This is a genomic window from Bacillus sp. RC51, from assembly GCF_044908115.1.
In the GTDB taxonomy this organism is placed as follows: Bacteria; Bacillota; Bacilli; order Bacillales; family Bacillaceae_G; genus Bacillus_A; species Bacillus_A mycoides.
The window spans coordinates 115,343-230,685 of record NZ_JBIYCW010000009.1 but is presented as its reverse complement, the minus strand read 5'-3'; the positions used below and the strand labels follow the sequence as shown (position 1 = coordinate 230,685).

Here is a 115,343-nt window from a genome sequence, read left to right as displayed (position 1 = left end):
CAAGTGATGATTGAGCATTTCGCAAGCTGTCGTGTAAGATTAGTAGATTTTAAATTAGAGTTTGGCGTAACAGAAGAAGGGGAAATCATATTAGCAGATGAAATTTCACCAGATACTTGCCGTTTATGGGATGAAACGAGCAACGAAAAATTTGATAAAGATGTATTCCGTCGTGATCTTGGGAATTTAACAGAAGCATATGAAGAAATTTTAAAACGTTTAGGGGGAGCTTCACATGTATAAAGTTAAGGTATATGTAACGTTAAGAGAAAGTGTATTAGATCCACAAGGAACTGCGGTAAAGGGAGCACTTCATAGTCTTTCATTTACAGAAGTACAAGACGTTCGAATCGGAAAATATATGGAATTAACAATTGATAAATCAGTATCTGATCTGGATAGCAAGGTAAAAGAAATGTGTGAAAAATTATTAGCAAACGTTGTAATGGAAGACTTCCGTTATGAAGTTGAGGAGGTTGTCGCACAGTGAAATTTGCAGTCATAGTATTTCCAGGTTCGAACTGTGATGTCGATATGTTCCATGCAATTAAAGATGAGCTTGGTGAAGAAGTAGATTACGTTTGGCACGATAGAGAGAATTTAGATGAATATGATGCAATTTTACTACCAGGTGGATTCTCTTACGGTGACTATTTACGATGCGGGGCTATTTCTCGCTTTGCTAACGCAATGAAAGCAGTGCAAAAAGCTGCTGAGCAAGGAAAGCCGATTTTAGGAGTGTGTAATGGATTCCAGATTCTTGTTGAATCAGGATTACTACCAGGAGCATTAATGAGAAACGAAAACTTAAAGTTTATGTGCCGTACTGTTCAGTTACGTGTTGAAAATAATGAAACGATGTTTACATCACAATATGAAAAAGATGAAGTAATTAACATTCCAATTGCACATGGCGAAGGAAATTACTATTGTGATGAAGCGACTCTTAAACAATTAGAAGAGAATAATCAAATCGCATTCCGTTACGTAGAAAATCCGAATGGAAGCGTTTCAGATATTGCAGGTATTGTAAATGAAAAAGGAAATGTTCTTGGTATGATGCCACACCCAGAGCGTGCTGTAGATGAATTACTTGGCGGTGCTGAAGGGTTAAAAGTCTTTCAATCTATCTTAAAACAGTGGAGGGAAACATATGTCGTTAATGCTTGAGCCAAATCCAACACAAATTAAAGAAGAGCGTATATATGCGGAAATGGGGCTAACAGACGAAGAGTTTGCCATGGTTGAAAAGATTTTAGGCCGTTTGCCGAATTATACAGAAACGGGACTATTTTCTGTTATGTGGTCTGAACATTGTAGTTATAAAAATTCAAAGCCAGTTCTTCGTAAGTTTCCAACGACAGGTGAGCGTGTTTTACAAGGACCTGGAGAAGGCGCTGGAATTGTAGATATCGGTGATAATCAAGCGGTGGTATTTAAAATGGAAAGTCATAACCATCCTTCTGCAATTGAGCCATATCAAGGGGCAGCAACAGGTGTCGGTGGTATTATTCGCGATGTATTCTCTATGGGCGCACGTCCGGTAGCTCTATTAAACTCACTTCGTTTCGGTGAATTACAATCACCACGTGTGAAATATTTATTCGAAGAAGTAGTAGCAGGAATCGCAGGATACGGTAACTGCATCGGTATTCCTACTGTTGGCGGCGAAGTACAGTTTGATCCATGCTATGAAGGAAATCCACTTGTAAATGCAATGTGTGTAGGCCTAATTAATCATGAAGATATTAAAAAAGGGCAAGCACATGGTGCTGGTAATACAGTAATGTACGTAGGAGCATCAACTGGTCGTGATGGTATTCACGGTGCAACATTCGCATCTGAAGAGTTATCTGAAAGCTCAGAAGCGAAGCGTCCAGCAGTTCAAGTAGGGGATCCATTTATGGAGAAACTTCTTATTGAAGCATGTTTAGAACTTATTCAGTCTGATGCACTTGTTGGAATTCAAGATATGGGAGCTGCTGGTTTAACATCATCTTCTGCAGAAATGGCAAGTAAAGCAGGTATGGGTATTGAAATGTACTTAGATGATGTACCACAGCGTGAAACTGGAATGACTCCATATGAAATGATGTTATCTGAATCACAAGAACGTATGTTAATCGTTGTGAAAAAAGGTAGAGAGCAAGAAATAGTAGATTTATTTGAAAAATATGGTCTTGCAGCAGTTACGATGGGGAAAGTAACTGAAGATAAAATGCTTCGCTTATTCCATAAAGATGAAATGGTAGCTGAAGTACCAGCGGATGCTCTTGCAGAAGAAGCACCAATTTATCATAAACCGTCAAAAGAAGCAGCATACTTTGCTGAGTTCCAGCAGATGAAAATGGAAACACCAAAAGTAGAAGATTATAAAGCAACGTTATTATCTTTATTACAACAACCAACGATTGCAAGTAAAGAGTGGGTATATGATCAATATGATTATCAAGTGCGCACTAGCACAATCGTTACACCAGGTTCAGATGCAGCGGTTATACGTGTACGCGGCACAGAAAAAGGATTAGCAATGACGACAGATTGTAACTCTCGCTACATTTATTTAGATCCAGAAGTGGGCGGTAAAATTGCAGTAGCAGAGGCAGCACGTAATATCGTATGTTCTGGCGGGGAGCCACTTGCAATTACAGATTGCTTAAACTTCGGTAACCCAGAAAAACCAGAAATCTTCTGGCAAATTGAGAAATCAGTAGACGGTATGAGTGAAGCTTGCCGCAAGTTACAAACGCCAGTTATCGGCGGGAATGTATCAATGTATAACGAGCGTAGTGGTGAAGCTGTATATCCAACACCAACTGTTGGGATGGTTGGACTTGTACACGATTTAAAACACGTAACAACACAAGAATTTAAACAAGCTGGCGATTTAGTTTATGTAATTGGAGAGACGAAAGCTGAGTTTGGTGGAAGTGAATTACAGAAAATGATCTACGGAAAAATTTTCGGTCAATCACCAAGCATTGATCTAGATGTAGAATTAAAACGCCAAAAGCAAGTACTAGCAGCAATTCAAGCTGGCCTTGTTCAATCTGCACATGATGTTGCAGAAGGTGGTTTAGCAGTTGCAATTACTGAAAGTGCAATTGGTGCTAACGGTTTAGGTGCTACTGTGAAATTAGATGGGGAAGCAACAACAGTATTATTTGCAGAATCACAATCGCGCTTCGTTATAACTGTAAAACGTGAAAATAAAGAAGCATTTGAGAAAGCGGTTGAAGCAATTCAAGTTGGAGAAGTGACAAATACAAATGAAGTAACAATTCATAATGAAGAAAATGAAGTATTACTTACAGCAAATGTAGATGAAATGAGAAAGGCTTGGAAAGGGGCAATCCCATGCTTACTGAAATAAAGGGGTTAAATGAAGAATGTGGCGTTTTCGGAATTTGGGGGCATGAAAATGCAGCACAAGTTTCGTACTACGGATTGCACAGTTTGCAGCACCGTGGGCAAGAAGGCGCAGGCATTGTTGTAAATAATGGGGAAAAAATCATCGGTCACAAGGGGTTAGGTTTAATATCAGAAGTGTTTTCAAGAGGTGAGCTAGAGGGATTAAACGGGAAATCAGCAATTGGACACGTAAGATATGCAACAGCTGGTGGAAGTGAAGTTGCTAACGTTCAACCATTATTATTCCGTTTTTCCGATCATAGCATGGCGTTAGCTCATAACGGAAATTTAATTAACGCAAAAATGCTTCGTCGTGAATTAGAGGCAGAGGGAAGTATTTTTCAAACAAGTTCAGATACAGAAGTACTTTTACACCTTATTAAACGTAGTACAAAAGATTCTTTAATTGATAGTGTAAAAGAGGCTCTAAATAAAGTGAAAGGTGCGTTTGCATATCTTTTACTAACTGGAAATGAAATGATTGTTGCGCTAGATCCAAATGGATTCCGTCCTCTTTCAATCGGAAAGATGGGGGATGCTTACGTTGTAGCATCGGAAACATGTGCTTTCGATGTAGTTGGTGCAACATACATTCGTGATGTAGAACCTGGTGAATTGCTTATTATCAATGATGAAGGAATTCACGTAGATCGTTTTACAAATGAAGTAGACCATGCGATTTGCAGCATGGAATACATTTACTTTGCACGTCCAGATTCTAATATCGCTGGTATTAATGTTCATGCAGCTCGTAAAAACATGGGGAAACGTTTAGCGGCGGAAGCTCCTATTGAAGCTGATGTTGTTACTGGTGTACCAGACTCTAGTATTTCAGCAGCAATTGGTTATGCGGAGGCGACAGGAATTCCGTATGAGTTAGGGTTAATTAAAAATCGTTACGTTGGACGTACGTTTATTCAACCTTCTCAAGAACTGCGTGAGCAAGGGGTTAAGATGAAGCTTTCAGCAGTAAGAGGCGTAGTTGAAGGAAAACGAGTTGTTATGATTGACGATTCTATCGTAAGAGGAACGACAAGTAAACGAATTGTTCGTATGCTTCGCGAGGCTGGAGCGACAGAAGTCCATGTAAGAATTGCTTCACCACCTCTTAAGTATCCATGCTTCTATGGCATTGATATTCAAACGAGAAAAGAATTAATCGCAGCAAATAATTCAATAGAAGAAATCCGTCAAATCATCGGAGCAGATTCACTAACATTTTTAAGTGAAGATGGATTAGTAGATGCAATTGGACGCCCATATGAAGGGAAATACGGTGGTCTATGTATGGCTTACTTCAATGGAGACTATCCAACAGCTCTTTATGATTATGAGCAAGAGCTTTTAGAAAGTATGAAATAAGAAGAAAAAAGCTTCTACTTCTTTTGATGTAGAAGCTAGCTTCTTTCTTAAAACGGCCGCCCTGGATGGGGAGAAATTAAAAGACGAGGTGTAAAAAACGATGGCGAATGCATATAAGCAAGCAGGAGTAGATATTGAAGCTGGATATGAAGCGGTATCTCGCATGAAAAAACACGTACAAACAACAATGAGAAAAGAAGTGCTAGGCGGTTTAGGCGGTTTTGGAGGTATGTTTGATCTATCAAAATTTGCATTAGAAGAACCTGTATTAGTATCTGGAACAGATGGCGTGGGAACGAAATTGATGCTCGCTTTTATGGCAGATAAACATGACACAATTGGTATTGATGCAGTAGCAATGTGTGTAAATGATATTGTTGTCCAAGGAGCAGAGCCGCTTTTCTTCCTTGATTATATTGCTTGTGGTAAAGCCGAACCTAGTAAAATTGAAAACATCGTCAAAGGTATATCAGAGGGCTGTCGCCAAGCTGGTTGTGCATTAATTGGTGGAGAAACAGCTGAAATGCCAGGAATGTATTCTACGGAAGAATACGATTTAGCTGGTTTTACAGTTGGAATTGTTGATAAAAAGAAAATTGTAACAGGTGAAAAAATTGAAGCTGGTCACGTATTAATTGGCTTAGCATCTAGCGGTATTCATAGTAACGGTTATTCTCTAGTAAGAAAAGTACTACTAGAAGATGGAGAACTATCTTTAGATCGTATTTACGGACGCTTAGAACTACCTCTTGGTGAAGAATTATTAAAACCAACGAAAATTTATGTCAAACCTATTTTAGAACTATTGAAGAAACATGAAGTATACGGTATGGCACATATTACAGGTGGTGGATTCATTGAAAATATTCCACGTATGTTGCCAGAAGGAATCGGTGCGGAAATTGAATTAGGGTCTTGGGAAATTCAGCCGATCTTCAGTTTACTTCAAGAAGTTGGGAAACTAGAAGAGAAAGAAATGTTCAATATTTTTAACATGGGTGTTGGTATGGTAGTGGCGGTTAAGGAAGATGAGTCAAAAGATATTGTTCGTCTTCTTGAGGAACAAGGCGAGAAAGCTCGTATTATTGGACGCACTGTACAAGGATCTGGTGTTACCTTTATTGAGGGAACAGAAGTATGAGTAGATTAGCAGTTTTTGCTTCTGGGAGCGGTTCTAACTTTCAATCTCTCATTAATGCGGTAGAAGACAAAATATTGGATGCAGATATTAGTTTATTAGTATGTGATAAACCAGAGGCACGCGCTATTGGACGGGCACATTATCACCATATTCCGTGTTTTTCCTTTTCAGCGAAAGCATATGAGTCAAAAGAAGCATTTGAAAAAGAGATATTAAAAAAGCTAGAAGAGTATGAAATTGATTATGTTATTTTAGCTGGATATATGCGTTTAATTGGAACGACTTTACTAGAAGCGTACGGCGGGAAAATTATTAATATTCATCCATCACTACTACCGAGTTTTCCAGGGAAAGATGCTGTTGGTCAAGCGTTAGAAGCGGGTGTGAAAGTAACCGGAGTAACGATTCACTATGTAGATGCAGGTATGGATACAGGTCCAATTATTGCACAAGAAGCAGTAGTTGTTTCTGAAGGGGATACGAGAGAAAGCTTACAAAAGAAAATTCAACAAGTTGAACATAAATTATACGTAAATACAGTGAATCAAATTGTTCAGTCTGTGAAAAAACCAACTGTTAACTAACATACAACCAGGGGTGAAGGATAAATGAAAAAGCGTGCATTAGTAAGTGTTTCAGATAAAACAGGAGTAGTAGAATTTGTTAAAGGTTTACTTGAACAAGGGATTGAAGTTATTTCAACAGGTGGTACGAAAAAATTATTAGAAGAAAACGGCTTGCAAGTAATTGGTATTTCTGAAGTAACTGGTTTCCCGGAAATTATGGATGGTCGTGTAAAAACATTACATCCAAATATTCATGGTGGTCTATTAGCAGTTCGTGATAATGAAATGCATGTAGCGCAAATGAATGAATTAGGTATGGAGCCAATTGACTTTGTTGTTGTTAACTTATACCCATTTAAAGAAACAATCGCTAAGCCTGATGTAACATTTGCTGATGCAATTGAAAATATTGATATCGGTGGCCCAACAATGATTCGCTCTGCTGCGAAAAATCATAAATTTGTATCGGTAATTGTAGATCCAGTAGATTATGATGTTGTATTAGCAGAACTGAAAGAGAACGGTGAAGTAACAGAGGAAACGAAACGTAAATTAGCAGCGAAAGTATTCCGTCATACAGCGGCATATGATGCGTTAATTTCTAACTACTTAACAAAGCAAATGGGCGAAGAAAGCCCTGAAACAGTAACGGTGACATTTGAGAAAAAACAAGATTTACGCTATGGCGAAAATCCACATCAAAAAGCGACATTCTATAAAGCGCCATTCGCAGCAACTTCTTCTGTTGCATACGCAGAACAATTACACGGTAAAGAATTATCTTACAACAATATCAACGATGCGGATGCAGCACTTAGCATCGTGAAAGAATTTACAGAACCAGCAGTAGTAGCGGTAAAACATATGAATCCATGTGGTGTTGGAGTAGGAACTGATATTCACGAAGCATATACTCGTGCTTATGAAGCGGATCCAGTATCAATCTTCGGCGGTATTATTGCAGCAAATCGTGAAATTGATAAAGCTACAGCAGAAAAGTTACACGAAATTTTCTTAGAAATTGTTATCGCTCCTTCGTTCTCGCAAGAAGCTTTAGAAGTGTTGCAAAGTAAGAAAAACTTACGCTTACTAACTGTAAATATTGAAAAAGCGACAAGTGCAAGTAAAAAACTAACTTCTGTACAAGGTGGCCTTCTTGTTCAAGAAGAAGATACGTTATCATTAGATGAGGACGCAATTTCAATTCCAACGAAACGTGAACCATCAGAACAAGAATGGAAAGATTTAAAACTAGCTTGGAAAGTTGTAAAACATGTGAAATCAAATGCAATTGTTTTAGCGAATGATAACATGACAGTTGGTGTAGGCGCGGGACAGATGAACCGTGTAGGTTCTGCAAAAATCGCAATTACACAAGCTGGCGAAAAAGCACAGGGTAGCGCACTTGCATCTGATGCTTTCTTCCCAATGCCAGATACAGTAGAAGAAGCAGCAAAAGCTGGAATTACAGCAATCATCCAACCAGGCGGATCGATTCGTGATGAAGATTCTATTAAAATGGCAGATGCGTATGGGATTACGATGGTGTTCACTGGCGTACGTCATTTCAAACATTAATAGAGGATGTTTAAAAAGTCCGGTCAAGATAACTGTCGCATGTCGTCGTTGCAATGCCAGTGCGGTACTCATGTAGGAAAGCTACACTCCGTGTCCTCCTGGCAAATGCGCCTCGACCTACTCGGTTCTCTTGATCCTCCCTTTTAAACTGTTATTGTTAGGGATGTTTAAAAAGTCCGGTCAAGATAACTGTCGCATGTCGCCGTTGCAATGCCAGTGCGGTACTCATGTAGGAAAGCTACACTCCGTGTCCTCCTGGCAAATGCGCCTCGACCTGCTCGGTTCTCTTGATCCTCCTTTTTAAACTTTTATTGATATGAAAACAAACTAGGAGCATAGCTTCTAGTTTGTACTTATTTAATTATTGGGGGATGAAATATGAATGTTTTAGTAATCGGCCGCGGTGGACGTGAGCATGCTTTAGCTTGGAAGTTTGCGCAATCTGAAAAGGTAGAAAAAGTATATGTAGCGCCAGGTAATGAAGGTATGCGAGATGTTGCAACACCAGTTGATATTGATGAAAATGATTTTGATGCATTAGTCTTATTTGCAAAAGAGAAGAATGTTGAATTAACTTTCGTTGGACCAGAGATTCCACTTATGAACGGAATCGTGGATCGTTTTAAGGAAGAGGGACTTCGTGTATTTGGTCCTAATAAAGCGGCTGCTGTTATTGAAGGTAGTAAAGCTTTTACAAAAGAATTGATGAAAAAGTATGATATCCCAACTGCGGCATATGAAACTTTTACAGACTATGAAGAGGCAGTAAAGTACATTCAAAAAGTTGGTGCGCCGATTGTAATTAAGGCAGATGGATTAGCTGCTGGTAAAGGTGTAACGGTAGCAATGACGCTTGAAGATGCATTGCAAGCTGTGAAAGAAATGCTACAAGATGTGAAATTCGGCGCAGCAAGCAAGAAGGTCGTTATTGAAGAGTTTTTAGATGGACAAGAATTTTCATTAATGGCATTTGTAAATGGAACAACTGTACATCCGATGGTAATTGCTCAAGATCATAAACGAGCTTTTGACGGCGATAAAGGTCCTAATACAGGCGGAATGGGCGCATATTCTCCAGTACCACAAATTCCGGAGTCAGCGGTTCAAGAAGCGATTCAAACAGTATTACATCCAACTGCTAAAGCGATGATCCAAGAAAATCGTTCGTTTACAGGAATTTTATATGCGGGGCTTATTTTAACGAATGATGGTCCAAAGGTAATTGAGTTCAATGCACGCTTTGGTGATCCTGAAACGGAAGTTGTATTACCACGCTTAGAAAATGATTTAGTTGATGTATGTAACGCTGTATTAGATGAAAGTGAATTAACGTTACAATGGTCAAAGGAAGCAGTTATTGGTGTCGTACTTGCTTCGAAAGGATATCCAGAAGCATATAAAAAAGGTGAAATTATTAACGGATTAGATGCACTGCAAGATGTGATTGTTTTCCATGCGGGTACAGCGATGAAACATGGTGACTTTGTAACAAACGGTGGCCGTGTATTATTTGTTGCTTGTAAGGCGAATAGTTTACAAGAAGCGAAAGATAAGGTCTATAAAGAAATCGGTAAAATTGAGAGTGATGGTCTATTTTATCGAAGTGATATAGGATATCGTGCAATTGGGCATGAGATGACGAGAAGCTAACATAGGTTAGCTTCTTTTTATAGAATAATTTTTCTATTTTGGGATGTGCTTACACTGAAAGAATTATATTTTATGATTGTTACGTCTTCTTGAATTTATGCATTCTAAGAGAATTTGTTGAATTTTTATATATTAATATTCATTGTTTACTTGTAAGGATGGTTGCTCTTGTTCATTTAATTGAAGCTCTTTTGGTAGTTCTGGTTCATAAGCAGTTAAAAAACAGCAATTTTCTAATGCCCTATCTCCAATAGCGAGGCTTAATTTATAAATTAGATGTTTGATGTATTTAATAGTATTATTAAGTAGTTTATTCATGTTATAGTCCTCCTAATATCTTATATGATAGTGGTGTAGTAAATATAGATGCAAAAAATGAACCTAGTGTAATTAATAAACAAATATTTGAATCTTTTATAAAGATAACTAAAATGAGGATAAGAAAATTTGCTAGTAATGTTTTATTTTTATGTTTTTTTTGCATCTCTTTATTTCCAATATAATTTCTTTTTGTTTTAGATGGAGCATAATAATTCAATAGGATAAAATCCAATAAGATAATGAATAAGAAAATTCCTTTAGTGATAATAATGTCTTGGATCAATAGTGGAATTATAACAAAAAGTGAAATTCCTATTAACGTACAATTAATACTTTTTTGAGCATGAAAACCATAGCCGTGCCTTCTAATACTGTAAAATGCAGCATGCATAATGAGCGTGTTAAAGAAACAGTTAAAAAACCAAGCTGCAGCATATATGATAAAAAGTTTAAATAAGTTAATAATTAGAACATTAATGCCGTAATTTATCTTTGCATATTCTGTGTCATTTACTACATTTGTATTTATAATTCTATCTGTAATTACCTTAGAAATTCTTTCTTCAATTGAAATATTTATCATTCTTATCACCTCTACAATTTATTATGCTGTAAAAGATACAATACAATTTTTAATTTCTTATTTTTCACGATATTGTTTCAATTTGCACATTTGAGTAAAGAAATACGCACTTTTGATATCAAAAGTGCGTATTTCTTTACTGGTTAGCGAAGTAAAAAGACAAAGTATATATGCTCTACAGAAAAATAAGAATATAGCATCCAGCTATAACTGTAATGTAATTCTGAAAATTATGAAAAGTAAATATAGACTAGGGCTATGATATAATTTTGGATGTAGTTAGTGAAATTATTAAAAATTATCTATTTTTATTGGAATATCTTAAATCTAGTAATTGAGATAAGAGGATCTCTAGATACAAAATTAATAGAAGGGTAATATTTGAAATTATGAACTATTTTTTTACTAATCATTTAGATATGGTTTGTATGCAGCTATTATTAACTATGTGCTTAAATATTTTCATTTTACCTCAGAGGAAAGTTAATATTCAGATTATAGTTGTAAGTATGTTAGCTGCATTATGTACATCATTGTTATATGTTCCTTTAGGATTAATAACTGTATTAATCAATTGGCTCTTTATTGTCACTTTAAATTTATATATAACGAAAAAAATAGATGTCAGTTTAACTGTTGCTTCCATATCAGTACTTTTATTGATACTTTCAGATTACATAACGACAATTAGTTTTTCGCACCTTAAACAGGTAGTTTTGAATGATTCTAGTAGTAATATGCAGCTATATATTCATTTATTTGCTTCATTCATTATTGCCATAGTGTTGGGAAGCATTATAGTTTTTGTAAGGGATAGGTTTTTTGAAAAAATTAGCATGAATAAAAGTATGAGATGGATAGGAACTGGAATTACAGTTTTTACTTTTATCAGCTATTATGTAGATATCTTTGTTGAGCGCTTCGAGGGTGAATCTAATATAGTAGAAGAAACAAATGCCATTTTGTTTCTTATTTATGCTCTGATTTCTATTACAATATATATGGTTTTAATATATATTATGCAAAAAGATATAGAAAATAAGCAGAAGAAAAAAGAACTAGAATATATGCAAAGTTACACCAGTGGATTAGAGAAGAACTATAATGAGATGCGGAAATTTAAGCATGATTATCAAAATATATTAACCTCGCTTGAGAGCTATATAAATGATGAGGATTTACCAGGATTAAAAGCATATTATTATCAAAATGTGAAACCAACTTCAAATATCATTAGCGATAATACTTTTAAATTATCACAGCTAAGTAACATAAAGGTAAGGGAAATAAAAAGTATCATCGCAAGTAAGCTTTTATATTCACAGGAGTTAGGAATAGATACAGAATTTGAAGGGAAAGACATCATAGAAAAAATTAATATGAATCCAATTATATTAGTCAGGTCGTTAGGGATTTTACTGGATAATGCAATTGAGGAAGTCCAACAGAATAAAGATGGAAAGATTAGAGTCGGTATTATTAAAAGGGAAAGCTCCATTATTATTGTAATTTCAAATTCATGTGGTAATGACATACCTAAGCTACATGAAATGCAAAAAATGGGCTTCTCAACAAAAGATTCAAATAGAGGAATGGGACTAAGTAATTTAAAAGATATGATAGGCCCACTGAATAAAGTAACATTAGAAACAATTATTGAACAAAATATTTTTACTCAAATATTAGAAATTAGTGAGTGATTAGGAGAGAACATTATGTTGAAAATATTTGTTTGTGAAGATGATGAACGACAACTTAATGATATAGTGGATGCTATAAAAAAATATATATATATGCAAGATTATGATATAGAGTTTGAGATGGCAACTTCTAATCCAGATCAAATACTAGATTATATACAAAATAATCAAACTACAGGTTTGTATTTCCTAGATGTAGATCTAAAACATGAAATGAATGGAATCGCATTAGGAGCACAAATTAGAAAGTATGATTCTTCGGGTAAAATAGTTTTTATAACGACTCATGCAGAGTTAGCATATTTAACATTCCTATATAAAGTAGAGGCAATGGATTATATTCCAAAAGATGATACATTACGTTATAAAGAAAAAATTAGAGATTGTATTGATGTAGCCCATGAACGACATTTGAATGATATAAATCCCCAAAAAAAAGCTTTTATAGTGAAAACAGGGGATAAACAAATCAAAATAAATATAGATGATATTCAGTTTATCGATTCGTCCACTACACCACATAAGTTAGTTCTACATATGGAAAATAGGCAAGTTGAGTTTTATGGCAAGATAAAAGATATGGATAAAATAAGTCAAGATTTCTATCGATGTCATCAATCATATGTAGTAAATATAAATAATATTAGGGAGATTAAGCAAAAAGATAGAGAAATTATTATGAATAATGGAGAAGTTTGCTATTCTTCTACTCGCTATCTAAAGGGACTTCTTAAACTAATGGATAAGGTATCAAAAAATAATAGTAATTAAAAAATCACAAGTGTTTAAAAAACACTTGTGATTTTTTTAGGAGAAAATTTCAAGGATAATTAATTGGTATTGCACTTTATAAAAATAGAGGATGGCAAAAGGAATTAGAGATGATATTTTAGCGAATTTGATATCAATAGTGTATTAGGATTAATAAATGTTAGCAGTTTGGTTAGAAATATATTTTATTATGAAATTCCATTAGTAAAGAAAAATAAAAAATATACTAAATTATATAATCGTGTCAATATGAGGAGTTGAGTATGTGAAAAACGACTTTGACAAGAATGAATATATAATAGTATCAAAGGTTAATATGAATTTTTTGAAGGAAATCGGGAAGGCAGATGCTTGGGATAATAGTTTTTTTGATATTTTTCTTATATTAGATAAGTTTCAGGAAAAATATCAAGCAGAGGAATTTCTGGTTTTTAATAAAGGAAAGTTCGTGTTTTTTAAGAATAAAAAAACCTATATTATCGAAATAAGGAAATATGAAAAGGAATTTCATCTAAGGGAAGATTACCAATATGTATTTTTTGTGGAAAATAAACCTGAGGGTAATTTAGAAATTTTAAAGAAGGAAATAAAAAATTATTTAAAAAAGATGAGTATAGATTATTCTATGATAATAGATAGGGAAATTATAGAAAATATACCGATTAAAAATATTCAAGAAATACTATTAATAAACAGAGGCGATGTAGAATAAGTTAAACATGAAATTCAAAAGATAGAATATGAAGTAAAGAAAATGAGTATAAGGAATTTTGAAACTATATATCGTGATGTGAATCAAATGATATGCATTTATATCATTTGATTTTTTTGTTTATAGAGCTATTCAAAGTAATAAAGAAAAAAAGAAGTAGGAAATAGTGTATCGTAGTAAAGCTACTTTAATTCTAATAAAAAACGATGATATCAAAAATTTAATACTGATATCATCGTTTTTTTATTAGGATTACCAAACGGACTAAAAATTGAGGATTAATTTATAAAAAGATTAAAAAAATTGCACTTATGAGAAATAAAAAAATATCTGTGCTCACTTATGAGTCATATTAAACTACATCGGAAGAAAAGGTTTCTTTTTATTGATTTGATGTAAATTATAACTGTAAAGAAAAACAACAGATAAAACAGATATAGATTTTGAATATGAAGCTGTTTTTTCAGTAGTAAACTTTATAAAAATTATTAGGGGGAAATAATATGAAAAACAAATTTGAACCAAAAAAAGAAAAATTAGATTTAGAGGAAATGTTAGCAGCAGCAAATTTAGAAATTATAGAATTAGACCAGGCAGAAGCATTGCCTTCAACAGCAGCTTCAAGTGGTAGTAGCAGTGGTAACACATGTTCAACATGTGGATCATCATCATCATCAACTATCTAATATAAGAATTCATTTATGAGTAAACTAATTCTTCTTTTGGTGTTAATTAGTATTAGAGATAACGTATACCCATAGCGTTTTTAGCACTTTTGAGAAAAGGTTTAAAAAAAGTGATGTACATGCTCACTTATGAGTCATATTAAACTACATCGGAAGAAATGATTTCTTTTTATTGATTTGATGTAAATTATAACTGTAAAGAAAAACAAAAGATAAGACAGATATAGATTTTGACTATTAAGCTATTTTGTCAGTAGTAAACTTTATAAACATTACTAGGAGGAAAAAATATGAAAAACAACTTTGAACCAAAGAAAGAAAAATTAGATTTAGAGGAAATGTTAGCAGCAGCAAATTTGGAAATTATAGAATTAGACCAGGCAGAAGCATTGCCTTCAACAGCAGCTTCAAGTGGTAGTAGCAGTGGTAACACATGTTCAACATGTGGATCATCATCATCATCAACTATCTAATATAAGAATTCATTTATGAGTAAACTAATTCTTCTTTTGGTGTTAATTAGTATTAGAGATAACGTATACCCATAGCGTTTTTAGCACTTTTGAGAAAAGGTTAAAAAAAAGTGATGTACATGCTCACTTATGAGTCATATTAAACTACATCGGAAGAAAAGGTTTCTTTTTATTGATTTGATGTAAATTATAACTGTAAAGAAAAACAACAGATAAAACAGATATAGATTTTGAATATCAAGCTGTTTTTTCAGTAGTAAACTTTATAAAAATTATTAGGGGGAAATAATATGAAAAACAACTTTGAACCAAAAAAAGAAAAATTAGATTTAGAGGAAATGTTAGCAGCAGCAAATTTAGAAATTATAGAATTAGATCAGGCAGAAGCATTGCCTTCAACAGCAGCTTCAAGTGGTAGTAGCAGTGGTAACACATGTTCAACATGTGGGTCATCATCATCATCAACTATTTAATATAGAGATTAGTATGAGAAGCGGTTTGACTATATAAGATAGTTCTATGAGTATACATGGTTTTTCTGGAGTATTAATTAATGTTAGAAAGAGGCGAGTATACTCATAGTATTTTTACAAATATACAATTGGTAAGGAGGATAAGAAAATTGTTAATTACAATAGAAAACCTAAATAAAAGTTTTAAAACAAAACAGTTATTGAAGGACTTCTCTTTTGAATTTAAAAAAGGAGAAAATATCTTTATTACTGGGAAGAATGGCGCTGGTAAAACAACCCTAATAAATATGATCTTAGGTTTCGAAAAATTAGATAAGGGTAAAATTTCGATAAATATTGATAAGCATGATATTGGTATGGTTTTTCAAAAAACAGATCGTGATCAGTACTTAACAGTGGAAAACGAACTTGAGATTTCAAAAATTTTACATTCAAACAGTAAGATTGACGACTATGTTGATTTTCTTAATATCGAAGATTTACAGAGGAGATCATCTAAGCTTTCTGGTGGGGAGTGGCAAAAGTTGCAGGTTATTAAAGCGATTTCGTTTAAACCAAAAATATTAATTACTGATGAAATATCTACAGGGTTAGATTATTTATCACGTGAATCATTATATGAACTTTTGAAGAAATACTTGACTAACAATGATACAACATATATATCAGTAAGTCATTATGAAGATGAGATAAATCTATTTGCTGATAAGGTGTTAGTTATGAATAACGGTGAAGTGGAAGTTTATGATAATAGAAATAAAGATTTTACTTTTTAAAGAGGAGAGTAGGTTATGAAAGATATAATTTCATTTAGCAAAATTTATGCAAAGAGAGCAATTAGGGTACCTATGATACCAATATTTTTACTTATTTTCCCAATTATTATTATGATGTCAGTATTATCGGGTCAAATAGGCTCTGCTGATACAGAATTATATCAACAAAATAGTAGCCAATTGGTTGCAGGTTTGTCTATTGTGATCATTTTAGTAGTGACAATGGTCAATATTCCAATAACCATTGTAAATGCTAAAACTACAAATCTTTTAAAACAAATTCAGTTTTCTACTATTAGTTTTGTTTCTTATTTATTTAGTATTTTTTTAGCGAACTTAGTAATTGCCTATTTAGCAGAGATTATTACAATGACAATGGCAGGAAGTATTTTTAAAGTGAACTTTTCTTTGCTTGATTTAGCGATATTAAACGTTCCATTCATAACCACGTATATTTTTTATTTTATGTTTGGGCTTTTTATTGCGAATTACTGTTCGAACCTCGAACAAAGTCAGACAATTATTTTACCAATATATTTTGCATTACTTTTTATCTCGGGATCGTTCATTCCATTTAATACATTCCCTAAAAATGTTGCTCATTATTTAACAGAATATAACCCATTTTATTACTTCCAAAAATTTCTTAATATACAGGTGGGTTTAGCAGATAAATTTATTGATTTCCGATTTGTATGTGTCGTTGTTGTGTTGTTGGTACTGGCTACTAGTTTAAAGAAAAATTTTCGTTGGGGTTAAACGGCTATGAATATTTTCGTTTACTCAGGCAGTCCGAGGGATGAGGCTTCCTCAAGTTATAAATATTGTAAAAAATATGTAGATGCTATAAAAAAAATCTATTCAGCGGACATCGAGATAAATTTTTACTCACCAAACAATTTATCTTTTATGAAAAGTGATGGTAATGAAAGTGTTTTTATAAATGGTGAAGATCCCCTGGACAAAATTGATGGTTTTTCAGAAGTGAAAAATCAATTATTACAGGCAGATTTAATCATAATGGCCAGTCCCGTTATGGCACAAGCAGTGAGCACAGACATGAAAATGTTTATTGAACGTATTAGTCATTTTGCTCATACATTTTCATTGATGGGTAAGTTAGGTTGTATAGTGACTAGTTCCTACTCAAATGGTAATGAAATTGTAGAGGCATATTTGAAAAAAACATTGGATTACATGGGAGTAGCTACGGTAGCTACAAAAAGAATAAGACGAATTGAAAATGAACAAATGGATGAAGAGTTAATACTTGATGAGGCTAGAAGCATTTTACCTTATTTATTAAAGAAAAAAATACCTAAAATTGAGCCTGATCAATGCAAAGTTTTTGAAAAGATGAGAGAGTTGTATGTTCTATATCAAAAAAATCCAAGATACAGTTATGAATATAATCAATACAAAAAAAATGGATTTATTAATTCTAAATCTTTTCAAGAGGTATTTACTTCATTCTTTCTGAATTAAGAGGGGGTATCTGAGTGGCAATTTCAAATATTTATATTAAACGTAAAACAACTACCAAATTAAGTGATATAGAGTTTTTATTGAATAATAATCTTCTTAATGCTGTTGAGGAACTGAAATTTAAGGAAAAGGAATTAAGTTCTTTAAAAGAAAGTATCCTTCCATTGCTTGAGCAAGAAATTTACAGTAATGAAATTCACCGAATCGAACTTATTAAAATTAAGAGGAAAATTTTTAATGATAAACATATTAAGGAAAGCGAAAAAGAGTTACTGCGTAGTATGAACTCTTTAAAAATGGTAGGCAGCTCTTATTTAGAAAAAATGAAGGAAATAGAAGAAGGAAATAAATTACTGGTAGCAAAATTTGAAGAAAATAAGGAGATTGAATTTCTAGAATTACAAAGAATGTTTAGTAAAAAAGGGAAATTATATAATACTTTACTTATGACTAATCCCAATATTCAAAGTAATTTAGATAAATTTTTAGGGAAATCTTATATAGAACAAACTAAGAATGATAGAAAATTACAATCGACATTAATAAATTTTTTAATAAGATCAAGTTTGAAGTGTAGTCCACTAGCTGATTTGACAAGTACTGCAATTCTAGGACTAAAGTATCAAAATAAGAAAGGGGAAAAAATATATACAAGGCTTAATAGCTCGCTTTTACTTAAATGGTATTCGGAAATTGAAAAAATGGATTACTTTATATTTAAAGGTGAATATGAGTTATCTCAAATGTTAAGAATTAATGAGGGGATAATGTCTAATACTGTTTTAAGTAATTCAGCAAGTAGTGATTTAGTAAATACAAAAGTGTTAATTAAGCGATATAAAGAAAATGCGATGTTTAAAAAAGCGCTATCATTTATTGGAAATAGAAGACTTACCTTTGACGAATTTAAAATGGAAATGCTTCATTTATTAGGTGATAGGGGCGCAGAAGAGTTGAAGCAACTTTGGAGGTATTTTATATCTGAAAAAATTATCCTCCCAGTAAAAGAGATAAGGGGTAACGATGACGGCCTATTAGATACCATTATATCTAATATGGAGGAGCATCAGTGTGATAGTCATTTATTAATGAAATTCAGAAGAATAAGAATGCTAGTTCAAGATATTGAAAATAGGTTAGGGAAAGATATTTTGATTGAGATAAAACAAGTAGCAGATGAGATTTGCGATGAATTAATGGTTGAAAAATATGCGTTAAATAACCTTCTGTACTATGATTATGTTGATTTTTCAGAGGGAAAAACAGAGGATTTTGATGAATATGAAAATTTGATTAATACTTATCAATTGATACTCTCCTCGTTCGATCCAGAAATAAAAAGATCACTATTAATAGCCGATGTTTTTAGAAGAAAATATGGGAAAGAAGCGAAGATTAGTGGAACATTTGACATTTTAGATGCATTAAGAGAATTCGGTGAGAATCCTGAGGTTAATTCAGATGAAATTCTTGGAATGTATTTTGGTAATTATGATTTTAATAAACCTTTGAATAGTATTAAAAGAGTGTCCGAGCTACATCAAATATCAAGTGAATTTATAGCTATGCTTTTAGAAAGAATCAGTATCAGCAGGGGAGATACAGTTTTTGTACAATTGGATGAACTCTTAGATTTAGCAAAGAGGATTAAAGAAACTTTTCCGGGGTATAAAACGTATTCTCAAAATGTTTTCTTACAAAGAAGTATGAATACGCTTGTTTTAAACCATGTTTATCCAGGACAGGGGATGTTCTTCTTAAGATTCTTAAAATATTATGATGCTAATCTGGCAGAATACCGTAGAGAATTGAGTAGGATTACAGAAATTAAAAATGTAATAGATATAAATGGAACTTTTGGATTCAATGCAAATATAAGATCACTTGTTTCAAAAAAGACATTAACGATGCCATATACGATTAAACGGGATAATGAATTATCTCTAGCAGATTTGTCTTTATCCTATGACAGAAATAAAGAACAATTAATCTTTAAATCGAAAGAAACACATGAACAATTGAATCCTTTATTTTTAGGTAGTCTTATTATTACAGCTACCCCACCTCCAGTAGGCATTATTAATACTTTAGGTAATAATTCTGCTGCGATGATAAACTTGGGTGAAATATTATTAAATGAAATATATATAAATAATAATGGGAATGAAATTGTTTATTTGCCAAGGATTGAAATTGGCCAGGATAATAAAAAAATCGTTTTATCTAGAAAGAAATGGAAAGTGAAAACATCAATAATAAGAGAACTCAGTCATGTAAATGATATTGTGTCCTGGGAAAATATTTTGGCTTGGTTTTGTGAGAATGATTTGCCTACAAGATTTTATGTGAAAAATGGGGAGCAAAGAAGTTTAGAGTCAATGCAAAAAAAGGGAAACGAAAAACCTCAATTCATAAATCTAAATTCACCAGGATTATGTAAAAATTTATTTAAAATTATGAATTTATATTCGGAAATAATTATAGAAGAGGAGCTACCAATCGGTAAGGAAGAAAATCCTTGTGAATATATCCTTGAATCTTCTATGTTAAATCGAAAGGGACAAATGGAATGTATAAACTAAATATGTATATATACGATCCTCATAAGAGAAATGAATTTTTTAGTCTTTTATTGGGTTACTTATCTAAAGAGAAAATGGAAGATTTAATTATAGATAAGTCTTGGCAGGGTGGATACTCTATTCAAATAATGTCAGATAACTTAAAAACACTTAGAAAAATTGAGGGATTTTTTAAGTTGAAGGTGAAACATAGAAGTCTTACGCAATATGAAGTGGAAAAACAAAAAATATTAAGTAGAAAATTATCTTTTATGGAAGAAACAGAACCGATTATGGACGTTTTTTCAGAAGGTGAATCTATAGTAAGTGAAGTCAATAGAGAACAAATTGAAAAAAAATATAAGTTTGATTACAAAAGTATCATTTCTAGTTTACGTGCGAGAACGAATTATATGTTGAAAAGTAGTGGTTTATGGGTAGAAAAAACAGAAGCTGAGAGATACTACTATTGTCTAGGATTGGCTTATATTATTGCAGATACCTATCCAGAAGGGGCACTTTATGGAAGTTTTTCTTATCGTTCTAATTTTGAATATTACAAAAAACAGCTAGAACTGTTAAATATATCTGAAGATAAAAGGAAGAAGTATTTTGGATATTTGAATAACAGTAGTGATCATGAAGTAGAGGCAGAAAATCTCTTTGTATATAATTTCCTAGATTCAAAAGATTATTTAAATGATTATATATTCGAAAGTTTTATTGAATATATAAATTATTGCTATAGTATTTTTTCTGACGGCTTTAAAGAAAATGAAAAGTTTTACGGAGAGCTCTACACAGCTTCTACATTCTTTGAACGGGTTTCTAACCCTAGTGAATTCCATAATATGGCTTATACTGATGAGAAAATTATTAAACTTTATAATGAAAGACAATTTATTATTCATCGCTATATGTTAGCTCAACTATATTCCCTTTTTCCATTGTTAGGAATAAAAAATATAAAAAAACAAAAAGTTCTAGGTAAAGTAACTGAATTATTAGAAGAAAGAAACGGGGTTAATTGGCTAGAAAAATTGAGGGGGAAATTCAATGGGGTATAAGGTATGTACTAGAAATCAAAAAAAATACATTTATTGTAATGGTTATTTACTAAGCGCAGCAATGGATAGTGAGATTGAAAATTTAAATACTATCACCTCTATTTTAGAAAAACAACGTATTGTCGAAAACGGGATTAAGATATATAAATATGGGAAATATTTGGTGAAAGATAAAGAAAAAATTAAAAATATTTTATCACATAATGATCTAGGAAAAGAAAGCTGTAATTTGACAGAGTACCGAGGATTTTTCTTACCTGTTCTTCAAAAGATGTTACTAAAATATGATTATGTGATTTTAGATAAAAATAATAAAGTATTTCTACGTGGATATAAAATTTTAAAAGAACAAGATTTGGTTCAAACTTCAGATCTTAAGTTTAAAGATGTTTGTAATGAAGAGAAAATAGTAACGTTATCAAATTATTTTCAGACAATAAATGCCCCTTTTAATACTGAAAATAACGAATATGGTATAGAGACTCTACCAGTTCCATGTGGGGATTATAATGAATTGGTTATTAATGAGGAGGCATCGAGAGTAAAATTATTGGGTATGTACAATTACTTAGAAAATCTTTTGAAAACCATTCTCCCTGAAAATGATTGGATTATTTTTGATCATGAAATATTAATGCATGAAAAATTAGAGAATCGTTTAAGTAAAAAGGATTATTTAAATCAAGTGAAATTTAATGAATTATTTAAAGATAAACAGATAGAAAGTTTTTTTGAACAAAGTACATGCATCCCTGACATTGTATATGAAAAAGAAAAAAATTATTACAAAGGCTATCTATTAGATGATAGAGGAGCAATTACTAATATAAAGGTCTCCTATGATTTAAATGAATTGGCACAGCTCTTAATAAATGAGTATTTCGCAAGGTTTATACAAAATAAGGGTATAAGACCAACACAGTTTCAAAATCTAATGAGGCATAATCAACAAGATTTAGGTGATATTTATAAATTGAATGAATTAGTTGATTGTGGAATTTATATTTTGAAATATTAAGAAGATACGGAGTTGTAAAATATGAAAAGAAATGTAGATAATAAACTTTTTAATATGAAGGATTATTTCGTCAAAAACGATGTTTATATCTCAAATGTTAAAATTTTCTTTTATGAGAGTTTTGAGGAATTAAAGTCAATTGACTTTGAAAGTGTGAATGAGAGTATACTGTTTGTGAGACCAGTAATGGATAATGTTTTAGTGGGGCCATTAATCGAGAAAGGAAAGGATTTTCAAGGATGCCCCGGGTGTGTAGTAACTACTATGAAACAGTACTCTATTGATAATGTACTAACTGTTTTTGGAGAAGAGGAAAGCAAAATAGAATTAACTGCGGCACAAATATCAAATCTAGAATCTTTGTTATTAGAAAATATTTGTCGGTATTACAATTTTATAGATCTAATTAATTTAAATACATTAAAACTTCATAGCTATACAATAGTAAGAAATGAGTTATGTGATTACTGTGGAGATTTAGTGCTTGACTTACCAGCCACAGAAGAAGGATTGTATGAAGTTTCGAAATTGAAAAGGGATATTAGGGATTATAGAATAAAGTCAGGTCTTGAATATTTTGAATTATTAGAGAGTTGGGAAGACAAGGAGTCAGGAGTTTTTATACATAATTATGATGATTTTCGTTCTAAGTATATAAATGCAGTTGGTGTTGAAGTAAAAGCTAACAAAGATTTATTAATCACAGGATATGGTAGAAATAAATCACGAATAAAAAGTAAATGCATTGCTATGCTTGAGGCGATTGAAAGATACTGTGGCATGGCAAATAGAAAGAGTAACACGTGGATCTACGGTTCCTATAATGAACTAAAAAAGAAATATCCTGTTGTTGACCCAGAGAATTTTTCTCTGCCGCAAAAGGGGAATTCATTTAAGGAATACTCTCCAAATTTAGAATGCTATTGGGTCTGGGGATATTCATTAACTCATAACACTCCTTACCTTATACCTGAACAATTAGCATATTATGTAGATCCAGATCTTATACATGATAGCCGGGATAAGCCTATTAATAGATTTGTTTATGATACTTCTAATGGATTGGCTTTAGGTGGAACTAGGAGTGAGGCTGTTCTTCACGGCATATTTGAGCTATTAGAGAGAGACGCATTTTTAAATATGTGGTATTCAGGGATGAATGTTGAAGAGGTAGAACCAGAATCCTATAGTTCATCTTTAGATACGATTATTGACTATTTAAGTAATCGAAATATTGAGGTTCATTTCTATAAAATAAATCAAGATGTACCAATCCCTTGTATATGGGCTTTAGCCGTTAATAAAAATCCAGATGCAAAGATGAAATATTACTCTGCTGCAAGTTGCAATCCTAATCCTATAACGGCAATTGAGAATGCTGCGTATGAAGTTATTACATCTATGCCGATATTTGAAGAACTATTAGCGAAAGATGAAAGTATAATTTCACAGAAGGAGTATGTTGAGATTAGCGGTAATCGCGTGAAAAGCCAAGATGATCATATATTGTATTACGCTGGGGAAAATGGAGATAAGGTTTATGGAGAAGTACTAAAGAGTTCTAAAAAAGTTAATATTAATCAGCTATTTCCTGAAAAGGATCTTTTAACAAATAACTCCCTAGAAGAAGACTTGTTAGAGCTAAAATCTATTATTAATAAAAGTTTTGAAGATATTTTTGTTATTGATGTAACACCTAAGAAGGTTAGTGATATTGGATTATATGCTTATAAGTGTATTATTCCGAACTCTCAGCCAATGTATTTTGGGGTTCAAAATGAAAGAGTAAGTGAATTAAGAATACAAAAATATACAAACGGAAAATTAAATAAACGTGTCTTAAATGAGCCACATCCATTTCCATAAGGAGGTACATTATGAGTTGGAAAAGTTATCATTTATATCTTCATGATATAAATAAACATGAACAGTTGTTAAAAAAGATATATAAGAATATCAATGAATTGAAGGAAAAAGGTTTTATAGAATCATGGTTTTTTATTCGTTATTGGATGGGGGGGCCACATATTAGATTAAGAATAAAAGGTCGAATCCCTAACAATTTTATTGAGCATCAACAGGCTATACTAAAAAAAATGGCTCTTGAAAAAGGGGAACCGATTAACCTTACGCCGAGTATGTATTATGAGAATGTCAATTTGGAGTCGGAGAAAATAAGTAGGGAAGTTAAACTTCCCTGGTATGAATCGGGAACAATTAATAAGGAAACATATGAACCAGAGTTTGAAAGATATGGAGGGAAGAAACTTATTAATATAAGTGAAAAAGCATTTGAGATTTGCTCTGAATTGGTATTAAAAATGCTTAATAATAATGAGTCAAAGACTAATATTTTACTATACTCCCTAGTTATGATCGATTATCTAGCTAAGGAAAGCAATCCCAACTATAAAGAAACTGGACGGAAATTCTTTTATACGGGAGCTTTGAAGTGGAAAGAAGTATTTCAATTAAAAGATGATTTATCATCATCAAAGCTAATATATTTTTTTGAGAAAAATTGTGATTTACTAAGGGAGTTATCGGAGTACTTAAAAGAGAGTGAATATTACGATTATCTAAAAAATATAGCAATGTTGTTAAATGAAATTCGTATGAATACTGAGAGTGAAGAGTACTATTGGTCCATATTATTTTCCCATTTTCATATGTTAAATAACAGATTGGGAATTAGTCCGGAACTTGAGTATATTATGTATTATTATTTATCACAAAAGTCACTAGATTAGAGGGGAAGTTTGTATTGAAGAGCGAATTCTTTGATTACGAGTTACTTTATCATTATATAAAACATTTCGAACCTAGGAGAGATGGTTGGAATGAAACTCATAAACCACATGAACCGTATTCCTTTCCTACTTTTCAAGAAAAGGAAGGATCTATAAAGGTAGAGTGTACTGATGCTCTACAGAAATTATCTAATATATATCAAACGATTCATAATCGTAAAACTACCCTTTCTGAGCAGTTTAAAAATAGTTGGCATGTTGAAGAACTTATGGGGGTTTTTAATCTAGGAATTGGGACTAATGGATCTACCCGTCAATTAAATGAGTATTATAATAACCATAAGATCCATTTAAGAAACTATCCCTCGGCAGGAGCAATGTATTCAGTTGAACCATATTTTTATTCAAATGGAGTAGAGGGATTAGAAGATGGATTTTATAAATATCAAGGGGATTACAATTCAATTTATAAGGTTCAAAATGCTAGTAGTTTAATTGAATTACAAGAATTATTCCCAATATTAATAAATGAACATGTAAAAATAATCGTTTTTTTTATAGCTAATTTGAAATACACTTTCCCGAAATATGGATTTTATTCATATCAACTTTCTTTAATTGAAAGTGGACATATGGCTCAAAATCTTATTTTAGCATCAACTGAAATAAAGAAAAGTAATTTGCCAGCAGGTGGATTTTATTCAGACTGTATAATGGAAAAGTTAAAATTAAACCATGATAAATATAAGTTTTGTATATATACATTACTATTAGGGTGATTGATGTGGAAATTAATTCTGTAATAAATACAAAAAGAGAACAAAATTATATAGACATTTGTATTTTAGGAAGGGATAGGCCTGTTGCAAGAATAGAAGAAAAGTCTGACAGATTATCAAAAGATCTTTTACAAAAAATTATTCAAACAATCACAGTTAAGTTTGGGGTGGAATATCCTCTTGTTAACGGAAAACAAGAAGTAGATTTTATTAATTCGTGTATTAATTCGAGAAAAAAATCTGATAGTATTATTAAAGATGTAAATGCTTTATTAAAGAATAAATATGTATTGATTGATTTGGTGGAAAATGAAAAGAAAATTATTAATGATATAAATACAGCAAGTGTCGTTTATATTATCTACTATGAAAAAGAGGAATCCATAGAAAAATTAAATTCTTTATTAATTAAGGATGGTCAAAGTTCAATAGTTTTTGTAAAGAAGGACAAAAACAAAATAATAGGTGTAGGTCCAGCAATCCATGTTCCGTATGATTTATGTTTTTCATGTATTTCAAAAGAAATGAAAAATAAGTATAGAAGGGCAAGGAGGAAATTAAAACAGAGAAATACTCCAGCCATTGACATTTTTAAGAGTGAAATATTTAATTATTTTTGTGGGGTTAGTAGTGGTATAACTCAAGATAGTTATATTTATGGAGGGAAATATATTGAGTTTACATCTGAAGGAGTTATATATTGGGAAAGAATAAATTACACTTCAATAAATTGTAAATATCATACTTGATATGAGGAATGTTTGAAGATTTTTGATAATAATAGCTTATTAGTATGTAGTTAAGAATAGATAGTAGTGATCAATCAAAAAATCTGGCAGTTATATTAGGGCTGTAGTATACAAATGCTCACACTATATAATAGTAACAAGTATGTTAGTGGGACAAGAAAATTGATTAACCTTTTATAAAAAATACTGCATTTGTATTACTGGTTTTTTATATATAAACGTAAAGTTTTTTGGGTAAGTAAATTTATTATTAGTTAAAAATAGTTATTAGTACGCTCAAATTTTGAAGAATATTAGTTAATATATTTAAGTAATAAAAGCTGAAAACTATTATAAGTGAGATGACACAGACAAAATAGAATCGGTTTACAGCTATATAGGTCTTATTCATCTTATTTTATTGGTTATCACCTTTAAGAGATGGATTCGGGCAGTTGTATAAAAAACTAGTTAAAGAACTTACTCATACACGGTTATTACATGAAAACAGGTTTATTCCGACTTATTTTATTTATTGGAAAGATAGTTGAGAACAGCAGATTTATGCAAGTTTATTGGTGACTTTCTTTTTATAAAGAATATTTGTAAGTGCATCAAAAAAGCCCACTGAAAATTCAGTGGGCTTTTCATGCATCTTTATCTTTCTTCAACTTACCTTTTTGCTTTGCCATTTCTCGAAGCAAATACTCGATGTGTGCATTGACGCTACGAAATTCATCATTCGCCCATTTTTCGATGACTGCGTGTAATTCAGGATCAATACGTAATGGAAAACTTTTCTTTTTAGCCATAATTATTTACAACCTTTTAATATAGGCTTCCTGTATTAATAACTGGTTGCGCACCTTTATCTGAAACGATGGCAACTAATAAATTATTCACCATATTTGCTTTACGCTCGTCATCGAGTTCCAGTACGCCTTCTTCATCTAACATATGGATTGAATCTTTCGCCATCTTCACAGCACCTTCAACAATCTCTTTTCTAGCAGCTAATACTGCTTTTGCTTGTTGACGTTGGAGCATTGCATGGGCAATTTCTGTTGCGTAAGCTAAATGCGTTAAACGAGTTTCTAATACTTCTACACCAGCAATTTCAAGGCGTGCTTCTAGTTCACGTTTTAATTCTTCAGAGATTTCTTCAGTGTTTCCTCGTAACGTGATACAAGTTTCATCTTGGAAATTATCATAAGGATATTTTGTTGCAACGTGGCGGATTGCTGTTTCGCTTTGAATTTCTACGAATCGATCGTAATGCTCAACACCAAACATTGCTTTTGCAGAATCAACCACTTTATATACGATAACAGCTGCAATTTCAATTGGATTTCCCTCAATATCATTTACTTTTAATTTCTTACTGTTAAAGTTTTCAACACGTAACGATACAGTTTGACGGAATGCGAATGGAATTGTTAGAAATAAACCGTTTTGACGAATTGTTCCTAAATAATTACCGAAAAACGTAATGACTTTCGCTTGATTCGGTTGAACGATACCGATACCTGTAGCTAAAACAGATGCTAATATGAGAGCTAAAATAGCTATTACAAACATTTCTTGTACAAGGCAAAATACACCGATAGCGGCTAAAACTAAAATTCCAATAACGCCGAGAAATCCATTAACATAAAATACTTGTTTTTCTTTCATATGATCGCCTCCTGATATAAAAATGATATCACTTTTATATCATTTTGTGCAAGGGATTTACACCTAATTTTCTGAATTTTATCGATTGATGTTTTTATGTATGTTTTAGGGGTTAGGATAAGAATATACGTTCTGTTTTGTGGTAAAATAAAGAAGACTTAACCGCCCACTGCAGCAGCTAAGTCTCTTTGAGAGCATCTTGCATCGTGACAAATGATTCAAAGCGGCTTTGCCAGGATTAATTCTTCAATCGCTGACTCAATCTCTTTGTCAGAAGTATCATAACTTCCATTTGACTTTGGTTTGTCATGACTGGAAGTTTGATTCACTTCTTCTTTAGCATGTCCTTTTTCAGTAAAATTCATGCTAGGCATTTTAAATGCGCCCATATTCATATATTTTCCAAATTTACATGCTTCAACGATAGGGCAGAAACGAACGATGCCTTCTGCAATTTTCATGGCACCAATCCATAGTAAAACTTTAGACCAAGTGCACCAAGGTTTACGTACGAGTTTAGCTGTACTACAACCGAAGAGGATAAGTCCGAGTGTGATTCGAATTAGAGCACTAATTGTACCGATGTTTTGCTTCATTAGAAAAACACTCCTTTTTGATGAACTTCGAAATAGAAATACTATTTCATTTGTTAGTATTCCGTATAAGTTTTTTGATATGTAATCCAACATTTAACGTTGAAAAAGATGTTGGATTGGGCGTGTGTGTAAGTAGCTTTTTTTGTTATAATGAAAGAATGCATAAAAGGGAGCGCGAAACTTGACTCGCCTTTGTGAACAGATGTAGTAGAAGAATTTCAAAAATCCTAATAAAAACTAACTGCTTTTTTGAGCAGGGATATAGATATGATTAGAAAAAAGAAAGGGTGTTTTCATGTACGATATTTCCAAATGGAAACATGTATTTAAGCTAGATCCAAATAAGGAGCTAAGCGATGAACATTTAGAAATGATTTGTGAATCTGGAACGGATGCTGTTATTGTAGGCGGAAGTGATGGAGTGACAATTGATAACGTATTACACATGCTAGTTAGCATTCGTAGATATGCAGTTCCTTGTGTGTTAGAGGTTTCTGATGTGGAGGCAATTACACCAGGATTTGATTTTTATTATATCCCAAGCGTTTTAAATAGCCGAAAAGTAGAATGGGTAACAGGTGTTCATCATGAGGCATTGAAAGAATTTGGGGATATTATGGACTGGGACGAAATTTTTATGGAAGGGTATTGTGTTTTAAACCCTGAAGCGAAAGTAGCCCAGCTTACAGATGCAAAATGTGATTTAACAGAAGATGATGTTATTGCATATGCACGTTTAGCAGACAAGTTATTACATTTACCTATATTCTATTTAGAATATAGCGGGACGTATGGAGATATTGAGCTTGTTAAAAATGTAAAAGCAGAATTGAAACAAGCTAAGCTATATTATGGCGGTGGTATTTCTAATGCAGAACAAGCGAAAGAAATGGCGCAGTATGCTGATACAGTAGTTGTTGGAAATATTATTTATGATGATATAAAATCGGCATTAAAAACAGTTAAAGCAGTAAAAGGAGAGTAGGTGCAGGCACATATGAGTACGACAGATAAGTTATTAAATGGTTTAAATCCGCAGCAACAAAAAGCAGTACAAACAACAAATGGAGCACTTCTATTAATGGCAGGCGCAGGTAGTGGGAAAACACGTGTGTTAACACACCGTATTGCATATTTACTTGGTGAAAAAGGTGTGGCGCCATGGAATGTACTAGCAATTACCTTTACAAATAAAGCTGCTCGTGAAATGCGTGAGCGTATTGATAAACTTGTTGGACCAGAAGCAGAAGATATTTGGATTTCTACGTTCCACTCTATGTGCGTACGTATTTTACGACGTGATATTGACCGCATTGGTATTAATCGTAACTTTACAATCTTAGATTCAGGTGATCAGTTAACTGTAGTAAAAAAAATTATGAAGGAGCGCAATATTGACCCGAAGAAGTTTGAGCCGCGCTCTATTTTAGCGGGTATTAGCAATGCGAAAAATGAACTGTTATCTGCAGATAAATATGCAAAAAAAATTACAACCGCTGATCCATATGAAAAATTAACGAGCGATGTATATACAGAATATCAAAAACGTCTTTTGAAAAATAACTCATTAGACTTTGATGATTTAATTATGACGACGATTCAGCTATTTGAACGTGTTCCAGAAGTACTAGAGTTTTATCAGCGTAAATTCCAATATATTCACGTTGATGAGTATCAAGATACGAACAAAGCTCAGTACCTTCTTGTTAAACATTTGGCATCACGTTTTAAAAACCTTTGTGTTGTTGGTGATTCGGATCAGTCTATTTACCGCTGGCGCGGGGCTGACATTTCTAACATTTTGTCATTCGAAAAAGACTATGAGAATGCACAAGTTATTCTGTTAGAACAAAACTATCGTTCATCACAAAATATTTTAAATGCAGCTAATGCTGTAATTGAAAAAAATTCAAACCGTAAACCGAAGAAATTATGGACAGAAAATCAAATTGGAAGCAAAATCTCGTATTATCGTGCTGCAACCGAAAAGGACGAAGCGTATTTTGTTGCGAAAAAAATTCGTGATGATATTCAAATGGGGAACCGGAAATATACTGATTTTGCAGTGTTATATCGTACAAATGCCCAGTCTCGTATGATTGAGGAGATTTTCCTGAAATCTAATATCCCTTACAAAATCGTCGGAGGTACTAAGTTCTACGACCGTAAAGAGATTAAAGACATTTTGGCGTACTTACGTTTAATTGGGAATCCAGATGATGAGATTAGTTTTGCACGTATTATAAACATGCCAAAGCGTGGGATTGGTGCGACTTCTATCGATAAAATTATTAATTATGGTGTGCAAAACGGAATCTCATTAACTGCTGTATTTGATGAGATTGAGCATGTTGGTGTAAGTGCAAAAATAACAAAAGCAGTAAAAGAATTCGCAAGTTTATTACACAACTGGGTAAATATGCAAGAGTATTTATCTGTTACAGAATTAGTAGAAGAAGTTATTGAGAAGACAGGCTATCGCGATATGTTGAAAAATGAGCGTTCTTTAGAAGCAGAAGGTCGTTTAGAAAACTTAGACGAGTTTTTATCTGTTACACAAACATTTGAATCCCAAAGCGAAGATAAGAGCCTTGTTGCATTCTTAACAGACTTAGCTCTTGTTGCGGATATTGATCGTGTAGATGAAGATCCAACTGCTGGTGAAGAAGTTATTTTAATGACGATGCACTCAGCAAAAGGATTAGAGTTCCCAGTTGTCTTTATTGTTGGCTTAGAGGAAGGGATATTCCCGCATACTCGTTCTCTTATGGAAGAGGATGAAATGCAAGAAGAGCGTCGTCTTGCCTATGTAGGTATTACTCGTGCAGAAGAAGAGCTATACTTATCCAATGCTCAAATGCGTACTTTATTTGGTAGAACAAGTATGAATGCAGCATCTCGATTTATTACAGAAATTCCGACAGAATTAGTAGAACCATTAAACGAAACAGCACCGAAGCGTGAAACTTCGTTTGGTGCAAAAGGAAGAACGACAAGCGCAACTACAACACGTTCTCGTTCAGCTTTCGCGCGTCCGGCTGTTAAGACGACAGGTGGCGAGCAAATTGGCTGGGGAATAGGCGATAAAGCTGCTCACCAGAAGTGGGGAGTCGGTACAGTTGTAAGTGTAAAGGGTGAAGGAGATTCAAAAGAATTAGATATTGCGTTCCCAAGCCCAATTGGTATTAAACGTTTATTAGCAAAATTTGCACCTGTGACGAAACAATAGGAAAGGACTGAGGATATGTCAAAAGAGATAGCCAAAAAACGTATAGAAGAACTGCGTGATTTGTTAAATACATTTAACTATCAATATCACGTATTAGACAATCCTTCTGTTTCTGATGCGGAATATGACCGTGATATGCAGGAGCTTATAAAATTAGAAGCAGAGAACCCAGAGTTTATGAGTGAAGACTCTCCCTCCATTCGCGTTGGGGGGACTGTTCTTGATATATTTGAAAAGGTAACGCATAAATCACCAATGTTAAGTTTAGGAAACGCGTTTAATGAAGGAGATTTGCGTGATTTTGATCGAAGAGTACATCAGGGAATTGATGATGCGAATGTAAGATATATATGCGAATTAAAAATTGACGGACTTGCTGTTTCACTTCATTATGAAAAAGGACGCTTCATTCAAGGAGCAACACGTGGTGATGGTATAACGGGTGAAGATATTACCCAAAACTTAAAAACGATTAAAGCTATCCCGCTGCGTTTAAATGAAGAAGTAACGTTAGAAGCACGAGGCGAGGCTTATATGCCGAAGCGTTCATTCGTTAAATTAAATGAGGAAAAAGAGCAAAATGGTGAAGATGTATTTGCGAATCCACGTAATGCGGCAGCAGGATCGATACGCCAACTTGATCCGAAAATTGCAGCGAAGCGTAACTTATCTATGTTTGTGTATGGTCTTGCTAATGTAGAAGAAAAAACAATTCCATCCCACAGTGAATCACTGGATTTCTTAGGTGAGCTTGGATTTAAGACGAATCCAAATCGTCGTACATGTGAAACAATTGAAGACGTAATAGCCTATGTAGAAGAGTGGCAAGAAAAACGCCCGCATCTTGATTATGAGATTGACGGAATTGTTATAAAAGTAGACGATGTTGCTATTCAAGAAAGCTTAGGAACTACAGCAAAGAGTCCAAGATGGGCAATAGCTTATAAATTCCCAGCTGAAGAAGTTGTGACGAGATTAACAGGGATTGAATTAAGTGTCGGCCGTACAGGAGTTGTAACACCAACTGCAGAGCTGGAGCCAGTGCGAGTAGCCGGAACTATTGTCCGTCGTGCTTCTTTACATAACGAAGATTTAATTCGTGAAAAGGATATTCGAATTGGTGACTACGTTGTTGTGAAAAAGGCTGGAGATATTATTCCTGAAGTTGTGAACGTTATTTTTGATAAGCGTACTGGTGAGGAAGAAGAATATCATATGCCAACGCATTGTCCAGCATGTGAGAGTGAACTTGTTCGTTTAGAAGAAGAAGTAGCACTTCGATGTATAAATCCGACTTGTCCAGCTCAAATTCGTGAAGGATTAATCCATTTCGTTTCAAGAAATGCAATGAATATTGATGGACTTGGAGAACGTGTAATTACACAACTCTTTGATGCGGATTATATTCGTACGTTTGCTGATTTATATTCATTGACGAAAGAGCAATTATTAGAACTAGAACGTTTCGGTGAAAAATCAGCAACAAATTTAGTCCAAGCAATTGAGAATTCTAAGGAAAACTCATTAGAGCGATTATTATTCGGTCTTGGTATTCGCCACGTCGGTGCGAAAGCCGCACGTACATTTGCTGAGCATTTCGAAACGATGGATGAGCTTGTGAAAGCGACGGAAGAAGAACTAAAAACAATTAACGAGATTGGTGAAAAAATGGCTCAATCCGTTGTAACGTATTTCGATAATGAAGACGTATTAGAGCTATTACAACAATTTAAAGAGTATGGCGTGAACATGGCATACAAAGGTATGAAAATTGCTGATTTACAAAATGTTGAATCGTACTTTGCAGGAAAAACTGTCGTCTTAACAGGGAAATTAGAAGTTATGGGACGCAGTGAAGCAAAGAAGAATATTGAGGCATTAGGTGGAAAAGTAACAGGAAGTGTTAGTAAAAGTACGGATTTAGTTGTTGCTGGTGAAGCTGCTGGTTCGAAATTAGCGCAAGCAGAGAAGCACAATGTTGAAGTTTGGAATGAAGAGAGGTTCTTACAAGAGCTGAATAAGTAAGAGGTGCAAACTTACGATGAAAAAAATAGCGTTAGCGGTATTAAGTCTTAGCCTACTTGTAAGTGGGTGTAGTATGGGTTCCAATAAAGATGAAAAAGCAGTTGAGAAATCGGGGAAAGCGAAAGAGCAAGCTGTTATCCCGAAATACTCGATTTCGGATGAATATTATAAGACAACGGTTCCATTTGATCCAGGTCGTGCACGTGGTTTAGTTGGACAAAGTTTGAACAATCGTCTAGATATAGATGAATTTGAAACGGGACTAATGCGCATTGCGAAAGAATCATTTAGCACGAAAGATTATTTCTTTAAAGGTGGAGACGTTTTAGACACACAAACGATTCAAATGCTTGTGAAAAGAAAGCGTACAGATGCTGAACAAAAAGAGCTAGAGGATAAGTTGAAAAAAGATGCGGTTAAATTTCCGAATGTAGGGTTGAATCCAGCCTTAAGTGAAGGATCAGAATCGCTAGAAGTAAAGAATAAAAAAAGTCCAATGTATATCTCAAATATTTTAGAGCATGATTATTATGTAAGAAAAGGTGAGAACGATGTTGAACGTGGTGGCATTGTAGTTGGATTAGCGATGAATTCTGTTCAATATTATGAGGAAGAGCATGGTTATCCGCGTGAGGCTGCAATTCCAGATGCAAAAATGTTAGCTGAAGGGAAAAGGATGGCCCAAGAAATCTTGAAAGTAATGCAGCAAAAAAAGCCTGAAATAAAAAATATTCCGGTTACATTTGCGATTTATCGTCAAGGTCCAAAGTCTTCGCTTGTACCAGGGAATTTTGTTTCTTATGCTAAGGTAGAAAAAGGCAGTGAAACGGTTGAGGATTGGAAGCCGATCAATGAGAAATACTATTTATTCCCGTCTGAACAAGCGAAATCGGATAATAAACGTGAAGATCTTGCGAGGGTGTCAAACTTTAAAGCAAAATTAAGTGAGTATTTCCAAGGAGATTATACAGCTGTTATCGGTACTGGAATGTATAGAGATGATGAATTAAGAGAAATGAAGCTCGATATTCCTGTCCAATTCAATGGGAAAGCTGAAGTAATTGGTTTTACACAATATGTAGCTGGACTTGTTATGGAATACTTCCCGAATTATATGAAAGTACAAGTAACAATTAAATCTGTAGAACGTCCAGAAGCAATTATTATACGTGAAGCGAAGCAAGATGAACCGTTTGTGAAAATTTTAGATTAAAGATGAGAGCTGTTCCATAAAGGAACAGCTTTTTTTCTTGAAAAATTTTGTTATAATTTTAAATGTTACAAATAAAGGGGTAAGGGGCAAATTCATGGAAGAACTAAGCTTTCAAGTCATTATTTTATTAATTGCATTCGGATTTTTAGCTGCTTTTATTGACTCAGTTGTTGGAGGGGGAGGGTTAATTTCGCTTCCTGCACTTATGTTTGTTGGTTTATCACCAGCTTCGGCAATTGCAACGAATAAATTAGCTGCAACGATGGGGACGCTTACTAGTACAATTTATTTTATTCGATCAGGTAAGGTGGATTTTCGGATTGTAGGAAAGTTAATCCCGTTAACTATTATTGGAGCAGTCGCAGGGGCCTTAGTAGTAAAGTTTATTCCGCCTGATATTTTGCGGCCACTAGTACTCGTGATGTTGGTTTTTATTGCCATTTATATTATTGCGGAAAAAGATTGGGGAAGTGCATCTACCTATAAAAAGATGACAAAAGGGAAAACATTAATATTTTTCTTTGTTATTTTAATGATAGGGTTTTATGATGGTTTTTTTGGACCAGGGACAGGATCCTTTTTAATTTTTGCATTTTTATTAATTGGTTTGGATTTTATTCAAGCGGCAGCATCTGGAAAACTTTTGAACTTCGTTAGTAATATCGTATCTTTAATTACTTTTTTATTTTTAGATGTGATTCATTTTGAATACGGTATAATTATGGGCTTATCAATGATTTTAGGTGCTTATTTTGGATCGAAGTTTGCGGTTCAAAAAGGTGTTGGATATGTAAGGACTTTATTTTTATTAGTTACTATTTTATTAATCGGGAAAAATGTTTTGGAATATACTCATATTTTGTAGATTCATACGTATGTATGAATCTCTTTTTTTTATTATATTTTAAAAATTTATTAATTTTTAAAATATAAGTCTAGGAATATTTGAATAAATCTAAATTATCGTGTAGAATAATGTTGTAAAATGTAAACGTTTTTCTAAGGGGAGGCTAAAAGGATGGTAGTAGCATACAAACATGAGCCATTTACAGATTTTTCAGTAGAGGCTAACAAATTAGCGTTTGAAGAGGGTTTAAAGAAAGTAGAATCTTATCTTGGACAAGACTATCCATTAATTATCGGGGGAGAAAAAATCACTACAGAAGACAAAATTGTTTCTGTAAACCCTGCAAATAAAGAGGAACTTGTTGGTCGCGTTTCAAAAGCAAGCCGTGAATTAGCTGAAAAAGCAATGCAAGTAGCGGATGCAACATTCCAAACTTGGAGAAAGTCAAAACCAGAAATGCGTGCAGATATTTTATTCCGTGCTGCAGCAATCGTTCGTCGTAGAAAACATGAGTTCTCTGCTATTCTTGTAAAAGAAGCAGGTAAACCATGGAATGAGGCAGATGCTGATACAGCAGAAGCAATCGATTTTATGGAATATTATGCTCGTCAAATGTTGAAATTAAAAGACGGTATTCCAGTAGAAAGCCGTCCAATTGAATATAATCGTTTCTCTTACATTCCATTAGGAGTAGGTGTTATTATTTCTCCTTGGAACTTCCCATTCGCAATTATGGCAGGTATGACAACAGCTGCTGTAGTTTCTGGTAACACAGTATTACTAAAACCAGCTAGTACAACTCCTGTAGTAGCAGCGAAATTTATGGAAGTATTAGAAGAAGCTGGTTTACCAGCTGGCGTAGTAAACTTCGTTCCAGGTAATGGCTCTGAAGTTGGTGACTACTTAGTAGATCACCCTCGTACACGTTTCGTTAGCTTTACTGGATCTCGCGATGTAGGTATTCGTATTTACGAACGTGCAGCAAAAGTAAACCCGGGACAAATTTGGTTAAAACGTGTTATCGCTGAAATGGGCGGTAAAGATACAATCGTTGTTGATAAAGAGGCAGATCTTGAATTAGCAGCTAAATCTATCGTTGCATCAGCATTCGGATTCTCAGGACAAAAATGTTCTGCATGTTCTCGTGCAGTAATCCATGAAGATGTATACGATCATGTATTAAATCGTGCTGTTGAATTAACAAAAGAATTAACAGTAGGTAACCCAGATGCAAAAGATATTAACATGGGACCTGTTAATGACCAAGCTGCATTCGATAAAGTAATGAGCTATGTTGCAATTGGTAAAGAAGAAGGTAAAATCGTATCAGGTGGCGAAGGAGACGATTCTAAAGGCTGGTTCATCCAACCAACAATCGTTGCTGACGTTGCAGAAGATGCTCGCTTAATGAAAGAAGAAATCTTCGGACCAGTAGTAGCATTCTGTAAAGCAAAAGACTTTGATCATGCACTTGCAATTGCAAACAATACAGAATACGGTTTAACTGGAGCAGTTGTTACTAACAACCGTGACCATATTGAAAAAGCACGTGAAGACTTCCACGTTGGTAACTTATACTTCAACCGTGGATGTACTGGTGCAATCGTAGGTTACCAACCATTCGGTGGCTTTAACATGTCTGGTACAGACTCTAAAGCTGGTGGTCCTGACTACTTAGCACTTCACATGCAAGCAAAAACTACTTCTGAAACTTTATAAGAAATAGTAGAAGAGATCTTCACAGTCTGTGAAGATCTCTTCTTTTTGAGAAACTCTCTATAATAGGAGTTAGTTAATTTGAATCGAAAGGTATTACCATATATTACTATTTGGTGGTTAGAACTAGCTAAACCCTATTAATATCGGGATAAACATGTAAATAGAAACAAAACAACGAGAAAAATTGACTTATTAGTCATATTTTTTAGTATTCATTTTGAGGATTTCCTGTATAATACAATTTGAAAGAAAATCTATGGTTAGACAAGAGAACACTCCTTTCGGCTTTGCTAACTGAAAGGAGTGTTTTTTTAGGGCGCTAAAAACTCTTCTGTACTCATTATATTTGCGTATACTCCATTTAAACTCGCCAAAATTGTATTATGAATATAAACAGCTGGTATAGTAGCATTCTTAAATGAAAGATCTTTTGTAGCACAAGCATCGTGTATTACGGTACAGTGAAGGCCAAAATCAAAAGCAGCTCTTACTGTAGCATCAATACACATATGGGTCATCATCCCGCATATTACGACGTGCTCAATTCCTGAACGTTGTAATTGTTCTAGAAGATCAGTTTCTCGGAAGCTATTTGGATAATGTTTAAGGATAACGGTTTCCTCTCTAAGTGGACGGACATTTTCGTGAATATGGACACCTTCTGTATTGGGTAGGAAAAAAGTAGCGCTATCTTTTATAGCTACATGTTGGATATGAAAAATAGGTTCGTTTCTTATTCTAAAATGTTGTAGTAGCTGACTAGCATATTCACTTGCTTCTACTGGATTACGTAATTCCATCATTCCACTTGGAAAATAATCATTTTGAATGTCGACGAGCAAAAGAGCTGTTTTCATATATCTATCTTCCTCCGATTTCATATTCAAATAATGTTATTCAATGAGTAGAGAAGATGCTCCTTTTTAAAAGTATGAGTGAGAAGGATTTTACATAACTTTAAAAATCACTATTGTATTGTTACTTCTTATTTAAAAATTTAAATAGAGAAATAATTAATGTTTTTCTGAAAATTGTATTGACTCTCATTATTCTGAGTTCTATAATAAGACTTAATTAAACGACAATTAAATCGATACACTCTTATCCAGAGAGGTGGAGGGACTGGCCCTACGATACCTCAGCAACGGGTTTTTTAATACCGTGCTAACTCCAGCAAGCCTATAAAGGCTTGGAAGATGAGAAGATGTGAACGAGTACATATAAGTGCTCTCCTTCTTATCTTTTACAAGTGATAAGAAGGAGAGCACTTTTTATTTTACCTCGAAAGCTCTACTTCAAGTTTTTACAGCATATAGGAGGGAAGAAAATGATTTCTTTTAATAATGTAAGTAAAGTATATGAATCAGGTGGACAATCTGTTCATGCGGTTGAGGATGTAACGCTGTCAGTTGAAAAGGGCGAAATTTTTGGCATTATCGGATTTAGTGGTGCTGGAAAGAGTACGTTATTACGCTTAGTAAATATGTTAGAAAGACCAACTGCAGGAACAATTTCAATAGATGATAAAGATATTACATCATTATCGGCGAAAGAATTACGGACACTAAGACAAAGAATTGGAATGATTTTTCAAAGTTTCAATCTATTTAATTCAAGAACGGTGTTTGGGAACATTGCTTATCCATTAAGGTTAGCGAAATTGCCGAAGAATGAGATAAAAGAAAGAGTGAATGAACTACTAAAATTTGTTGGTTTAGAAGATAAAGCGAACTATTATCCAGAACAGTTATCAGGTGGGCAAAAGCAGCGTGTTGGGATTGCAAGAGCACTTGCGACATCACCCGATATTCTCATATGTGATGAGGCAACATCAGCTTTAGATCCGGAAACAACAACAGAAATTTTAAATTTATTAAAGAAAGTAAATAGAGAGTACAATTTAACGATTCTACTTATTACACATGAAATGCACGTTGTGAAAGAAATTTGCCATCGTGTAGCTGTTATGGAAAAAGGAAAAGTAATTGAAGAAGGAAAACTGTTTGATGTTTTCACACAACCAAAAACAAAGACAACTCAAAATTTTGTACGCTCTGTTATTAATGATCACTTACCAGAAAGTGTTCTAGCGAAAATTCAAAACGGAGGTCAGATTTATCGCCTGACTTTTACTGGGGAAGAGACAGGGCAGCCTGTACTATCATATATTGCGAAAAACTATAACGTCGATGTAAATGTTCTTTATGGAAATATTATTGAACTCCAAAATGTGCTATTTGGAAATCTTCTTGTAGAACTACAAGGTGAACAGAAAGAAATTCAAAAAGCATTACAACATCTAAGACTGCAAGTGCAGCTGAAGGAGGTAGAAGCACATGCGAGTTGATTGGAGTATATTTTGGCCTCGCATATTAGATGCGACGGGGGATACCCTCTTAATGGTAATTGTAACCCTTATATTCGCTACAATTCTTGGTATACCTCTAGGTTTACTGTTGTATGTAACGAGGAAAGGAAACTTTTTAGAAAATAAATGGGTCTTTTCTATTCTTAATATCATAATTAATACAATTCGTCCGGTTCCATTCATTATCTTTTTAGTAGCTTTAAGCCCACTAACAAGAAGTGTTATCGGAACGACGATTGGAACGGCAGCAGCAATCTTTCCAATGACGCTAGTTGCATCAATTGGTATTGCTAGAATGGTTGAAACAAATCTTGTTTCTGTTCCGAAAGGGGTAATTGAAGCAGCGCAAGCAATGGGTGCTTCACCAATTAGAATTGTTTTTGAAATCCTCGTGCCAGAAGCGTTAGCACCATTAATCTTAGGTGTAACGTTTATGACAGTTGGTTTAATTGAATTTTCTGCAGTTGCTGGACTTGTCGGTGGTGGAGGTCTTGGCGACTTAGCAATGACATATGGTTATCTACGTTTTGATACGTCAGTTATGTTCGTAACGGTCGTTTTACTTATTATTCTTGTACAGGTAGCTCAAAATTTAGGGAACTACTTTGCGAAAGTCTTTTTACGCAGATCATAAAAAGGAAGAGGGGAAAAGAAAATGAAGAAAATTTTAGCATTTGCATTATCAGCGATCGTAGGAATTACAGCGTTAAGCGGCTGCTCAGGTGGAGACACAGGTGCAGGCGCGAAAGAGAAAGTAGTTCGCGTAGGTGTAACTGGAACAGATGGAGACGCTTGGGAAATTTTAAAGAAAAAAGCTGAAAAAGAAGGGATTAAAGTTAAACTGGTTGAGTTCTCGGATTACACAACGCCCAACAAAGCGTTAGCTGATGGAGATATTGAACTAAACTCATTCCAGCACATTGCTTTCTTAGAGCAATTTAAAAAGGAGCATAAGTTAGATATTACAGCTGTTGGTACAACGCAAATTGCGCCGATGGGCTTATACTCTGAAAAATATAAGAAAGCAAATGAAATTCCAGATGGTTCGGAAATTGCTATTCCGAATGATCCAACGAACCAAGCGCGTGCATTAAAACTTCTTGATGCAGCTGGATTATTAAAGCTTAAGAAAGATTTCGGTCTATTTGGAGATCCAAGCGGCATTGCTGAAAATCCGAAGAAGCTAAAGATTACACCGGTTATCGCACAGCAAACACCTCGTGTATTAAAAGATGTAGCAGCTTCAGTTATTAATAACGGTGTTGCTGGTCAAGCTGGATTAGATCCAGCGAAGGATCCTATTTTCTTAGAAGATCCAAAGAATGAAAATGCAAAGGCCTATATTAATATTTTCGCAGCTCGTACGAAAGACAAAGATGATCCAACGCTGAAAAAAGTAATTGAATTGTATCATTCAAAAGAAGTAACAGATGCAATTAAGAAAGAAACGAATGATGGTTCAATTTCAGTAGATCTTTCACTTGATGAGCTTGCAAAAATCGCAAAATAATATTGAGTTTAACGGACTAGCAGTAGGAACCCCTCCGCTGTTAGCTCGTTCAACATATAATCTACTTAACAAACAAAACCCTAATTCTGTACCTTCTAATTTTGTATAACATAGAATCCAATGTTTGTTAAGTAGAGTGATGGACCAGGAGTTTTCCTGGTCTTTTTTTAATTAAAGCAGCTGGCTAATAATAAGGAAATCCAAATTATGATTGGGTAAGAGATTAAACTAAAAATGAGTGTACTTGCTAATTTCTTTTTAGGGATTAATAGTTTCTTTGATGAAAATAAGAAAAGAGAAAATAGGATAATGATAGATGCTGAGATTACTCCTGGATTATAAGAACGATAAATGAAATACAAGATAATATGCTGAACGGCGTTAAAGAAGATACAGCCCTGTATAAAAATGATCAAATAAATAGAAGATATGATGCTTAATTGATATAGAATGACTATGAGTAAGACGAAGGTTGTTAATATGGAAATTGCAATGAAAAATTGTTTGTTAGTTATAAAATGGATCGAAAATCGATTAGCGATATATTGTGGCATTTGGAAAGCTTCTTCAAGGTTATGAAAAAAGAATAGAAGGGGGATTAGCCAGATTATATTAGTGGTGAAATGTCTTGTTGAAGATGTGTTTATCAACTTATATCAGCTCCAATAAAGGGATAGAAAGCCTATAAGAAAAGGCTTTCTACAAGGGTATAGTTATTCAATTATGATGCTTTTTAAATTACTCTCAGGTTGCGGTTGTTCTTCAGCATAAGAGGAGAGCTCCTCTTGCAAAATATTTAGTGCGTGCTTAGCTGATTGCTGAATCGGATTCGGTAGCTCTTCTAATATACGCATACCGATTTTTATTTTTGTACGAATTACCTTTCTTAGTAATTCATCATGCATGTACTACACCTCCAAACCGAATGTTTAGTACATCATCTTCAAACTTAGCTCCTTGAATAGAAAGGTGTGTTAATGTTTTTGGTAAGGTGATATTTCGCTTCATAGAGCCGGCTCGAATAATAAGTTCATCACCTTTTTGATTTAATGAAAGTTCACTTTTGTTTGAGAAGGGAATAGACAGAACGAAAATATACTCATCGCCATCTTTTTTTACATATTGTGTGCGGCCATTAAATTTCACTTCAGTAGGAGAAGGGTCTGATTTGAATAAAGCATTTCCTACACGCTCTAACATAGGTAAACCAACAACTTCTTGTTCAAACATGGGAGCTTCGTAAATAGGAAGTGGCTGAAAACTATCTTTAATTAACGCCTTATATTTCTTTTGTGTATCTTTCCATGCCTGAAAGTAAGGGTCGGTAACAGTGTTAGGGATGACGCGGTTAATCATAATGGCATCTACGTTATAATCGTATAAGTTTAAATACGTAAAGCTGCGCTGAGCTTCTTTAATGACCATTTTTTCAGGATTTACAACAACGCGAATACTCGTTACTTCTCGGTTTGATAAAATATCTCTCATTTCTCCAAGCTGTTCAAGTGTATTTGTTAATTCATCCATAATATCATCGGTTGGAAGGGGGACACCAAGAAGTGGTTGAGCTACAGGACGAACAACTTTTAAAATCTTCCTTTTAATAGGAAAGAGTTTTTCCATCCACCAGCCGAGCATGTCTGGAAAGCTAAGCATTGCTAAAGTTTCTCCAGTCGGTGCGCAATCAATAATGATGACGTCGTAAGTGTTGTGTTTATAATAATCGAGTACTCGAAGTAAGCTAATTAAATCTTCCATACCAGGAAACATTGTTAATTCTTCTGTTGTAATATCATCGGCTGCTTTGGAAGTGAAGAGTAGTGTAATATATTTCTGCAATTTCCCCCAGCCTTTTTCCATTTCATAAATAGTGTTAATTTCTTGTGCCCACAAGTTTTCACGAATTTCTTGTGGCTCAGAAGATAGTTTTATGCCAAATGAATCCCCTAAACTATGAGCAGGATCTGTGCTCATTACTAAGGTTTTTAATCCTTGTTTTGCACTTTGGATTGCTGTTGCTGCTGAAATGCTAGTTTTTCCTACGCCGCCTTTACCTGTATACAGAATAATTCTCATCATTAATATCCCCTTTGTTTCGAATGTCGAATATTACGAGTGTCGAAATATTTAATTGAATAAAAACCCAACTAGGGTCTTATTCAATCGGAATGTTTTTCATTTTAGGTGTAGAAACCTTTTCTTCTGTTTTTTGCTGTGACGTAGCAATGTGATTCATGATCTTTTGGAATATTTGTAGTAAGAATGCTTTTTCTTCTTCTGACAATGCGTCTGTCACTAGGCTAAAGTAATGGGCCGCATTTTGTTTTACTTCTTGAACGAGCATTACGCCGTTTTCTGTTAAACGAATTAATACAATACGTCGATCGCTTTCATTCCGGTAGCGTTCAATATATCCCTTTTTTACAAGGCGATTTACAACGCCCGTTGTTGTACTCATCGGTATATCAAGAAGATCGGCGATTTTTGTCATTGTAATATCTGTATTTCGCTCCATCCAAAGTAAACAAAATACTTCTGTTTTAGAAAGTGTTAAATCAAGGCTTACCCATTCTTCAGGATAGAAAAGTTTCTTGGCGTTATCTAGCAGTAAGTCTAAAAAATGTTCATATTGCAACAATTATTTCCACTCCTGTATATTTCGAGGTTCGTAATATTTGTTTTTATTTTATGTGGAATTGAAATAAATGTCAATGTTTTTAACTGTTTTTTCAGATTAGAAAGAAAAATACCTTCAAAATAGAAATTTTTTGTGATAGATTAATAAATAGAAAAGTGATTTTACATAAAAACCCATTGTGATAAATATATTTATCTATAATAGGTGTACAGCTAACGAGGGGGAGAACGATGAGAAGACGAAATACGCAAGCGTTCACGTTTTTAGCATGGACTTCATTTGTTTGTGCGCTTTCAGGGATGCTAATTGGGATTTATACGTTAGATGAAACGCTTAGTGTAAAAGGGTACTATTTACTTGGGACATTATTTTTAACGATGTCTTGTTTTGTATTACAAAAAACAATTCGTGATAACGAGGAAGATAATGAAAGATTTCCGAAAAATAAATCGTTAGATAAAGAGTAAATTGTAAAGAAAGGCATTTGCCTTTCTTTTTTTATGTAAAAATACCGTAAGTGCCATGTGTTGACTTGCTTGAAGTACTGAAAATTTGGTATCATCAATAGTATTGTAGATTGAACGATATATTATGGAGGTGGCCTAGCCGTGTCAAGAATTTCCGTTGAGAATGTAAAGCACGTAGCACATTTAGCACGTCTTGCAATTACTGATCAAGAAGCAGAAAAATTTCAAAAACAACTAGATGCAATTGTTACATTTGCAGAACAGTTAAATGAATTAGATACAACTGATGTAAAACCAACAACTCATGTATTAACTATGAAAAATGTTATGCGTGAAGATGTGCCAGAAAAAGGTTTACCAGTAGAAGAAGTATTAAAAAATGCACCGGATCACAAAGATAATCAAATCCGTGTTCCAGCAGTATTAGAATAGAGGAGGGAATTTCGATGTCATTATTTGATCATTCTGTATCAGAGTTACATAAGAAGTTAAACAACAAAGAAATTTCCGTTACGGATTTAGTAGAAGAATCTTACAAACGTATTTCGGATGTTGAAGATAACGTAAAAGCTTTTCTTACATTAGATGAAGAAAATGCACGCGCGAAAGCGAAAGAATTAGATGCAAAGATTGGTGCTGAGGATAATGGTTTATTATTCGGTATGCCAATTGGTGTAAAAGATAACATTGTAACTAACGGTCTTCGTACAACTTGTGCGAGCAAAATATTAGCAAACTTCGATCCAATTTACGATGCGACAGTTGTACAAAAGCTAAAAGCTGCTGACACAGTTACAATTGGTAAATTAAATATGGACGAGTTCGCAATGGGTTCTTCAAATGAAAACTCAGGCTTCTACGCTACAAAAAATCCATGGAACTTAGATTACGTTCCAGGCGGATCTAGTGGTGGTTCTGCAGCAGCAGTAGCAGCAGGAGAAGTATTATTCTCTCTAGGTTCTGATACGGGTGGTTCTATCCGTCAGCCAGCTGCATATTGCGGCGTTGTAGGTTTAAAACCAACTTACGGACGCGTATCTCGTTACGGATTAGTAGCATTCGCATCTTCACTTGACCAAATCGGACCGATTACACGTACAGTAGAAGACAATGCATACTTATTACAAGCTATTTCAGGTATTGACCGTATGGATGCAACTTCTGCAAACGTTGAAGTAGGAAACTACTTAGCTGGTTTAACAGGCGATGTTAAAGGTTTACGTATTGCTGTACCGAAAGAATACTTAGGCGAAGGTGTTGGCGAAGAAGCTCGTGAGTCAGTGCTAGCTGCTTTAAAAGTGTTAGAAGGTATGGGCGCAACTTGGGAGGAAGTATCTCTTCCACACTCTAAATACGCTCTAGCAACGTATTACTTATTATCTTCTTCTGAAGCATCTGCGAACCTTTCACGCTTTGATGGCGTACGTTACGGTGTTCGTTCTGATAATGTAAATAACTTATTAGATCTTTACAAAAACACACGTAGCGAAGGTTTCGGTGATGAAGTAAAACGTCGTATTATGCTTGGTACATTTGCTCTTAGCTCTGGTTACTATGATGCATATTACAAAAAAGCACAACAAGTACGTACATTAATTAAAAATGACTTTGAAAATGTATTTGCTAACTACGATGTTATTATTGGACCAACAACGCCAACTCCAGCATTTAAAGTAGGCGAAAAAGTGGACGATCCAATGACAATGTATGCAAATGACATTTTAACAATTCCAGTAAACTTAGCGGGTGTTCCAGCGATTTCTGTTCCATGTGGATTCGGTGCTAACAACATGCCACTTGGTCTACAAATCATTGGTAAACACTTCGATGAAACGACGATTTACCGCGTTGCACATGCGTTTGAGCAAGCAACAGACTATCATACAAAAAAAGCAAGTCTGTAAGGAGGCGAGCATAGATGAATTTAGAAACAATTATTGGGTTAGAGGTTCACGTTGAGTTAAAAACAAATTCGAAAATTTTCTCTGCGAGTCCAACAGAATTCGGAGCGGAGCCAAATACACAAACAAGTGTAATTGACTTAGGATACCCAGGGGTACTTCCTACTTTAAATAAGGAAGCAGTTAACTTTGCAATGAAAGCTGCAATGGCATTAAACTGTGAAATCGCAACGGAAACGAAGTTTGACCGTAAAAACTATTTCTACCCAGATAATCCGAAAGCTTACCAAATCTCTCAATTTGATAAGCCAATTGGTGAAAATGGTTGGATTGAAATCGAAGTAGACGGTAAAAAGAAGCGTATCGGTATTACACGTCTTCATTTAGAAGAAGATGCTGGTAAATCAACGCATGCAGCTGACTGTTCATTAGTAGACTACAACCGTCAAGGTATGCCTTTAATCGAGATCGTATCTGAGCCAGATATGCGTACTCCAGAAGAAGCATATGCGTACTTAGAGAAGTTAAAATCAATCATTCAATATACAGGTGTATCTGATTGTAAGATGGAAGAAGGTTCTCTTCGTTGTGATGCGAATATTTCACTTCGTCCAGTTGGACAAGAGAAGTTCGGTACAAAAGCAGAACTGAAAAACTTAAACTCTTTCACTTACGTGCAAAAAGGTCTTGAGCATGAGCAAGTGCGCCAAGAAAAAGAATTATTATCTGGTGGTATCATTCAACAAGAAACACGTCGTTATGATGAAGCAACGAAGAAAACAATCTTAATGCGTATAAAAGAAGGATCTGACGATTACCGTTACTTCCCAGAGCCAGACTTAGTTGAACTTTACATCGACGATGAGTGGAAAGAAGAAATTCGTGCTTCTATTCCAGAACTTCCAGATGCACGTAAAGCTCGCTATGTTGAAGAAGTTGGCTTACCAGCTTATGATGCGCATGTATTGACATTAACGAAAGAGATGTCTGATTTCTTTGAAGCAACAGTTGCAGACGGTGCTGATGCGAAATTAACATCAAACTGGTTAATGGGTGAAGTACTTGCATACTTAAACAAACAACAAAAAGAATTAAAAGACGTTGCATTAACGCCTGCTGGTTTATCTAAAATGGTTCAATTAATTGAAAAAGGTACAATTTCTTCTAAAATCGCGAAGAAAGTATTTAATGAATTAATTGAAAAAGGTGGAGACCCAGAAGAAATCGTTAAAGCGAAAGGTCTGGTTCAAATTTCTGACGAAGGAACACTTCGTAAGGTTGTAACAGAAATTCTTGATAATAATGAGCAATCTATTGAAGACTTTAAAAACGGTAAAGACCGTGCAATTGGCTTCTTAGTTGGTCAAATTATGAAAGCTACAAAAGGACAAGCAAATCCACCGCTTGTTAATAAAATCTTACTTGAAGAGATTAATAAGCGCTAAAAAAAGAGAAGAATTCTTATTTTTGAACGCTAAAATAGTATAGACTCTTAAAGATTAAACAGAAAAAACACCCGTATTTGGGTGTTTTTTCTGAGTTAATCAAACGTTTGTTTAAATGGTGAAAAATAATTTAAACAAACGTTTGATTAACTGTCAAAAGTGAAAAAATGTTTGTATAGCAACTATGGTATGATAGTTGCAAAAAGGTGGGAATAATGATAAATCTAGACATAGAGGTTTTTTTCATCTCATGAAATAATAGATAATTATTATTCGTTATATGTAAATTGTTGTGAGGAAATAGATGGACATAAATTTTTTTGTCAAATAAAACAAAACCATTGAAAATGAATAGTTACTTTTGATGGGCTACACGAATCGGGTTCTTACTGCCTGTTTGAGCGGAATTAAAGAAGGATAGGAAGATGAGAGGAGGTAAGCATAGGGATACTGAATAAGGGTTCGGTGTATTCGTTTTTCAATGAATAAGGAATTTCCTGTGCTAATAAATGATGAAGCGAGCAAGAATTATTTATAATCCTACTTCTGGGCGCGAGCTATTTAAGAAGAGCTTACCAGAAGTATTACAAAAATTAGAACAAGCTGGATATGAAGCGTCTTGTCATGCGACAACTGGTCCTGGAGATGCGACTGTGGCAGCGAGGCAAGCTGCGGATCGTAAGTTTGATGTTGTTATCGCAGCTGGTGGTGATGGTACGTTAAATGAAGTAGTGAACGGTTTAGTAGGACATGAGCATCGTCCAAAGTTTGGAATTATTCCAGTTGGAACGACAAATGATTTTGCGCGTGCGATCGGTGTACCTCGTGTTATTGAAGAGGCTGCGGATATTATTTGTGAAGGAACAACGGTACCGTTAGATCTTGGTAGAGCAAATGATACATATTTCATTAATATCGCTGGTGGCGGCCGTATTACAGAATTAACATATGAAGTACCAAGCAAGCTAAAAACGGTATTAGGCCAACTTGCTTACTATTTAAAAGGAATCGAAATGTTACCATCATTACATCCAACATATGTTGAAATTGAGTATGATGGGAAGTTGCTACAAGAAGAAATTACGATGTTTTTAATTACGAATACTCGTTCAGTTGGTGGATTCGAAAAAGTAGCACCATATGCATCTATTAACGATGGATTATTTGATTTATTAGTACTGAAAAAAGGTTCTATCGCTGATTTAATTAAAGCAGCAACACAAGCGCAGCGTGGGGAACATATTAACAATCCGAAAGTACTATATACACAAGCGAATCGTATTAAAGTGCATTCACCTGATAAATTAATGATCAACTTAGATGGTGAATATGGCGGAGATGCACCAATGGAATTTGAAAATATATATCATTGTCTGGAACTATTTGTTCCTGAACATCAAGAGGATGCCCTGTAAAGGCATCTTTTTTTTGCTTTCACCTCACTATTTGCGAGCAATAAGATTCCCCCACTGATTAAAGTTTCTCTATGTGCAGATGAATTGTAAATTGTAAGTTAGTTTGATTTTTATGGTATTTTTACAATTCGTTTATTTTATATCCATATTTTATTGATACACTGGAAGAGATAAGAAATGAGAGGTAGGATGCTATGGAGAAGGTAAAAGCAATATTATTTGATAAAGACGGGACATTAATGGATTTTCATTCAATTTGGATAAAAGTAGCTGAAGAGCTTGTTGCAGAATGTATAAATTTATATCAATTACCAGAATCAATGCAGCAGGCTTTATTAAAAGAGATTGGCGTAGATGGAGCATTTGTTCATCCGCGTAGTGCGCTCGCTGCTGGAACGAGTCTTGATGTGGCCAAGGGGCTTTGTAAGTATATTGCATCATCTAGAGAAGAAGAGATGCATCAATGGGTGAGTGAAAAGTTGTTTGCTCTTATGTACGAGCATCGTTCACATATGAGAATGACGGCAGATTTACCGAAAGTTTTACAAGCGTTAAAGGATAGAGGGTTTATTCTAGGTGTCGTTACAGCTGATGATTTCGCGCCGACAGAATTATTTTTAAAGCAATATCAATTGGAAGCTTTTTTTGATTGTGTTATAGCTTCAGATACATTTCCAGCACAGAAGCCAGATAAAAAAATTGTAGAATCGTTTTGTGAGAGATTTAATTTAGAGACATGTGAAGTAGCAGTCGTCGGGGATACACCGACGGATTTATATTTAGCGAAAAATGGTGGCAACTGTTATGCGATTGGCGTACTATCTGGTACGGGTGATCGTCAAACGCTAGAACCACTTGCAGATTTAGTATTACAATCTGTTGAAGATTTAATTTCTCATTCAGGTGAGTTTATTTGGGAACAAGGAAAGTCTAATGTATAAATGAATAAGTCTATAAGGACTCTATATGAGTCTTTATAGACTTATTTTTTTATGCCGAGATAGTAAGAGAATGGGATGAATACTAGAAAGAGGAAGTTGGCATACATCTTGCAATATAAAGAGAAAACATTGTATAGAAAAGGATGGGGTACACAATGAACACAAAAAAATTTGCTAAAGTAAATGAACAAATTCCTGGACCGAAAGCAGCGTCTTTATTAGAACGCCGCCAAAATATAGTACCAAAAGGAGTAAGTAACGGCATCCCAACGTTTGTACAATCTGCAAATGGTGCACTCGTAACAGATGTGGATGGAAATCAGTACATTGATTTCGCAGGAGCAATTGGGACAATTAATGTAGGACACTGTCATCCAGCTGTTAAAGAAGCGCTTCATAAACAAGTAGATCAATATATTCATACTGGATTTAATGTGATGATGTATGAGCCATATATTGAATTAGCGGAAAAGCTTGCCGCAGTAGCACCAGGTAATTTCGATAAACAAGTGCTGTTTTTAAATAGTGGGGCAGAAGCGGTTGAAAATGCAGTGAAGATTGCTCGTAAATATACGAAGAGACCTGGAATTATCGCATTTTCTAAAGGATTTCATGGGCGTACATTAATGACAATGACGATGACAAGTAAAGTAAAACCATATAAATTTGGATTTGGCCCATTTGCTCCAGAAGTATATAAAGCGCCATTCCCATATGAATACCGTCGCCCAGAAGGGTTAACAGAAGAGCAGTATGATGACTTTATCATTGAAGAGTTTAAGAACTTCTTCATATCAGAAGTAGCACCAGAAACAATTGCAGCAGTTGTAATGGAACCTGTTCAAGGGGAAGGCGGATTTATCGTTCCAAGTAAGAAATTCGTTCAAGAAGTACGCAGCATTTGTTCAGAGCACGGTATTTTATTTGTAGCTGATGAAATTCAAACAGGCTTTAGTCGTACTGGAAAATACTTTGCAATTGATCATTATGATGTCGTTCCAGACTTAATTACGGTATCTAAATCATTAGGTGCTGGTGTACCGATAAGTGGCGTGATTGGGCGTAAAGAAATTATGAATGAGTCTGCACCGGGAGAACTGGGCGGAACGTATGCAGGAAGCCCACTAGGATGTGCGGCTGCATTAGCTGTGCTTGATGTAATAGAAAAAGAGAAATTAAATGATAGAGCGATAGAAGTAGGGAAAGTTGTAATGAACCGATTCCAAGAGATGAAAAACAAATACAATTGCATCGGTGATGTGCGCGGCTTAGGGGCAATGTGTGCATTCGAGCTCGTTCAAGATCGCAAGACGAAAGCGCCTGATAAAACATTAGCGTCTAATTTATGTGCAGAGGCAAATAAGCATGGATTACTTCTACTATCAGCAGGAACATATGGGAATGTTATTCGTGTTTTAATGCCATTAGTGATTACAGATGAGCAACTTGAGGAAGGTTTAACAATAATTGAAGAATCATTGCAAGCTTGTTATGAGCAAGCAAATATCGCTCGTGTATAAAGAATTGGGATAACTTAAAAAAGGGCATAAAGCTTTTCTTTTTAGGCGAAAGAGAGCATCTGGCCATGCATAGAATCGGTCAGCCCCTTTTCCTGCCCCATGCCAAGCTAAAACAAAGTGAGGGTGTGGTTGCGATGGCATTCTGTATTTTTCAAGGCAGCGAATTATGTGTTGAAAAATATAAATAGATTTGTATAAATAACAAATTGAAAACATTCTAGCTTACTCTATGTTAAATGCAGAAAATTCACTTTATAATAAAGGTAGTGAAGTGAATCGATGGATTTGAAGTAAGGGGTGGCTAGGATGGTTGCAGAAAAGGAACGAGTGTTGATGGATTTACAAGATGTATTTGAATATGCATTTGACGAAATTTTTGTTACGGATGATAAAGGAATCGTTGTACGTGTAAATAGCATGTGTGAAAGACATTACCAGCTCTCTGCTAAGGAATTAGTAGGAAAGCATGTAAAAGAACTACAAAAAGAAGGGATTTTTTATCCATCTGCAACGTTAGAAGTAATTGAAAAGAAAAGGCCAGTTGAACTTGTTCAAACAACGAAATCAGGAGAGTATTTGCATGTTCGTACAAGGCCTGTTTTTGATGATGAGGGAAATTTAAGAAGAGTGATTAGTTATTCTCGTGATCTTACAGAACTCTATCAATTACGTCAAAAGGTAGAGGAAATGGATAATCAGTTAAAAACATATAAAAAAGAATTAAGAGAAACATATGAACACGAAGGACTTATTTTTAAAAGTATCGCTATGCAAAAAATAATCGAAACAATAAAAAAAGTATCAGTAGTAGATAGTACTGTTCTCGTATTAGGTGAGACTGGAGTGGGGAAAAGCCGATTAGTACGCCATTTGCATGAAGTGAGTCACCGGAAGAATGAAAGTTTCTATGAAATTAATTGTGCGGCATTGCCGACGAATTTAATCGAATCTGAGCTTTTTGGATATTCAGGTGGGTCTTTTACAGGTGCAAATCGTGAAGGGAAAAAGGGGCTATTAGAATCAGCGCATAAAGGAACTCTTTTCTTAGATGAAATTGGTGAAATGCCGCTTGAAATTCAAGCGAAGCTTTTGCAAGTATTGCAAGAAAAAACGTTTCGTCCTATAGGCGGAAGAGAATTAAAAAAGGTGGACGTTAGAATTGTAGCGGCAACAAATAGAGATTTAAGTACGATGGTGAAACAAGGAACATTCCGGAAAGATTTATACTATCGTCTGAATGTCATTCCAATTTCAATTCCGCCACTTCGGGAGAGAACAGAAGACATTTTGCCGCTCATCTATCATTATTTACAGCATTTTAATAAAAAGTACGGACGTGATGTGAAGTTAGCACCTAGTACGTTACAAATGTTTGTAGGGTACCCTTGGGAAGGAAATAATAGAGAGATTGAAAATGTAATTGAACGAATTGTTATCACTGTTGATGATTTTGTAACGGTAGAAGATTTGCCACTATCTATGCAAGAGGCAACAGTTGAACAATCTGGACAAAGTCTTTATAGAATGCTGGAAGAGGTAGAGAGAAATATTATTCTTAAAGCGTATAAAACGTATGGATCAAGTTATAAAGTGGCTGAGTTTTTGCAAATAAGTCAATCTGCTGCTACTAGGAAAATTAAGAAGTTTATAGAGGAGGAAGAAAACATTGGATAAAAAAGCGACGTTCGTAAACTTAGAGAAAAAGGCGATGTATATAAATGGTGAGTGGATTACACTGCAAGAACAAATCGAAGTGAATAATCCAGCGACAAAGGAAGTATTTGCAACTGTACCAAAGGGCGGGATTACAGAGGCAAAGCAAGCAGTTGATGCTGCACATGAAGCTTTTAAATCATGGTCAAAATTAACGGCAGCGGATCGTGCAGTAAAGTTAAAAAAGTGGTTCACGCTCATTGATGAAAATAAAGAAGAAATTGCAGCAATCATGACGAGAGAGCAAGGGAAGCCGTTTGCAGAAGCACTTGGTGAAGTGAATTATGCAAATAGTTTTGTTGAATGGTACGCAGAAGAAGGAAAGAGAATATACGGTGAAATGATTCCTGCTTCTCATCCGAATAAGCGTATTTTAGTTATGAAGCAACCAGTTGGGGTTATGGCAGCTATTACGCCTTGGAATTTCCCGGCTGCTATGATTACGAGAAAGGTAGCTCCAGCACTTGCAGCAGGCTGTACGGCAGTTGTGAAACCAGCGAGTCAAACGCCATTAACTGCATTGAAGTTAGTTGAATTAGCACATGAAGCAGACATTCCAAAAGGTGTAATAAATATTGTAACAGGTAGTGCAAAAGCAATTGCCGATACGTGGATGGAAGATGAGCGCGTTCGAAAAGTTTCTTTTACAGGATCAACTGAAATTGGGAAAGAATTAATGGCTAGCGCTGCGCAAACGATGAAAAAGGTTTCGCTTGAATTAGGTGGTCACGCTCCATTTATTGTTATGAATGATGCTGATTTAGATAAGGCGGTAGAAGCGGTAATTGGTTCGAAATTCCGTAATGCAGGACAAACGTGTATATGTACAAACCGCGTCTTTGTTCAAGAAGAAGTGTACGAAGAATTTGCAGTGAAGTTCACAAAAGCTGTAGAGCAGCTTAAAGTTGGAGATGGATTCTGCGAAGGAACAACTGTAGGGCCACTTATTGATGCGAATGCAGTTTCGAAAGTACAAGAACATATTGAAGATGCAATTCAAAAGGGCGGAGAAGTTTTATACGGTGGCCATAAATTTGCAGAGTTAGATGGTTATTTCATTCAGCCAACAGTAATTGGATTGGCAAATGACACGATGCTTTGTATGAATGAAGAAACATTTGGACCGGTTGCACCAGTTGCGAAATTTAAAACAGTTGAAGAAGTAATCGAACGAGCAAATAATACACCATATGGCTTGGCTGCTTATATTTTCACAAAAGATATTAGCCAAGCATTCCAAATTAGTGAAGCGTTAGAGTACGGAATTATCGGCTTAAACGATGGCCTTCCATCAGTTGCACAAGCACCATTTGGGGGCTTTAAAGAAAGTGGTATCGGCCGTGAAGGAGGCCATTTTGGTATCGAGGAATATTTAGAAATTAAATATATTTCGTTAGGACTATAAGTAGTATACTAGAATCTCTATAAGGTAACAGAGAAGGAGATTCTAGTATGGTATATTGGCTATTATTACTTGTAACAATTATTTTTGAAGTAGCTGGAACGATTGCGATGAAGTTATCGAACGGTTTAACAAAGCTTGTTCCAAGTGTACTTATTTTCGTATTCTATGGAATTTGTTTCAGCGTGTTTGCTATCGTTGTTAAAAAGATTAATTTAAGCATTGCTTATGCAATTTGGTCTGGTGTGGGAACGCTACTTATTACAATCATTAGTGTGTACTTTTTTAAAGAGCATATTAATTTATTCCAAGCATTTTGTATTCTCTTTATTGTTTTAGGAGTAATTGGACTGAAAGTGTCATCGGCATCATAAAAGGCTATCTTCCGGCGTGGAAGATAGCCTTTTATTTTTATTAAAACGCCCAGTTACCTTTACGGAAGATCGGCTCATGTCTTCCATCAGCTGTAATGCCGTCGATATCAAGCTCAGCTGATCCAATCATGAAGTCTTCGTGTGTAATACTAGCGTTTGCGCCATTTTCAGCAAGTTCTTCTTTAGACATTATTTTTCCGCCAACTAGGTTAAATGCATAAGCATTTCCGATTGCAAGGTGGCAAGATGCATTTTCATCAAATAGCGTATTGTAGAATAAAATATTTGTGTTTGAAATTGGTGAATCATGAGGTACTAAAGCTACTTCGCCTAAGAAGTGAGAACCTTCATCTGTTTCTACTAAATGTTTTAAAGCCTCTTCACCAGATTCAGCTTTATAGTCTACGATACGTCCGTTTTCAAATGTTAACGTGAAGTTATCAATAATGTTACCTGCAAATGCTAACGGTTTTGTGCTAGATACTTGGCCGTTCACACCTGTTTTAAGAGGCATTGTAAATACTTCTTCAGTTGGAATGTTAGCCATAAATGGTACGTTCTTTTCATTTAAGCTACCAGCACCAGCCCATACATGCTTCTCTGGAAGTTCGATTGTTAAGTCTGTTCCAGGGCCTGTATAGTGAAGAGCTTTATAATGTTTTTCGTTTAAGTAATCTACTTTTGTATGTAGTGTTTCATCATGTTCTTTCCATGCTTCCACAGGATTTTCTAAATCAGCACGAGTAGCTTTGAAGATAGCATCCCATAGCTTTGTTTCTTGTTCTTCTGGCGCTACGTCAGGGAATACTTTTGCAGCCCATTCTTTCGTAGGAACAGAAATTACGCACCAGCTTACTTTATCTGCTTGTACATAATCACGGTATACTTTCATCGCTTCTCCAGCTACTTTATGAGCTGTTGCAATTTTCTTTGGTTCTACACCTTTTAATAGATCAGGATTCTCTGCATAGATGGACATAAATGCAGCGCCTTCTTTTGCTAATTCTTCACGAGCATTTGCTTTCCAAGAAGGGAATTCAGAGAAAGCTTCTTCAGGAGCTAGATCGAACTTTAAGCGTGTTAACGTCTCATCATTCCAATCAACATATACGTGTTTTGCACCAGATTTATATGCTTTTTCTGTAACGAGGCGTACAAACTGTACAGCCTCAAGAGGTGCACTGATTGATAAAGTTTGTCCGGGTTGAATATTAACACCAACATTGACTGCAAGGGCAGCATATTTCTCTAACGTTTGTTCAAATGACATATGTATAATCTCCTTTAGTTTGAAAGATTTCTTACTATATATAATACAAGAAAATTCTAAAAATATATATAAATATAACGTAAAAAGAGAGCTCAAAATGTATTGAGCTCTAATAGTTATTTAATCGAAGAAGCAAATTGTTCTACAGTCGTTGTATGGTGTATGCGAACACGCTTCATTTTTAACAACTCATCAGGTTCACCTTTCGTAATGAATTGTCCAGGCTTCGTTGTTGTTGCAAATTGATAGTGTTTCTTTGTTTCTGCGACAACTTTATCATCTACATGACCGAATGGATAAGCAATTGCGATAACAGGCTTACCTGTTATTTTCTCTAGCTTTTCTTTTGATCCTTTTAACTCTTCATCATAGTTTGTAATTTTCGGCAAGTCTGCGTGTGTTGCTGTGTGAGATTGTACAGAAAAAATACCTGAATCAACCATTTCTTTTATTTCAGATGTAGAAAGAGCTCCTTCTACATCAACGTTAGCAACAATCATATATTCTGTTGCCGCTGGTTTAAATGTATCGTCTTTTAGTTTTTGTAAAACATGAAATGCATTCATATTATTTTTCATACCGTCATCAAATGTAACGAAAATCGGCTTGTTTACTTTATTTATATCGCCCCAGCGTTCAAACGTTAACAAAGTATAACCATTTTCTTTTAAATACTTCATTTGTGCTTCAAAGTTAGCAGGCGATACGAATAAATCTTTAATACCTTGTCCATGATAATCATCAATTGCGTGGTACATAAGAACAGGAACTTTTTGCTCGAAAGTAATAGTAGATTTCGTAAGTGGAATAGTTTTTCCGCCCTCTGTTGTTCCTGTAGCTTCAATTTGATATTCACCGCGTTTTCCTTCAAATTCTTTTATATCAAAGGGAAGTGTAAATTGTTGATCTTTCTCTTTAGAAGAAAAAGATTTAGCACTTTCCTTTCCATCAGCAGTACGCCAAATTTTATATTGTACTTCGGTTAAAGAATCTTTTATGTCTGTAATATGAATATTTGCGTTTGTAGATTCGTGCGTAATTGGATTATAAGAAATTTTACCTTGTTCCCGCACCGTCTCTTCTTGTTTCTTAACCTCTTGAACCTTTTTTTCTTTTTTAGGCTCTACATTGCTAGTATTACATCCTGCTAGAATGGCAGACGTACATAAAGCAATCGCTGCGTATTTTCTCATAAAATCACCTTCTATTGTGTATTATGTTGCATACTTACATTAAAATCCCCACCGCTATAAGAGAGGTGGGGATATACCCTTGTTTATCATATCATTTTTAGGTGAATGGTAGGTTAGTGACTTTGAATAGAGGTATTCTTGCGTTTCTTATTTGATTTGATAATGATATAACCTACTACAAAAATAAGAGGGATAATGAATACATAGATTGGCATTCCCCATACATAATAGCTTTTCATGCTTAAAACTAGTAAGTGTAAGAAGTCGAAAAGGGCGTGAGCTTTCATAATATCCTCCAATATATTTTTTACAAATTATAACATTGTTCATTTGTAATTTGTATATTTTGGTAAAAAATTTAAGTTAATTTTAAAGTAAGAGAAAGGTTTATTAATATGCAATTTTGCATATTTAGAGTAGTTTCTATTAAAATATCAGGATCTTGGACTATAATAAGAACCGCTATAAATGTAAGTAAGAATGATGTACGGAGTGGAGAACAGAAATGAAATATAAAAAACTAGTATATATCCTTTTCATATCGCTATTCATAGTCTGTTGTCAAAGTAAAGTGAGTAAAGCGAATAGTGTGGAGGAGTATATTCCATCACGCCTTATGAATGCGGAAGTTACGGCGGATATTATGACGCTAGAATTTCCTTATGGGATAAAAGAGAAATTGGAGAAAATCGGAAATAAGATGAGCGCTAGCATTACAAATAATTTAGATTGGTATTTGAAGTATGCAGAAGAAGAAATTATCCCGAAAAAAACTTTTCCTTATCATCAAAACTTGGGTATTACAAAAGAAGAATATGATTTTATGATAGATGAAATGAATAATGCAGAATATATAAATACAAAAGACGGAAAACTCTTTTTTAAAAAGAAAGACCATGAAATTCAAATTCTCTCTGATGAGAATTTGAAACTAATTAAAAATATTCGAATTGATACAGAGAAGAATACAATTAAAACTCCTTTTGGAGAGTGTGAATATGAAGGTGAAATAAAGGCATCGGATGAACAAAAAGCTACTGGGCCATGGAGTGGGAAGATGTGGACCTTAAAAAGCGATGGATTACTTTATCATTTTTCATTAGGAAAGTTAAAAAACATAAACAAATCTATCATTTATATTTCAATAAAAGGTATATATAAAGATAGGATTATCAATACAGAAGAAGCGATCGAATTTCACTCGGTTTCATAAAGAATCAAAAAATCACCTTACTTAAACAAGTAAGGTGATTTTTTATTAAATAAACAATCCAGCGATTGTTGCAGATAAAATAGAAGCAAGTGTTGATGCAAATAGCATTTTCCAACCGAATTTTGATACGATGCTTCCTTGCTTTTCAGAAAGGGCACGGATTGTACCAACGATTGCACCAATTTGGCTAATACTTGCAAAGCTAATTAAGAATACAGTAACGATTCCAACTGTACGTGGATCTAATGTTGCAGCAGCGCCTTTTAAATCAAGGATTGCTACAAACTCGTTTAATACAATCTTCGTACCCATAATACCACCAGCTGGGATAATATCATGAGTTGGGATACCCATTAAGAATGCGAATGGAGCAAGTATATAACCGAAGATTTGTTGTAAAGTAACAGCATATCCCATTGCACCTGAAGCAGCGCTAATTACGTAGTTTACAACTTCCATAACACCGATAAAGGCGATCATTAATGCGGCAACGATACCAGCTACTTTTAAACCATCAAGTGCACCGTTAATCATTGCGCCGATAAAGCTGTCTCCGAATAGAGTTCTATCAAATTTTTGAATCACTTCATCTTCCTTTTTCGTATCAACTGGTGTTAATAACGAACAAACGATTAAGCTTGAGAATAAGTTTAGTGGAAGAGCTGCTAGCACATATTTCGCATCTAACATCATTACGTATGATGCTGTAACAGAAGCAGAAACTGAGCTCATCGCAGAACAACAAATGATAAACATACGGTTTTTATTAAAATGTTGTAAATCATTTTTAATAACGATTAACGCTTCACTTGAACCAAAGAATACAGAATTTACTGCGTGGAATGATTCAACGCGTGGTAAACCAGTAATTTTTGAAAGTGCACCGCCGACAATACGAACGATGAATGGTAAAACACCTAAATAACTAAAGATAGAAAGTAGTGCTGAGAAAAATACGATAATTAGTAATACGTTTAAGAAAAAGACAAAATCTCTTTGAATTCCATTAAAGAGAAAATCGACACCTGTCGTACCAAGTTTAATTAGTTTGTTGAAAACTTTACTAATGAAGATGATAATTTGCTGTCCGATCTTTGTGCCAAACATAAACCAACCGATTAAAATTTGGAAACTAATCATAATAGCAATTGCACGGAAGTTGATTTTACTTCTATTGTTTGACAAAGCAAAGCATAAACCTAAAACGACAAGAATACCGATAATGCTCATTACATATTGCATGTAGTTGCCCCTTTCAGAAGTTCGTATAAAGTTTTTACATAAAACGCTCGTTATATTACTAAAAATAAAGTAATGGAAGTTTCATGTCATACGTAAGATGTCTGACCTTTTCGAAAAATAAAAAAAAGACTCCTATGGATTCACTTTCATCTATGAGAGAAAGCTAATCAATAGGAGTCTTTTTTATACATAGGCTAATATTCATTAGTTTTCCCCATAGTCCAGCAATTTAAGGTTGCCGGGTAGAAACTCTCGATCCATATTATCGACTATATATGAGGTAACATCGTCCGTATTAAATTAGTAGTAGCGTAACATTACTAGAGAACTATCGTCAATAGCTTTTTTTCTTCCAATAGAAATAGACCATATAAGTATGATAAAATGTAACGCAGTGTTATGAAAAAGAGAGGTCGGAAAATGAGTATAAAAATGACGCCACCAGTTGAAAAAAACGAGTTTATAGATGTAGTGTTTGAAGATTTAACACATGATGGTGCCGGTGTTGCGAAAGTGAAGGGATATCCTATTTTCGTAAAAAACGGATTACCAGGTGAGGAAGCGCAAATTAAAATTATTAAAGTGAAGAAAAACTTCGCGTTTGGTCGTTTAATGAAGCTTCATCAAGAAAGTCCATATCGTAAAGATGCAGAATGCCCCGTGTACAACGAGTGCGGAGGTTGTCAACTTCAGCACTTAACATATGAAGGACAATTAAAAGCGAAAGAAAAACAAGTACGTGACGTTATGCAGCGCATCGGTGGATTAAGTGATGTTCCTGTTCATCCTGTACTTGGCATGAAAAACCCGTGGGTATACCGCAATAAAGCACAAGTGCCAATTGGAGAACGTGAAGGTGGACTTGTAGCTGGTTTCTATCGTCAAGGAACGCATGACATCATTAATATGGAATCATGCTTAATTCAGGCGGAAGAAAACGATACATTAATTCAAGAAGTAAAACGTATTTGTGAAAAGCACGGTATTTCGGCTTACAATGAAGAACGTAACAAAGGAACACTTCGCCACGTAATGGCTCGCTACGGACAAGTAACAGGGGAAATTATGCTTGTCTTCATTACACGTACAGCTGAACTGCCAAATAAAGAAGCAATCATTGAAGAAATCGCAGCGAAATTCCCAGAAGTAAAATCAATCGTTCAAAACGTAAACACGAAACGTACAAACGTTATTTTCGGAGACAAAACGACAGTACTGTACGGATCAGAATATATTTATGACTTTATCGGTGACATTAAATTTGCGATTTCAGCACGTTCATTCTATCAAGTAAACCCAGAACAAACGAAAGTGCTATACGATAAAACGTTAGAATACGCAAAATTAAATGGTGACGAAACAGTAATCGATGCCTATTGCGGAATCGGATCAATCTCCTTATTCCTAGCGCAAAAAGCGAAAAAAGTGTACGGTGTTGAAATTGTTCCAGAAGCAATCGAAGACGCAAACCGAAACGCAGCACTAAACAACATGACAAACGCTGAATTTGGCGTAGGAGAAGCAGAAGTAGTCATTCCAAAATGGTACAAAGAAGGCGTAATCGCCGACACAATGGTCGTAGATCCACCGCGTAAAGGCTGTGACGAAGCATTACTAAACACAATCATCGATATGAAGCCAAAACGCGTCGTATACGTATCATGTAACCCAGCAACATTAGCACGCGACTTAAAAGTACTAGAAGAAGGCGGATATAAAACGCAGGAAGTACAGCCTGTTGATATGTTCCCGCATACGACTCATGTGGAGTGTGTGGCTTGGCTTAAGTTGGTATAATAAAAAAGCAGTTGATATAGAAAAATCTATACCATCTGCTTTTTGGTTTATAAAAATACCATTCAGCAACGATTTTAGTTAAAATGAATATTGCTGATTTTCACAAAATATAAATGTCCAAATGTACTTTTGCTATTTGGCTTTATATTTTTTATTGAGAGTTTGAAATTGCATTCATATTGAGAGGATTTGAATTTGAAATGATAGATAATTTTTGGAATGATTTACCACGACCATTTTTCGTACTTGCACCAATGGAAGATGTGACAGATGTTGTTTTTCGTCACGTAGTAAGTGAAGCCGGCCGACCGGATGTATTTTTCACAGAGTTTACAAACTCGGATAGCTATTGTCATCCAGAAGGTATGAAAAGTGTACGTGGCCGTTTAATTTTTACAGAAGATGAACAGCCGATAGTCGCTCATATTTGGGGAGATACTCCTGAATATTTCCGCCAAATGAGTATTGGTATGGCAGAGCTAGGATTTAAAGGTATCGATATTAATATGGGCTGCCCTGTACCGAATGTAGCATCAAGAGGAAAAGGTAGTGGCCTTATTCTACGCCCAGACGTTGCGGCAGAACTTATTCAAGCAGCAAAAGCGGGCGGACTACCTGTCAGCGTAAAAACACGACTTGGCTTTAAAGAGTTAAGTGAGTGGGAGGATTGGTTAACGCACATTTTCAAACAAGATATTGCGAACCTTTCTATTCACTTACGTACAAGAGAAGAAATGAGCCAAGTAGATGCACACTGGGAACTAATTCCGGAAATTAAAAAATTACGTGACCGTATCGCACCAAATACGCTAATAACAATCAATGGAGACATTCCTGACCGTCAAACTGGAATGGAACTTGCTGAAAAATACGGTATTGATGGCGTTATGATCGGACGAGGTATCTTTAAAAATCCATTTGCTTTTGAAAAAGAGCCAAGAGAACATAGCAGTAAAGAACACCTTGATCTTCTAAGACTGCAGCTTGACCTTCAAGATCAATATGCAGAAGTACTACCACGCTCAATCACAGGGCTTCATCGCTTTTTCAAAATTTATGTAAAAGGCTTCCCTGGAGCTGCTGAACTAAGAAATCAATTGATGAACACGAAATCAACTGATGAAGTGCGTGCGTTGCTTGATAAGTTTGAGGCGAGTGTTGATGAGGATGGAGATAGTGAAACAGTGTAACTTTTGAAAGTTAGAGGGGATAGGGTGTAGCGATTTTATGAGTGTTTGTTTCATTTTAATTAAGGTGAACCGTATCATAAGTAAGTGAGGTATTCTATGTAAAACAAGGGTAAGAAAAGAATACAGGAGAAAATTGAAAATGGCAGGTTGGTCTTGATTTTCACTGATATTATCATGTTTATTTTATTATGCCTATAACTTGGAGGCTATGTGAATGTTAAGTGATCAGACGAGATATTCTAGGCTCGCGAATATAACAAAAATAATAAATACAAAATTAGAACTACGTGAAGTATTGCAGCGTGTAACAATGGCGATATCAGAGGAGATTGTTAGGTGCAACGCTGTTGGAATTTATTTACCCCAGGAAGATGGAACATTTAGAGGGTTTGCAGGAAAACCAGAGACCATAAATGGCGTAACGCTCGATACTCAGGTAATTGATCCTGAAATAGACTTACTGGCAAAAGAAGTTATTGAAACCAAAAAAACCATCTATATCCCTGATACCTCAAAGGATCATCGGCCGGATCCGAGACCAGTTAATGCGTTCAAAGTTAAGTCCTTATTAGCTCTGCCTATCTCATTTGGACAAGAGTTATTTGGTCTGGTTTTTTTATTTGATTATGGAGTTCCAATGAACTTAACAGATTCAGAGATTCAAAGTGTTGAAGCTTATGTAAATATGGCTGCGGTCGCAATTCAAAACGCAAATAATTTAACACAAAAGGAAAACCTTATTGCCGAGAAGCAGCTGTTACTAGATGTTACCCGTGATTTATCAATGTGTTCCTCGATACAGGAGAGTTTTGATAAATGTTTTTTTTACTTAGGACAGATTTTAGAGAGTAAAAACATGGCTGCCCACCTTTTAGACCCGCTAGACAAAACAACGATTAAAACAACGAAGTTAAGCAAGGACTGTGATTGGACAGAAGCGGATTGGATGGAGAAAAGCTATGAAGCCAAGATCCAAGAGGTTATTCAAATAAAAAATATAGATAGTAAGGGTCTACTGATGATTCCATTGTTTTCAATGGGAGAAGTATTAGGGGTAATCGTCGTTGGCAAAGAGGGAAAAGCTCACAATTACGATAATTCCCAAATTCAACTGGCAAAATCTATCGTTGATGCCACAGCTCCTACGTTTTCAAACTTGTTATATATGGATCAACTTGAAAGCATGGTGGAAGAGCGAACGAGAGAACTAGCTACTGCTAATGAAAAAGTTACAAGTGTGATTGAAATTATTACGGATGGATTCTTTACTTTGAATAATAAATGGGAATTTACGTACGTAAATAAGCATCAATATTTTCCACAAAGAAAAACAGCAAAAGATGTATTAGGTAAGAATATATGGGAGGTCTTCCCGAGTAGCGTCGACGCAGTTATGTATAAGGAATTTCATCGTGCAATGTCAGAGCGAATTACAGTTCATTTCGAATTTTTTTCTATCTCTGATGAATATTGGCACGAAGTTATTGCATACCCGTATGATGATGGTATTTGTTGTATTTTTAAAAACATAACGGAAAAAAAGCAATATGAGCAGGAATTGAAAAGGTTATCCAACATAGATTTAATAGGACAAATGGCAGCAGGTATCAGCCATGAGATTAGAAATCCAATGACAACAGTACGAGGGTTTTTGCAGTTATTAAAAGAAGAGCACACCTATGAGAAACATAATAAGTACTTTAATTTAATGATTGAAGAACTTGACCGTGCCAATTCTATTATTACTGAATTTCTCTCAATCGGTAATACAAGGAAATCGGATTTGCAGATGTTAGATTTAAATTCAATTATCCACGATATTATTCCTTTAATAAAGATTGATACGTATAATCAAAATAAATATATTCAAGTCGATACAAATGACATTCCAGAATTACTTTTAAATCGTAATGAGATACGGCAATTATTAATAAACCTATACCGTAATGGCTTAGAAGCGATGAGCACAGGGAAAATTCTAACCATTAGCACCTACAAGGAAGGTCAAAATTGTGTGGTGCTTGCAGTGCGGGATCAAGGAAAAGGTATCAGGCCTGAAGTATTAGAGAAACTAGGTACTCCATTTTACACAACCAAAGATAATGGAACTGGATTGGGGTTAGGTGTATGTTATGCCATTGCTGCCCGGCATAATGCGAAAATAGAAATTCAAACAGGATCGGAAGGCACTACCTTTTTTGTTAAATTTAATTATGAAAATAATGAACAATAACCTCATTTAGATTAGTTACGGTGAACCGTACCACAAATATTCATATTTTGAGTTGCATAAAAAAATGGACAAACCTATATTAGGTTTGTCCATTTTTAAGTATGTTAATTAATAGTAAATCCCCATCCGTAATTTCGCACGATTATCCTATCCTTTTTTGCTTTATTAATATCATCCTCAAAGGAAGGTGATGTCCCACTACCAACTAAAATACCTTTTACAGTATTTAATTTTAATTCTTCTTTACATAGTTTAATATAATGTTTAATTTGATTTAAAGCGTTTCTATCAATAGGGCCTTTCTTAATTTCTACTACAATAAATTCGTTATTAGTAGTATCTCTTAATAACAAATCTAAACGTGATTCATCTGAGAAGATATGCTGTGATTTTTCAATTGTATAGTTTGCATCAAGTATTGAAGGGTTAGAAATGATGAATTTCTCGATATCTCTTTCTAAAATTTGAAATACTTCTTCAGCGGTTAAAACTCTATTAGTAAGTCTACCCTTGGACTCATTTTGTTCAATTAAATCTAATAATAAATTGATATCAGATGGATTCAATTCTTTCCAAGTACGAAGAGCAGAAGAAATTGCACTTAATAAAGTTTGATTAGGATTAAGGTTTGCAGACCTGGATAATTTACTCAATAATTCAGGTGTAATTTCCAAAGGAACTTGAAGGACTTTAGATTGAATAGGATTTCCAAACGCAATACATTCGCTTGGTGTCAGTTGCTGAATCTCTTTCTTTAGGTGAGGATTATCATATTTATTCATGATTAAAAGATTCTGTTTGATATCTTTTACAAGCACGACTTCTTCGACCAGATAATATGCGGTTATACAGCGCTTGTTATGTATTGTTTTATGAAAGAATAGAAAATCTCCCTTTTGTACTTTTAGGAGCTTTTCGGTATTAGCCCCTGACTCTCCATATGTATATTCTGTTAGCATTGGGTCCTCATGTCCGAAGTTTCGTTCAGCATCTTTATAACCAATTAGATAATTCACTATTGATTCCCTCCCGTATGAACTCTAGTATCATTATAATTCAATTGGTTTAAAATGGATAATCCCAAGTGCCTAAACAACATATATTGCTGTTTTAAACTCATCCCCAAAAGCATTAATCCACCTAAGACTACAAAACCTACCTCTAAAATGTTAAAGTAGTAACTTAACGATATTAATTTATACATGCTAAAAGCATTACTATAATCAACATTTCAGGAGGAAATACAATGGCAATGAGCAACAACGATATATTAAAAAGAGTAAGATACGCTTTAGATATAAGAGATATAGATATGGTAGAAATCTTTGAACTTGGCGGGATGGAAGTAACGAAAGAGGACGTACTTGATATGCTTACAAAAGTAAAGAGAAGTCCACAACATGAAGCGGAAGATGATGATGTAATCGAAGATGAGTACGTATTAACATGCGACATGATGATGCTAGAGGCATTTTTTAATGGATTTATTATTTTAAAAAGAGGGAAGCAAGATCCGAAACCAGGGCAACCGGCACCTGTACAGAGCAAGGAGAGTGCGAATAACCTTCTTCTAAAGAAAATGAAAATCGCACTATCTTTAACGACTGAAGATGTGCTTGATATATTAGATAGCGTAGGCGTTATCGTAACAAAAGGAGAGTTAGGCGCTCTATTAAGAAAAAAAGGCCATAAGCATTACAAAGTGTGCGGCGATAGATACGCAAGGAATTTCATTAAGGGATTGGCTGTAAAGTATAGAGGATAATAAGTTCAGTGAAACAGTAAATGATATAATAGATAGAGTAGGGTGTTTGTGTCCTATTCTTTTTTATTTGTAAAATAATACACTAGGTGATGAAATGGTACATACATATTTAGGTGAGACAATTAATTTTCATATAACTTATAAGAAGAAAAAGTCGGTGCGTCTTTTGGTAGATTCGTACGGAAATGTGGAAGTGCAGGCTCCAAAGGGAACACCTGTTGAATACTTAGTCCAATTGTTAGAGGAGAAATGGGACTGGATTCAGGCAACACGTAAGGAAATGCAGGATCGAGCGCTTGGACCACAGGAAAAGGGTTATGATCAAGGAGAGGGCTTTCTGTATTTAGGGAATACGTATCCGATACAGATTTCTCAAGATGCAAGTATTACGCAAGACAATGCAGTTTTTGAAGGGGATAAGCTACACATTTATGTGAATGAGCTTAAGGATGAGAAAATCCAGCAGGCTTTAAAACGATTTTACTATAAGCAGTGCAAGGCATTAGTAGAGAAGAGTATTAAAGCGTATCAAAGTAACTTTAAAACAAAACCGCGTTCTATTCGTATTACAGATAGTAGTCGTACGTGGGGAACTTGTGATTCGAATTTACAGTTAACATTCAATTGGAAGCTAGCAATGGCACCTCAGAGGGTAATTGATTATGTAGTTGTTCATGAAATGTGTCATATGGTTCATTTAAATCATGATCGCTCTTTTTGGCGTCTTGTCGGGAAGATAATGCCTGATTATAAGGAAATGGAAAACTGGTTAGCGTTATCGAGTTGGAAGATGACGGTTTAGTTATTACTTTAGATTGTGGAATGAAATAAAGTAGAACCCTAATGAATTAGGGTTCTCTTTGTACATAGATTATCGTCCAAACTTCACAGTGAAAGTATCGTCTATTCTCTCCATCGCATACCCACGATACCCCTCTGAAAGTAACGCTTGCTTTTCACTAACATCACTCATCGGAACACTTTTAACATTCGTCCAATCTCTTTCTGTGTCCTTACGCAATTCCTTCACAAAAACATACCGCATACTACCGCCATACTTCTCCTTCAGCGCAGCAATTTCCATCCCTTGCGCAAACTTATCTTTTAAACTAGGGATGTTGAAAGGTGCAACGGTGCAACAAACATAGTCGTACTGGCTGTCTTCTTTTTGTAATTTATCCATGATGACTGTGGCTAATATTTTTTGCATGCCATTTCCTCGGCAGTTTGGATGAACGTTTGAGATTTCTTGATAGATGACGCGGTGTAGCTGACTTTCTGGTAGACCAATATCAAGCCCTAAATGTTCATCGTCGATAGGAGGGACTAGTAGGGCACGAAATGCGATGAGCTCGTTTTGTATAAACGCACCGATCATCATGCCGTTTCCTTCTAGAATGTATTGAAATTCTTCTAGCGAGAGTGGTTGTAAACGACCTTTATCTTCTAGCGCTTCAACTATAACGTTTTGTAATGATAAAATTTGTTCCATATGTTCTAAAGATAGTAATGTAACGTGAAATGAATCGTTGTTTTGTTTTAATTTTCCTTCGTAAAGAATCGTCATGCGTTAGTCCTCCTTTAGCGTACAACGTCTTGAAAGACGGTTAGTTCTTGTAATGTATCTTCGTTTATTTCAATGCCGAGTCCTGGTTTTTCGTTTAAGCGAATAAATGGTACGTCGTAATGTAAGTTTCCGATGTCTTTTGTGAATTTTAATGGTCCTGTTAGTTCGACGCTAGTAATGATTTTTTTTGAGAAAGCGACATGGAATCCAGCGGAAGAGGCAACAGATGATTCAACCATGGATCCAACTTGGCATTCAATACCTGCCATTTCAGCTTGATGAGCGAGTTTTACAGCTGGATATATGCCGCCGCATTTCATTAGTTTTATATTCACTTTATCAGCTGCGTCTAATTTAATAATTTGGCGCATTTCACGAGAGCCTTTTAGTCCTTCATCAATCATAAGCGGAAGGTCTGTTTTAGAACGAATGTGAGCCATTGCGTCAATATCATCCGCTATAACAGGTTGTTCAATCCAGTCAATGTTTAAATGACCTAATGAACGAAGTGCTGTTAATGTGTTTGCGCTATTTTTCCAGCCTTGGTTTACATCAACACGAATCGCGATATCATTTCCTACACGTTCACGTACAGCTTCAATTCGTTTTACATCTTCTTTTACATTTGTGCCGACTTTCATTTTGAAAGATTGGTAACCTTTCTTAATCATGGAAGCCGCTTCTTCAGCCATATTTTCTGAATCGGCGATACTTAAGACGTGAGTGACAGGAAATTCTTCATGGTAGCGTCCTCCAATTAATTGATATACAGGTTGATTTAGTTTTTTACCCAGTATATCAAAACAAGCGATATCAATCGCAGCTTTCGCAGTAGGAATACCGTAAATTGTATTGTCCATCATATCGTGTATTTTTTCGATATTCATTGGATTTTTCCCAATTAGAGCAGGAGCTAGTGTATGTTTTAAAACATGGAAAGTACTTTCCCATGATTCACCTGTAACGTGATCATCAGCAACGCCTTCACCGTAACCGATAATACCTTCATCTGTTTCCATTTTGACGATAATAGAAGGCATATCAGAATAAGAACCATAACTAATAACAAACGGATCGCGAAGCGGTAAACGAATTGCGTAAAGGTGAATAGCTGTAATTTTCATTGAATAAAGACCCCTTCCTGTTTACAATGGTTTTGTACATTTGATATAGTTGACGTTAAATAGTCGTTAATTAATGATAAGGAGTTAGAGAAAATGATGATAAAAATTGCAGTTGTCGGTTCAAAAGAGTTTATGGAGAATCTTTTACCTATTGCTCATAAACTAGAAGAGATAGAGATTGATCCATATATTTACCTTCACCCGGCAGAATCTTCTGAACTATTAAAGCGTTTAAAACCTTGTGATGTTATCTTTTTCTCGGGTGCCCTACCTTATTATATGGCAAAAGAAATAAGAGAACAATTACCAATTCCAAGTACGTACTTACAGCAAGACGAGACAACTGTCGCTTCTTCACTTCTTTCTATAATATATCATCAAAGTATTCAACCTCATAAAATTTCAATTGATTTAGTAGATCGTTCGTTTATTAAAAATGTGTTCCATGATATCGGTCTGAAAGAAACTCCGCAAGTGATGGATTATGAAAATGTGTTATGGAGTAATGATGAAATTAAGAGAATCATTGATTTTCATTTAGCTAAATATCAATCAGGAGAGGCTGATTTAGCTTTAACTAGTATTCACGCTGTCTACGATGAACTTCAAAAAATAGGTATTCCTTCAGAGCGTATGATAGATCCAACGCAATCAATTATACATGGATTAAAAGATGCAAAAATAAAAGCTGAGTTAGCAAAAAGCCGTTCAGCTACTGTTGGTGCTTGTATTATATCCTTTATAGAGTTACAAGAAAAATCGTTTGAACAATTAAATGTAATTTCAAAAGAATTACGTGGTTCATTTAAACAAGTTGATGAAATGACTTTTATTTTGTATACAACTCGTGGTGATATCGAATCGAGTACAAAAACAAATACGATAGATCTTTTATTTACGAATATAGAAGGAGCTGTATCTATTGGATTTGGTTACGGAAAAACAGTAAATGAAGCGGAACAAAATGCAAAAATCGCTCAAGGTTTCGCAAAAAATAATCCGATAGAACGCTGCTTTTATATACTAACAAGTGATAAAGAATTATTTGGTCCGTTCCCGAAAGAACAGAGAGTACAAAGTTTAAAAAACGATAATCCAGAATTAATGAAAATAGCGAAGGAAACGAAGCTTAGCCCTGCAAACTTGTCAAAAATTATTCAGTTTAGTCAATCGCATCCATCATTGAAATTTACAGCGGCGGATCTTTCTGAGTACTTACAAGTGACTAGGCGATCGACGGAAAGGCTGTTAAAGAAATTAGTTGATTACAGATATGCCAATATTTGCGGCGAGGAAATGCCCTATCAACAAGGGCGCCCTCGCGCAATATATGAGCTGAATTTACCATTGTATTCGTTTCAAAAATTTTAAGCTTCTAGTTGCGCTTTTTGTTTTTTCAATAGGTCTGCTTTTTCAATATCCGATAGCTTCGTAATTGTGAAGCCAGTTATACCATAAATGATTGAAATAATAGGTACGATGAAATTCAATATAGCATAAGGAGCATATTCGAATGCGCCTACACCAAGTGTTGCGAGTATGAATACACCACATGTATTCCAAGGTACGAAAACAGAAGTTAATGTTCCACCATCTTCTAATGCTCTGGATAAATTTTTAGAATGTAGTCCTTTTTCTGTGTACGCATTTGCATACATTCTTGAAGGAACAACAATCGAAATATATTGTTCAGAGCAAGTAAGATTCGTTGCAAAGCAAGATGCGATAGTAGAAGCGATAAGTCCCTTTGCTGATGTCGCTAATTTTAAAATTTGATTTACAATTGAGCGAAGAATGCCAGTATGTTCTAGTACTCCTCCGAAAGTCATAGCGACAATTGTCATAGAAACTGTATTCATCATAGAGCTTAAGCCACCACGGTTAAATAGTTCGTCTACTAGCTTATTTCCAGTGTCTATAACAAATCCACTTTGGAGTGCACCGACAGCTGATGAGACAGAACCACCTTGAATAAAGACTTGTGATAAGAATCCTAAAATAACACCTACGAGAATAGCTGGTATAGCAGGGACTTTTTTAGCGACCAATACCATAACAACTACTGGTATAATTAATAGAAAAGGTGAGATAACAAAGTTTTGTTGCAATACTTGTAACGTTTGATCGATGCTTTTTGAATCAATATTGTTATCGCCAAAGCTTCTTCCTAAGAACGCATAAACGATAAGAGTAATAATTAAACCTGGAATTGTAGTAAATAACATGTGACGAATATGTGTGAATAAATCTGTATTTGTTAATCCTGCGGCTAAGTTTGTCGTGTCTGAAAGCGGTGACATTTTATCGCCAAAATAAGAACCGGAAATTATAGCACCGGCAACCATTGGAGCTGGGATTCCCATACTTAGGCCAATTCCCATTCCAGCAACACCAATTGTTCCCATTGTAGACCAGGAGCTACCGATTGCTAATGCAACGATAGAACAAATAATTGTAATTGAAACTAAAAATAGTGATGGAGTTAAAAGTTTTAAGCCGTAATAAATCATAGTAGCGACGATTCCACCGCCAATCCAAGCACCGATCGTTAAACCTACTAGAATAATGATAACGATAGCGGGTAATGCAAGGCGAATTCCTTTATACATCGATTCTTCAATGTCATTCCATTTGTAACCGTATCGCCAAGCGACGATAGAAGCAACGGTTGTACCGATAATAAGTGGGACGTGAGGGCTTTGTTTTAATACAACAATTGTAACCATCATAACTGCAACTGTAATGATAATAGGGATTATTGCTATGCCAAAAGGTATTTCTCTTTTCATAAACTGCCTCCTCATTATGTATGTTTGTATTTTTAGAATTGTCGCAAAATAGACGTTTATTAAGTTATAATAACTAAAGATATATGCAAGCGTCAACAAAAAACAGAAAATAAGGAATGTTCTATCTGTATAAATATCTTTATAAAATGAGTAAATATTGGTATTAATAGCATTTTAAAATAAATAATTGACTTTTTTCTTAAAATTCAATATGTTCATAAAAACATCTGTTTTTTCAGAAATATAATTAACTTTAATGGTTTGTAATTTGGGAAGGAGAATGAAAAGTTGAAAACATTAGAACTACAAGAGCGTTTAACTGAAATTTTTCAGCATTTACATGAAAACCCTGAAGTAAGTTGGAAGGAATATGAAACGACAGCTTATATTACTAACTTTCTAAAAGAAGAAGGAATTTCATATAAAATATTTGATGATTGCCCTGGCGTGATTGCTGAAATCGGAAGAGGGAATCCAGTTATCGCGATTCGTGCTGATATGGATGCACTATGGCAAGAAGTAGACGGAGAATTTAAAGCGAATCACTCATGCGGCCACGATGCTCATATGACAATTGTGATGGGCCTTATTTTACAATTGAAAAATATGAGATGGGATAGCGGTACTGTTAGATTTATTTTTCAGCCGGCAGAGGAAAAAGGAAATGGTTCCTTAAAGATGGTAGAGAAGGGCGCCGTGGATGATGCAGATTTCTTATTTGGTGTTCATTTAAGGCCAATTGAAGAACTGCCTTTGAAACAAGCTGCACCATCTATTCGTCACGGAGCTGCAGGATTTTTAGAAGGGATGATTCATGGAGATGATGCACACGGGGCACGCCCACATCAAGGTATAAATGCAATTGATGTCATTTCGATGATCAATATTGGATTGAAAAATATATGGTTACCGCCGCAGACGTCTTATTCTGTTAAGATGACGAGATGCCAAGCTGGTGGTGATAATCTAAATATTATTCCAGGTAACGGGCACTTTAGTTTAGATGTAAGAGCAGAAAATAACATATTACTAGATGAATTGAAGCGAAAAATAGAGCAAGTAATTCAGTCAGCTGAATCAATGGGATCTAAACTTTCTTATGAGTGGATCGATCTCGCACCAGGAGCTGAAGTGTCAGAAGAAGCTGAGCGTTTCATGCGGAAAGGTATTCTTGAAGTGTACGGGGAAGAGGGATGTACTGGACCACTGTATACGACAGGAAGCGATGATTTCCATTACTATACAGTGAAAAGACCCCATTTAAAAGCTGTCATGCTTGGACTAGGGGCGAACTTACAACCTGGATTACACCATCCGTATATGAAGTTTGATCATAGCTGTATAATGGATGGAGTAGAAATATTGAAACAAACTGTATTGAAAGTATTAGAAGACAGGGGCTAGAAAGCTCCTGTTTTTTTGGGTAGGAAGTTGTTGTTAAGTCGATATATTCGATTTCGCGATAATATAATTTCACGTACCAATTAATTTGATGAAAATGAGCATTCAGTACATGGTGTATAATAATAAGTACCATTTCTTAATAGGAGAAGACGAATGAACGAACAATATTACGATGCTGTATTACATATAAAAACTGTCGGTGAGCAAAGAGGATTTAATAAGTCTATGCATTATCACCGTTATGAACCGACGCCATATAGCGGATTAGATGAGTTATTGAATCAATATGAAATAACAAGTAGCGATCGAATTGTAGACTTTGGGTGCGGAAAAGGACGATTAAACTTTTACATGCACCATAAGTGTGGTGCTTCAGCGGTTGGGATTGAAATGAATGAAGAGTTTTATAAAGAAGCGATGGAAAACCGTGAGCGTTATGCCAGGAAGGTAAAAAACAGTAAAGATAAAATTGGGTTTGAATGTTGTTTAGCACAGGAATATGAGATTGATCCACGTGATAACCGATTTTATTTCTTCAATCCATTTTCTGTACAAGTGTTTATGAACGTAGTAAATAACATTTTGCTTTCAGTGGAAGCGGTGGAGAGAGAAATTGATATTATTTTATACTACCCTTCTGAAGATTATATTTTCTTCTTGGAGAATCAGACTGCTTTTGAATTGAAGAGAGAAGTTAGATTACCGGGTGCTTATGAGAAGAATGGGAATGAGAGATTTTTAGTTTATACATTAGGATTATAAAAAAAGCAGGTGCCTTGGCACCTGCTTTTTTAAAACTCACGTCTATATAATTAGTTACGGATTAAGTAATCAAATGCACCTAAAGCTGCATTCGCACCTGAACCCATAGAGATGATGATTTGTTTGTACGGATTATTTGTACAGTCACCTGCACCAAACACTCCTGGTACGTTTGTAGCGCCGTGCTTGTCTGTTACGATTTCACCGCGAACGCGTTCAACTGTTTCGCCTAACCAGTCTGTGTTTGGCACGAGACCGATTTGAACGAATACACCTTGTAATTCAACATGGTGTACTTCTTCAGTTTCACGATCGATGTAAGAAATACCGTTTACTTTATCAGTACCAGTGATTTCTTTCGTTTGAACGTTTTTCAGAACAGTTACGTTAGGTAAGCTGTTAAGACGTTCTTGTAATACAGCATCAGCTTTTAATTCTGGCATGAATTCAAGAACAGTTACGTGCTTAACAATACCTGCTAAGTCGATAGCTGCTTCAATACCAGAGTTACCACCGCCGATAACCGCTACATCTTTTCCGATGAATAATGGACCGTCACAGTGTGGGCAGTATGCTACACCTTTGTTTTTGAACTCAGCTTCACCCGGTACGCCAACATTACGCCAGCGAGCACCTGTTGAAACGATTACGCTCTTACTTTTCAGAATAGCGCCGTTTTCAAGTTCCACTTCAATAAGTTCTTTTTTCTCTAAACGTTTCGCACGTTGTAGATTCATTACATCGATGTCGTATTCTTTTACGTGCTCTTCAAGGCTTGCTACTAGCTTAGGACCTTCAGTGTGTTTTACGCTGATGAAGTTCTCAATACCCATAGTATCCATTACTTGGCCACCGAAGCGCTCAGCAACGATACCAGTGCGGATGCCTTTACGTGCTGCATAAATTGCTGCACTTGCACCAGCTGGGCCGCCACCAACAACAAGAACATCGTATGGATCTTTATCAGAAAGCTCTGATGCATCTAGACCGTTACCCATTTTAGCTAAAATTTCTTCAAGTGTCATACGACCGCTTCCGAAAGATTCGCCGTTTAGGTAAACAGTTGGTACTGCCATGATGTCTTTACTTTCTACTTCCTCTTTAAATGCAGCGCCATCAATCATAGTATGTGTAATACTAGAGTTTAGAACGCTCATCACGTTAAGAGCTTGTACAACATCAGGACAGTTATGACAACTTAGGCTGATATAAGATTCAAAATGATATTCGCCTTGAATGTTTTTGATTTGATCGATTAATTTTTGTTCAACTTTTGGAGCACGTCCACTAACTTGTAGTAAAGCTAACACTAATGAAGTAAATTCGTGTCCTAATGGAATACCAGCGAATACGACACCAGTTTCTTCACCAGGGCGATTTACGCTAAAGCTTGGTGTTCTCTCTAGTTCAACTTTTTCTACTGTAATCTTAGATGACATAGTAGCTAATTCATCTACTAGAGATAACATATCTTTAGATACGTTATCGTCTCCTGCGCTTACTTTAAGTAAAATATCGTTCTCCATTAACTGAAGGTATTGGGATAGTTGTGTTTTTATATCTGCATCTAGTATCATTTTGATCGAACTCCTTAGATTTTGCCTACAAGGTCAAGGCTTGGTTTAAGTGTTGCAGAACCCTCTTGCCATTTAGCTGGGCAAACTTCACCTGGGTTGTTACGTACGTATTGAGCTGCTTTAATTTTGTTAACAAGGATGCTTGCGTCACGGCCGATACCGTCAGCATTGATTTCCATAGATTGGATAATGCCGTCTGGATCGATGATGAATGTACCACGAGCAGCAAGACCTTCTTCTTCCATTAAAACGTTGAAGTTTGTAGTGATTGTGCGAGTTGGGTCACCAATCATAATGTATTCGATTTTGCCGATAGTTTCTGAGCTATCATGCCATGCTTTGTGAGTGAAGTGAGTGTCTGTAGATACAGAGTATACTTCAACGCCTAAGTCTTTTAGAGTTGCGTATTGGTTTTGTAAGTCTTCAAGTTCAGTTGGACAAACGAATGTGAAGTCTGCTGGGTAGAAACAAACTACGCTCCATTTTCCTTTTAAACTTTCGTCAGTAACTTGGATAAATTCTCCATTATGGTAAGCATTAGCTTTAAACGGTTTTACTTCTGTGCCGATTAATAACATATTAAAATTCCTCCTAAAGGTTGGTTTTGAGCATCGGAAATTAGTTTGCTCATAAAATATATTTTTTAATTAACTATAATAATTCTAATTCGATATTAATTATCATATAGAAGTGGTTATTTTGTCAAGAGAATAAACCAACTTTATACCAATTTAATTAATATTTATTCTCAATTAAGGCTGCTAGGGAATTAAAAGGTAATTTTCAAGTCATAAATTTTCAATGAGTGTTTGAAAGAGTAGTGTGTATGTTAGAGACATAGTGTAAGTATAAATTCTTAGGAAGGAAATATTTCTTAGAAGTTGTGGATTTGAAAAGGAACTGCTTACTTCTATTTTACAAAGAATTGTGCAATAAATAAAACAAAATGTATCGGAATCTTTGTGAACAATTATTGTCATCATAAATATATATAATAAGAAGTATATTGCAATGAGAAATAGAAACATTGACGCTCATTTCTAACAAGATATAATAAAAGCGAGATATGTATTGCAATAGAGAAGATATAGTATAGATTGAAAAAGTTTCAGTCTATTATTTTTTACGGCTTTTAGAAAACGTTTACATTTGGTATGGAGGGGAAACCATGTCTAAGTTCACGAAGTATTTTTTAATGGAAGCTAAAGATGTGATTGCATATGTGCAAGAGAAATTACCTAAGTTCGAGCATGCAAAGGGGCTAAAGTGTAAAGAAATAGGTGATGGTAATTTAAATTATGTGTTCCGCGTTTGTGATGAACAGAAGAGTATTTCTGTCATTGTAAAACAAGCTGGGGATACAGCGCGTATTTCAGATGAGTTTAAGTTGTCGACGAATCGAATCCGTATAGAATCAGATGTTTTACGATTAGAAGGAGAATTAGCACCTGGACTCGTGCCAAATGTATATTTGTTCGATAGTGTGATGAATTGTTGCGTGATGGAAGATTTATCAGATCACACAATATTGCGTACAGCACTCATAAATCATCAAATGTTTCCGAGGCTTGCTGATGATTTAACTACTTTTATGGTAAATACTCTTCTATTAACATCAGATGTTGTAATGAATCATAAAGAGAAGAAGGAACTCGTGAAGAATTATATAAATCCTGAGTTATGTGAGATTACAGAGGACCTCGTATATTCAGAGCCATTCACAAACCATAATAAACGCAACGAATTGTTTCAATTAAATGAAGGATGGATTAGGGAGCATATTTATAGTGATAAAGAGCTTCGTATGGAAGTAGCAAAACTTAAGTTTTCGTTTATGACGAATGCACAAGCGCTACTTCACGGTGATTTACATACTGGTTCTGTTTTTGTAAAAAGTGATTCTACAAAGGTTATTGATCCTGAATTTGCTTTTTATGGACCTATGGGATATGACGTTGGGAATATAATGGCGAATTTAATGTTTGCATGGGTGAATGCAGATGCAGTGATGCAATCTGGTATTGAGAAAGATACATATATGAACTGGATAGAATCTACCATGATAGATGTAATTGATTTATTTAAGAAGAAGTTTTTAGATGCTTGGGATATTCATGTGACAGAGATTATGGCGAAGGAAGAAGGCTTTAACCGAGTTTATTTACAATCTGTATTAGAGGATACAGCTGCAGTGACGGGTCTTGAGTTAATTCGTCGTATTGTTGGTCTAGCGAAGGTAAAGGATATGACTTGTATTGAGAATGAAGAGGCGCGTGCTAGAGCGGAGCGAATTTGTCTTCAGACAGCGAAGAAGTTTATTTTACAAGCGAATCAATATAAAACAGGTAGCAGCTTTGTAGAAACGTTAAAAAAACAGTCAATGCATAGTGCGAAATAAGGGGAGAAGATGATGGCAGAGCAATTAATACCAATTCAGTGGAAAGATGATGCTTTAGTGTTATTGGATCAAACGGTATTACCGAACGAAATAGTCTATGAATCTTTTAAAACGGCTGAGGGTGTGTGGGATGCGATTCAAGTAATGAAAGTACGAGGAGCGCCGGCAATAGGTGTTTCAGCAGCCTACGGTGTGTATTTAGGAGTAAAGGAAGTTGCGGAAAGTTCGGCGGAAGAATTCATAGCGCAAGTAAAAAAGGTATGTGCATACTTAGCGACATCAAGACCGACGGCAGTAAATTTATTTTGGGCGCTTGAAAGAATGGAAAGTGTCGCGAAAGAGAATGCTCACTTATCAATTGCGCAGTTGAAAGATAGATTATTAGAAGAAGCAAAAGAGATTCATAGAGAAGATGAAGAAATTAACCGTCAAATTGGAGAACATGCATTAACATTATTCCATGATGGCATGGGGGTATTAACGCATTGTAATGCAGGTGCGTTAGCAACGACTAAGTATGGTACTGCGACAGCTCCAATGTACTTAGCGAAAGAAAAAGGATGGGACTTAAAAATCTATTCCGATGAAACACGCCCTAGATTACAAGGTTCAACGTTAACGGCATTAGAACTGCAGCGAGCGGGAATTGATGTAACGGTCATTACAGATAATATGGCAGCAATGGTCATGTCACAAGGGAAAATTGATGCGGTAATCGTTGGATGTGACCGCGTAGCAGCAAATGGGGATGTAGCAAATAAAATTGGAACATTAGGCGTATCTATTTTAGCTAAATACTACAACATTCCGTTTTATGTAGCAGCACCAACGCCGACAATTGATTTGAAAACACTGACAGGAAAAGAAATTCCAATTGAAGAAAGGGATGCTTCTGAAGTGATCAATCGTTTCGGACAATACTCTGCTCCGCAAGAAAGTAAAGTATACAATCCGGCATTTGATGTCACGCCATATGAAAATATAACAGCGATTATTACGGAAAAAGGAATTGTGAGAGCACCGTTTATGGAGAATTTAAAAAAGCTATTTCAATAAGTAGATAGTTTTTAGAAAAATAGTCATCATAAGTTTCTTACTAGGGGGATGTATATGTTACTGCAAAAAGAAAGAGAAGAAGTTGTAGCGTACGGAAAGAAAATGATTTCTAGTGGTTTAACAAAGGGGACTGGCGGTAATATTAGTATTTTCAATCGTGAACAAGGTCTTGTTGCAATTAGCCCAAGTGGTCTAGATTATTATGAAACGACGCCTGAAGATGTAGTTATATTGAATTTAGATGGTGAAGTGATAGAAGGAGAGAGAAAACCATCAAGCGAATTAGATATGCACCTTATCTATTATAGAAATCGTGAAGATATAAATGCGCTTGTACATACACATTCTCCTTATGCGAAGACAATCGCATCATTAGGATGGGAACTTCCTGCTGTATCATATTTAATTGCTTTTGCAGGTCCGAATGTTCGCTGTGCACCATATGAAACATTTGGTACGAAGCAATTAGCAGAGGCTGCTTTTGAAGGAATGATTGATCGTCGTGCAGTTTTACTTGCGAATCATGGTTTAATGGCTGGTGCAAATAATATAAAAATGGCGTTTACTATTGCAGAAGAAATAGAGTTTTGTGCTCAAATTTATTATCAAACGAAAAGTGTCGGAGAACCGAAATTACTGCCAGAAGACGAGATGGAGAATTTGTCGAAGAAGTTTGAAGGGTATGGACAGCAGTAGAATGAAATGAAAACACCCTCAAGAAAAAATCTTGAGGGTGTTTCTTACACTTTCTTAAGCAACAAATACATAAAGTAAGGTGCACCAATTAAAGCAACGACAATACCAGCTGGAATACCGCTAGGTTCGACGATATTTCGTCCAATTGTATCCGCTAGTAGTAATAACCATCCGCCGATTAAAACGGCGATAGGGATGAATATTTGATGCCTTGGACCTACTAAAGATTTGGCGATGTGAGGAGCCATAAGTCCGATAAAGCTAATGCCTCCTGTTACGGAAACAGCAGCGGCAGCAAGTGCAACGGCTGCGATTAATAAGTATCTTCGTTCTTTTTCAATTTCAATTCCAACACCGATTGCTACTGGTTCGTTTAATGCTAGTATATTTAATCGATTTGCTTTATAGAAGACAAATGGGATCAATACGATTAGCCATGGAAGCATTGCTAAAACAAATGTCCAGTCATCTCCCCAAATGTTTCCGGCAATCCATTTAGCGATAAAGTCTACTTTCATACGATCTGCAGATGAAATAAGTACAATCATCGCGCCAGATAGTGCAAAGGAAAAACCGATGCCGGTTAATGTTAATCTTATTGGCTGAAGGCCTGTGGATTTGCTATATGAAAATACGTAAATTAGAACAGCTGTTAGAAACGCACCGATAAATCCAACGACTGGTAGTAGGTAAAGAAATGAACCTACGTCTATCGGGAAATATAGAAAGAAAGCAGAAACTGCAACACCAGCACCAGCGTTAATGCCGAGAATACCAGGTTCAGCTAAATCGTTTCGGGTAATACCTTGTAATATAGCACCTGATAAAGCGAGTGCCATACCGGCTAATAATGTAATGACGATTCTAGGTAGCCTTAAAGAATATAAAACGAATTCTTCTTTAAATGTACCTTGTCCCATAAGTGTTGGGATTAATCTGTCATAGGAGAGAGCGGCAGAACCGAGTCCCATTCCAATTACAATTGTTGTGATGGTAAGTATGAGTAATGCAAGTATGATAAGGCGTTGTTTCTTTAGAATAGATTGCATCATGAGAAAGTTCTTCCTCCTTTACGTACAATAAATAGGAAGAATGGTAATCCTACAATTGCGACGATTGCAGCAACTGGTGTTTCATACGGAGCGTTAATTGTACGTCCGATTGTGTCTGCGAGCAGCATAAAGGAAGCACCAGCAATCGCTGACATCGGTATAACAAAACGGTAATCTGGTCCAACGATTGGACGAACCATATGGGGTACCATAAGGCCGATAAATGCCATGTTTCCGACAAGTGCTACAGAAGCACCAGCAAGCAAGATAATAATGATAAATAAAATCGTTTTAATAACGATTATTTTTTGACCGAGTCCAACGGCAACTTCTTCACTGAAACTAAGAACTGTTAATTTCTTTGCAAGTAAGATAGCGATAAATATACTTATTGAAATAACCGGAATAATAATTTTTAATTGGCTCCAACTCGTTCCAATTACGCCCCCAGCCGTCCACATTGATACATCTTGTGAAATTTTAAAGTAAATGCCAACACCTTCTGAGATTGCAAGTAGAAATGCTGAAACAGCAGCACCAGCTAATACAATTCGAAGAGGGGAAAGTCCGCCCTTTTTCACCATGCCAATTCCAAATACCATAATAGCGCCAATTGCAGCACCGATAAAGCAAGCTAGTGTTAAGTAAAGGTAGCTTATAGAAGGATTGAAGGCAAGTGTTAGTGCAAGTGCAGCATTTGCGCCACCAGTTAGGCCAAGTAATCCAGGATCGGCAAGTGGGTTTCGCGTTAATCCTTGCATAATTGCACCAGAAACAGCGAGTCCAGCTCCTACAAAAATAGCAGCAACTTCACGTGGTAAACGTATTTCACGAAGGATGGATAGTTTATCTCCTTTAGCAGAGGAAGTAAGTGCTAACCATACGTCTTTTATAGAAGTATCTGCAGCGCCTAACACCATTGCAAACATAAAAATAAGAAAGAATGCAATGATACTCAAAATTAATTTGTATGTAAAAGCGTTGGAACGTAGGTTGTCTTGCTCTTTTTTCATTCGTTTCACATCTTTTCTTTTCATAGAATAAAGGAAGAGGAATTCTTAAATTAAGAATTCCTCATGTTTGTATTATTGACCAAGAAAGCTCTTCTTGAAGAAGTCTAGTTGGAAATCTAATGTAAGTGGATCATTGAAATAGAATTCCATCATGTTTGCTTCATATACACGATTATTTTTTACTGCTGGAATGTTTTTATATGATTCTGTCTCTTGGAATGAGTTATCAGTATCTTTGTTTTTACTTACGATTAAGTAATCACCAGCAAACTCAGGTAATACCTCAGTAGATAATGCGTAGTATCCTTCTTTTAAAGCTTTTTCTTTTACTTTTTCAGGCATTTTTAATTTCATTTCTTGGTAAAGAATTTCTGTTCCGCGGCCCCAGTTTTCGCCGTATACGTAAAGCTGTTTGTTGAAGTTTTCAACAACAGAAACGGTTGCATCTTCACCAATCTTCGCTTTAATGTCTTTTCCAGCTGTTTGTGCGCGTTTCTTGAAATCATCAACCCAAGTTTTTGCTTCTTTTTCTTTATTTAATAATTTACCGATTTCTAAGTGTTGTGTTAAGTAATCAACTTTTCCGTAAGTGTATGTTACAGTAGGAGCGATTTTCTTTAACTTATCAACATTTTTAATATTTGATAAACCAATGATTAAATCTGGATTTAATTCAGCAATCTTTTCAACATTCTCATCTGATACTTCAGCGACATTTTTCAGTTTGCTATCGAAACGTGGGTTTTGTTTAGACCATGAATCTACCCCAACAAGATTTACACCTAATGACATTACGTTACCAGCGAATGATGATAGGACAACAACACGTTGTGGATTTGCTGGAACTTCAACTTTACCATTTTCAGATTGGTATGTAATTGTTTCTGATTTCTTACCTTTTGCGTCGTTCTTCTTGTCTGTTGAACCATTGCTACAAGCACTCATAACAAGGACGAACAGAACTGTTAGTGAAATGAATAATTTTTTCATCGTCTTTCTCCTTTTGATAGATGATATGTGATATACAATAAATTGTTTGGCTTTGATCTTTTGAAAAGTTAGTGGTAATACAAAAGTCTTATTAACAATCTTGAACTTGAGATTTTACCATATAGTATTCACCATAGTAATAGAAGAAGATGTAATCTCACAGTTGCTAATAATTAACAAATTGATAATGATTATCACTATTGATTCTTTAAATACTATAATTTTATATAGGTGTATTGTCAATAGTGATTTTGATTGTAAAATTTATAAAAACAAGTTATATTTTATTGAGAATGATAATCAATTATTAGTAGCTGAGGAGTGACACGAATGAATCAAGAAGAATTGTTTGATGTAACTGTGATAGGCGGAGGACCTGCAGGGCTTTATTCAGCTTTTTATAGTGGACTAAGAGAGATGAAAACGAAAATAATAGAATTTCAACCACAGTTAGGTGGAAAAATACATGTTTATCCGGAGAAAATGATTTGGGATATTGGCGGATTATTACCGGTTACTGGTGATAAATTAATTGAGCAACTTGTACAACAAGGATTAACATTTCAGCCTGAAGTTGTATTGAATACAAAAATAGAATCAATTATTCGTAATCAGGATGGCATTTTTACATTGAAAACAAGCTCTGGGGAAGAACATTTTTCAAAAACAGTGATCGTCGCAACTGGGAGTGGTATATTAAATCCACAAAAGTTATCAATTGAAGGTGCTGAGAGATTCGAAGTCTCAAATTTAAATTATACAGTTAAATCGTTAAAACGTTTCAAAGATAAAACGGTAATTATTTCAGGCGGAGGGAACTCCGCAATTGATTGGGCGAACGAATTAGAACCAATCGCAAAAAAAGTTTATTTAACATATAGAAAAGAAGAATTATCTGGTCATGAAGCACAAGTAAAACAACTTATGAACAGTTCAGCAGAATGTTTCTTTAATACATCGATTACAAAATTAATTGCTGGTGATAACCATGAAGCGATTGAATATATAGAATTAACAAATCATGAAACTGGAGAAATTTCTCATTTATCTATCGATGAAGTTATTATTAATCATGGATATGAACGCGATATAACATTATTAGAAAATAGTGAGCTAGATGTTGCTATTGTTGACAATTATTATATTGCAGGGAATGCAAATAGTGAGTCCTCGGTAGACGGATTATATGCCGCTGGAGATATTTTAAAGCATGAAGGGAAATTGCATTTAATCGCAGGGGCATTCCAAGATGCTGGAAACGCTGTGAATAAAGCGAAACAATTTATTCAACCTGATGCAAGTGAGTACGGAATGGTTTCTTCTCATAATGAAGTATTTAAGAAGAGAAATCGAGAATTGATTAAGCAGATGATGAAATAATAAAGGAACAAGTATACCCCCATTTACATCTCTATTTCTATGGACGAGAGATACAAATGGGGTTTTTCCTGTTTACTATATTTTCAATCATTTTCATGACACCGTTTTCATTAGTTCATGTCATATGAATGTATTTCTATAAAAAGGGAATACAAAGACTTGAACATTTTATTTGTAAATCTTTCTAAGAAACAATGAATCTATAGTTGGTTTGTGCGGACCATTATTAAATTATGCGGTCCCTTTTGTCTGCTTATTAGGAAATGGAATATTTTGTATAGAAACAATATATTGTTTTCCATGTTGTCGAGCTAATGATTCTAATATTTGACGAACGCGTTTTGTAAGATTGCCTTGTTTTTTTATAGCTTCACAATATGCATCATAGAAAACGTATTTAGCCCAAAGGAAATCATCTTGTTGGAATAAGAAATGATTTTTGTACCATTCACCAATCGTATGATAACAATTATTTTCATGTACTGCTGCACTTTGTGAAAGAATACGATCGGATAAAGACTTAGATAGATGAGAAATTGTTTTTTCTGTTTCAACTCGTAATGTTTTTTCTAACATTGTAATGATGTGACGAGTAGCCATATGTTAACTCTCCTTTGTGTAAATGGGTAATACCATTCTATATTTAAAAAATACTTACTATAGTATTATACAATATATGGAATGCATCTACCTGCTTTTTAATTTGTATTTACAAAATCTTTTTTATTTGTTTACAAAAATAAAGTAAGATACATTATGTATATGAAAAAATAATAAAGGAATGAACACATTGTATATAACGATAGAAGAGGCTGCGGAGTATTTGAAATTACCAAAATCGTATGTTGAAGACTTAATTCAGCAAAAGAAAGTTCGTGCATTGTTTGATGGAGAGCAATATTTAATAAATAAGGAACAGTTTAATACACATTTAGAACAAATGGAGAAATATAAGCAGTTAGTGGAAGAAATATTAAATGAACCAATTCCAGAAGATATGGATGTTAAAGACGAAGATTAAATTTATAAAAAGCCCCCGTATTAAGATATGCAGAAATGTATCTTAATACGGGGGCTTTTTATATTAAGGGATGAAAAAGTCATCCGAAATCCTAGAGTTACTTTAAGGGAAAGAAGATTTTATAGGGATTAGTATTATTAGTTAAAAGCATATTTTTTCATAGCGGGGACAAACATAGCGAACATAACCTGTACAGATACATATACTATCAGTGCAAAAGCTTATAAATTAATGGAAGGGGTTTTCTCGTGAGTTTACTTCATTGTGATTTTTTGAAAGATTTAATTGGATCTTATGTAAGAGTAAACAGAGGTGGACCAGAATCTCAAAAAGGAACAATAGTATCAGTGTGTACGGACTACTTCGTATTAAAGAATGAAAAAGGAGAGCGCTATTACTATCAGCTTCGCCATCTGAAAAGTATTACAAAGAATACGAAAGATTGTGTAACAGATGATTGTGGCTGGTTGGAATATGACTGCGCAGAAGATTTTGAAAAGCTACTTCAAAGCTTCAAATACCGCTGGGTAAAAATTAATCGTGGTGGTCCAGAGAAAGTTGAAGGTATTTTACAAGACGTTTCTTGTGATTATGTAACGTTAATTATAAAAGAGGAAGTTATATTAATTGCACTAGCTCATATTAAAAGTGTTAGTTATAACGAATCAGTATGTGGAGAGAGCGATGAGAAAAGTGATGAAAGTAGCAATGATTCAAGTCGAGCTCGTGCACAAAGACAATCAAGAAGAGGAAGATAATAAGAAAGGAGGATATGAAATTGGAGAGTCTATTATGCTGTGATCAAATTAAAGGTTTAGTCGGTGAAAATGTAAAGGTAAATCTGCGCGGGTCGGAAAGTCGAGTAGGTGTACTTTTATCGTTGGGGAAAGATTACCTTACACTACAATTACCTCATGGAGAAGTAGTATATTATCAGTTGAAACATGTGAAGAGTCTAGTCAAGAAAGTGAAAGAAACAAAATGTGACGATTACTATGGTTCATGTTTCTATTCTGATGAAGATACTTTTTTAGATGTATTAAGTGACCTGAAGTATAAGTGGATAAAGGTTAATCGTGGTGGACCAGAGTGTGTGGAAGGTTTATTAAGTGAAGTACATGATGAATGCATTACGCTAGTAAATGGTGATGAAGTCATTTACGTGATTATTTATCATATTAAGAGTGTGAATCAAGTAGTTAAGTGTAAAAAGAATGAAGAAGAATAATGTTTGATAAATAAGAGGGGCATTATGATTGGAAGTGAAGAACGATTTCATAGTTCGCTACAATTATTAGCGATATATGAAAAAAAAATTCTTACTACTAAAAGACAGAACATTGCCCTGATTATTTTTTTAGAAATGGAAGGCAGGAAAAGTAGTATTTTATAGAAAGGAGGATATAGATGAATGAGTTAAACAAAAATATTGGAGAAAATATATACGTTAAATTAATCGGTGAAAAAAGATTTAAAGGTGTATTAATTGATGTAGGAAATGATATTGTAGTTCTTTACAATGGACAAGACTATGTATATATATCTTTATACCATATCCAGTATTATAAATTTTTAAGAGAGCATGATGAAGAAATATTAAAGCCTGGTGTGGACTCTGTAATTAAGAGGGAATCACCTTCAATTTCTTTGAGAAAAGTATTAATCACATCTAAAGGGATTTTTACAGAAATTTATGTGGCAGGAAATGTTCCGATACACGGTTATGTTACAAGTGTGATGAACGATTATATTGTTTTTTATAGCCCTGTTTACAAAACTGTATATATATCTTTAAAGCATTTGAAGTGGTTAATTCCTTATAAAGAGAACCAAGTACCTTATTCCCTCAATAAAAATGAACTCCCCGTAAATCCATTAAATATTACTCTAGCTAGAACTTTTGAAGAACAGCTTATTAAAATGTCAGGGAAAATTATGGTGTTTGATTTAGGCGAGGAATCTAATAAAATCGGAAAGATGACGAAAATTGATGAAGGGCATATTGAAATATTAAAAGCACGTGACGCAAAAATGTACGTGAATATTCAACATGTGAAATCTGTCCATTGTCCGTAGGCTAGTTGAAAGGGCTGGCTTTTTCTTTTATATATAGGGAAGAAAAGGTCGAGCCTATTTGTTTAATTCGATTTGGATATGAGGGGAAAATGAATTGAATATCATATAGGTATGTGTGATCTTTGAAGGGGCAATCTTGTACTAAAGGTGTACGAGCTACCTTTTGGTGTATTCAACTCACTTTTTGAGGAAGAGCTGCTCAACTACTTTATTAAAGGGGTTTTGTTTGTGGAGCAGTTTCCAAATTCGTTTTCGATTACATTACTTGGCAGTGCTGGTGGAGCAGCAAAAGCAGTGTTAGCAATTTTGAATCAAGCGGTAGTAAATGAAAAAGATCCAATTTATGAAGTGATAAAGAATGTGAACTTCTATTTGGTGGATATGAAACAAAAAGATAACAGTTATTATGATGAGTTGTTTCCAAATCTGAAAGAGCAATTTTTTTTATATGAAATAAATCTTCAAGATGTAGTCAAATTTAAACATCATTTAAAGGAAAAAAGAACGAAGGTTGTTATTGATGTTTCAGGTGCAGATACGATTAGGTTGCTGAGTTGTTGTAATGACCTTGGCATTTGTTATATTAATTCGGCTTTGGAAAATGAGGCAGTAGATCAAGACGATAGTTTACTTGGTTTTCAGCTTACGGAAAGGTATACGAGGTTTGAGAAGGAGAAAGAAACATTTACAAATACAAGAGCGATTATAGGCTCAGGTATGAATCCTGGTGTTGTTCAATGGATGGTTGTTGAGCTTATGAAAGAACGTCAAAATGAAAAGCCGCGAGCATGCTATATTGTAGAACATGATAATTCATTTTTGAATGATAAAGAGCTTATAAAACCTCATACACTTTATGCATCATGGGCAGTTGAGCGTTTTCTTGATGAAGCGATATGGAGTTATCCTATGTATATGAGTCATCATCGTCCACTTTACTTTTATGAGGATGTATATGCTTCAGAGTATAAAGTAAAGTTAGGTGAAAAAGAATTTTATGGTTGCTTAATGCCACATGAAGAAGTTTTAATTTTAGGGAAATCTTTTAATATGGAAGTGGGTTTCCTTTATCGGATCAATGAGTATACAACAAACTTAATTAGACAGAACTTAGATAAAGTGGAAGATTTATGGAGTTGGAATCGTAAAGTATTTAATCCAGTAGAAGATGATATTATAGGAGAAGATTTAGTCGGTGTGTTACTCGTTTATGAACATAATGAGACATACATGTATAATGTAATGAATAGTAGCCAAGTTTTTCAAAAATATAAAACAAATGCGACGTACTTCCAAGTAGGGTGTGGAATTTATGCTGGCTTATGTAGTTTACTGTTAGATACTTTTGGAAAAGGTGCTTATTATGTAGAAGAATTATTATTAAATACTGAAAGTAAGTATGGGGAATATTTAAATTTATATATGAAGGATTTTGTAGTAGGACATAATAATTTTACAGATGGATTGCTAAATGATAGGGTAAGATGGATATAAATTGTAACTGAAAAGGAAGGAGCTGTATCTCCTTCCTTCCTTTTAGTATTAGAAGGTTACATGTTGCCCTGAAAGCAATTTCATAATTATAATTTAAAGAGATAACACTTGAAATGTTTTTTTGTATTGATCAAGAGGAGTTTTTATATGAACAAATACAAGAGCTTGATTTATGAAGAAAGAGAAGCTTTAAAAGTATTTATATTATTATTCTATATTATTTTCTTTTTATATGACGTTATCTATTATTTTGTTTATCCTGCTATGAATATTAATGAAGCAAGGGTAGGGTGGCCAGAAGGTGGTATGGGAATAGGTGTATATATATTAGTAATATCTTTATTTCCTATTTCAATATATCTTCAAAAACAAGGTTATGTATATTTTGTGAAATACTTATTTTTAATTGGGTACATGCTTATTGATCTTATTAATAACTTAATGATTTATTTACACAGTGATCGTGTTTTTGAAAATGGAAATATGGTTGAAATATTTTTAATTCTATTTGCACCGATTTTTGTGAACAGAAAATATTTTTATTTCGTTTCCTGTAGTGTAATTGGAAAATATGTATTTTTTACTTTGATATTACAAGATGTAAAAGTTGTGATTCCGCTTGTATTATGTATATTCTTTTTCATCATTTCGCATTCTTTATTAAAGAGATTTCAATCTTATGTAAGGACAGTTGTTGAGATGATGAACAGTATGAAAGAGACGGAAAATTTAGCTGTTATTGGGACAATGTCTACAACAATTGCTCACGAAATTCGAAATCCATTAACAGCTTTAAAAGGATTTACACAAATTCAAAAAGAAAGAAATCCTGAAGATACGATGAGCTATGAGATTATGCTGCAAGAAATTGAGAGAATTAATGGGTTTGTTAGTGAATTGATGTTATTAGGAAAACCGAAACCAACAAATTATGAATGGTGTAATATAGGGGAAATCCTTTTATATGTTGTACAGTTAATGGAAAGCTATGCGACTCAATATAAAGTGAAATTTCATTTGCAAGTAGATGGAAATTTACCCGTTATAAATGGTGATGATAAGCAATTAAAACAAGTGTTGTTAAACATCATCAAAAATGGAATTGAATCGATGCCAGGAGGCGGGAATATTCGGATTCTGGCATATGAAAAAGCTGGAGAGAACTTGTGTATTTCTGTTGAAGATCAAGGTCTTGGGATAGAAAATGAGAAAATAGAAAAGATCGGAAAAGCTTTTTATACAACAAAAGAGAATGGTACAGGTCTTGGATTAATGATTACATATAAAATTATTGAAGAACATCAAGGGAGTATCGCGATTGAAAGTAGTATGGGGATAGGAACGAAAGTGGAAATTTATTTACCAACAGTGTAGTGCATTAGACGAAATTACTTTTCAGAAAAGTGTTCTTGTTGTGTAAATATAAACATTTTATAAAATGTTTCAAGAAGGGTTTTTTTTATAAAAAACTTCGTTTATAATGGAGGAAAATATCGACATAGAGCTTTTAGCTCATGTAACGGTTCAGTAGTGTTATGAAAAGAAAAGAAGGGGTGCACGCGCATCCTTTTTTCTATGCGGATATGATGAAAGGGGTGGTATGATGGAATTAACATTAAATTCGACTGTATGCTTACACACGATTCAATTTCGAAAAGAGCAAAAGAACTATATTGTAAAAGATACGATTACAGGAGAGACATATGAAATGCCGCCACTTTGGATTGATGCACTAGCAATGATGCGTGACGGTTTTTTATTGGGAGAAATTGAGGAGAAATTAAAAGAAGAATATCCAGCAGAAGAAGTAAATATGGTAGCATTTACGAGGCAACTGTTAGAGCTAGAACTTGTCGAAATGGTAGATGGAGAAGAGATAGCTTGTACAAAGAAGAAAGATAAAGATTATTTAGCGTGGATACGACCAAAGGTGGAGCAATTCTTTTTTAACTTAAATAAAAAATATAAAAGCAAAGGTCAAAAGTGATCTTTGCTTTTTTTGTAGACCATGTTTAAAAAATAACAGCGAATGCCCTTGCGAAAGCACCGTCACTATTTTTAATTTTTAAAGGTGCTGCTGAGAAAAAGAATCGTTTCGCTTTAATGGCATCTAAGTTTGTTAAGTTTTCAATTAAGTAAATATTATTTCCTAACAGTATGTGATGAATCGGTGATGTTTCTGTCGTTACCTCATCAGGAGAAATAAAATCTAAACCGACAGATTTTACTTTTAATTGAACTAGTTCTTCAGCTAATTCTTCGGAAAGATAAAACGCTTCTTTCTCATAAGCTTCGGTATTCCATTTATTAGATAGATTGGAATGGAAAATGACAATATCGCCTTCTTTTATGTCGACAGTATGTAATACTTCCTTAGGTAATTTTCGCTCTTGAACATGAGTCACATCGATAAGGACAGCTTCGCCTACAAATTGATTTAGGGGTAATTGATCAATAGTGGTTGCGCCTGAAATGAAATGAGCAGGCGCATCACAATGCGTACCAACATGAACGACAGAATGAAAATTCGTAACTTGATAACCTGTTTCTTCAACGCTTGTAATGGCTTCTAGTTGGATTTTTGGTGTTCCAGGAAATTGAGACATATTATTTTCAAACGTTTGTGATAGATCAATTACTTTCATTTTACATACCTCCAATATATTTTTTTCAAATAATAAAAAGCCCATCCTTCATAATCAAGAAAGATGAGCTTTACATACTAGTTGAGTTTTATCTTCCAAAATGCAATGCATTTTGCAGGAATTAGCACCTATTCAGTTTGCATAAACTGAGGTTGCTGGGCTTCAAAGGACCGGTCCCTCTGCCTCTCTTGATAAAGGTTTATTCGGTTTTAAATTCGGAATGTTTGTGATATTTAAATTGTAATTCATTTCCTTTTTTCGTGCAATACAAATTAGGTGTTCACCCAAATAAAGTTGCTCGCATATTGTAGCTTATGTAAGTAGACTGTTGCGAAGGAGTGAGTGCAGTGACAGGGAATGTATTGAATTATTATGCTGGTGGCAATACAGCTAGAGGATTTCACAGCTTATACGAAGAGAATTTAAAAGGACTAGATAGGTTGTTTATTTTAAAGGGTGGTCCAGGAACGGGAAAATCTTCTTTAATTAAGGCAATAGGTCGTGAATGGGTTGAAAAAGGATATGATATTGAACTTTTGCATTGTTCTTCTGATAATAAGTCAGTTGATGGGGTGATTATTCCGAAATTAAAAGTAGGAATTGTTGATGGAACATCACCGCATGTTATTGAGCCGAAAATGCCAGGAGTTATTGAAGAGTATATAAATTTAGGAGTTGCTTGGGACTCAGATAAATTAAGAAAGCAGAAGTTAGAAATTGAACGGTTTGTATCAGAAGCGGGAAAGGCTTTCAAATCTGCTTACGGATGTTTTAAAGAGGCATTAGTTATACATGATGAGTGGGAGAAAATATATATTAATAACATTGATTTTAATAAAGCAAATGAACTAACAGATCAGCTAATTCAGAAATTATTTGCAGATAAAAAGGAGAAACAATCGATTGTGAAACATCGTTTTTTAGGAGCTGCTACACCGAAAGGAGCAGTTGATTTTGTTCCTAATTTAACAGAAGGGTTACCACATCGTTATTTTATAAAAGGACGCCCGGGCTCTGGAAAATCAACAATGCTCAAAAAGTTATCGAAGGCAGCAGAAGAAAAAGGTTTTGACGTTGAAGTATATCATTGCGGATTTGACCCGAATAGTCTTGATATGGTTATCGTAAGAGAATTAGGATTTGCAATTTTTGATAGTACCGCACCACATGAATATTTTCCAAGTCGCGAAGGTGATGAGATTATAGATATGTATGCTCTTATTGTTAAACCGGGGACGGATGAGAAGTATGCTACAGAAATTCGTGACGTTTCCATTCAATATAAAGCAAAAATGAATGAGGCAATGTCTTTCTTAGCAAAAGCAAAATCAGTTCGTGATAAATTAGAACGAATTTATATTGCTGCTATGGATTTTTCAAAAGTGGATGCATATAAAGAGGAAATTCAAAAAGAGTTTGAACGAATTACTGCTACTGTAATTGAAAATAAAAAATAGGTGCTTTATTGAGCTGTCAGAAATTGTCTGACAGCTGTTTTGGTATATAGTAAAATTAGTCGTATATTTGTCGAATTCCCAGGGAAATAATCAAAAAATGGAGATGGTATGAAATGAGAGAGAAAATTGAATTAGAACTAGAGCGAATTGAAAAAGAGAATGGTGTGAAAATTTTATTCGCTGTGGAATCAGGGAGTCGGGCGTGGGGGTTTCCATCGAAAGATAGTGATTATGATGTTAGGTTTGTTTATATACACCCTGTAGAATGGTATTTATCAATCCATGATAAGCGTGATGTAATCGAATATCCAATTAGTGATGATTTAGACATAAGTGGTTGGGATATTAAAAAGGCTTTGCAACTGTTTGCAAAGTCAAATCCAGCGTTACTCGAATGGATTCGATCGCCGATTTTTTATTCGAAAAACTCGAACCTTCCAGAACAGCTTCAGCAAATGAGTGAAAAGGATTTTAATTCGAAATCAACGATATATCATTACTTACATATGGCTTCAAAAAACTATCGTGAATTTTTACAAGGTGAAAATGTAAAGTTGAAAAAGTACTTTTACGTATTACGTCCTATTTTAGCTTGTAAATGGTTAGAAGAGAAAGGGACATTGCCCCCAGTAGAATTTGACCGGTTAATTATGGAACTATCAGTAGAGCCTAGTGTATTAGATGAAATTGAAAAGTTGTTAATAAAGAAAAAAGCAGGTACGGAATTAGATGTTGGATTGAAAATTGAGGTGTTAAATCAATTTTTAGAAGAACAAATTGATTATTATGAGCAATACGTGAAAGGGATTGAAAAGGGATTAGGGATTGATATTGAGAGTTTGAATACATTATTTCGAAATATGTTGTTTGAAGTATATGAAAAAGAGCACAAGTGAGTTTGTGCTCTTTTTTATCCCGCATTAACGGGCAGTAAGACTCCCACCTCAAGATTCGGCTGGAGCGAAGAAGTTAGGTGGGAGGTCAACTGTCCGTAAACGCCCGATTGGTGAGGGCTGATTAAAGTTTCACTTTATTTTGTAGGAATAAAGAAAACAGATATAGCTGCGATAAGACCTGCAAAGGAGAATAAGTAAAAATTCCACGCCAAGTCATATTGCATTGTCATAATAATACCGACAAGAATAGGGCCAGCAATCGCACCAACTCGGCCAAGTCCAAGTCCCCAGCCTAAGGAGGTAGCTCGTACATGTGATGGGAAGTATTGTGTTACATAAGCATTTAATATTTGAGTAATACCGACTGATCCAATTCCAGCAAGACCAATTAAAAGATAAATGATTGTAACAGATGGTTTAATTGTTAATAGTCCAATACATATGGCTGCCATAAGATAGGAGATACTAATAACAATTTTTGCTCCTATACGATCGGCAATCGCCCCAGCAAATAATGCACCGATAGCTGCAGTAATATTTAGTATAAGTAGAAATGATAAACTAGATCCAAGAGGGTATCCTGCCTGGCGCATCATCTGTGGTAGCCAAGTATTTAAACCGTATATTAAAAACATTCCCATTATATAAGTGAGCCAAAAAAGTAGTGTTGCTTTTATGTAATCTTTTGAGAATAACGTAAGAAATCCATTTTTCTTTTGTATATTAGATGGTGTTTCAGGAATTTCATCTTTTACATGGAGTTCAATTTGAAAGCGATTAAGAATTTTATTCACTTCTTCTTGTCGATTTCGCGATAATAAAAATTGAATGGACTCAGGTAAATAACGAATAATGAAAGGAATGAGGAGTAGCGGAATCATTCCGATGCCAAACATAATTCTCCATCCGAAATCTTCTAGCATAAACATGGATAAAATAGCGCCTAACACGATACCTAAAGGATAGCCGGTAAACATAAGAGCATAAATAAAAGATTGCCGTTTTTTTGGTGAATATTCAACAGTAAGTGCTGAAGCCGTTGGGATAACACCGCCTAATCCGATTCCTCCGATGAATCGAGATAACCCAAATGATTCAGGAGAAGGAGCAATTGCAGCTAAGCCCATTGTGATAGAAAAAAGGGCTAAACAGCATATAAGTGTCCATTTTCGTCCAATTAGATCTGTAATGGTTCCAACTAGAATAGCACCAATAAACATCCCAAATAAAGCATAGCTGGCAATTGTTCCAGCGTGGGCTGGTGATAGTGCCCAGCTTTTGTCTTCTAGGAGCTTTGGCAGAACGGCGCCGTAAATACCTAAATCATATCCGTCAGCTAGAATGGCTAGCCAACAAATAAAAACAACAAGTTTTGTAATAGAACTTGAAAAGATAGTTTCTGTAGATTCTAGATGAGGTGGAGCAGAAGGTTGCATAGTATTCACCCCTTTTATTTGTAGATGAATATATTATTTTATTTAATGTTAATATTCCCCTTCTTATGTCGAAATTTATATGAAAAGGTGTCATGAAAAATAAAGAAGTTCAACAGGTTTCTTGTTGAACTTCTTTGTTTTTTTACTCGTTATCAACTCGTTTTAATGGTTGATCTGCAGGACCTTCCATAACATCCCCATCAATTGAAAAACGGGAACCGTGACAAGGGCAATCCCAAGTACAATCACCGTTATTCCATTCAACTTCACAGCCGAGGTGTGTACAAGTCGTATCGACGATATGTAATTTTCCTTCTTTATCTTTATAAGCACCTGCTCGTTTACCGTTAACATGTACAACAGATCCCTCGCCAACTTCAAGATCTTCTGGTTTACGTAATGCGGTTTCAATTTTCCCTTCAATTAAATGTTTAGCAACATCAATGTTCTGAGAGAGGAAAGTTTTTATATCCGGATTTGCATGAAAGCGTGATGGTGCAAACAGTTCTTTATATGGGCTGTGGACTTTTAGAATGGAGTCCTTCAGTAAATGAGCTGCTGCAGTTCCAGTCGTCATTCCCCATTTACGATATCCAGTTGCAACAAATATATTTGGATTTCTTTCGTTAATATGTCCGATATAAGGGAGCTTGTCTAGAGTAATTAAATCTTGCGCTGACCATCTATAGGGAACTTCATCTACTCCAAAAGTTGCTTCAGCAAAAGAATAGAGTGCTTCATAATGAAGCATCGTATTTATTCCCTGTCCCGTTTTATGGCTCTCTCCGCCAATCAAAATCAACTTTTCTCCATTGTTTGTTATATAGCGTAAGGAGCGTTTTGGATCATCAATACTTAAATACATGCCACCTGGATAATCTGTTTTTGCTTTTATTGCAAGAGCATATGAGCGTTCTGCATACATTCGCGTAAAGAAAAAGCTATTAGCATCATAAAAAGGAAAATGTGAACAAGAGACAATATATTTACAAGTGATGCGATGGTCACCCTTTGTAATGACTTGTGGACAATCACCTTTTTCCACATCAATAGCTGTTGTTTGTTCATAAACTCTGCCGCCCATCTCCACAAACTTTTCTAAAAGTGTTTTCAAATAAAGGAGGGGATGGAATTGTGCTTGGTTTTTCATGACAAGTGCAGATTGTACTGGAATCGGAATCGATAGAGATTGAACATAGTCACAAGGTATATTTAATTTTTGATAGGCCTCATATTCTTTCGATAAATTTCTTAATCCATTATCAGTAGTTGTATATAAATACGAATCTTCATTTGAGAAATTACAGTCGATTTTATATGTTTGCACAGTCTCATTTATGAATTGTAGAGCATGATTATTTGATTCATAGTAAAGTCGGGTTTTTTCCACACCGAAATGATTTATTAATTCATCATAAATAAGATCATGTTGTGCCGTTACCTTTGCGGTTGTATGCCCAGTCGTTCCATTTAAAATAAGACCAGAATCAATTAAAACGACTTTCATTCCTTCTTTAGCGAGTAAATAGGCAGTGGTAATGCCTGTAATACCAGCTCCGATAACAGCAACTTCTGTCTTTATATTTTCGGATAAATGAGGAAAAGTAGGAACTTGAGTAGATTCAATCCAATAGGATGATGGTAACTGCGGAAATGTGTCATCTGTCATTTTGAAAACCTCCAAATTAGAACAATTTTCCTTTTAATATTTCCATATTATATGGAATTCATGTATGTTGTTTTCGTAGCGTTCTATTTTTACTAAACGAAAGAAAAAATATTTTAATATAATTATTTTATTGGGGCAGTATGAAGAAGTAGGATTTATATAAAGCTAAATTCAAGTGATTCCATTTGTTGATTACATAGAGAGTTCTTGAATAAGATAGAGTCTATGTTGTTTAAGTGGATATGTATATATACCTGATAAAGCCTTATGAAATCTATGCTTTTTCTTTAGTGAAATAAAGTATGATTATAAAAATATAACCAACTTTTATTACTAGGTCATAAAAGTTGTTGACAATATAGAAATTCTATTGTTATGATTCATCATGTGGAAAGGTTGATAGAGAGTAAAAAGAGAAATGTTTTTCATTGATAATAAAAGCGAAAATTAAGTGACGATAGAGTGAGTATATTTTCCTTATGATAAATGCTTTTTGGATCACGTAGTAAAATCAATCTGGAAGCAAGAATTGATATATGCAAGTTGCGCGGGGCGCGGCATAAGAAAGGGGCAAAAGGATGAAGGAGCTTCATACGTTTGGGTGGTATGCAGCACGTGTAGCACCACATTTGCCGAAAAAAGCATTTAAACCAGTTCCTAATCGATTATTTGGTGGACTGGCTTATTTACTTGTGGCATTGGCTGGTTTAATAACGATCGGTGTATTTGAATTGAATGTGTGGGCAAATCTAGGAATTGCAATTGTTCTTGGATTATGTTTTGCTTCACTTGGATTTTTAGGACATGAAATTTTACATGGAACAGTTGTAAGAAAGGCATGGCTTCGTGATTTTTTAGGTGCGATAGCATTTATGCCATTATCAACTGGCCCAAAACTTTGGAGAAAGTGGCATAATGCAACGCATCATGTTCACACACAGCATGAAGAGAATGATCCAGATGCATGGCCGACATTTGAGAAACTGAAAAAGAGTAAGTTTTTGAGTTGGGTATATCGCATGCCTCTTCATGTACGTTCATTCTTTAGTTTCCTGTCACTAACAATTCAATTTACGTTACATTCGACTCGAATGTTCTTTCATTTTATAAAAGAATTTAAGTCATCCAATCAAAAATCTGTATGGCTTCAACTTCTTTTGCCCTGGACAGTTTGGATTAGTTTATTGTTTATTATGGGACCTACAAAGTGGTTCTTTGCATACGTGATTCCGTTGTTAATTGCTAACTTTATTGTAATGGCGTATATCGCAACAAATCACCGCTTAAATCCTATTGTTCCAGTAAATGATCCTTTAGCAAACTGTTTATCAGTAACAGTACCGCGCTGGGTAGACGTTTTACATTTCAATTTCTCATACCATACAGAACATCATCTGTTTCCTGCTATGAGTTCTAAATACTATCCATTAGTAAAAGATAAAATTAAAGAAATGTGGCCGGAACGCTATCACGAAATGCCGATGACAAAAGCTTTGGCAGCACTTTGGAATACACCACGTGTGTATTATCACGGAAGTGAATTAGTTGATCCGCATAGGGAGCATTTCTATGGTTCTTTAGGAAATGGATTGGATCCTCATAATATTTCATATCGTGAGGAACATATAGAGGAAAAAGAGACTATAAAAAAAGTAAATCAATAATAGACATATTTTACGATGAAAAAGCAAGCTCTCTTAGAGCTTGCTTTTTGTTATAAAGAGACTTCTTTCTTGTTCTTCGTCTTGACCTGGACAGAGTTATTTTCTTTTCGTTGAAGTCGTTTTTCTAAAAGATTAACAAAATAAGTAAATAGAAGAACAAGTACGAGGTAATATAAACCAACAATTATGTATGTATCTAATTGTTGGAAGTTACTTGCAGCAATTGATAAACCTGATCCCCATAATTCGGACAATCCTACGTAAGCAACAAGAGAAGAATCTTTTAATCCAATAATAAATTGGTTCCCTAGAGGGGGAAGAGACAGACGAAATGCTTGTGGTAATATAATTCGGCGCATAGCTAAAGGGTAAGGCATACCTAAAGAGCGAGCGGCTTCCAATTGTCCACGGTCAACGGACTGAATGGATCCGCGGAAAATCTCAGTAATATATGCACCGTTATGGATTGCTAAAGCAATTGCTCCTGCCCAAAAAGGAGTGAAGACAATAATCGATGTAATACCGAAATAGAGAATGGCAATTTGAACAATTAAAGGTGTACCACGAATAATGGCGATATATACATGAGCAATACTATTTAAAACCTTATTGTTAGAGATTCGAAAGAAAGCGACTAGTAATCCAATTAGTGAACCGAGTAATAGGGATGTTAATGTTAATTGTAATGTGACAATAGTAGCCTTTAAGAGTGTGGGATAGGTAGAGATAAAAATTTCAAACATATGTGTCACCTCATATTGTATGGATTTTAGTAGTGAATGAAGTGCCCCACATACAAAGTGGGGCATGATTTATGAAATCTCTAAATGGCTAACTTACTTTGTTTTTGCCTCGTCTCCAAGAATATTACGCCCAAACCATTTTTTACTGATCTTTTCATACGTACCATCTTTAATGATTTCATCTAAAGCTTTATTTACTTTCTCAACCATTTCTTTATCATCTTTACGAATAGCAATTCCCATTTCATCAAGATTTAATGGTTTTCCAGCTTCTTTTATATTTGATTTACCTTCTTTGATCATACGTAAACCGACCATTTGATCAGTGATTACTGCATCAATACGTCCAGGCTCTAAGTCCATAAGTGCAGTAATATCGCTATCATATTCTGTGATTTGATCTGTATGTTTTGCAACAAGGTCTTTAAAGGTACTAGCTTTTACAACGCCAATTTTCTTACCTTTCAAATCTTCTGGAGAAGAGATAGATGCATTCTTTTTAGCCACAAAAATTTGGGCACCAGAGCGATAATAAGGATTGGAGAAACTAACAGCTTTTAAGCGTTCTTCTGTAATTGCCATACTGCCCAATATAGCATCATATTTTTTCGATTGTAGACCTTGAATTAGCGTTTCCCATGGATTTGTAATAGGAGTGGGTTTCATATTCATTTTTTTCGCAAGTGCCTCACCAATTTCCACATCAAAACCGGCAAGCTTTCCGTCATTTTCTTTATAGTTAAAAGGTTTATATAAGCCACTCATCGCATAACGAAATTCTTTTTCACCATTTGAAGAAGTAGTAGCACTTTCCTTACTACAGGCTCCTAGTATGAAGGATGTACATAATGTAATACTCGCAACAATGGTTAATAGTTTTCTTTTCATAAAACCCCTCCTATATATTGATCATACGGATGGTTTTAAGTATGTTACTGAGATATTTTATTTGGACAATTAGTTGTGCACCGTATGGATGTATTTCTTTTCATTTGAAACAGAAGTTACATTATAAAACGTTGCGTAAAAATTGTTTTGCTCGTTCATGTGATGGAGCTGAAAAGAATTGTGCTGGCGGAGCGTCCTCTACAATCTTTCCGTCATCCATAAATATGACGCGATCAGCTACATCTCTTGCGAAATTCATTTCATGAGTAACAATAATCATGGTCATTCCTTCTTCAGCAAGTTCTTTCATAACTTGCAATACTTCTCCAACAAGTTCAGGGTCTAAGGCTGAGGTAGGTTCATCAAATAGCATAATTTTAGGGTTCATAGCAAGAGCTCGTGCAATCGCAACGCGTTGTTTTTGACCACCTGAAAGTAAGTGAGGAGTTACATCCGCCTTATCTTGTAGGCCGACTTTTTGTAGGAGTTGATTCCCAACATCCTTCGCGTCTGCTGTCTCTAATTTTTTTACGTGAATAGGTGCTTCTATGATGTTTTCTAGTGAGGTCATATGAGGAAAGAGGTTAAAGTGTTGAAAAACCATACCGACATTTTCACGGACTTTGTTTAAATTTGAATGCTTTGGATCAATTCGCTCACCTTGTAAGTGAATTTCACCTTCATCGTACATTTCTAAAAAGTTAAGACAGCGAAGTAATGTACTTTTGCCGGAACCACTGGCACCGATTAAAACAACAACTTCTTTTTCTTTTACTTCTAAAGCAATTCCTTTTAAAACATCAAGTGAGCCGAATGATTTTACTAGATTTCGAACTTGAATCATACAAAACCCCCAGTCAAAAATATATTTACAAATGTTGCCCCTTATTTCTGTTATTAGTCATAAATTGTCAGAATCCTTTATTTTTTTCAGGAGGATTTAATATTCAAAGAAATAATGATTTTTAAAATCCTTATATCTTTCTATAACGAAAATATGGATAATAATATATAGGTAGTACTTATATTGCTTATAAGAAGGGGGAAAGAAGAGATGGGAAAAGAAAGAAAAACATTTTCTTTTGGCTTACGTACACAACTTATGCTATTCACTACAATTTTAGCTTTAATTACATATTCAACAAGTTTAATTTTCATTTACGTTATATATGATTATTTTCAAAGTTATGTAAGTCAAACTGTTTATAATATTATCGTTATGTTATTAGGTGTAGTATGGTCTGGAATTTTAGCGTATGGGGCAGCAATATTTTTAATTAAACCACTTCGAAAGTTGGAAGAAGCAGCAAGGAAAGCGGCTGAAGGTGATATTCGTGAAGATGTCCCATTGCCAAAGACCGATGATGAGATTAAATCTTTAAGTGTTGCATTTAATATGATGCTAGGGAACTTAAGGGGCATGGTAAAAAATATCGATACTACATTTTCGTATACAAATAATCAAGTTCAGCAAATTAGAAAACAAACAGGTGAAGCGACAAAGCAAGCACAAGGTGTGTCTGAAACTCTTGCGGAGATTTCTTCCGGTGCCGAGCAATCAGCAGCATCGATTCAAGCGATCGTTTCTACTGTTGATACAACGACTTCTATTGCAAATGAAGTAGAAGGAAAAGCAAAACAGTCTGACGAGTTGTCTTCAGAAATGGTTCAAGCTTTAGGACAAAGTACACGTGTCTTTACTTCTTTAATTCAAGGTATTCAAACATTGGCGAGAGAAAATGAAGATTCGATGGAAAATGTACAGAAATTAGAAGAGCGAATGAAACAAGTTGAACATATTGTTTCTGTTGTGAGTGAGATTGCTAGTCAAACGAATTTATTAGCACTCAACGCTTCTATTGAGGCAGCTCGTGCAGGAGAGCATGGAAGGGGCTTTGCGGTTGTAGCAGAAGAAGTACGTAAACTTGCTGATGAAAGTGATCATTCCGCAAGAAACATATCGCAGTTATTACGGGATATGCAAGATGAAGTACAGCAAGTCGCATTGAAAATGACAGAGCAGGTGAAGACAGCTAAAGAAGAGGCGAAACGCGGAGAAGCTACAGAATTAATTTTAAAAGAAATGTCATCAAGTATTATGGAAGTAGCCGATGCAACCAAGCAAATTAGTAGTTATATGAATGAACAAGCGAGTCACATTCATCAAACAGGAGCACAAACAAAGGCTGTAGCAGCAATTGCGGAAGAAACGTCAGCTGGTTCACAAGAAGTGGCACGTGTGACATTACAACAGTCTAAAAATATGATAGCAATCGATCAATTATTAAAAGACTTAGAGAAGCAATCAGCGGATTTAAAACAAACAATTGAACGATTTTCAATGTAAAAGAGAAGAACAGAATGCTGTTCTTCTCTTTTTTTAGCTAGATTTAATATCTACAGTTAAAAAGTATAAACTATGAACGTTTCCGCAACATTCTTTTCTGTCCCTTTCGGATGAAAATTATAGCGAGCTATAATATTAAAAGGGGTGTCTTTTATGAAAAAAGAAAAAAGACAACGATTAATTAAACAATTTGTAAAGGAGTATGAAATAGAGAAGCAAGAAAGATTAGTAGAATTGTTAGCAAAAAAAGATGTATTAGTAACACAAGCTACAGTTTCTCGAGATATTCGTGAGTTAAACTTAACGAAGGTACCTTCTCAAGAAGGATTAATGATATATAAATTTTTCTCAGAAGAGCATTTACAAACTGATATAAAGTTAAAGAAAAAATTACGAGAGGTTGTTGTAAAAATTGATTGTGTAGATCAATTAATGGTTATTAAAACATTACCCGGTAATGCACATGTTATTGGTGTTTTGTTTGATGAGTTAGATTGGAAAGAAAAAATAGGATGTATATGTGGAAATGATACATGCCTTATAATTTCTCAGTCGAAATCAGATAGGGAGATTTTAGAAGAAAGGTTAAATTTAATTATTTAGATGCAAAATCCTGTTTTTAATAAAAATTAAAAACAGGATTTTTTTTAAATACGGAAGTTAAATATTCAGCATATATGCGTAATATATGTATTTTTTTATTGAAAAAGCGGGATGGAATGTTATAAAAATACAAATTTATATGATTTTTAAAAAATAACTTGTTTAATATTTCACAATGATAATGTAGATGTTTTCACAAAGATGAAAGCGCGTAGCATTTATTATGTACTTGTAAGACATCAAACATATTTAAAAGGAGGTACAACAAATGAAGCATCCGATACATGTTACTTCAGAAATTGGGGAATTACAAACAGTTTTATTAAAACGACCTGGTAAAGAAGTGGAAAACTTAACGCCAGATTATTTGCAACAATTATTATTTGATGATATTCCATACTTACCAATTATTCAAAAAGAGCATGATTATTTTGCACAAACATTACGCAATCGGGGTGTTGAAGTTCTTTATTTAGAAAAACTAGCTGCTGAGGCATTAGTAAATAAAAAACTTCGAGAAGAATTTGTTGATCGTATTTTAGAAGAAGGACAGGCTGACGTAAATGTTGCACATCAAACTTTAAAAGAATATTTACTTTCCTTTTCAAATGAAGAATTAGTTCAAAAAATTATGGGTGGTGTACGGAAAAACGAAATTGAAACAAGTAAGAAGACACATTTATACGAATTAATGGAAGATCATTATCCGTTTTACTTAGATCCAATGCCTAATTTATATTTTACTCGTGATCCAGCAGCTAGCGTGGGCGATGGTTTAACGATAAATAAGATGAGAGAACCGGCGCGTAGACGTGAATCATTATTCATGGAGTACATCATTAAATATCATCCAAGATTTGCAAATCACAATGTGCCAATTTGGCTAGATCGTGATTATAAGTTTCCGATTGAAGGTGGCGATGAGCTAATTTTAAATGAAGAAACAATTGCAATTGGAGTATCTGCCCGTACGTCAGCTAAAGCAATTGAACGTTTAGCTAAAAATCTTTTTAGCCGACAAAATAAAATTAAGAAAGTGTTAGCAATAGAAATTCCAAAATGCCGAGCATTTATGCATTTAGATACAGTGTTTACAATGGTTGATTATGACAAGTTTACAATTCACCCAGCCATTCAAGGGCCAAAAGGAAATATGAATATTTATATTTTAGAAAAAGGCCCAGATGTGGAAACTCTTAAAATTACACATCGTACTTCTTTAACGGAAGCATTAAAAGAGGTATTAGGTTTAAGTGAATTAGTTCTTATTCCTTGTGGAGGAGGAGATGCAATTGCTTCCGCTCGTGAACAATGGAATGACGGTTCTAATACATTAGCAATTGCGCCAGGTGTAGTTGTTACATATGATCGCAACTATGTATCCAATACGTTATTACGGGAACATGGTATAGAGGTCATTGAGGTGCTAAGTTCGGAATTATCTCGTGGTCGTGGGGGTCCACGTTGCATGAGTATGCCAATTGTTCGTAAAGATATTTAGTATAAATAACGGAGAAAGTAGGGATGAAGTATGTTAATGACTAGACCAAATTTAAAAGGAAGAAGCTTTCTAGCTGAAAAAGATTTTACACAAGAAGAATTATTATATTTTCTAGATTTAGCAGCAGAATTAAAAGAGAAAAAGAAAAACGGTGTCCCACATCATTATTTAGAAGGTAAAAATGTAGCGCTATTATTTGAAAAAACCTCTACTCGTACGCGATGTGCATTTACAGTAGCATGTACAGATTTGGGAGCGAACCCTGAATATTTAGGGAAAGGTGATATTCAGCTTGGGAAAAAAGAATCCGTAGAGGATACAGCAAAAGTGTTAGGACGCATGTTTGACGGAATTGAGTTTCGTGGATTTAATCATGAAACTGTAGAATCTTTAGCACAAAATTCTGGTGTGCCGGTTTGGAATGGATTAACAGATATGTGGCATCCAACACAAACACTTGCAGATTTATTAACAATTAGAGAACATGTAGGGAAATTAAAAAATGTGAAGCTCGTTTACGTTGGAGATGGACGAAATAATGTTGCTAATAGCTTACTAGTTGGTGGAGCGATCGTTGGAATGGACGTACGTATTTGTACACCGGAATCTTTATGGCCAGAGCAAGAAGTAATTGATTTAGCAAAAAAATATAATGAACAAGTAATGATAACAAGTAATGTGGAAGAAGCTGTTGCGAATGCAGATGTAATTTATACAGATGTATGGGTGTCTATGGGTGAGGAAGAAAAATTTGCTGAACGTGTCGAGTTATTGAAACCTTATCAAGTAAATATGAAAATGATTAAAGAAACAGGAAATGAAAATGTGATTTTCTTACATTGTTTACCCGCATTCCATGATGTTGAAACGATGTATGGTGAGGAAGTTTATGAGAAATATGGGTTGAGGGAAATGGAGGTAACTGACGAAGTATTCCGCAGTAAACATTCAAAAGTATTTGATCAGGCTGAAAATAGAATGCATACAATTAAAGCGGTTATGGCAGCTACTTTAGGAAACATGGAGTAAAGAAGAAAGGGAGTCTTCCTTTCTTCTTTCTCCTCCTTTAGACACTATCATTCACTATTGCTTTCGTATTGTTATTGCAATTAAAGAGAGGTGAGTGGAATGGATGAAGATAAGAAATTAGGGTTGTTTACATTAACGGCGCTTGTAGTGGGGTCTATGATTGGCGGTGGAGCATTTAATTTAGCAAGTGATATGGCAAAAGGTGCTGGTGCTGGAGCCATTATTATTGGTTGGGTTATAACAGGAATTGGGATGATTGCGCTTGGATTATCTTTTCAAAATCTAACTGTAAAACGGCCAGATTTAGATGGCGGTATTTTTAGCTATGCAAAAGCAGGATTTGGTAATTTCATGGGATTTAATAGTGCGTGGGGATATTGGCTATCTGCCTGGCTTGGTAATGTAGCTTACGGTACATTATTGTTTTCTTCATTAGGGTATTTCTTCCCCATCTTTGAAGGCGGTCAAAATGTAGCATCCATTATTGGTGCAAGCGTATTATTATGGTGTGTTCACATGTTAATTTTACGTGGAGTTCAATCAGCAGCACTTGTGAATTTAGTAACTACAATCGCAAAATTAGTACCTGTATTTGTATTTATTGTTATAGGAATCTTCGCGTTTCATATTGATACGTTTCTAGATGGATTTTGGGGACAAACTGGTTCTTTTTCATGGGGAGCGGTTGGCAGCCAAGTTAAAAGTACAATGCTTGTAACTTTATGGGTGTTTATTGGGGTAGAAGGGGCTGTTGTTTTATCTAGTCGAGCAAAAAATAGAAGTGATGTAGGGAAAGCAACGGTTATTGGCTTAATTGGTACACTCATCATTTACATTTTAATTACATTACTGTCTCTTGGACTTATGCAGCAAGCAGATATTGCTAATTTGAAAAATCCGTCTATGGCTTATTTATTTGAAAGTGTTGTTGGAAAATGGGGGGCTATCTTTATTAATTTAGGTTTAGTCATCTCTGTATTAGGTGCTTGGTTAGGCTGGACTTTACTCGCATCTGAAATTCCATATTTGGCGGCTAAAGACGGAGTATTTCCAAAATGGTTTGCAAAAGAAAATAAAAATAAGGCTCCAATAAATTCATTATGGATAACAAATGGCTTAATTCAAATGTTCTTATTAACATTCGTCGTTTCCGATCAGGCGTATAACTTTGCATTCTCTTTAGCATCTTCAGCTATTTTAATCCCATATGCTTTTTCAGCATTTTATCAACTGAAGCATAGCTTAAAGTCTGAAGAAGTGGATCGAAATAAAAATATAATAATTGGTTTGATAGCAAGTATTTATGGTGTGTGGTTAGTTTATGCAGCTGGTTTAGAGTATTTATTATTAACAATGACTTTATATGCGCCAGGTATTTTTATTTTTTACAATGTTCAAAAGCAAAAGAGTTCGAAGCAAATATTTACTCGAGTGGAATTAGCATCATCGGTAGCAATTGGTGCTTTAGCATTCTTTGCGATTTATGGATTAATTACAGGCAGTATTACTTTATAAAGCGCTGTGAAAGCGAAATTAACTGGAGGGCTGAAATATGGCACGAAGAAAAATTGTAGTTGCACTAGGGGGAAATGCGATACAGTCTGGAAAAGCTACTGCAGGGGCACAGCAAGAAGCATTAGAAAAAACAGCGGAACAACTTGTGAAAATAATGGAAAATGATGTAGATATAGTAATTGCGCATGGAAATGGCCCGCAAGTGGGGAATATTTTATTACAGCAAAAAGCTGCAGAAACGGAAAAGACACCTGCAATGCCATTAGATACTTGTGGTGCAATGAGCCAAGGGATGATTGGATATTGGATGGAAAATGCGATTGAAAAGGCATTGAAAAAACGGAATATAAAAAAAGACGTAGCAACGGTTATAACACGCGTTGTCGTGGATGAAAAAGATGAGGCATTTAAAAATCCAACTAAACCAATTGGTCCTTTTTATACGGAAGAAGAAGCAAGAAGATTAATGGAAGAAACAAAAGCAGTGTTTAAAGAGGATGCTGGCAGAGGGTGGAGACGTGTTGTTCCATCACCGAAGCCTGTAAGTATTCATGAGCATAAAGTAATTAATTCTTTAGTTGAGGATGGAAATATAGTGATAGCTGTTGGTGGTGGTGGAATTCCAGTAATTGATTCCGAAGAAGGGTTAAAAGGAACTGAAGCGGTTATCGATAAAGATTTCGCTGCGCAGAAATTAGCTGAATTAGTAGATGCTGATACGCTCGTAATTTTAACTGCAGTTGATCATGTGTATGTAAATTATAATCAACTGAATCAAAAGAAATTAGAACATGTCACAGTGAATCAATTAGAAGAATACATTGAGGAAAAACAATTTGCTGCGGGAAGTATGCTTCCAAAAATTGAAGCTGCTATTAATTTTGTTAATACAAATCCAAAAAGAAAAACAATTATTACGTCTTTAGAAAAAGTATATGAAGCACTAGAAGAAAAAGCTGGTACTATTATTTCTAAACAGAATGTATGCATGTATGTTTAAATAATTGTGTGCGCTATTTATTAGTAAAAAAAGAATGAAGTTAGTAACTTCATTCTTTTTATTTATTAATATTTTTTGTACTCATTGTTCATAAAGTTTTCATGGTGAAATCCGAATATATAAGTTAATTATGATAAAATTTAATTTGAATACGCTTTCTTAATTTTTCGCTCTAACATACAGCAAGAGAGAAGGAATTTTATGAACAGACGGAACGTAGTTAAAGATTTAAAGCAGTTTGAATTATTTGCTCATTTAACAGAAAAGAAATTGAAAGGTTTGACGGAGTTTGTCTATTGGCGAACTTACAAAAAGGGTCAATTTTTATTTTTAGAAGGGGATTCAAGAGAAAGAATTTACTTCATGTTAGATGGTTTTGTAAAGTTAGAGCGGGTAAATCAAAGTGGAAATTTATTATATGATGACTATGTAAAGCGGTATTCTATTTTTCCTTATGGTGGTATGTTTACAGACAGAGGATATAACTATACGGCAGAAGCGATGACAGATGTAGAGGCATATTATATTCCGACAGTAATTTTCGAAGATATGGTGAAATCTAGTAGGACGCAATTAATGTACGTTGTTCAGCAATTATCATCGATATTAAAACTGAATGAAAATCGAGTGCAAAATATTACAATCCCTAATGCACAAGATCGTGTCATTCAAACATTAAATTATTTAATGCAGGATTTAGGAGAGCAGAGTGGCGAAACAATTGTAATTTCATGCCCACTTACAACAATTGAAATATCGAAAATATCTGGGACGTCTCGAGAGACGGTTAGCGGCGTATTAAAACAATTGAAAAATGATAGTATAGTTACAATTCTGGATAAAAAAATTACAATACATAATCCAACATATTTTGAGGAGATCTCTATGTGAAAATTACATATTGATTTTCTAATTCACATTGTATATTAATAAGGTTCTTTATATATTTATAAGGAGGTTTTTTACGTTATCCTTTATAAAAAGGTTGTATAGTATGGTAATAATAGCTAAAATCGATAATAAAAAGCAAAGGGAAGGGGAGAATGAATGGTTCGAATTGAGTATGATCGATTAGTAGCTATTTGTTACAGTATAGGGGTTTTGTTATTATTAAAAAGTCCAAACGATAATGAATTAATTGGGGAAAAACTATTCAATTTCTATAAGGTTCCGGTATATACATATATTTATATGGATTATAAAGTTTCAAATATATTAATTGTTTCTTTCGTACTACATGTAATCGCATTTATATTATTTGTAAAATGGCTAGTAAAAAAGAAATCTAGTACATTTAGAACAATGAATAAGATAAAAGTAGCAGGCATTAGTATTTTGATTTTAATGATGCCGTTTATTCTAAATAACATCCTCCATACATTGAATAAAACATGGTACTACGCAGGAAAAACAGGGGTAGAGGCGATAGAATATAAAAAAGAAGATAGTCAGTGTAGAATGGAGAAAAATGGAGAGGATATCGAACAAAAGTGCATTGTGACTTTAAAAAATTATCGTAATCATTCACAGGCATTAAAAGTTGTTTTATATGATAATGTAAACGAGAATTCAAAAGGTTATCCAGTACCGAAACCAGTCTATTTACAAAAACATGAGACAAAGCAATTCGAATTTCAAATTCCTGTTGCTTATAATAGCGGTATTGAAAAAGATAAAGTACCAAATATTAAATTACATTCATTGCATAAAAATGATGAGAAATACAATTAATCCGTAATTGAAAGTTTATGAATAGGAGCAATAATTTGAAACGATATAGAAAATCAACTTGAATCATCCAACATGCTGTGAGGTAACGGCATATTGGATGATTTTTTATTTTATCCCCTTTTTTACGTATGAAAGGGTGGGATACTTTGTTGAAAACGAAAAACATTACAAGGGTCATATGCTGTCTTCACTTTACGCAACCTTTGAAAATTAGAGCCATAATAACTAGTTTGCCAATTTTTTATGTCGATATCGGGCCAATTGACATAATCTCCTAGTGTGTAAGGACCTAAGCTTTCCCGTAAATCTTTAACCCAGCGTATATTTCGGTTTTCTTCATCATCGCATTTCCAAGAGGTAATATATTCTTGAGCAATAATTGCCTTACGGTGGAAATAAGCTGTTTCATTAGGGGGAATGTTTTCTATAGCACCTACGAGTGATTGGTGCCAAACACTCGCATCTTTATTTGGTGCATGAGAAAGAAAATATTGTAAGATTTGAATACCTTTAAGAGGGATAGGTTTATATACGTAGGAACCAGAGCGTTTGAATTTTTCAGGAATATTGCCGCTATTAAAGAATTGAACAGCCTTTATATACGGGACTTTATCTATAAAGAGAGAAGGATTACCAGTTTCAAGAAGAGGAGATAATAAATGATAGAGTTCAGAAGTAGAGCCGACAAATTCACCTTTCACCTCAATTTTATTTCGTTGTTTAGAGAATAATTCAATTGATGAAGTGAGACGTTCATCTATATAAGGTGCCCAGTTTTGCCAAGCTTGAAAGGCAGCAACAAAGTCTTTCCATTCCCATGTAAGTGAGAAAATTGATACGTTTTTTATAGGGTGGACTCGAAAGGTTAAGGAAGTAACAATTCCGAAATTTCCACCCCCACCGCCGCGGCATGCCCAAAATAGGTTAGGGTTTTCTTGTTCATTTGCACGAATAATTTTTGCACCAAATTTTCCGCACGCTTGTACCATTTCGACTTCTAATAATTGATCACATGTTAGTCCAAATAAGCGTGAAAGCATGCCAATGCCACCGCCAAGTGTTAATCCAACGATACCAACACTTGCACTTGTGCCAGCTGGTATTGTAACACCGTGTTTCCAAAGTTCTTTATAAACAGTGCCAAGATTTGCACCCGCTTCAATTGTTGCTGTTAATTTCCCTGTATTAACCGTAATTTGCTTCATTTCACTCACATCAATAATAAGTCCTCGATTTAAAAGAGAGAAATTTTCATAGCTATGACGTCCGCTTCTTAAGCGAAATGGTACATGATGCTCACGTGCCCACTTTAAGGCGTTACACACATCATTTTTATTTTGACAAAAAACAATAATACAAGGGAGTTTTGGAATACTTAAATTTAAATTCATTCGGGCTATGTCATATCCGGGATCCGAAGGAACGACGATACGACCAGTTAATTTTGTTTGTTTCAATTTGTATCTCCTTTCTGAAATAATATGAGTTTGTATTAGTATATGAAGAGTGTGTTTAACGCGTATGGACAAGAAGAAGAGAAGTGTTAGATTTATCCTGCTAGTTGTGAGCAGTAAGACCCCCACCTCAAAATCTGGCTGAAGCAAAGAAGTTAGATGAAAATCAGGATGCTCGTAAAAGTACGATTGGTGTGGGCTAATAATCAGTGGGGAATGGACACCCCCCACTGATTAAAGTTTCATTTTACCTTTGCGAGAAATAAATAAAGCATAAGAATAAGGAATCTACATGGAGTTCAATGAAAACAGTTGCAAACTCTCCATATTTTGTTATGATAGTGTTACGAAAACGTTTGCATAAAAAATAGAGATGCAAAAGGAGAGAGTTATTATGAAGAAAACATGGTGGAAAGAAGCAGTTGCTTATCAAATTTATCCACGCAGCTTTATGGATTCAAATGGTGATGGTATTGGAGATTTACAAGGTATTATTGCAAAACTGGATTATTTAAAAGATTTAGGTATAGATGTAATTTGGATTTGTCCAATGTATAAGTCACCTAATGATGATAATGGCTATGATATTAGTGATTATCAAGACATTATGGATGAATTTGGTACGATGGAAGATTTTGATATGCTACTAGATGAAGTTCATAAGCGTGACATGAAGCTTATTATTGATTTAGTTATTAATCATACAAGTGATGAACATCCATGGTTTATTGAATCAAGTTCTTCTAAAGACAATCCGAAGCGTGATTGGTATATTTGGCAGGATGGGAAAGACGGCGCGGAACCAAACAATTGGGAAAGTATCTTTAATGGTTCTGCATGGGAATATGATGAAGTGACAGAGCAATATTATTTACATTTATTCTCGCGTAAACAACCAGATTTGAACTGGGAGAATAAAGAAGTTCGTGAAGTTTTATATGATACTGTTAATTGGTGGCTTGATAAAGGTATTGATGGTTTCCGCGTCGATGCGATTAGTCATATAAAAAAAGAAGATGGCCTCAAGGATATGCCAAACCCAAAAGGGTTAAAGTATGTGCCTTCTTTTGACAAACATATGAATGTAAATGGTATTCAGCCATTACTAGAAGAATTAAAAGAAAACACATTTGCTAAATACGATATTATGACTGTTGGAGAAGCAAATGGTGTGAAAGTTGAAGATGCTGATCTTTGGGTTGGAGAAGAGAACGGTAAATTCAATATGGTATTCCAATTTGAGCATTTAAGCTTATGGGATGCAGAAAAGAAGAAAGACCTTGACGTTGTTGAGTTGAAAAAAGTATTAACAAAGTGGCAAAAAGGTTTAGAAAATAAGGGATGGAATGCTTTATATATTGAAAATCATGATAAGCCACGTATTGTGTCTACTTGGGGAAATGATAAAGAATATTGGCGTGAAAGTGCAACGGCTTTAGGAGCGATGTATTTCTTTATGCACGGCACACCGTTTATTTATCAAGGACAAGAAATTGGTATGACAAATGTTCAGTTCCCAAATATTGAAGATTACGATGATGTAGCAATTAAAAATTTATATCGTGAGAAAATTGCAGAGGGCGTATCACATCAAGATATGATGGAAATTATATGGGCTTCTTGCCGCGATAATTCACGTACACCTATGCAGTGGAACGATGAAATGAATGCTGGCTTCACAACAAGTACACCTTGGTTTAGCATGAATCCAAATTACAAAGAAATTAATGTTGAAAAGCAAAAAAATGAAGAGAACTCTATTTTCAATTTCTATAAGAAAATGATTGCCTTGAAAAAAGAGCACGATGTACTGAACTACGGTACGTACGATTTACTTTTAGAAGACGATCCACAAATTTATGCATATACACGTACGTTACAGGATGAAAAAGTCATTGTAATTAGTAATATCTCAAAAGAGGAAGCTGTGTATAATGCGAGTTTATTCGCATTAGAACGCAAACGTTTGCTTTTAAATAACTATAAAGTTGCGGAACATGAACAAATAACTACAATCACGTTAAAACCTTATGAAACAAGGGTTTATCGCATTTCATAATGAAAAAGGATGCTCCTTGAGCATCTTTTTTTATGAAAAAAAATAAATTTCTATTGCAATGTGAAAACGCTTTTATTAAAATAGATTTATGAAAACGGTTGCGTAAAGAGAAAAAAGTAACATAAGGAATCGTTTTCATAAGAGAAACAGAAATTATAATTTAAATCATTATGTTGTTATAAATAAAGGGGAGGAAGAACAGATGAAAATTACGTCTTTTGATTTTTGGCAAAAGTTCGGGAAAGCATTATTAGTGGTTGTAGCTGTAATGCCAGCAGCTGGTTTAATGATTTCCATCGGTAAGTTAATTGGGATGTCTGCTGGGGATATTAACGCAGTTCATACAATTGCTCGAGTAATGGAAGACATCGGTTGGGCAATTATTACAAATCTACACATCTTATTCGCAGTAGCAATTGGGGGATCTTGGGCGAAGGATCGAGCAGGTGGTGCATTTGCAGCACTATTAGCATTCGTCTTAACAAACAGAATTACAGGAGCTATATTTGGCGTAAACGCTCAAATGTTAACGGATTCAAAAGCGACAGTTTCTTCATTTTTAGCAGGAGATTTACTTGTAAAAGATTACTTTACTTCTGTACTTGGTGCACCAGCATTAAACATGGGAGTTTTCGTAGGGATTATCACAGGTTTCTTAGGAGCTACTTTATATAACAAATACTACAATTATAATAAACTGCCACAGGCATTAGCATTCTTTAATGGAAAACGATTCGTACCATTCGTTGTAATTGTTTGGTCTACAGTCACTGCGATTGTATTATCACTTGTATGGCCATTTATCCAAAGTGGATT

General features: G+C 34.8%; 108 protein-coding genes, 1 pseudogene and 3 riboswitches (2 of these 112 running past the window's edge). Of the genes and pseudogenes, 79 read left to right on the top strand and 30 right to left on the bottom strand.

The window, feature by feature from the left end; all coding sequences use genetic code 11:
* The 9 genes from purC to purD all read left to right on the top strand — a co-directional run.
* Window positions 1–243: the 3' portion of a phosphoribosylaminoimidazolesuccinocarboxamide synthase gene (gene purC / locus ABH959_RS19025; protein ID WP_002029482.1), read on the top strand. The gene continues 477 nt to the left of window position 1, outside the view; 243 of the gene's 720 nt are visible here — the last part of the coding sequence; its start codon lies off the left edge, out of view; it ends in the stop codon at window positions 241–243.
* The gene (gene purS, locus ABH959_RS19020) at window positions 236–490 is read left to right on the top strand and encodes a phosphoribosylformylglycinamidine synthase subunit PurS (RefSeq protein ID WP_000278823.1); all 255 of its coding nucleotides are present in this window, start codon (window positions 236–238) and stop codon (window positions 488–490) included. Before purC ends, purS begins: the two co-directional genes overlap by 8 nt.
* Window positions 487–1,170, top strand: a complete 684-nt coding sequence (purQ, locus tag ABH959_RS19015; protein WP_000666771.1) for a phosphoribosylformylglycinamidine synthase subunit PurQ — start codon at window positions 487–489, stop codon at window positions 1,168–1,170. The genes purS and purQ overlap by 4 nt, the downstream gene beginning before the upstream one ends.
* Window positions 1,154–3,373: a phosphoribosylformylglycinamidine synthase II gene (gene purL, locus ABH959_RS19010; protein ID WP_113938629.1), complete on the top strand. Its 2,220-nt coding sequence runs from the start codon at window positions 1,154–1,156 to the stop codon at window positions 3,371–3,373. The genes purQ and purL overlap by 17 nt, the downstream gene beginning before the upstream one ends.
* Window positions 3,358–4,773 (top strand): amidophosphoribosyltransferase, encoded by a 1,416-nt coding sequence (gene purF / locus ABH959_RS19005; RefSeq protein ID WP_002091359.1) that lies wholly within the window; start codon window positions 3,358–3,360, stop codon window positions 4,771–4,773. The genes purL and purF overlap by 16 nt, the downstream gene beginning before the upstream one ends.
* Before the next feature lie 100 nt (window positions 4,774–4,873).
* Window positions 4,874–5,914, top strand: coding sequence for a phosphoribosylformylglycinamidine cyclo-ligase (gene purM, locus ABH959_RS19000; RefSeq protein ID WP_113938628.1), 1,041 nt, complete (start codon window positions 4,874–4,876; stop codon window positions 5,912–5,914).
* Entirely contained in the window at window positions 5,911–6,498 is a 588-nt protein-coding gene (purN, locus tag ABH959_RS18995) for a phosphoribosylglycinamide formyltransferase (RefSeq protein WP_002124872.1), read from the top strand. The genes purM and purN overlap by 4 nt, the downstream gene beginning before the upstream one ends.
* Window positions 6,499–6,522: 24 nt before the next feature.
* Window positions 6,523–8,058 (top strand): bifunctional phosphoribosylaminoimidazolecarboxamide formyltransferase/IMP cyclohydrolase, encoded by a 1,536-nt coding sequence (gene purH, locus ABH959_RS18990; protein WP_002010021.1) that lies wholly within the window; start codon window positions 6,523–6,525, stop codon window positions 8,056–8,058.
* A gap of 378 nt (window positions 8,059–8,436) precedes the next feature.
* Window positions 8,437–9,708, top strand: a complete 1,272-nt coding sequence (purD, locus tag ABH959_RS18985; protein ID WP_242310906.1) for a phosphoribosylamine--glycine ligase — start codon at window positions 8,437–8,439, stop codon at window positions 9,706–9,708.
* Between the two features lie 132 nt (window positions 9,709–9,840).
* On the opposite strand, the gene ABH959_RS18980 is transcribed toward purD, so the two are convergent.
* Complete coding sequence (locus ABH959_RS18980; protein WP_098200731.1) at window positions 9,841–10,026, bottom strand: cyclic lactone autoinducer peptide; 186 nt, start codon at window positions 10,024–10,026, stop codon at window positions 9,841–9,843.
* Window position 10,027: 1 nt separating this feature from the next.
* Window positions 10,028–10,612, bottom strand: a complete 585-nt coding sequence (locus tag ABH959_RS18975) for an accessory gene regulator B family protein (protein WP_113938625.1) — start codon at window positions 10,610–10,612, stop codon at window positions 10,028–10,030.
* A 509-nt stretch (window positions 10,613–11,121) separates the two neighbouring features.
* Between ABH959_RS18975 and ABH959_RS18970 the strand changes: the two genes are divergently transcribed.
* From ABH959_RS18970 to ABH959_RS18895, 16 genes are all read left to right on the top strand, one after another.
* Complete coding sequence (locus tag ABH959_RS18970; RefSeq protein WP_181777965.1) at window positions 11,122–12,312, top strand: GHKL domain-containing protein; 1,191 nt, start codon at window positions 11,122–11,124, stop codon at window positions 12,310–12,312.
* A 15-nt stretch (window positions 12,313–12,327) separates the two neighbouring features.
* Entirely contained in the window at window positions 12,328–13,083 is a 756-nt protein-coding gene (locus tag ABH959_RS18965) for a LytR/AlgR family response regulator transcription factor (RefSeq protein ID WP_098200734.1), read from the top strand.
* A gap of 265 nt (window positions 13,084–13,348) precedes the next feature.
* A complete protein-coding gene (locus ABH959_RS18960) occupies window positions 13,349–13,795 on the top strand; it encodes a hypothetical protein (protein ID WP_098200735.1) in 447 nt (148 codons plus the stop codon).
* A 503-nt stretch (window positions 13,796–14,298) separates the two neighbouring features.
* Window positions 14,299–14,481, top strand: coding sequence for a thiazolylpeptide-type bacteriocin (locus ABH959_RS18955; RefSeq protein WP_098200736.1), 183 nt, complete (start codon window positions 14,299–14,301; stop codon window positions 14,479–14,481).
* A gap of 290 nt (window positions 14,482–14,771) precedes the next feature.
* The gene (locus ABH959_RS18950) at window positions 14,772–14,954 is read left to right on the top strand and encodes a thiazolylpeptide-type bacteriocin (RefSeq protein WP_098201372.1); all 183 of its coding nucleotides are present in this window, start codon (window positions 14,772–14,774) and stop codon (window positions 14,952–14,954) included.
* A 290-nt stretch (window positions 14,955–15,244) separates the two neighbouring features.
* On the top strand, window positions 15,245–15,427 hold the full coding sequence (locus ABH959_RS18945) for a thiazolylpeptide-type bacteriocin (RefSeq protein WP_098201372.1): 183 nt from the start codon (window positions 15,245–15,247) through the stop codon (window positions 15,425–15,427).
* A 149-nt stretch (window positions 15,428–15,576) separates the two neighbouring features.
* On the top strand, window positions 15,577–16,203 hold the full coding sequence (locus ABH959_RS18940) for an ATP-binding cassette domain-containing protein (RefSeq protein WP_181777964.1): 627 nt from the start codon (window positions 15,577–15,579) through the stop codon (window positions 16,201–16,203).
* Window positions 16,204–16,218: 15 nt separating this feature from the next.
* Window positions 16,219–16,962, top strand: coding sequence for an ABC transporter permease (locus ABH959_RS18935; RefSeq protein WP_113938613.1), 744 nt, complete (start codon window positions 16,219–16,221; stop codon window positions 16,960–16,962).
* Window positions 16,963–16,968: 6 nt separating this feature from the next.
* Window positions 16,969–17,688, top strand: a complete 720-nt coding sequence (locus ABH959_RS18930; protein WP_113938614.1) for a flavodoxin family protein — start codon at window positions 16,969–16,971, stop codon at window positions 17,686–17,688.
* 14 nt (window positions 17,689–17,702) lie between these two features.
* Window positions 17,703–20,270, top strand: coding sequence for a hypothetical protein (locus ABH959_RS18925; RefSeq protein WP_113938615.1), 2,568 nt, complete (start codon window positions 17,703–17,705; stop codon window positions 20,268–20,270).
* Window positions 20,258–21,316 (top strand): hypothetical protein, encoded by a 1,059-nt coding sequence (locus ABH959_RS18920; protein WP_404493055.1) that lies wholly within the window; start codon window positions 20,258–20,260, stop codon window positions 21,314–21,316. The genes ABH959_RS18925 and ABH959_RS18920 overlap by 13 nt, the downstream gene beginning before the upstream one ends.
* The gene (locus ABH959_RS18915) at window positions 21,306–22,334 is read left to right on the top strand and encodes a hypothetical protein (protein ID WP_113938617.1); all 1,029 of its coding nucleotides are present in this window, start codon (window positions 21,306–21,308) and stop codon (window positions 22,332–22,334) included. Before ABH959_RS18920 ends, ABH959_RS18915 begins: the two co-directional genes overlap by 11 nt.
* A 21-nt stretch (window positions 22,335–22,355) precedes the next feature.
* The gene (locus tag ABH959_RS18910) at window positions 22,356–24,200 is read left to right on the top strand and encodes a YcaO-like family protein (RefSeq protein ID WP_113938618.1); all 1,845 of its coding nucleotides are present in this window, start codon (window positions 22,356–22,358) and stop codon (window positions 24,198–24,200) included.
* A gap of 11 nt (window positions 24,201–24,211) precedes the next feature.
* Window positions 24,212–25,084 (top strand): thiopeptide-type bacteriocin biosynthesis protein, encoded by an 873-nt coding sequence (locus tag ABH959_RS18905; protein WP_113938619.1) that lies wholly within the window; start codon window positions 24,212–24,214, stop codon window positions 25,082–25,084.
* A 14-nt stretch (window positions 25,085–25,098) separates the two neighbouring features.
* Window positions 25,099–25,863: a SagB family peptide dehydrogenase gene (locus tag ABH959_RS18900; RefSeq protein ID WP_113938620.1), complete on the top strand. Its 765-nt coding sequence runs from the start codon at window positions 25,099–25,101 to the stop codon at window positions 25,861–25,863.
* A gap of 5 nt (window positions 25,864–25,868) precedes the next feature.
* Entirely contained in the window at window positions 25,869–26,612 is a 744-nt protein-coding gene (locus ABH959_RS18895) for a hypothetical protein (RefSeq protein ID WP_113938621.1), read from the top strand.
* Window positions 26,613–27,238: 626 nt separating this feature from the next.
* Here the strand turns inward: ABH959_RS18895 and ABH959_RS18890 are convergent.
* From ABH959_RS18890 to ABH959_RS18880, 3 genes are all read right to left on the bottom strand, one after another.
* Window positions 27,239–27,403, bottom strand: a complete 165-nt coding sequence (locus ABH959_RS18890) for a type II toxin-antitoxin system antitoxin (protein WP_001085171.1) — start codon at window positions 27,401–27,403, stop codon at window positions 27,239–27,241.
* Between the two features lie 16 nt (window positions 27,404–27,419).
* Window positions 27,420–28,265, bottom strand: a complete 846-nt coding sequence (locus ABH959_RS18885; RefSeq protein ID WP_000660691.1) for an SPFH domain-containing protein — start codon at window positions 28,263–28,265, stop codon at window positions 27,420–27,422.
* 218 nt (window positions 28,266–28,483) lie between these two features.
* Window positions 28,484–28,861, bottom strand: a complete 378-nt coding sequence (locus ABH959_RS18880; RefSeq protein ID WP_098500080.1) for a YgaP family membrane protein — start codon at window positions 28,859–28,861, stop codon at window positions 28,484–28,486.
* A 295-nt stretch (window positions 28,862–29,156) separates the two neighbouring features.
* Between ABH959_RS18880 and pcrB the strand changes: the two genes are divergently transcribed.
* The 6 genes from pcrB (at window position 29,157) to pruA (ending at window position 37,894) form a co-directional block, all read left to right on the top strand.
* On the top strand, window positions 29,157–29,846 hold the full coding sequence (pcrB, locus tag ABH959_RS18875) for a heptaprenylglyceryl phosphate synthase (RefSeq protein WP_113735433.1): 690 nt from the start codon (window positions 29,157–29,159) through the stop codon (window positions 29,844–29,846).
* Between the two features lie 12 nt (window positions 29,847–29,858).
* Window positions 29,859–32,090 (top strand): DNA helicase PcrA, encoded by a 2,232-nt coding sequence (gene pcrA, locus ABH959_RS18870; protein WP_113938623.1) that lies wholly within the window; start codon window positions 29,859–29,861, stop codon window positions 32,088–32,090.
* Between the two features lie 15 nt (window positions 32,091–32,105).
* Complete coding sequence (ligA, locus tag ABH959_RS18865; protein WP_002124882.1) at window positions 32,106–34,115, top strand: NAD-dependent DNA ligase LigA; 2,010 nt, start codon at window positions 32,106–32,108, stop codon at window positions 34,113–34,115.
* 16 nt (window positions 34,116–34,131) lie between these two features.
* Window positions 34,132–35,328, top strand: coding sequence for a CamS family sex pheromone protein (locus tag ABH959_RS18860; RefSeq protein WP_113938622.1), 1,197 nt, complete (start codon window positions 34,132–34,134; stop codon window positions 35,326–35,328).
* Between the two features lie 94 nt (window positions 35,329–35,422).
* On the top strand, window positions 35,423–36,193 hold the full coding sequence (locus ABH959_RS18855; protein ID WP_404493054.1) for a TSUP family transporter: 771 nt from the start codon (window positions 35,423–35,425) through the stop codon (window positions 36,191–36,193).
* Window positions 36,194–36,346: 153 nt separating this feature from the next.
* Complete coding sequence (pruA, locus tag ABH959_RS18850) at window positions 36,347–37,894, top strand: L-glutamate gamma-semialdehyde dehydrogenase (RefSeq protein ID WP_002124887.1); 1,548 nt, start codon at window positions 36,347–36,349, stop codon at window positions 37,892–37,894.
* A 311-nt stretch (window positions 37,895–38,205) separates the two neighbouring features.
* Here the strand turns inward: pruA and ABH959_RS18845 are convergent, their stop codons facing one another.
* The gene (locus ABH959_RS18845; protein WP_016093464.1) at window positions 38,206–38,751 is read right to left on the bottom strand and encodes a cysteine hydrolase family protein; all 546 of its coding nucleotides are present in this window, start codon (window positions 38,749–38,751) and stop codon (window positions 38,206–38,208) included.
* 241 nt (window positions 38,752–38,992) lie between these two features.
* Window positions 38,993–39,097, top strand: a riboswitch (SAM riboswitch).
* Between the two features lie 124 nt (window positions 39,098–39,221).
* Between ABH959_RS18845 and ABH959_RS18840 the strand changes: the two genes are divergently transcribed.
* From ABH959_RS18840 to ABH959_RS18830, 3 genes are read left to right on the top strand one after another with little or no spacing between them, the layout of a single operon-like run.
* Complete coding sequence (locus ABH959_RS18840; protein WP_002010037.1) at window positions 39,222–40,241, top strand: methionine ABC transporter ATP-binding protein; 1,020 nt, start codon at window positions 39,222–39,224, stop codon at window positions 40,239–40,241.
* On the top strand, window positions 40,231–40,896 hold the full coding sequence (locus tag ABH959_RS18835) for a methionine ABC transporter permease (protein ID WP_113938038.1): 666 nt from the start codon (window positions 40,231–40,233) through the stop codon (window positions 40,894–40,896). The genes ABH959_RS18840 and ABH959_RS18835 overlap by 11 nt, the downstream gene beginning before the upstream one ends.
* Window positions 40,897–40,917: 21 nt before the next feature.
* Window positions 40,918–41,772: a MetQ/NlpA family ABC transporter substrate-binding protein gene (locus ABH959_RS18830; RefSeq protein WP_113938037.1), complete on the top strand. Its 855-nt coding sequence runs from the start codon at window positions 40,918–40,920 to the stop codon at window positions 41,770–41,772.
* A 167-nt stretch (window positions 41,773–41,939) separates the two neighbouring features.
* On the opposite strand, the gene ABH959_RS18825 is transcribed toward ABH959_RS18830, so the two are convergent.
* The 4 genes from ABH959_RS18825 to ABH959_RS18810 form a co-directional block, all read right to left on the bottom strand.
* Window positions 41,940–42,422: an HXXEE domain-containing protein gene (locus tag ABH959_RS18825; protein WP_080001730.1), complete on the bottom strand. Its 483-nt coding sequence runs from the start codon at window positions 42,420–42,422 to the stop codon at window positions 41,940–41,942.
* 63 nt (window positions 42,423–42,485) lie between these two features.
* Entirely contained in the window at window positions 42,486–42,677 is a 192-nt protein-coding gene (locus ABH959_RS18820) for a DUF3926 domain-containing protein (protein WP_002091335.1), read from the bottom strand.
* Complete coding sequence (locus tag ABH959_RS18815; RefSeq protein ID WP_181777954.1) at window positions 42,670–43,851, bottom strand: ArsA family ATPase; 1,182 nt, start codon at window positions 43,849–43,851, stop codon at window positions 42,670–42,672. Before ABH959_RS18815 ends, ABH959_RS18820 begins: the two co-directional genes overlap by 8 nt.
* A gap of 76 nt (window positions 43,852–43,927) precedes the next feature.
* Window positions 43,928–44,410 carry a MarR family winged helix-turn-helix transcriptional regulator gene (locus ABH959_RS18810; RefSeq protein WP_000942491.1) on the bottom strand — a complete coding sequence of 161 codons (483 nt, stop codon included), beginning with the start codon at window positions 44,408–44,410 and terminating at the stop codon, window positions 43,928–43,930.
* Between the two features lie 230 nt (window positions 44,411–44,640).
* Here ABH959_RS18810 and ABH959_RS18805 point away from each other — a divergent pair, with 230 nt between their 5' ends.
* The 10 genes from ABH959_RS18805 (at window position 44,641) to ABH959_RS18760 (ending at window position 55,588) form a co-directional block, all read left to right on the top strand.
* Complete coding sequence (locus ABH959_RS18805; RefSeq protein WP_404493053.1) at window positions 44,641–44,877, top strand: YiaA/YiaB family inner membrane protein; 237 nt, start codon at window positions 44,641–44,643, stop codon at window positions 44,875–44,877.
* 141 nt (window positions 44,878–45,018) lie between these two features.
* Window positions 45,019–45,309, top strand: coding sequence for an Asp-tRNA(Asn)/Glu-tRNA(Gln) amidotransferase subunit GatC (gene gatC, locus ABH959_RS18800; RefSeq protein ID WP_000086999.1), 291 nt, complete (start codon window positions 45,019–45,021; stop codon window positions 45,307–45,309).
* Between the two features lie 14 nt (window positions 45,310–45,323).
* Window positions 45,324–46,781, top strand: coding sequence for an Asp-tRNA(Asn)/Glu-tRNA(Gln) amidotransferase subunit GatA (gene gatA, locus ABH959_RS18795; RefSeq protein ID WP_002010048.1), 1,458 nt, complete (start codon window positions 45,324–45,326; stop codon window positions 46,779–46,781).
* A 14-nt stretch (window positions 46,782–46,795) separates the two neighbouring features.
* The gene (gatB, locus tag ABH959_RS18790) at window positions 46,796–48,223 is read left to right on the top strand and encodes an Asp-tRNA(Asn)/Glu-tRNA(Gln) amidotransferase subunit GatB (RefSeq protein WP_219300458.1); all 1,428 of its coding nucleotides are present in this window, start codon (window positions 46,796–46,798) and stop codon (window positions 48,221–48,223) included.
* Window positions 48,224–48,732: 509 nt separating this feature from the next.
* Complete coding sequence (locus ABH959_RS18785; RefSeq protein ID WP_002010051.1) at window positions 48,733–49,638, top strand: diacylglycerol kinase; 906 nt, start codon at window positions 48,733–48,735, stop codon at window positions 49,636–49,638.
* Between the two features lie 194 nt (window positions 49,639–49,832).
* Window positions 49,833–50,579: an HAD family hydrolase gene (locus ABH959_RS18780; RefSeq protein WP_113938032.1), complete on the top strand. Its 747-nt coding sequence runs from the start codon at window positions 49,833–49,835 to the stop codon at window positions 50,577–50,579.
* A 155-nt stretch (window positions 50,580–50,734) separates the two neighbouring features.
* Window positions 50,735–52,099, top strand: coding sequence for a 4-aminobutyrate--2-oxoglutarate transaminase (gabT, locus tag ABH959_RS18775; RefSeq protein ID WP_016103209.1), 1,365 nt, complete (start codon window positions 50,735–50,737; stop codon window positions 52,097–52,099).
* 306 nt (window positions 52,100–52,405) lie between these two features.
* Window positions 52,406–53,773, top strand: a complete 1,368-nt coding sequence (locus tag ABH959_RS18770; RefSeq protein ID WP_113938031.1) for a sigma-54 interaction domain-containing protein — start codon at window positions 52,406–52,408, stop codon at window positions 53,771–53,773.
* Window positions 53,766–55,217, top strand: coding sequence for an NADP-dependent succinate-semialdehyde dehydrogenase (gabD, locus tag ABH959_RS18765; RefSeq protein ID WP_404493052.1), 1,452 nt, complete (start codon window positions 53,766–53,768; stop codon window positions 55,215–55,217). The genes ABH959_RS18770 and gabD overlap by 8 nt, the downstream gene beginning before the upstream one ends.
* 47 nt (window positions 55,218–55,264) lie before the next feature.
* Window positions 55,265–55,588, top strand: coding sequence for a DMT family transporter (locus ABH959_RS18760; RefSeq protein ID WP_002029495.1), 324 nt, complete (start codon window positions 55,265–55,267; stop codon window positions 55,586–55,588).
* 40 nt (window positions 55,589–55,628) lie between these two features.
* On the opposite strand, the gene ABH959_RS18755 is transcribed toward ABH959_RS18760, so the two are convergent.
* Both ABH959_RS18755 and ABH959_RS18750 read right to left on the bottom strand, forming a co-directional pair.
* The gene (locus tag ABH959_RS18755; protein ID WP_404493051.1) at window positions 55,629–56,858 is read right to left on the bottom strand and encodes an aminopeptidase; all 1,230 of its coding nucleotides are present in this window, start codon (window positions 56,856–56,858) and stop codon (window positions 55,629–55,631) included.
* 116 nt (window positions 56,859–56,974) lie between these two features.
* Window positions 56,975–58,051 (bottom strand): polysaccharide deacetylase family protein, encoded by a 1,077-nt coding sequence (locus ABH959_RS18750; protein WP_061676133.1) that lies wholly within the window; start codon window positions 58,049–58,051, stop codon window positions 56,975–56,977.
* Between the two features lie 505 nt (window positions 58,052–58,556).
* Here ABH959_RS18750 and ABH959_RS18745 point away from each other — a divergent pair.
* Window positions 58,557–59,264 carry a hypothetical protein gene (locus tag ABH959_RS18745; protein ID WP_404493050.1) on the top strand — a complete coding sequence of 236 codons (708 nt, stop codon included), beginning with the start codon at window positions 58,557–58,559 and terminating at the stop codon, window positions 59,262–59,264.
* A 45-nt stretch (window positions 59,265–59,309) separates the two neighbouring features.
* On the opposite strand, the gene ABH959_RS18740 is transcribed toward ABH959_RS18745, so the two are convergent.
* Complete coding sequence (locus ABH959_RS18740) at window positions 59,310–60,506, bottom strand: NupC/NupG family nucleoside CNT transporter (RefSeq protein WP_137057375.1); 1,197 nt, start codon at window positions 60,504–60,506, stop codon at window positions 59,310–59,312.
* Between the two features lie 197 nt (window positions 60,507–60,703).
* A riboswitch (purine riboswitch) is annotated at window positions 60,704–60,805 on the bottom strand.
* A 121-nt stretch (window positions 60,806–60,926) separates the two neighbouring features.
* Between ABH959_RS18740 and rlmD the strand changes: the two genes are divergently transcribed.
* The 3 genes from rlmD to ABH959_RS18725 all read left to right on the top strand — a co-directional run bounded on the left by rlmD (window position 60,927) and on the right by ABH959_RS18725 (window position 65,726).
* Entirely contained in the window at window positions 60,927–62,303 is a 1,377-nt protein-coding gene (gene rlmD / locus ABH959_RS18735) for a 23S rRNA (uracil(1939)-C(5))-methyltransferase RlmD (protein ID WP_044444283.1), read from the top strand.
* 200 nt (window positions 62,304–62,503) lie between these two features.
* On the top strand, window positions 62,504–63,493 hold the full coding sequence (locus ABH959_RS18730; RefSeq protein ID WP_404493049.1) for a tRNA dihydrouridine synthase: 990 nt from the start codon (window positions 62,504–62,506) through the stop codon (window positions 63,491–63,493).
* 214 nt (window positions 63,494–63,707) lie between these two features.
* Window positions 63,708–65,726 (top strand): GAF domain-containing sensor histidine kinase, encoded by a 2,019-nt coding sequence (locus tag ABH959_RS18725; RefSeq protein ID WP_404493048.1) that lies wholly within the window; start codon window positions 63,708–63,710, stop codon window positions 65,724–65,726.
* Window positions 65,727–65,830: 104 nt separating this feature from the next.
* Here the strand turns inward: ABH959_RS18725 and ABH959_RS18720 are convergent, their stop codons facing one another.
* Window positions 65,831–66,742: an endonuclease NucS domain-containing protein gene (locus tag ABH959_RS18720; protein WP_113938024.1), complete on the bottom strand. Its 912-nt coding sequence runs from the start codon at window positions 66,740–66,742 to the stop codon at window positions 65,831–65,833.
* A 230-nt stretch (window positions 66,743–66,972) separates the two neighbouring features.
* Here ABH959_RS18720 and ABH959_RS18715 point away from each other — a divergent pair, with 230 nt between their 5' ends.
* Together ABH959_RS18715 and ABH959_RS18710 are read left to right on the top strand one after the other, a co-directional pair.
* On the top strand, window positions 66,973–67,491 hold the full coding sequence (locus ABH959_RS18715; protein WP_113938022.1) for a YehS family protein: 519 nt from the start codon (window positions 66,973–66,975) through the stop codon (window positions 67,489–67,491).
* A gap of 94 nt (window positions 67,492–67,585) precedes the next feature.
* Window positions 67,586–68,293 (top strand): M48 family metallopeptidase, encoded by a 708-nt coding sequence (locus ABH959_RS18710; protein ID WP_404493047.1) that lies wholly within the window; start codon window positions 67,586–67,588, stop codon window positions 68,291–68,293.
* A 69-nt stretch (window positions 68,294–68,362) separates the two neighbouring features.
* On the opposite strand, the gene ABH959_RS18705 is transcribed toward ABH959_RS18710, so the two are convergent.
* On the bottom strand, window positions 68,363–69,058 hold the full coding sequence (locus tag ABH959_RS18705; RefSeq protein WP_404493046.1) for a GNAT family N-acetyltransferase: 696 nt from the start codon (window positions 69,056–69,058) through the stop codon (window positions 68,363–68,365).
* A gap of 14 nt (window positions 69,059–69,072) precedes the next feature.
* On the bottom strand, window positions 69,073–70,182 hold the full coding sequence (locus ABH959_RS18700) for a mandelate racemase/muconate lactonizing enzyme family protein (RefSeq protein ID WP_219300436.1): 1,110 nt from the start codon (window positions 70,180–70,182) through the stop codon (window positions 69,073–69,075).
* 93 nt (window positions 70,183–70,275) lie between these two features.
* Between ABH959_RS18700 and ABH959_RS18695 the strand changes: the two genes are divergently transcribed.
* Entirely contained in the window at window positions 70,276–71,553 is a 1,278-nt protein-coding gene (locus ABH959_RS18695) for a transcriptional regulator (protein WP_404493045.1), read from the top strand.
* On the opposite strand, the gene nhaC is transcribed toward ABH959_RS18695, so the two are convergent.
* A complete protein-coding gene (nhaC, locus tag ABH959_RS18690) occupies window positions 71,550–72,971 on the bottom strand; it encodes a Na+/H+ antiporter NhaC (protein ID WP_016093442.1) in 1,422 nt (473 codons plus the stop codon). The two genes, ABH959_RS18695 and nhaC, sit on opposite strands and share 4 nt — an antisense overlap.
* A gap of 288 nt (window positions 72,972–73,259) precedes the next feature.
* Between nhaC and ABH959_RS18685 the strand changes: the two genes are divergently transcribed.
* Together ABH959_RS18685 and ABH959_RS18680 are read left to right on the top strand one after the other, a co-directional pair.
* The gene (locus ABH959_RS18685) at window positions 73,260–74,375 is read left to right on the top strand and encodes a M20 peptidase aminoacylase family protein (protein WP_002159466.1); all 1,116 of its coding nucleotides are present in this window, start codon (window positions 73,260–73,262) and stop codon (window positions 74,373–74,375) included.
* A 153-nt stretch (window positions 74,376–74,528) separates the two neighbouring features.
* Window positions 74,529–75,137 carry an SAM-dependent methyltransferase gene (locus ABH959_RS18680; RefSeq protein WP_404493044.1) on the top strand — a complete coding sequence of 203 codons (609 nt, stop codon included), beginning with the start codon at window positions 74,529–74,531 and terminating at the stop codon, window positions 75,135–75,137.
* Window positions 75,138–75,187: 50 nt separating this feature from the next.
* On the opposite strand, the gene ahpF is transcribed toward ABH959_RS18680, so the two are convergent.
* Both ahpF and ahpC read right to left on the bottom strand, forming a co-directional pair.
* On the bottom strand, window positions 75,188–76,714 hold the full coding sequence (gene ahpF / locus ABH959_RS18675; protein WP_404493043.1) for an alkyl hydroperoxide reductase subunit F: 1,527 nt from the start codon (window positions 76,712–76,714) through the stop codon (window positions 75,188–75,190).
* 14 nt (window positions 76,715–76,728) lie between these two features.
* Window positions 76,729–77,292: an alkyl hydroperoxide reductase subunit C gene (gene ahpC, locus ABH959_RS18670; protein ID WP_000924419.1), complete on the bottom strand. Its 564-nt coding sequence runs from the start codon at window positions 77,290–77,292 to the stop codon at window positions 76,729–76,731.
* A gap of 590 nt (window positions 77,293–77,882) precedes the next feature.
* Between ahpC and mtnK the strand changes: the two genes are divergently transcribed.
* From mtnK to ABH959_RS18655, 3 genes are read left to right on the top strand one after another with little or no spacing between them, the layout of a single operon-like run.
* Entirely contained in the window at window positions 77,883–79,112 is a 1,230-nt protein-coding gene (mtnK, locus tag ABH959_RS18665) for an S-methyl-5-thioribose kinase (RefSeq protein ID WP_404493042.1), read from the top strand.
* A gap of 12 nt (window positions 79,113–79,124) precedes the next feature.
* Window positions 79,125–80,168, top strand: a complete 1,044-nt coding sequence (mtnA, locus tag ABH959_RS18660) for an S-methyl-5-thioribose-1-phosphate isomerase (RefSeq protein ID WP_113938013.1) — start codon at window positions 79,125–79,127, stop codon at window positions 80,166–80,168.
* Between the two features lie 54 nt (window positions 80,169–80,222).
* Window positions 80,223–80,864, top strand: coding sequence for an L-fuculose-phosphate aldolase (locus ABH959_RS18655; protein ID WP_002010177.1), 642 nt, complete (start codon window positions 80,223–80,225; stop codon window positions 80,862–80,864).
* 44 nt (window positions 80,865–80,908) lie between these two features.
* On the opposite strand, the gene ABH959_RS18650 is transcribed toward ABH959_RS18655, so the two are convergent.
* The 3 genes from ABH959_RS18650 to ABH959_RS18640 are packed head-to-tail and all read right to left on the bottom strand — an operon-like array spanning window position 80,909 to window position 83,919.
* Window positions 80,909–81,916, bottom strand: coding sequence for a FecCD family ABC transporter permease (locus tag ABH959_RS18650; RefSeq protein WP_404493041.1), 1,008 nt, complete (start codon window positions 81,914–81,916; stop codon window positions 80,909–80,911).
* On the bottom strand, window positions 81,913–82,953 hold the full coding sequence (locus ABH959_RS18645; protein WP_002091286.1) for a FecCD family ABC transporter permease: 1,041 nt from the start codon (window positions 82,951–82,953) through the stop codon (window positions 81,913–81,915). The genes ABH959_RS18650 and ABH959_RS18645 overlap by 4 nt, the downstream gene beginning before the upstream one ends.
* 48 nt (window positions 82,954–83,001) lie before the next feature.
* Window positions 83,002–83,919 carry an iron-hydroxamate ABC transporter substrate-binding protein gene (locus tag ABH959_RS18640; protein ID WP_000732562.1) on the bottom strand — a complete coding sequence of 306 codons (918 nt, stop codon included), beginning with the start codon at window positions 83,917–83,919 and terminating at the stop codon, window positions 83,002–83,004.
* A 330-nt stretch (window positions 83,920–84,249) separates the two neighbouring features.
* On the opposite strand from ABH959_RS18640, the gene ABH959_RS18635 reads away from it, so the two are divergent.
* Window positions 84,250–85,299, top strand: coding sequence for an NAD(P)/FAD-dependent oxidoreductase (locus ABH959_RS18635; RefSeq protein WP_113938012.1), 1,050 nt, complete (start codon window positions 84,250–84,252; stop codon window positions 85,297–85,299).
* Between the two features lie 231 nt (window positions 85,300–85,530).
* Here ABH959_RS18635 and ABH959_RS18630 read toward each other — a convergent pair whose 3' ends face one another.
* The gene (locus tag ABH959_RS18630; protein WP_113938011.1) at window positions 85,531–85,899 is read right to left on the bottom strand and encodes a hypothetical protein; all 369 of its coding nucleotides are present in this window, start codon (window positions 85,897–85,899) and stop codon (window positions 85,531–85,533) included.
* A 181-nt stretch (window positions 85,900–86,080) separates the two neighbouring features.
* On the opposite strand from ABH959_RS18630, the gene ABH959_RS18625 reads away from it, so the two are divergent.
* The 8 genes from ABH959_RS18625 (at window position 86,081) to ABH959_RS18590 (ending at window position 91,877) form a co-directional block, all read left to right on the top strand.
* Window positions 86,081–86,320, top strand: coding sequence for a helix-turn-helix domain-containing protein (locus ABH959_RS18625; protein WP_002010190.1), 240 nt, complete (start codon window positions 86,081–86,083; stop codon window positions 86,318–86,320).
* 248 nt (window positions 86,321–86,568) lie between these two features.
* Window positions 86,569–87,078: a spore coat protein gene (locus ABH959_RS18620; protein ID WP_113938010.1), complete on the top strand. Its 510-nt coding sequence runs from the start codon at window positions 86,569–86,571 to the stop codon at window positions 87,076–87,078.
* Between the two features lie 20 nt (window positions 87,079–87,098).
* Window positions 87,099–87,548, top strand: a complete 450-nt coding sequence (locus ABH959_RS18615) for a spore coat protein (RefSeq protein ID WP_404493040.1) — start codon at window positions 87,099–87,101, stop codon at window positions 87,546–87,548.
* A 24-nt stretch (window positions 87,549–87,572) separates the two neighbouring features.
* Window positions 87,573–87,713, top strand: coding sequence for a hypothetical protein (locus ABH959_RS18610; RefSeq protein ID WP_404493039.1), 141 nt, complete (start codon window positions 87,573–87,575; stop codon window positions 87,711–87,713).
* 14 nt (window positions 87,714–87,727) lie between these two features.
* Window positions 87,728–88,396, top strand: coding sequence for an LSm family protein (locus ABH959_RS18605; RefSeq protein WP_002016710.1), 669 nt, complete (start codon window positions 87,728–87,730; stop codon window positions 88,394–88,396).
* Window positions 88,397–88,624: 228 nt separating this feature from the next.
* A complete protein-coding gene (locus ABH959_RS18600; protein ID WP_404493038.1) occupies window positions 88,625–89,890 on the top strand; it encodes an S-adenosylmethionine decarboxylase related protein in 1,266 nt (421 codons plus the stop codon).
* 147 nt (window positions 89,891–90,037) lie between these two features.
* A complete protein-coding gene (locus ABH959_RS18595; protein ID WP_113938007.1) occupies window positions 90,038–91,264 on the top strand; it encodes an ATP-binding protein in 1,227 nt (408 codons plus the stop codon).
* A gap of 229 nt (window positions 91,265–91,493) precedes the next feature.
* Window positions 91,494–91,877 carry a hypothetical protein gene (locus ABH959_RS18590; protein ID WP_033715352.1) on the top strand — a complete coding sequence of 128 codons (384 nt, stop codon included), beginning with the start codon at window positions 91,494–91,496 and terminating at the stop codon, window positions 91,875–91,877.
* A gap of 25 nt (window positions 91,878–91,902) precedes the next feature.
* Here ABH959_RS18590 and ABH959_RS18585 read toward each other — a convergent pair whose 3' ends face one another.
* A complete protein-coding gene (locus tag ABH959_RS18585) occupies window positions 91,903–92,535 on the bottom strand; it encodes a cyclase family protein (protein ID WP_002091277.1) in 633 nt (210 codons plus the stop codon).
* An 85-nt stretch (window positions 92,536–92,620) separates the two neighbouring features.
* Window positions 92,621–92,733, bottom strand: a riboswitch (SAM riboswitch).
* Between the two features lie 149 nt (window positions 92,734–92,882).
* On the opposite strand from ABH959_RS18585, the gene ABH959_RS18580 reads away from it, so the two are divergent.
* Both ABH959_RS18580 and ABH959_RS18575 read left to right on the top strand, forming a co-directional pair.
* The gene (locus ABH959_RS18580; RefSeq protein ID WP_113938006.1) at window positions 92,883–93,992 is read left to right on the top strand and encodes a PRK06851 family protein; all 1,110 of its coding nucleotides are present in this window, start codon (window positions 92,883–92,885) and stop codon (window positions 93,990–93,992) included.
* Window positions 93,993–94,105: 113 nt separating this feature from the next.
* On the top strand, window positions 94,106–94,888 hold the full coding sequence (locus ABH959_RS18575; protein WP_404493037.1) for a nucleotidyltransferase domain-containing protein: 783 nt from the start codon (window positions 94,106–94,108) through the stop codon (window positions 94,886–94,888).
* Window positions 94,889–95,022: 134 nt separating this feature from the next.
* Here the strand turns inward: ABH959_RS18575 and ABH959_RS18570 are convergent, their stop codons facing one another.
* Window positions 95,023–96,324: an MFS transporter gene (locus ABH959_RS18570; RefSeq protein ID WP_113938004.1), complete on the bottom strand. Its 1,302-nt coding sequence runs from the start codon at window positions 96,322–96,324 to the stop codon at window positions 95,023–95,025.
* Between the two features lie 142 nt (window positions 96,325–96,466).
* Entirely contained in the window at window positions 96,467–97,993 is a 1,527-nt protein-coding gene (locus tag ABH959_RS18565) for an FAD-dependent oxidoreductase (protein WP_404493036.1), read from the bottom strand.
* Window positions 97,994–98,571: 578 nt separating this feature from the next.
* Here ABH959_RS18565 and desB point away from each other — a divergent pair.
* Window positions 98,572–99,657, top strand: coding sequence for a Delta(10) desaturase DesB (desB, locus tag ABH959_RS18560; RefSeq protein ID WP_002091268.1), 1,086 nt, complete (start codon window positions 98,572–98,574; stop codon window positions 99,655–99,657).
* A 50-nt stretch (window positions 99,658–99,707) separates the two neighbouring features.
* Here the strand turns inward: desB and ABH959_RS18555 are convergent, their stop codons facing one another.
* The 3 genes from ABH959_RS18555 to ABH959_RS18545 form a co-directional block, all read right to left on the bottom strand.
* On the bottom strand, window positions 99,708–100,400 hold the full coding sequence (locus ABH959_RS18555; RefSeq protein ID WP_113770341.1) for an amino acid ABC transporter permease: 693 nt from the start codon (window positions 100,398–100,400) through the stop codon (window positions 99,708–99,710).
* Between the two features lie 93 nt (window positions 100,401–100,493).
* Entirely contained in the window at window positions 100,494–101,288 is a 795-nt protein-coding gene (locus ABH959_RS18550; protein WP_113938002.1) for an ABC transporter substrate-binding protein, read from the bottom strand.
* Window positions 101,289–101,409: 121 nt separating this feature from the next.
* Window positions 101,410–102,132, bottom strand: a complete 723-nt coding sequence (locus ABH959_RS18545) for an amino acid ABC transporter ATP-binding protein (RefSeq protein WP_404493035.1) — start codon at window positions 102,130–102,132, stop codon at window positions 101,410–101,412.
* A gap of 210 nt (window positions 102,133–102,342) precedes the next feature.
* Here ABH959_RS18545 and ABH959_RS29415 point away from each other — a divergent pair.
* The 9 genes and pseudogenes from ABH959_RS29415 to ABH959_RS18505 form a co-directional block, all read left to right on the top strand.
* A pseudogene (locus ABH959_RS29415) lies at window positions 102,343–102,693 on the top strand (HAMP domain-containing protein); the annotation flags it as partial.
* Complete coding sequence (locus ABH959_RS18540; protein WP_418904754.1) at window positions 102,685–103,635, top strand: methyl-accepting chemotaxis protein; 951 nt, start codon at window positions 102,685–102,687, stop codon at window positions 103,633–103,635. The pseudogene ABH959_RS29415 and the gene ABH959_RS18540, both read left to right, overlap by 9 nt.
* Before the next feature lie 153 nt (window positions 103,636–103,788).
* Window positions 103,789–104,238 (top strand): arginine repressor, encoded by a 450-nt coding sequence (argR, locus tag ABH959_RS18535; RefSeq protein ID WP_000711835.1) that lies wholly within the window; start codon window positions 103,789–103,791, stop codon window positions 104,236–104,238.
* Window positions 104,239–104,506: 268 nt separating this feature from the next.
* On the top strand, window positions 104,507–105,739 hold the full coding sequence (arcA, locus tag ABH959_RS18530; protein WP_002139467.1) for an arginine deiminase: 1,233 nt from the start codon (window positions 104,507–104,509) through the stop codon (window positions 105,737–105,739).
* 30 nt (window positions 105,740–105,769) lie between these two features.
* Entirely contained in the window at window positions 105,770–106,768 is a 999-nt protein-coding gene (gene argF, locus ABH959_RS18525; RefSeq protein WP_000930304.1) for an ornithine carbamoyltransferase, read from the top strand.
* A 99-nt stretch (window positions 106,769–106,867) separates the two neighbouring features.
* Complete coding sequence (arcD, locus tag ABH959_RS18520; RefSeq protein ID WP_000343045.1) at window positions 106,868–108,283, top strand: arginine-ornithine antiporter; 1,416 nt, start codon at window positions 106,868–106,870, stop codon at window positions 108,281–108,283.
* Between the two features lie 37 nt (window positions 108,284–108,320).
* Complete coding sequence (arcC, locus tag ABH959_RS18515) at window positions 108,321–109,283, top strand: carbamate kinase (protein ID WP_002139469.1); 963 nt, start codon at window positions 108,321–108,323, stop codon at window positions 109,281–109,283.
* Window positions 109,284–109,484: 201 nt separating this feature from the next.
* Window positions 109,485–110,174: a Crp/Fnr family transcriptional regulator gene (locus ABH959_RS18510; RefSeq protein ID WP_002139470.1), complete on the top strand. Its 690-nt coding sequence runs from the start codon at window positions 109,485–109,487 to the stop codon at window positions 110,172–110,174.
* A 156-nt stretch (window positions 110,175–110,330) separates the two neighbouring features.
* The gene (locus ABH959_RS18505) at window positions 110,331–111,014 is read left to right on the top strand and encodes a hypothetical protein (protein ID WP_002139471.1); all 684 of its coding nucleotides are present in this window, start codon (window positions 110,331–110,333) and stop codon (window positions 111,012–111,014) included.
* A 122-nt stretch (window positions 111,015–111,136) separates the two neighbouring features.
* Here ABH959_RS18505 and ABH959_RS18500 read toward each other — a convergent pair whose 3' ends face one another.
* Complete coding sequence (locus ABH959_RS18500; RefSeq protein ID WP_404493034.1) at window positions 111,137–112,471, bottom strand: FAD-binding oxidoreductase; 1,335 nt, start codon at window positions 112,469–112,471, stop codon at window positions 111,137–111,139.
* Window positions 112,472–112,862: 391 nt separating this feature from the next.
* On the opposite strand from ABH959_RS18500, the gene ABH959_RS18495 reads away from it, so the two are divergent.
* Both ABH959_RS18495 and ABH959_RS18490 read left to right on the top strand, forming a co-directional pair.
* A complete protein-coding gene (locus tag ABH959_RS18495) occupies window positions 112,863–114,527 on the top strand; it encodes a glycoside hydrolase family 13 protein (protein ID WP_404457617.1) in 1,665 nt (554 codons plus the stop codon).
* A 202-nt stretch (window positions 114,528–114,729) separates the two neighbouring features.
* Window positions 114,730–115,343 carry the 5' end (the start) of a PTS transporter subunit IIBC gene (locus ABH959_RS18490; protein WP_002140238.1) on the top strand. 1,024 nt of this gene lie beyond the right edge of the window, so only the first 614 of its 1,638 coding nucleotides appear in the window; the start codon lies at window positions 114,730–114,732; the stop codon falls past the right edge of the window.

Coding starts and splice junctions, on each gene's coding strand:
- purS (WP_000278823.1), top strand. CDS start 236: ATGTATAAAGTTAAGGTATATGTAACGTTAAGAGAAAGTGTATTAGAT.
- purL (WP_113938629.1), top strand. CDS start 1,154: ATGTCGTTAATGCTTGAGCCAAATCCAACACAAATTAAAGAAGAGCGT.
- purF (WP_002091359.1), top strand. CDS start 3,358: ATGCTTACTGAAATAAAGGGGTTAAATGAAGAATGTGGCGTTTTCGGA.
- purM (WP_113938628.1), top strand. CDS start 4,874: ATGGCGAATGCATATAAGCAAGCAGGAGTAGATATTGAAGCTGGATAT.
- purN (WP_002124872.1), top strand. CDS start 5,911: ATGAGTAGATTAGCAGTTTTTGCTTCTGGGAGCGGTTCTAACTTTCAA.
- purH (WP_002010021.1), top strand. CDS start 6,523: ATGAAAAAGCGTGCATTAGTAAGTGTTTCAGATAAAACAGGAGTAGTA.
- purD (WP_242310906.1), top strand. CDS start 8,437: ATGAATGTTTTAGTAATCGGCCGCGGTGGACGTGAGCATGCTTTAGCT.
- ABH959_RS18980 (WP_098200731.1), bottom strand. CDS start 10,026: ATGAATAAACTACTTAATAATACTATTAAATACATCAAACATCTAATT.
- ABH959_RS18975 (WP_113938625.1), bottom strand. CDS start 10,612: ATGATAAATATTTCAATTGAAGAAAGAATTTCTAAGGTAATTACAGAT.
- ABH959_RS18970 (WP_181777965.1), top strand. CDS start 11,122: ATGTTAGCTGCATTATGTACATCATTGTTATATGTTCCTTTAGGATTA.
- ABH959_RS18965 (WP_098200734.1), top strand. CDS start 12,328: ATGTTGAAAATATTTGTTTGTGAAGATGATGAACGACAACTTAATGAT.
- ABH959_RS18955 (WP_098200736.1), top strand. CDS start 14,299: ATGAAAAACAAATTTGAACCAAAAAAAGAAAAATTAGATTTAGAGGAA.
- ABH959_RS18950 (WP_098201372.1), top strand. CDS start 14,772: ATGAAAAACAACTTTGAACCAAAGAAAGAAAAATTAGATTTAGAGGAA.
- ABH959_RS18945 (WP_098201372.1), top strand. CDS start 15,245: ATGAAAAACAACTTTGAACCAAAAAAAGAAAAATTAGATTTAGAGGAA.
- ABH959_RS18935 (WP_113938613.1), top strand. CDS start 16,219: ATGAAAGATATAATTTCATTTAGCAAAATTTATGCAAAGAGAGCAATT.
- ABH959_RS18930 (WP_113938614.1), top strand. CDS start 16,969: ATGAATATTTTCGTTTACTCAGGCAGTCCGAGGGATGAGGCTTCCTCA.
- ABH959_RS18920 (WP_404493055.1), top strand. CDS start 20,258: ATGTATAAACTAAATATGTATATATACGATCCTCATAAGAGAAATGAA.
- ABH959_RS18915 (WP_113938617.1), top strand. CDS start 21,306: ATGGGGTATAAGGTATGTACTAGAAATCAAAAAAAATACATTTATTGT.
- ABH959_RS18910 (WP_113938618.1), top strand. CDS start 22,356: ATGAAAAGAAATGTAGATAATAAACTTTTTAATATGAAGGATTATTTC.
- ABH959_RS18905 (WP_113938619.1), top strand. CDS start 24,212: ATGAGTTGGAAAAGTTATCATTTATATCTTCATGATATAAATAAACAT.
- ABH959_RS18890 (WP_001085171.1), bottom strand. CDS start 27,403: ATGGCTAAAAAGAAAAGTTTTCCATTACGTATTGATCCTGAATTACAC.
- ABH959_RS18885 (WP_000660691.1), bottom strand. CDS start 28,265: ATGAAAGAAAAACAAGTATTTTATGTTAATGGATTTCTCGGCGTTATT.
- ABH959_RS18880 (WP_098500080.1), bottom strand. CDS start 28,861: ATGAAGCAAAACATCGGTACAATTAGTGCTCTAATTCGAATCACACTC.
- pcrB (WP_113735433.1), top strand. CDS start 29,157: ATGTACGATATTTCCAAATGGAAACATGTATTTAAGCTAGATCCAAAT.
- pcrA (WP_113938623.1), top strand. CDS start 29,859: ATGAGTACGACAGATAAGTTATTAAATGGTTTAAATCCGCAGCAACAA.
- ligA (WP_002124882.1), top strand. CDS start 32,106: ATGTCAAAAGAGATAGCCAAAAAACGTATAGAAGAACTGCGTGATTTG.
- ABH959_RS18860 (WP_113938622.1), top strand. CDS start 34,132: ATGAAAAAAATAGCGTTAGCGGTATTAAGTCTTAGCCTACTTGTAAGT.
- ABH959_RS18855 (WP_404493054.1), top strand. CDS start 35,423: ATGGAAGAACTAAGCTTTCAAGTCATTATTTTATTAATTGCATTCGGA.
- pruA (WP_002124887.1), top strand. CDS start 36,347: ATGGTAGTAGCATACAAACATGAGCCATTTACAGATTTTTCAGTAGAG.
- ABH959_RS18845 (WP_016093464.1), bottom strand. CDS start 38,751: ATGAAAACAGCTCTTTTGCTCGTCGACATTCAAAATGATTATTTTCCA.
- ABH959_RS18840 (WP_002010037.1), top strand. CDS start 39,222: ATGATTTCTTTTAATAATGTAAGTAAAGTATATGAATCAGGTGGACAA.
- ABH959_RS18835 (WP_113938038.1), top strand. CDS start 40,231: ATGCGAGTTGATTGGAGTATATTTTGGCCTCGCATATTAGATGCGACG.
- ABH959_RS18830 (WP_113938037.1), top strand. CDS start 40,918: ATGAAGAAAATTTTAGCATTTGCATTATCAGCGATCGTAGGAATTACA.
- ABH959_RS18820 (WP_002091335.1), bottom strand. CDS start 42,677: ATGCATGATGAATTACTAAGAAAGGTAATTCGTACAAAAATAAAAATC.
- ABH959_RS18815 (WP_181777954.1), bottom strand. CDS start 43,851: ATGATGAGAATTATTCTGTATACAGGTAAAGGCGGCGTAGGAAAAACT.
- ABH959_RS18805 (WP_404493053.1), top strand. CDS start 44,641: ATGAGAAGACGAAATACGCAAGCGTTCACGTTTTTAGCATGGACTTCA.
- gatA (WP_002010048.1), top strand. CDS start 45,324: ATGTCATTATTTGATCATTCTGTATCAGAGTTACATAAGAAGTTAAAC.
- gatB (WP_219300458.1), top strand. CDS start 46,796: ATGAATTTAGAAACAATTATTGGGTTAGAGGTTCACGTTGAGTTAAAA.
- ABH959_RS18785 (WP_002010051.1), top strand. CDS start 48,733: ATGATGAAGCGAGCAAGAATTATTTATAATCCTACTTCTGGGCGCGAG.
- ABH959_RS18780 (WP_113938032.1), top strand. CDS start 49,833: ATGGAGAAGGTAAAAGCAATATTATTTGATAAAGACGGGACATTAATG.
- gabT (WP_016103209.1), top strand. CDS start 50,735: ATGAACACAAAAAAATTTGCTAAAGTAAATGAACAAATTCCTGGACCG.
- ABH959_RS18770 (WP_113938031.1), top strand. CDS start 52,406: ATGGTTGCAGAAAAGGAACGAGTGTTGATGGATTTACAAGATGTATTT.
- ABH959_RS18760 (WP_002029495.1), top strand. CDS start 55,265: ATGGTATATTGGCTATTATTACTTGTAACAATTATTTTTGAAGTAGCT.
- ABH959_RS18755 (WP_404493051.1), bottom strand. CDS start 56,858: ATGTCATTTGAACAAACGTTAGAGAAATATGCTGCCCTTGCAGTCAAT.
- ABH959_RS18750 (WP_061676133.1), bottom strand. CDS start 58,051: ATGAGAAAATACGCAGCGATTGCTTTATGTACGTCTGCCATTCTAGCA.
- ABH959_RS18745 (WP_404493050.1), top strand. CDS start 58,557: ATGAAATATAAAAAACTAGTATATATCCTTTTCATATCGCTATTCATA.
- ABH959_RS18740 (WP_137057375.1), bottom strand. CDS start 60,506: ATGCAATATGTAATGAGCATTATCGGTATTCTTGTCGTTTTAGGTTTA.
- rlmD (WP_044444283.1), top strand. CDS start 60,927: ATGAGTATAAAAATGACGCCACCAGTTGAAAAAAACGAGTTTATAGAT.
- ABH959_RS18730 (WP_404493049.1), top strand. CDS start 62,504: ATGATAGATAATTTTTGGAATGATTTACCACGACCATTTTTCGTACTT.
- ABH959_RS18725 (WP_404493048.1), top strand. CDS start 63,708: ATGTTAAGTGATCAGACGAGATATTCTAGGCTCGCGAATATAACAAAA.
- ABH959_RS18715 (WP_113938022.1), top strand. CDS start 66,973: ATGGCAATGAGCAACAACGATATATTAAAAAGAGTAAGATACGCTTTA.
- ABH959_RS18710 (WP_404493047.1), top strand. CDS start 67,586: ATGGTACATACATATTTAGGTGAGACAATTAATTTTCATATAACTTAT.
- ABH959_RS18705 (WP_404493046.1), bottom strand. CDS start 69,058: ATGACGATTCTTTACGAAGGAAAATTAAAACAAAACAACGATTCATTT.
- ABH959_RS18700 (WP_219300436.1), bottom strand. CDS start 70,182: ATGAAAATTACAGCTATTCACCTTTACGCAATTCGTTTACCGCTTCGC.
- ABH959_RS18695 (WP_404493045.1), top strand. CDS start 70,276: ATGATGATAAAAATTGCAGTTGTCGGTTCAAAAGAGTTTATGGAGAAT.
- nhaC (WP_016093442.1), bottom strand. CDS start 72,971: ATGAAAAGAGAAATACCTTTTGGCATAGCAATAATCCCTATTATCATT.
- ABH959_RS18680 (WP_404493044.1), top strand. CDS start 74,529: ATGAACGAACAATATTACGATGCTGTATTACATATAAAAACTGTCGGT.
- ahpF (WP_404493043.1), bottom strand. CDS start 76,714: ATGATACTAGATGCAGATATAAAAACACAACTATCCCAATACCTTCAG.
- ahpC (WP_000924419.1), bottom strand. CDS start 77,292: ATGTTATTAATCGGCACAGAAGTAAAACCGTTTAAAGCTAATGCTTAC.
- mtnK (WP_404493042.1), top strand. CDS start 77,883: ATGTCTAAGTTCACGAAGTATTTTTTAATGGAAGCTAAAGATGTGATT.
- mtnA (WP_113938013.1), top strand. CDS start 79,125: ATGGCAGAGCAATTAATACCAATTCAGTGGAAAGATGATGCTTTAGTG.
- ABH959_RS18655 (WP_002010177.1), top strand. CDS start 80,223: ATGTTACTGCAAAAAGAAAGAGAAGAAGTTGTAGCGTACGGAAAGAAA.
- ABH959_RS18650 (WP_404493041.1), bottom strand. CDS start 81,916: ATGATGCAATCTATTCTAAAGAAACAACGCCTTATCATACTTGCATTA.
- ABH959_RS18645 (WP_002091286.1), bottom strand. CDS start 82,953: ATGAAAAGAAAAGATGTGAAACGAATGAAAAAAGAGCAAGACAACCTA.
- ABH959_RS18640 (WP_000732562.1), bottom strand. CDS start 83,919: ATGAAAAAATTATTCATTTCACTAACAGTTCTGTTCGTCCTTGTTATG.
- ABH959_RS18635 (WP_113938012.1), top strand. CDS start 84,250: ATGAATCAAGAAGAATTGTTTGATGTAACTGTGATAGGCGGAGGACCT.
- ABH959_RS18630 (WP_113938011.1), bottom strand. CDS start 85,899: ATGGCTACTCGTCACATCATTACAATGTTAGAAAAAACATTACGAGTT.
- ABH959_RS18625 (WP_002010190.1), top strand. CDS start 86,081: ATGAACACATTGTATATAACGATAGAAGAGGCTGCGGAGTATTTGAAA.
- ABH959_RS18610 (WP_404493039.1), top strand. CDS start 87,573: ATGATTGGAAGTGAAGAACGATTTCATAGTTCGCTACAATTATTAGCG.
- ABH959_RS18605 (WP_002016710.1), top strand. CDS start 87,728: ATGAATGAGTTAAACAAAAATATTGGAGAAAATATATACGTTAAATTA.
- ABH959_RS18595 (WP_113938007.1), top strand. CDS start 90,038: ATGAACAAATACAAGAGCTTGATTTATGAAGAAAGAGAAGCTTTAAAA.
- ABH959_RS18590 (WP_033715352.1), top strand. CDS start 91,494: ATGGAATTAACATTAAATTCGACTGTATGCTTACACACGATTCAATTT.
- ABH959_RS18585 (WP_002091277.1), bottom strand. CDS start 92,535: ATGAAAGTAATTGATCTATCACAAACGTTTGAAAATAATATGTCTCAA.
- ABH959_RS18575 (WP_404493037.1), top strand. CDS start 94,106: ATGAGAGAGAAAATTGAATTAGAACTAGAGCGAATTGAAAAAGAGAAT.
- ABH959_RS18570 (WP_113938004.1), bottom strand. CDS start 96,324: ATGCAACCTTCTGCTCCACCTCATCTAGAATCTACAGAAACTATCTTT.
- ABH959_RS18565 (WP_404493036.1), bottom strand. CDS start 97,993: ATGACAGATGACACATTTCCGCAGTTACCATCATCCTATTGGATTGAA.
- desB (WP_002091268.1), top strand. CDS start 98,572: ATGAAGGAGCTTCATACGTTTGGGTGGTATGCAGCACGTGTAGCACCA.
- ABH959_RS18555 (WP_113770341.1), bottom strand. CDS start 100,400: ATGTTTGAAATTTTTATCTCTACCTATCCCACACTCTTAAAGGCTACT.
- ABH959_RS18550 (WP_113938002.1), bottom strand. CDS start 101,288: ATGAAAAGAAAACTATTAACCATTGTTGCGAGTATTACATTATGTACA.
- ABH959_RS18545 (WP_404493035.1), bottom strand. CDS start 102,132: ATGATTCAAGTTCGAAATCTAGTAAAATCATTCGGCTCACTTGATGTT.
- ABH959_RS18540 (WP_418904754.1), top strand. CDS start 102,685: ATGATGCTAGGGAACTTAAGGGGCATGGTAAAAAATATCGATACTACA.
- argR (WP_000711835.1), top strand. CDS start 103,789: ATGAAAAAAGAAAAAAGACAACGATTAATTAAACAATTTGTAAAGGAG.
- arcA (WP_002139467.1), top strand. CDS start 104,507: ATGAAGCATCCGATACATGTTACTTCAGAAATTGGGGAATTACAAACA.
- argF (WP_000930304.1), top strand. CDS start 105,770: ATGTTAATGACTAGACCAAATTTAAAAGGAAGAAGCTTTCTAGCTGAA.
- arcD (WP_000343045.1), top strand. CDS start 106,868: ATGGATGAAGATAAGAAATTAGGGTTGTTTACATTAACGGCGCTTGTA.
- arcC (WP_002139469.1), top strand. CDS start 108,321: ATGGCACGAAGAAAAATTGTAGTTGCACTAGGGGGAAATGCGATACAG.
- ABH959_RS18510 (WP_002139470.1), top strand. CDS start 109,485: ATGAACAGACGGAACGTAGTTAAAGATTTAAAGCAGTTTGAATTATTT.
- ABH959_RS18505 (WP_002139471.1), top strand. CDS start 110,331: ATGGTTCGAATTGAGTATGATCGATTAGTAGCTATTTGTTACAGTATA.
- ABH959_RS18495 (WP_404457617.1), top strand. CDS start 112,863: ATGAAGAAAACATGGTGGAAAGAAGCAGTTGCTTATCAAATTTATCCA.